106 protein-coding genes, 4 tRNA genes, 1 pseudogene and 1 riboswitch are annotated in these 109,907 nt (G+C 65.1%); of the genes and pseudogenes, 57 read left to right on the top strand and 54 right to left on the bottom strand.

From position 1 onward, the window contains the following. Together CH290_RS22580 and CH290_RS22575 are read left to right on the top strand one after the other, a co-directional pair. Window positions 1–2,785 (top strand): amino acid adenylation domain-containing protein (locus CH290_RS22580; RefSeq protein ID WP_141217849.1); only part of this gene is annotated, 2,785 nt, incomplete at its 5' end. After that, window positions 2,782–3,030, top strand: a complete 249-nt coding sequence (locus CH290_RS22575) for a phosphopantetheine-binding protein (protein WP_019667398.1) — start codon at window positions 2,782–2,784, stop codon at window positions 3,028–3,030. The genes CH290_RS22580 and CH290_RS22575, both read left to right, overlap by 4 nt. A 63-nt stretch (window positions 3,031–3,093) precedes the next feature. Here CH290_RS22575 and CH290_RS22570 read toward each other — a convergent pair whose 3' ends face one another. The 4 genes from CH290_RS22570 to CH290_RS22555 are packed head-to-tail and all read right to left on the bottom strand — an operon-like array spanning window position 3,094 to window position 9,133. Further along, on the bottom strand, window positions 3,094–4,704 hold the full coding sequence (locus CH290_RS22570) for a (2,3-dihydroxybenzoyl)adenylate synthase (protein ID WP_019667397.1): 1,611 nt from the start codon (window positions 4,702–4,704) through the stop codon (window positions 3,094–3,096). 49 nt (window positions 4,705–4,753) lie between these two features. Further along, window positions 4,754–5,575, bottom strand: coding sequence for a sugar phosphate isomerase/epimerase family protein (locus CH290_RS22565; protein WP_019667396.1), 822 nt, complete (start codon window positions 5,573–5,575; stop codon window positions 4,754–4,756). A 58-nt stretch (window positions 5,576–5,633) separates the two neighbouring features. After that, the gene (locus CH290_RS22560) at window positions 5,634–7,403 is read right to left on the bottom strand and encodes an ABC transporter ATP-binding protein (RefSeq protein ID WP_230621129.1); all 1,770 of its coding nucleotides are present in this window, start codon (window positions 7,401–7,403) and stop codon (window positions 5,634–5,636) included. After that, the gene (locus CH290_RS22555) at window positions 7,400–9,133 is read right to left on the bottom strand and encodes an ABC transporter transmembrane domain-containing protein (protein WP_033190657.1); all 1,734 of its coding nucleotides are present in this window, start codon (window positions 9,131–9,133) and stop codon (window positions 7,400–7,402) included. The genes CH290_RS22560 and CH290_RS22555 overlap by 4 nt, the downstream gene beginning before the upstream one ends. Window positions 9,134–9,303: 170 nt before the next feature. Here CH290_RS22555 and CH290_RS22550 point away from each other — a divergent pair, with 170 nt between their 5' ends. From CH290_RS22550 to CH290_RS22535, 4 genes are all read left to right on the top strand, one after another. Beyond that, complete coding sequence (locus tag CH290_RS22550) at window positions 9,304–10,104, top strand: siderophore-interacting protein (RefSeq protein ID WP_033190658.1); 801 nt, start codon at window positions 9,304–9,306, stop codon at window positions 10,102–10,104. After that, window positions 10,101–10,985 (top strand): siderophore-interacting protein, encoded by an 885-nt coding sequence (locus CH290_RS22545; RefSeq protein WP_033190659.1) that lies wholly within the window; start codon window positions 10,101–10,103, stop codon window positions 10,983–10,985. Before CH290_RS22550 ends, CH290_RS22545 begins: the two co-directional genes overlap by 4 nt. Window positions 10,986–11,036: 51 nt before the next feature. After that, window positions 11,037–11,783, top strand: coding sequence for an ABC transporter permease (locus tag CH290_RS22540; protein WP_033190660.1), 747 nt, complete (start codon window positions 11,037–11,039; stop codon window positions 11,781–11,783). 83 nt (window positions 11,784–11,866) lie between these two features. After that, a complete protein-coding gene (locus CH290_RS22535; protein WP_033190661.1) occupies window positions 11,867–12,877 on the top strand; it encodes an ABC transporter substrate-binding protein in 1,011 nt (336 codons plus the stop codon). 4 nt (window positions 12,878–12,881) lie between these two features. On the opposite strand, the gene CH290_RS22530 is transcribed toward CH290_RS22535, so the two are convergent. Continuing rightward, window positions 12,882–14,309, bottom strand: coding sequence for an MDR family MFS transporter (locus CH290_RS22530; RefSeq protein ID WP_033190662.1), 1,428 nt, complete (start codon window positions 14,307–14,309; stop codon window positions 12,882–12,884). A gap of 63 nt (window positions 14,310–14,372) precedes the next feature. On the opposite strand from CH290_RS22530, the gene CH290_RS22525 reads away from it, so the two are divergent. Next, on the top strand, window positions 14,373–15,257 hold the full coding sequence (locus CH290_RS22525; RefSeq protein ID WP_033190663.1) for a phosphoribosylaminoimidazolesuccinocarboxamide synthase: 885 nt from the start codon (window positions 14,373–14,375) through the stop codon (window positions 15,255–15,257). After that, window positions 15,254–17,380 (top strand): S9 family peptidase, encoded by a 2,127-nt coding sequence (locus CH290_RS22520; RefSeq protein WP_019667387.1) that lies wholly within the window; start codon window positions 15,254–15,256, stop codon window positions 17,378–17,380. The genes CH290_RS22525 and CH290_RS22520 overlap by 4 nt, the downstream gene beginning before the upstream one ends. Before the next feature lie 3 nt (window positions 17,381–17,383). On the opposite strand, the gene CH290_RS22515 is transcribed toward CH290_RS22520, so the two are convergent. Both CH290_RS22515 and CH290_RS22510 read right to left on the bottom strand, forming a co-directional pair. Further along, window positions 17,384–18,064, bottom strand: coding sequence for a response regulator (locus tag CH290_RS22515; RefSeq protein ID WP_019667386.1), 681 nt, complete (start codon window positions 18,062–18,064; stop codon window positions 17,384–17,386). Continuing rightward, entirely contained in the window at window positions 18,061–19,548 is a 1,488-nt protein-coding gene (locus CH290_RS22510; RefSeq protein ID WP_230621146.1) for a sensor histidine kinase, read from the bottom strand. Before CH290_RS22510 ends, CH290_RS22515 begins: the two co-directional genes overlap by 4 nt. Before the next feature lie 193 nt (window positions 19,549–19,741). On the opposite strand from CH290_RS22510, the gene CH290_RS22505 reads away from it, so the two are divergent. The 4 genes from CH290_RS22505 (at window position 19,742) to CH290_RS22490 (ending at window position 23,251) form a co-directional block, all read left to right on the top strand. Then, the gene (locus CH290_RS22505) at window positions 19,742–21,124 is read left to right on the top strand and encodes a C4-dicarboxylate transporter DctA (protein WP_019667384.1); all 1,383 of its coding nucleotides are present in this window, start codon (window positions 19,742–19,744) and stop codon (window positions 21,122–21,124) included. A gap of 136 nt (window positions 21,125–21,260) precedes the next feature. Then, window positions 21,261–21,767, top strand: a complete 507-nt coding sequence (locus CH290_RS22500; RefSeq protein WP_019667383.1) for a glutathione peroxidase — start codon at window positions 21,261–21,263, stop codon at window positions 21,765–21,767. A 55-nt stretch (window positions 21,768–21,822) separates the two neighbouring features. Beyond that, window positions 21,823–22,518, top strand: a complete 696-nt coding sequence (locus CH290_RS22495) for a DUF2334 domain-containing protein (RefSeq protein WP_019667382.1) — start codon at window positions 21,823–21,825, stop codon at window positions 22,516–22,518. A 91-nt stretch (window positions 22,519–22,609) separates the two neighbouring features. Further along, window positions 22,610–23,251 (top strand): LppP/LprE family lipoprotein, encoded by a 642-nt coding sequence (locus CH290_RS22490; RefSeq protein WP_033190664.1) that lies wholly within the window; start codon window positions 22,610–22,612, stop codon window positions 23,249–23,251. A 71-nt stretch (window positions 23,252–23,322) separates the two neighbouring features. On the opposite strand, the gene CH290_RS22485 is transcribed toward CH290_RS22490, so the two are convergent. After that, window positions 23,323–23,967 carry an MBL fold metallo-hydrolase gene (locus CH290_RS22485; RefSeq protein ID WP_019667380.1) on the bottom strand — a complete coding sequence of 215 codons (645 nt, stop codon included), beginning with the start codon at window positions 23,965–23,967 and terminating at the stop codon, window positions 23,323–23,325. Window positions 23,968–24,056: 89 nt separating this feature from the next. Here CH290_RS22485 and purS point away from each other — a divergent pair, with 89 nt between their 5' ends. The 3 genes from purS to CH290_RS22470 are packed head-to-tail and all read left to right on the top strand — an operon-like array spanning window position 24,057 to window position 25,360. Continuing rightward, window positions 24,057–24,293: a phosphoribosylformylglycinamidine synthase subunit PurS gene (purS, locus tag CH290_RS22480; protein ID WP_026348182.1), complete on the top strand. Its 237-nt coding sequence runs from the start codon at window positions 24,057–24,059 to the stop codon at window positions 24,291–24,293. Further along, a complete protein-coding gene (gene purQ / locus CH290_RS22475) occupies window positions 24,290–24,982 on the top strand; it encodes a phosphoribosylformylglycinamidine synthase subunit PurQ (RefSeq protein ID WP_019667378.1) in 693 nt (230 codons plus the stop codon). Before purS ends, purQ begins: the two co-directional genes overlap by 4 nt. Before the next feature lie 27 nt (window positions 24,983–25,009). Next, the gene (locus CH290_RS22470; RefSeq protein WP_019667377.1) at window positions 25,010–25,360 is read left to right on the top strand and encodes a VOC family protein; all 351 of its coding nucleotides are present in this window, start codon (window positions 25,010–25,012) and stop codon (window positions 25,358–25,360) included. Here CH290_RS22470 and CH290_RS22465 read toward each other — a convergent pair. Beyond that, window positions 25,357–26,226: a hypothetical protein gene (locus CH290_RS22465; RefSeq protein ID WP_033190665.1), complete on the bottom strand. Its 870-nt coding sequence runs from the start codon at window positions 26,224–26,226 to the stop codon at window positions 25,357–25,359. The genes CH290_RS22470 and CH290_RS22465 overlap by 4 nt on opposite strands. 55 nt (window positions 26,227–26,281) lie before the next feature. Here CH290_RS22465 and CH290_RS22460 point away from each other — a divergent pair, with 55 nt between their 5' ends. Next, a complete protein-coding gene (locus CH290_RS22460; RefSeq protein ID WP_033190666.1) occupies window positions 26,282–27,562 on the top strand; it encodes a M18 family aminopeptidase in 1,281 nt (426 codons plus the stop codon). Here CH290_RS22460 and CH290_RS22455 read toward each other — a convergent pair whose 3' ends face one another. Further along, complete coding sequence (locus CH290_RS22455) at window positions 27,563–28,354, bottom strand: nucleoside phosphorylase (RefSeq protein ID WP_230621130.1); 792 nt, start codon at window positions 28,352–28,354, stop codon at window positions 27,563–27,565. It abuts the gene before it with no gap. Window positions 28,355–28,461: 107 nt separating this feature from the next. Here CH290_RS22455 and purL point away from each other — a divergent pair, with 107 nt between their 5' ends. From purL to purF, 5 genes are all read left to right on the top strand, one after another. Further along, on the top strand, window positions 28,462–30,738 hold the full coding sequence (gene purL / locus CH290_RS22450) for a phosphoribosylformylglycinamidine synthase subunit PurL (RefSeq protein ID WP_019667373.1): 2,277 nt from the start codon (window positions 28,462–28,464) through the stop codon (window positions 30,736–30,738). A 4-nt stretch (window positions 30,739–30,742) separates the two neighbouring features. Beyond that, a complete protein-coding gene (locus CH290_RS22445; protein ID WP_020111555.1) occupies window positions 30,743–32,533 on the top strand; it encodes an alpha/beta hydrolase in 1,791 nt (596 codons plus the stop codon). Beyond that, entirely contained in the window at window positions 32,530–33,108 is a 579-nt protein-coding gene (locus CH290_RS22440) for a CPBP family intramembrane glutamic endopeptidase (RefSeq protein WP_033190667.1), read from the top strand. Before CH290_RS22445 ends, CH290_RS22440 begins: the two co-directional genes overlap by 4 nt. A gap of 86 nt (window positions 33,109–33,194) precedes the next feature. After that, window positions 33,195–33,581 carry a sterol carrier family protein gene (locus CH290_RS22435; protein WP_033190668.1) on the top strand — a complete coding sequence of 129 codons (387 nt, stop codon included), beginning with the start codon at window positions 33,195–33,197 and terminating at the stop codon, window positions 33,579–33,581. 135 nt (window positions 33,582–33,716) lie between these two features. After that, entirely contained in the window at window positions 33,717–35,282 is a 1,566-nt protein-coding gene (gene purF, locus CH290_RS22430; RefSeq protein WP_026348179.1) for an amidophosphoribosyltransferase, read from the top strand. Between the two features lie 23 nt (window positions 35,283–35,305). Here the strand turns inward: purF and asnB are convergent, their stop codons facing one another. Then, complete coding sequence (gene asnB, locus CH290_RS22425) at window positions 35,306–37,123, bottom strand: asparagine synthase (glutamine-hydrolyzing) (RefSeq protein ID WP_080748807.1); 1,818 nt, start codon at window positions 37,121–37,123, stop codon at window positions 35,306–35,308. A 181-nt stretch (window positions 37,124–37,304) separates the two neighbouring features. On the opposite strand from asnB, the gene purM reads away from it, so the two are divergent. Beyond that, a complete protein-coding gene (purM, locus tag CH290_RS22420; protein WP_019667367.1) occupies window positions 37,305–38,402 on the top strand; it encodes a phosphoribosylformylglycinamidine cyclo-ligase in 1,098 nt (365 codons plus the stop codon). Between the two features lie 70 nt (window positions 38,403–38,472). On the opposite strand, the gene CH290_RS22415 is transcribed toward purM, so the two are convergent. From CH290_RS22415 to ygfZ, 3 genes are all read right to left on the bottom strand, one after another. Then, window positions 38,473–38,688, bottom strand: coding sequence for a DUF3073 domain-containing protein (locus CH290_RS22415; protein WP_080732843.1), 216 nt, complete (start codon window positions 38,686–38,688; stop codon window positions 38,473–38,475). Window positions 38,689–38,889: 201 nt separating this feature from the next. Next, complete coding sequence (locus CH290_RS22410; protein WP_020111552.1) at window positions 38,890–39,531, bottom strand: MOSC domain-containing protein; 642 nt, start codon at window positions 39,529–39,531, stop codon at window positions 38,890–38,892. Then, entirely contained in the window at window positions 39,528–40,658 is a 1,131-nt protein-coding gene (gene ygfZ / locus CH290_RS22405; RefSeq protein ID WP_019667365.1) for a CAF17-like 4Fe-4S cluster assembly/insertion protein YgfZ, read from the bottom strand. The genes CH290_RS22410 and ygfZ overlap by 4 nt, the downstream gene beginning before the upstream one ends. Window positions 40,659–40,732: 74 nt before the next feature. Here ygfZ and CH290_RS22400 point away from each other — a divergent pair, with 74 nt between their 5' ends. From CH290_RS22400 to CH290_RS22380, 5 genes are all read left to right on the top strand, one after another. Then, entirely contained in the window at window positions 40,733–41,611 is an 879-nt protein-coding gene (locus CH290_RS22400; RefSeq protein ID WP_019667364.1) for an aminodeoxychorismate lyase, read from the top strand. Window positions 41,612–41,703: 92 nt separating this feature from the next. Further along, window positions 41,704–43,158: a cytochrome ubiquinol oxidase subunit I gene (locus tag CH290_RS22395; RefSeq protein WP_033190670.1), complete on the top strand. Its 1,455-nt coding sequence runs from the start codon at window positions 41,704–41,706 to the stop codon at window positions 43,156–43,158. Between the two features lie 12 nt (window positions 43,159–43,170). Next, window positions 43,171–44,214, top strand: a complete 1,044-nt coding sequence (cydB, locus tag CH290_RS22390) for a cytochrome d ubiquinol oxidase subunit II (protein ID WP_019667362.1) — start codon at window positions 43,171–43,173, stop codon at window positions 44,212–44,214. Next, the gene (gene cydD / locus CH290_RS22385; RefSeq protein ID WP_033190671.1) at window positions 44,211–45,899 is read left to right on the top strand and encodes a thiol reductant ABC exporter subunit CydD; all 1,689 of its coding nucleotides are present in this window, start codon (window positions 44,211–44,213) and stop codon (window positions 45,897–45,899) included. The genes cydB and cydD overlap by 4 nt, the downstream gene beginning before the upstream one ends. After that, entirely contained in the window at window positions 45,900–47,552 is a 1,653-nt protein-coding gene (locus CH290_RS22380; RefSeq protein ID WP_019667360.1) for an amino acid ABC transporter ATP-binding/permease protein, read from the top strand. Between the two features lie 197 nt (window positions 47,553–47,749). Here CH290_RS22380 and CH290_RS22375 read toward each other — a convergent pair whose 3' ends face one another. Together CH290_RS22375 and CH290_RS30960 are read right to left on the bottom strand one after the other, a co-directional pair. After that, entirely contained in the window at window positions 47,750–48,424 is a 675-nt protein-coding gene (locus tag CH290_RS22375; protein WP_033190672.1) for a heme-binding beta-barrel domain-containing protein, read from the bottom strand. Next, complete coding sequence (locus CH290_RS30960; RefSeq protein ID WP_254924937.1) at window positions 48,421–48,543, bottom strand: hypothetical protein; 123 nt, start codon at window positions 48,541–48,543, stop codon at window positions 48,421–48,423. The genes CH290_RS22375 and CH290_RS30960 overlap by 4 nt, the downstream gene beginning before the upstream one ends. 210 nt (window positions 48,544–48,753) lie before the next feature. On the opposite strand from CH290_RS30960, the gene CH290_RS22370 reads away from it, so the two are divergent. Continuing rightward, on the top strand, window positions 48,754–50,280 hold the full coding sequence (locus tag CH290_RS22370) for a cutinase family protein (RefSeq protein ID WP_033190673.1): 1,527 nt from the start codon (window positions 48,754–48,756) through the stop codon (window positions 50,278–50,280). Between the two features lie 63 nt (window positions 50,281–50,343). On the opposite strand, the gene CH290_RS22365 is transcribed toward CH290_RS22370, so the two are convergent. The 5 genes from CH290_RS22365 to CH290_RS22345 all read right to left on the bottom strand — a co-directional run bounded on the left by CH290_RS22365 (window position 50,344) and on the right by CH290_RS22345 (window position 53,476). Beyond that, the gene (locus CH290_RS22365; RefSeq protein WP_019667356.1) at window positions 50,344–50,649 is read right to left on the bottom strand and encodes a DUF1416 domain-containing protein; all 306 of its coding nucleotides are present in this window, start codon (window positions 50,647–50,649) and stop codon (window positions 50,344–50,346) included. A 2-nt stretch (window positions 50,650–50,651) separates the two neighbouring features. After that, entirely contained in the window at window positions 50,652–51,488 is an 837-nt protein-coding gene (locus tag CH290_RS22360) for a sulfurtransferase (RefSeq protein ID WP_019667355.1), read from the bottom strand. Between the two features lie 52 nt (window positions 51,489–51,540). Further along, window positions 51,541–52,083, bottom strand: a complete 543-nt coding sequence (locus CH290_RS22355) for a DUF4395 domain-containing protein (RefSeq protein ID WP_020111546.1) — start codon at window positions 52,081–52,083, stop codon at window positions 51,541–51,543. Between the two features lie 182 nt (window positions 52,084–52,265). Further along, window positions 52,266–52,700 carry a thioredoxin family protein gene (locus CH290_RS22350; RefSeq protein ID WP_033190674.1) on the bottom strand — a complete coding sequence of 145 codons (435 nt, stop codon included), beginning with the start codon at window positions 52,698–52,700 and terminating at the stop codon, window positions 52,266–52,268. Further along, window positions 52,697–53,476 carry an LmeA family phospholipid-binding protein gene (locus CH290_RS22345; protein WP_026348174.1) on the bottom strand — a complete coding sequence of 260 codons (780 nt, stop codon included), beginning with the start codon at window positions 53,474–53,476 and terminating at the stop codon, window positions 52,697–52,699. Before CH290_RS22345 ends, CH290_RS22350 begins: the two co-directional genes overlap by 4 nt. Window positions 53,477–53,622: 146 nt before the next feature. Here CH290_RS22345 and CH290_RS22340 point away from each other — a divergent pair, with 146 nt between their 5' ends. From CH290_RS22340 to pstB, 6 genes are all read left to right on the top strand, one after another. Beyond that, on the top strand, window positions 53,623–54,396 hold the full coding sequence (locus CH290_RS22340) for a winged helix-turn-helix transcriptional regulator (RefSeq protein WP_033190675.1): 774 nt from the start codon (window positions 53,623–53,625) through the stop codon (window positions 54,394–54,396). 6 nt (window positions 54,397–54,402) lie between these two features. Further along, window positions 54,403–55,311 carry a mycothiol synthase gene (gene mshD, locus CH290_RS22335; protein WP_019667350.1) on the top strand — a complete coding sequence of 303 codons (909 nt, stop codon included), beginning with the start codon at window positions 54,403–54,405 and terminating at the stop codon, window positions 55,309–55,311. A gap of 204 nt (window positions 55,312–55,515) precedes the next feature. Beyond that, the gene (gene pstS, locus CH290_RS22330; RefSeq protein ID WP_020111544.1) at window positions 55,516–56,613 is read left to right on the top strand and encodes a phosphate ABC transporter substrate-binding protein PstS; all 1,098 of its coding nucleotides are present in this window, start codon (window positions 55,516–55,518) and stop codon (window positions 56,611–56,613) included. A gap of 103 nt (window positions 56,614–56,716) precedes the next feature. After that, complete coding sequence (pstC, locus tag CH290_RS22325; protein WP_020111543.1) at window positions 56,717–57,760, top strand: phosphate ABC transporter permease subunit PstC; 1,044 nt, start codon at window positions 56,717–56,719, stop codon at window positions 57,758–57,760. Window positions 57,761–57,763: 3 nt separating this feature from the next. Further along, complete coding sequence (gene pstA / locus CH290_RS22320) at window positions 57,764–58,672, top strand: phosphate ABC transporter permease PstA (protein ID WP_020111542.1); 909 nt, start codon at window positions 57,764–57,766, stop codon at window positions 58,670–58,672. A 37-nt stretch (window positions 58,673–58,709) separates the two neighbouring features. Continuing rightward, on the top strand, window positions 58,710–59,486 hold the full coding sequence (pstB, locus tag CH290_RS22315; RefSeq protein ID WP_019667346.1) for a phosphate ABC transporter ATP-binding protein PstB: 777 nt from the start codon (window positions 58,710–58,712) through the stop codon (window positions 59,484–59,486). Between the two features lie 165 nt (window positions 59,487–59,651). Here pstB and phoU read toward each other — a convergent pair whose 3' ends face one another. The 6 genes from phoU to CH290_RS22285 all read right to left on the bottom strand — a co-directional run bounded on the left by phoU (window position 59,652) and on the right by CH290_RS22285 (window position 66,430). Then, window positions 59,652–60,326, bottom strand: a complete 675-nt coding sequence (gene phoU / locus CH290_RS22310) for a phosphate signaling complex protein PhoU (RefSeq protein WP_019667345.1) — start codon at window positions 60,324–60,326, stop codon at window positions 59,652–59,654. A gap of 73 nt (window positions 60,327–60,399) precedes the next feature. Then, window positions 60,400–62,313 carry an LCP family protein gene (locus CH290_RS22305; protein WP_094620678.1) on the bottom strand — a complete coding sequence of 638 codons (1,914 nt, stop codon included), beginning with the start codon at window positions 62,311–62,313 and terminating at the stop codon, window positions 60,400–60,402. Window positions 62,314–62,463: 150 nt separating this feature from the next. Beyond that, a complete protein-coding gene (dusB, locus tag CH290_RS22300; protein ID WP_026348172.1) occupies window positions 62,464–63,603 on the bottom strand; it encodes a tRNA dihydrouridine synthase DusB in 1,140 nt (379 codons plus the stop codon). A gap of 151 nt (window positions 63,604–63,754) precedes the next feature. Next, on the bottom strand, window positions 63,755–64,711 hold the full coding sequence (locus CH290_RS22295) for an acyl-ACP desaturase (protein WP_019667341.1): 957 nt from the start codon (window positions 64,709–64,711) through the stop codon (window positions 63,755–63,757). A 275-nt stretch (window positions 64,712–64,986) separates the two neighbouring features. Next, window positions 64,987–65,059 (bottom strand) — tRNA-Lys (locus CH290_RS22290). Between the two features lie 84 nt (window positions 65,060–65,143). After that, on the bottom strand, window positions 65,144–66,430 hold the full coding sequence (locus CH290_RS22285; RefSeq protein WP_019667340.1) for a lipase family protein: 1,287 nt from the start codon (window positions 66,428–66,430) through the stop codon (window positions 65,144–65,146). Between the two features lie 681 nt (window positions 66,431–67,111). Here CH290_RS22285 and CH290_RS22275 point away from each other — a divergent pair. The 6 genes from CH290_RS22275 (at window position 67,112) to CH290_RS30020 (ending at window position 69,352) form a co-directional block, all read left to right on the top strand. After that, complete coding sequence (locus CH290_RS22275) at window positions 67,112–67,771, top strand: TetR family transcriptional regulator (protein WP_019667338.1); 660 nt, start codon at window positions 67,112–67,114, stop codon at window positions 67,769–67,771. Window positions 67,772–67,882: 111 nt separating this feature from the next. Then, window positions 67,883–67,955 (top strand) — tRNA-Glu (locus CH290_RS22270). A gap of 132 nt (window positions 67,956–68,087) precedes the next feature. After that, window positions 68,088–68,161 (top strand) — tRNA-Asp (locus CH290_RS22265). Between the two features lie 66 nt (window positions 68,162–68,227). Next, window positions 68,228–68,304: transfer RNA gene (locus tag CH290_RS22260), tRNA-Phe, on the top strand. A 120-nt stretch (window positions 68,305–68,424) separates the two neighbouring features. Beyond that, window positions 68,425–68,979 carry a DUF6584 family protein gene (locus tag CH290_RS22255; RefSeq protein ID WP_033190677.1) on the top strand — a complete coding sequence of 185 codons (555 nt, stop codon included), beginning with the start codon at window positions 68,425–68,427 and terminating at the stop codon, window positions 68,977–68,979. After that, complete coding sequence (locus tag CH290_RS30020) at window positions 68,966–69,352, top strand: hypothetical protein (protein WP_141216209.1); 387 nt, start codon at window positions 68,966–68,968, stop codon at window positions 69,350–69,352. Before CH290_RS22255 ends, CH290_RS30020 begins: the two co-directional genes overlap by 14 nt. Here CH290_RS30020 and CH290_RS22250 read toward each other — a convergent pair. The 3 genes from CH290_RS22250 to CH290_RS22240 all read right to left on the bottom strand — a co-directional run bounded on the left by CH290_RS22250 (window position 69,323) and on the right by CH290_RS22240 (window position 70,774). Continuing rightward, window positions 69,323–69,619, bottom strand: coding sequence for an ANTAR domain-containing protein (locus CH290_RS22250; RefSeq protein WP_230594378.1), 297 nt, complete (start codon window positions 69,617–69,619; stop codon window positions 69,323–69,325). The two genes, CH290_RS30020 and CH290_RS22250, sit on opposite strands and share 30 nt — an antisense overlap. A gap of 108 nt (window positions 69,620–69,727) precedes the next feature. Continuing rightward, window positions 69,728–70,315 (bottom strand): helix-turn-helix domain-containing protein, encoded by a 588-nt coding sequence (locus CH290_RS22245; protein ID WP_019667334.1) that lies wholly within the window; start codon window positions 70,313–70,315, stop codon window positions 69,728–69,730. Between the two features lie 42 nt (window positions 70,316–70,357). Then, window positions 70,358–70,774, bottom strand: a complete 417-nt coding sequence (locus CH290_RS22240) for a hypothetical protein (protein ID WP_230621132.1) — start codon at window positions 70,772–70,774, stop codon at window positions 70,358–70,360. A 76-nt stretch (window positions 70,775–70,850) separates the two neighbouring features. Here CH290_RS22240 and CH290_RS22235 point away from each other — a divergent pair, with 76 nt between their 5' ends. Continuing rightward, window positions 70,851–71,954, top strand: coding sequence for a hypothetical protein (locus CH290_RS22235; RefSeq protein WP_019667332.1), 1,104 nt, complete (start codon window positions 70,851–70,853; stop codon window positions 71,952–71,954). A 5-nt stretch (window positions 71,955–71,959) separates the two neighbouring features. Here CH290_RS22235 and CH290_RS22230 read toward each other — a convergent pair whose 3' ends face one another. Genes CH290_RS22230 through CH290_RS22215 form a run of 4 tightly spaced genes read right to left on the bottom strand, consistent with a single transcriptional unit; the run spans window position 71,960 to window position 77,006 of the window. Next, a complete protein-coding gene (locus CH290_RS22230) occupies window positions 71,960–72,859 on the bottom strand; it encodes a pseudouridine synthase (protein ID WP_026348170.1) in 900 nt (299 codons plus the stop codon). A gap of 23 nt (window positions 72,860–72,882) precedes the next feature. Further along, on the bottom strand, window positions 72,883–74,082 hold the full coding sequence (locus CH290_RS22225; protein ID WP_033190679.1) for a lipase family protein: 1,200 nt from the start codon (window positions 74,080–74,082) through the stop codon (window positions 72,883–72,885). A 31-nt stretch (window positions 74,083–74,113) separates the two neighbouring features. Then, a complete protein-coding gene (locus tag CH290_RS22220) occupies window positions 74,114–75,577 on the bottom strand; it encodes an MFS transporter (protein ID WP_230621133.1) in 1,464 nt (487 codons plus the stop codon). A gap of 4 nt (window positions 75,578–75,581) precedes the next feature. Then, complete coding sequence (locus CH290_RS22215; RefSeq protein ID WP_019667328.1) at window positions 75,582–77,006, bottom strand: condensation domain-containing protein; 1,425 nt, start codon at window positions 77,004–77,006, stop codon at window positions 75,582–75,584. A gap of 207 nt (window positions 77,007–77,213) precedes the next feature. On the opposite strand from CH290_RS22215, the gene CH290_RS22210 reads away from it, so the two are divergent. From CH290_RS22210 to CH290_RS22200, 3 genes are read left to right on the top strand one after another with little or no spacing between them, the layout of a single operon-like run. Further along, a complete protein-coding gene (locus CH290_RS22210) occupies window positions 77,214–78,221 on the top strand; it encodes an alpha/beta hydrolase (protein ID WP_033190681.1) in 1,008 nt (335 codons plus the stop codon). After that, complete coding sequence (locus tag CH290_RS22205) at window positions 78,222–79,151, top strand: glucosyl-3-phosphoglycerate synthase (RefSeq protein ID WP_033190682.1); 930 nt, start codon at window positions 78,222–78,224, stop codon at window positions 79,149–79,151. It abuts the gene before it with no gap. Between the two features lie 26 nt (window positions 79,152–79,177). Further along, on the top strand, window positions 79,178–80,074 hold the full coding sequence (locus CH290_RS22200; RefSeq protein WP_019667325.1) for an oxidoreductase: 897 nt from the start codon (window positions 79,178–79,180) through the stop codon (window positions 80,072–80,074). 48 nt (window positions 80,075–80,122) lie between these two features. Here the strand turns inward: CH290_RS22200 and CH290_RS22195 are convergent, their stop codons facing one another. From CH290_RS22195 to CH290_RS22180, 4 genes are all read right to left on the bottom strand, one after another. Then, window positions 80,123–81,118, bottom strand: coding sequence for an NADP-dependent oxidoreductase (locus CH290_RS22195; protein WP_019667324.1), 996 nt, complete (start codon window positions 81,116–81,118; stop codon window positions 80,123–80,125). Window positions 81,119–81,129: 11 nt separating this feature from the next. Continuing rightward, window positions 81,130–81,552 (bottom strand): organic hydroperoxide resistance protein, encoded by a 423-nt coding sequence (locus tag CH290_RS22190; protein WP_019667323.1) that lies wholly within the window; start codon window positions 81,550–81,552, stop codon window positions 81,130–81,132. Next, window positions 81,549–81,995 (bottom strand): MarR family winged helix-turn-helix transcriptional regulator, encoded by a 447-nt coding sequence (locus CH290_RS22185; protein WP_019667322.1) that lies wholly within the window; start codon window positions 81,993–81,995, stop codon window positions 81,549–81,551. Before CH290_RS22185 ends, CH290_RS22190 begins: the two co-directional genes overlap by 4 nt. 87 nt (window positions 81,996–82,082) lie before the next feature. Beyond that, window positions 82,083–83,117, bottom strand: coding sequence for an ABC transporter substrate-binding protein (locus CH290_RS22180; protein ID WP_033190683.1), 1,035 nt, complete (start codon window positions 83,115–83,117; stop codon window positions 82,083–82,085). Between the two features lie 92 nt (window positions 83,118–83,209). Between CH290_RS22180 and CH290_RS22175 the strand changes: the two genes are divergently transcribed. Then, the gene (locus CH290_RS22175; protein WP_033190684.1) at window positions 83,210–83,680 is read left to right on the top strand and encodes a MarR family winged helix-turn-helix transcriptional regulator; all 471 of its coding nucleotides are present in this window, start codon (window positions 83,210–83,212) and stop codon (window positions 83,678–83,680) included. On the opposite strand, the pseudogene CH290_RS22170 reads toward CH290_RS22175, so the two are convergent. Continuing rightward, window positions 83,677–83,817 (bottom strand): annotated as a pseudogene (locus tag CH290_RS22170) (hypothetical protein); the annotation flags it as partial. The gene CH290_RS22175 and the pseudogene CH290_RS22170 sit on opposite strands and share 4 nt — an antisense overlap. Before the next feature lie 310 nt (window positions 83,818–84,127). Here CH290_RS22170 and CH290_RS22165 point away from each other — a divergent pair. After that, a complete protein-coding gene (locus CH290_RS22165) occupies window positions 84,128–85,210 on the top strand; it encodes a 3-deoxy-7-phosphoheptulonate synthase (RefSeq protein ID WP_033190686.1) in 1,083 nt (360 codons plus the stop codon). Here the strand turns inward: CH290_RS22165 and CH290_RS22160 are convergent. Beyond that, window positions 85,207–85,830: an alpha-ketoglutarate-dependent dioxygenase AlkB gene (locus CH290_RS22160; RefSeq protein WP_019667317.1), complete on the bottom strand. Its 624-nt coding sequence runs from the start codon at window positions 85,828–85,830 to the stop codon at window positions 85,207–85,209. The two genes, CH290_RS22165 and CH290_RS22160, sit on opposite strands and share 4 nt — an antisense overlap. A gap of 127 nt (window positions 85,831–85,957) precedes the next feature. Here CH290_RS22160 and CH290_RS22155 point away from each other — a divergent pair, with 127 nt between their 5' ends. Together CH290_RS22155 and CH290_RS22150 are read left to right on the top strand one after the other, a co-directional pair. Then, window positions 85,958–87,037: an iron-siderophore ABC transporter substrate-binding protein gene (locus tag CH290_RS22155; RefSeq protein WP_019667316.1), complete on the top strand. Its 1,080-nt coding sequence runs from the start codon at window positions 85,958–85,960 to the stop codon at window positions 87,035–87,037. A gap of 40 nt (window positions 87,038–87,077) precedes the next feature. Further along, window positions 87,078–87,503: a VOC family protein gene (locus CH290_RS22150; protein WP_033190816.1), complete on the top strand. Its 426-nt coding sequence runs from the start codon at window positions 87,078–87,080 to the stop codon at window positions 87,501–87,503. A gap of 13 nt (window positions 87,504–87,516) precedes the next feature. Here CH290_RS22150 and CH290_RS22145 read toward each other — a convergent pair whose 3' ends face one another. Both CH290_RS22145 and CH290_RS22140 read right to left on the bottom strand, forming a co-directional pair. After that, complete coding sequence (locus CH290_RS22145; protein WP_019667314.1) at window positions 87,517–88,533, bottom strand: AraC family transcriptional regulator; 1,017 nt, start codon at window positions 88,531–88,533, stop codon at window positions 87,517–87,519. A gap of 4 nt (window positions 88,534–88,537) precedes the next feature. After that, complete coding sequence (locus CH290_RS22140) at window positions 88,538–89,755, bottom strand: pyridoxal phosphate-dependent aminotransferase (RefSeq protein WP_033190687.1); 1,218 nt, start codon at window positions 89,753–89,755, stop codon at window positions 88,538–88,540. A gap of 103 nt (window positions 89,756–89,858) precedes the next feature. On the opposite strand from CH290_RS22140, the gene CH290_RS22135 reads away from it, so the two are divergent. After that, the gene (locus CH290_RS22135; RefSeq protein ID WP_026348167.1) at window positions 89,859–90,845 is read left to right on the top strand and encodes an LLM class F420-dependent oxidoreductase; all 987 of its coding nucleotides are present in this window, start codon (window positions 89,859–89,861) and stop codon (window positions 90,843–90,845) included. 11 nt (window positions 90,846–90,856) lie between these two features. Here the strand turns inward: CH290_RS22135 and CH290_RS22130 are convergent, their stop codons facing one another. The 3 genes from CH290_RS22130 to CH290_RS22120 all read right to left on the bottom strand — a co-directional run bounded on the left by CH290_RS22130 (window position 90,857) and on the right by CH290_RS22120 (window position 95,600). Next, the gene (locus CH290_RS22130; RefSeq protein ID WP_026348166.1) at window positions 90,857–91,525 is read right to left on the bottom strand and encodes a DUF3239 domain-containing protein; all 669 of its coding nucleotides are present in this window, start codon (window positions 91,523–91,525) and stop codon (window positions 90,857–90,859) included. 26 nt (window positions 91,526–91,551) lie between these two features. After that, on the bottom strand, window positions 91,552–93,207 hold the full coding sequence (locus CH290_RS22125) for a DNA repair helicase XPB (protein ID WP_026348165.1): 1,656 nt from the start codon (window positions 93,205–93,207) through the stop codon (window positions 91,552–91,554). Between the two features lie 122 nt (window positions 93,208–93,329). Further along, window positions 93,330–95,600 (bottom strand): helicase-associated domain-containing protein, encoded by a 2,271-nt coding sequence (locus CH290_RS22120; protein WP_033190688.1) that lies wholly within the window; start codon window positions 95,598–95,600, stop codon window positions 93,330–93,332. A gap of 61 nt (window positions 95,601–95,661) precedes the next feature. Here CH290_RS22120 and CH290_RS22115 point away from each other — a divergent pair, with 61 nt between their 5' ends. Next, complete coding sequence (locus tag CH290_RS22115) at window positions 95,662–95,850, top strand: hypothetical protein (protein ID WP_019667308.1); 189 nt, start codon at window positions 95,662–95,664, stop codon at window positions 95,848–95,850. Window positions 95,851–95,926: 76 nt separating this feature from the next. On the opposite strand, the gene CH290_RS22110 is transcribed toward CH290_RS22115, so the two are convergent. The 3 genes from CH290_RS22110 to CH290_RS22095 all read right to left on the bottom strand — a co-directional run bounded on the left by CH290_RS22110 (window position 95,927) and on the right by CH290_RS22095 (window position 97,641). Continuing rightward, window positions 95,927–96,541 (bottom strand): transglycosylase family protein, encoded by a 615-nt coding sequence (locus CH290_RS22110; RefSeq protein WP_019667307.1) that lies wholly within the window; start codon window positions 96,539–96,541, stop codon window positions 95,927–95,929. A 10-nt stretch (window positions 96,542–96,551) separates the two neighbouring features. Further along, window positions 96,552–96,749: riboswitch (cyclic di-AMP (ydaO/yuaA leader) on the bottom strand. Window positions 96,750–97,035: 286 nt separating this feature from the next. Beyond that, complete coding sequence (locus CH290_RS22100) at window positions 97,036–97,407, bottom strand: YccF domain-containing protein (RefSeq protein ID WP_033190689.1); 372 nt, start codon at window positions 97,405–97,407, stop codon at window positions 97,036–97,038. Between the two features lie 15 nt (window positions 97,408–97,422). After that, on the bottom strand, window positions 97,423–97,641 hold the full coding sequence (locus CH290_RS22095) for a hypothetical protein (protein ID WP_019667304.1): 219 nt from the start codon (window positions 97,639–97,641) through the stop codon (window positions 97,423–97,425). 169 nt (window positions 97,642–97,810) lie between these two features. Between CH290_RS22095 and CH290_RS22090 the strand changes: the two genes are divergently transcribed. Further along, entirely contained in the window at window positions 97,811–98,224 is a 414-nt protein-coding gene (locus CH290_RS22090) for a cold-shock protein (RefSeq protein WP_019667303.1), read from the top strand. Here CH290_RS22090 and CH290_RS22085 read toward each other — a convergent pair whose 3' ends face one another. The 3 genes from CH290_RS22085 to CH290_RS22075 are packed head-to-tail and all read right to left on the bottom strand — an operon-like array spanning window position 98,225 to window position 101,251. Next, on the bottom strand, window positions 98,225–98,746 hold the full coding sequence (locus tag CH290_RS22085) for a DUF2771 family protein (RefSeq protein WP_033190690.1): 522 nt from the start codon (window positions 98,744–98,746) through the stop codon (window positions 98,225–98,227). After that, the gene (locus CH290_RS22080; protein WP_170947490.1) at window positions 98,743–100,377 is read right to left on the bottom strand and encodes an MFS transporter; all 1,635 of its coding nucleotides are present in this window, start codon (window positions 100,375–100,377) and stop codon (window positions 98,743–98,745) included. Before CH290_RS22080 ends, CH290_RS22085 begins: the two co-directional genes overlap by 4 nt. Before the next feature lie 43 nt (window positions 100,378–100,420). Continuing rightward, window positions 100,421–101,251, bottom strand: coding sequence for a glutaminyl-peptide cyclotransferase (locus CH290_RS22075; protein ID WP_283164031.1), 831 nt, complete (start codon window positions 101,249–101,251; stop codon window positions 100,421–100,423). Between the two features lie 37 nt (window positions 101,252–101,288). Between CH290_RS22075 and CH290_RS22070 the strand changes: the two genes are divergently transcribed. The 3 genes from CH290_RS22070 to CH290_RS22060 are packed head-to-tail and all read left to right on the top strand — an operon-like array spanning window position 101,289 to window position 105,434. Next, window positions 101,289–102,185 carry a DUF3027 domain-containing protein gene (locus CH290_RS22070; RefSeq protein ID WP_033190817.1) on the top strand — a complete coding sequence of 299 codons (897 nt, stop codon included), beginning with the start codon at window positions 101,289–101,291 and terminating at the stop codon, window positions 102,183–102,185. Continuing rightward, complete coding sequence (locus tag CH290_RS22065; protein ID WP_033190692.1) at window positions 102,182–104,896, top strand: sacsin N-terminal ATP-binding-like domain-containing protein; 2,715 nt, start codon at window positions 102,182–102,184, stop codon at window positions 104,894–104,896. The genes CH290_RS22070 and CH290_RS22065 overlap by 4 nt, the downstream gene beginning before the upstream one ends. Beyond that, the gene (locus tag CH290_RS22060; RefSeq protein ID WP_019667297.1) at window positions 104,886–105,434 is read left to right on the top strand and encodes a phosphatase PAP2 family protein; all 549 of its coding nucleotides are present in this window, start codon (window positions 104,886–104,888) and stop codon (window positions 105,432–105,434) included. The genes CH290_RS22065 and CH290_RS22060 overlap by 11 nt, the downstream gene beginning before the upstream one ends. Here the strand turns inward: CH290_RS22060 and CH290_RS30345 are convergent. Further along, window positions 105,400–105,546 (bottom strand): hypothetical protein, encoded by a 147-nt coding sequence (locus CH290_RS30345; RefSeq protein WP_167336921.1) that lies wholly within the window; start codon window positions 105,544–105,546, stop codon window positions 105,400–105,402. The two genes, CH290_RS22060 and CH290_RS30345, sit on opposite strands and share 35 nt — an antisense overlap. A gap of 174 nt (window positions 105,547–105,720) precedes the next feature. Further along, entirely contained in the window at window positions 105,721–105,969 is a 249-nt protein-coding gene (locus tag CH290_RS22055; RefSeq protein ID WP_019667296.1) for a DUF2530 domain-containing protein, read from the bottom strand. A gap of 18 nt (window positions 105,970–105,987) precedes the next feature. On the opposite strand from CH290_RS22055, the gene CH290_RS22050 reads away from it, so the two are divergent. From CH290_RS22050 to CH290_RS22040, 3 genes are all read left to right on the top strand, one after another. After that, complete coding sequence (locus tag CH290_RS22050) at window positions 105,988–107,442, top strand: NCS2 family permease (RefSeq protein WP_019667295.1); 1,455 nt, start codon at window positions 105,988–105,990, stop codon at window positions 107,440–107,442. Between the two features lie 52 nt (window positions 107,443–107,494). After that, window positions 107,495–107,923 carry an Rv0880 family HTH-type transcriptional regulator gene (locus CH290_RS22045; RefSeq protein WP_019667294.1) on the top strand — a complete coding sequence of 143 codons (429 nt, stop codon included), beginning with the start codon at window positions 107,495–107,497 and terminating at the stop codon, window positions 107,921–107,923. 77 nt (window positions 107,924–108,000) lie between these two features. Then, window positions 108,001–109,284, top strand: coding sequence for an MFS transporter (locus CH290_RS22040; protein ID WP_170947491.1), 1,284 nt, complete (start codon window positions 108,001–108,003; stop codon window positions 109,282–109,284). Here CH290_RS22040 and CH290_RS22035 read toward each other — a convergent pair. Continuing rightward, window positions 109,252–109,857: a response regulator transcription factor gene (locus CH290_RS22035; protein WP_019667292.1), complete on the bottom strand. Its 606-nt coding sequence runs from the start codon at window positions 109,855–109,857 to the stop codon at window positions 109,252–109,254. The genes CH290_RS22040 and CH290_RS22035 overlap by 33 nt on opposite strands. Window positions 109,858–109,907 lie beyond the last annotated feature (50 nt).

Below are 109,907 nucleotides of genomic sequence, written 5' to 3'. Positions count from 1 at the left end.
CGAACTCGACCTCGCCGACACCCCGAACGGTATGGTCGGCTCCCTCACCTACGCCACCGAACTGTTCACCCCCGCCACCATCGACCGATTCACCACCACCTTCCAACGCGTCCTGCAGACACTGGCAACCGCGCCGGAGACCCGACTGTCCGCACTCGATGCCCTGCCCGCAGCCGATTCGGGCCAGATCTCCACACTCTCGGCGGGTCCGGTTGTGTCGGTGGCGGATTCGACGGTAGATGCGTTGATCGCGAACCGTGCGACTGTCGCTCCGGATGCGCTCGCCGTCATCGACGACACCGGAACGCACTGGTCGTACGCCGATTTCGATGCCCGCGTCAACGCACTCGCACACATACTGATCGAACGTGGGGTTCAGGTCGGAGACCGCGTCGCCGTCCACCTCCCGCGCAGCATCGACCTCGTGACCGCACTACTGGCGGTGATCCGCGCCGGCGCAGCGTATGTCCCCATCGACCCCGACTACCCGGACGAGCGGATCGGGCACATCCTCGACGACGCGTCACCGACGATGGTCATCACCGGTGATTTCCTCGATACTCCGGCGGTCTCGGCGCGTCTGACACGCGGTGAACGTGTGGCACCGGTGTTGGCGCGGGCCCTGACCCCGGCGGACACGGCATATGTCCTGTTCACCTCCGGCACCACCGGACGCCCCAAAGGCGTCATGATCTCCCACCAGGCGATCATCAACCGCCTCACCTGGATGGCCGAGGACTACGGACTCGGCCCCGGTGATCGGATCCTGCAGAAAACCCCCGCCGTCTTCGACGTCTCGGTCTGGGAATTCTTCCTCCCCGCCGTCGTCGGCGCCACCCTCGTCGTCGCGAAAGACGGCGGCCACAAAGACCCGTCCTATCTCGCCGAGGTCATCGACCGCCACCAGATCACCGTCCTGCACTTCGTGCCCGCCATGCTCGCTGCATTCCTCACCGCCACACCCGACCCCGAACGCCTCACCTCGGTGCGGCGAGTGTTCTTCTCCGGCGAAGCCCTCCCCGCCGCGAACGCCGCCGACGCCGACCGACTCTTCACCGGCGCCGAACTGCACAACCTCTACGGCCCCACCGAAGCCGCCGTCGACGTCACCGCAGCACCCATCCACGCAGACGCGCTCACCGATGTGGTGACCGTGCCCATCGGAACACCGGTCGCCAACACAACCACCCACGTCCTCGACACCTGGCTGCGCCCGGTACCCGTCGGGGTGACAGGAGAGCTGTATCTCGGTGGCATCCAACTCGCCGACGGCTACATCGGCCGCACGGATCTGACGGCGTCCCGGTTCGTCGCTACCGGATCCGGGCAGCGTCTGTATCGCACCGGTGATCTCGTGCGCTGGAACCACGCCGGTGAACTCGACTACCTCGGCCGCTCCGACGATCAGGTCAAGATCCGCGGCTTCCGCATCGAACTCGACGAGATCCGCGTCGTCCTGCAGCAGCACCCTGCCGTCTCGACCGCGGTCGTCATCGCTGCCGACCACCCCGGCGGCAATGACAAATACCTTGCCGCCTATTACGTCGGTACCGACGTCACCGACGACGAACTCCGGGAGCATCTGACCGCACGGGTGCCGGACTACATGATCCCCACCGTCTTCATTCCCATCACCACCGTCCCGGTCACCCCCAACGGCAAACTCGACCGCCGCGCACTACCCACACCCGACCTCACCGGAGCACTCACCGGCGGACAGGAACTCGAGACCGATGCGGAGAAAGCACTCGGGCGGCTGTTCCGCGAGGTGTTGGGACTCGCGGACGACATCACGCTCGCCGCAGACGACCACTTCTTCCGTCTCGGCGGGCACTCGTTGCTCGCTGTCCGGTTGGTCGCTCGGGCGAACGAGGAGATCGGTACGTCGTTGCTCCTGAACGACGTGCTCCGGAACCCGACCGTCGCAGGTTTGGCTGCTGCAGCGCAGGATCGCGCCGCGCGTACGGTCACCCCGACCGACGTGGCCGACGCGATACTCGTCCCGCTGTTGCCATCCTCGTCCGGGCGCTTTCTGTTCTGTGCGCACACGATGTACGGCGGCGATGCTGCTGCGTACGACGTGTTGGCCGACTACGTGCCGGACGGACTGGGGATCGTGGGGTTGCAGGACCCAGCACACGGCGGTGTCGACATCGAATTCGACACGCTCGCCGAACTGGCGGTCGTCTACGCGAATGCGGTGCAACGTGTGCAGTCGACCGGGCCGTACGACCTGCTCGGCTGGTCCTACGGCGGACACATCATGTTCGCCGTGGCACAGGAGCTTCGCTCGAGAGGAGAGGAGATCCATTCCTTGACGATCCTCGACACCTATCCGACCAGCGCCCCCGAGACGCCTGCGCCCGATGTGTCGTTCATCGACGACCGGGATGCCCAGTTGGAGTACCTGGAAAGCAGACGCGAGGACTTGCTGGCCATTCTCGGCGACGAGGGAAGCCGCGCGTTGTTTGCGAACCAGACGCTCGTCAAAGCCTTTGCGGTGTCCGGTAACCGATGTGAACAACTCATGGCTCAACCGACCAGCGGCCGACTCGACTGCGGCTCGCTCGTCGTGTTGGCCGGGGAAACCATCGACAACTCCGAGGCGGAGGGGCTCACCGCTGGACGGGGCGCCTGGCGTGTCCATCTCCCGCGGGCCGTGATCACTGTGGCCGACGGCGAAAACCACACGTCGGTGATCCTCACCGCGCGCGGACGAGCCCACTGGGGTGCGCAGCTCACCCGACTACTGGAACCAGGCGACGAAGGAGCCGAACAGCGATGACACTGAGCAGCGAACAGGTACAGGAAGATGTGGCGAACGTGCTGTACGTGGAGGTCGACGAGCTCGACCACGAATTGGATTTGCGCGAGCAGGGAATGGATTCCGTGCGCGTGATGCAACTCGTCGAGCAGTGGCGCAGCGCAGGGGTGGAGAAGGTGGACTACATCGTGTTGGCAGAGGATCCACGGCTGGAACGCTGGCTTGCGGTTCTGGAGGACCTGCAGCAGTCTGCGCAGAAAACGTAGGGACGCGAGAGTGTGGGGCCGGGAAAGGATCCGGCCCCACGCTCGTCGACACGCGAAGCGGTTCTACTTTCTCTTGCTGATTTTTCCGACGGCGGTGCGCTCGAACTCGGTGACCAATTCGACGACGTCAGGAAGCTTGTACGTCGCGAGCCCCTTGGCCTTCAGGAACTGCCGAACCTTGGTCAGCGACAACGATTTCGGATCCACACCCTCGCGTGGGAGCAGGAATGCTTTGACACGCTCACCGAGGACGGCGTCGGGAATGCCCTGGACGGAGGCCTCGTGGATCGACTCGTGCGCCAGCAGCAGGTCTTCCACCTCTGCGGGTGCGACTTTCTCCCCGCCACGGTTGATCTGATCCTTCGAGCGTCCGGTGACCGTCAGGTAACCGTCGGCGCCCTGGACGACAATGTCACCTGTGCGGTAGAAGCCGTCCTCGGTGAACACGTTCTGGTGCTGAGGGGCGTTGTAGTAACCGCGGATGGTCGACGGTCCACGGGTCAGAAGGTCACCGGCGGTGCCTCTGTCGACATTCTGGCCATGAGAGTCGACGACGCGGATTTCGTCGTAGTCGGTGGTCGGGCGCCCCTGGCGAGTGGTGATGATGTCCTCGTCCGCATCGAGTCGTGTGAAGGTGTGCAGGCCCTCGGCCATACCGAACGACTGCTGGACCGTCGCCCCGAGTTCGGGCCGAACTCGTCGCGCCGAGTCGGGGCTGAACTTCGCCCCGCCGACCTGGATGACGGCGAGCGTGGACAGGTCGTATCGCTCTTTCAGTGACGAGTTCAACCACGCCAGCGCGAGCGGGGGAACCAGCGCGACGATGGTCACACCATGCTCGGCGATGAGGGGGAAGCTCACGTCCGGACTCCCGTTGGGCGCCATGACGACTGTGCCGCCGGCAGCGAGAGTGGACAGGTAACCGGGGGAGCGCATCGCGAAGCTGTGCGACATCGGTAGCACGACGAGTTGCACTGTGTCCGAGGTGATATCGGTCATCGCGGCTGCCGCCCGCACGGAGGCGAGGTACGTCTCGTGGGTGTGCGGGACAAGCTTGGGGCGATCGGTCGTGCCTCCCGACAATGCCAGGAAAGCGACGTCCGATGGGAGCGATCGTCGACGATGTTCCAGTGTGCCCTGTGCAAGAAGCGGTTCAAGTCCATCGGCGTCGACGATGATCGTGTGTTCGAGTGTGGACGACGTCGACTTCAGCTCGGCTGCGAGGGCTGCGAGATCGTTCCCGTCGTGCGCGGCGGTGGCGATGTACCCGCGGGCACCGGATTCTTCGACGATGTAACCGATTTCGTGCAGGCGCAACGCGATCGGGGTGAGGACGGGTACTGCGCCGATCTCGTAGAGTGCGAACACCAGCGCCACATAGTCGGGAATGTTCGGGAGGTGGACCACGACGCGGTCGCCGCGCCGGATTCCGAGACGCTCGAACCCGGCCGCGAGCGTCAGAATCCGCTCGCCCAGGTGGCCGTACGTGATCCGGGTGTCACCGAAGATCAGTGCAGTCTCCTCCGAGTGCTGCTCGATCGAGCTGAACAGAAACTCCGTGAACGTCTGGTCCACCCAGATGCCCTCATCCCGGTAGCGCTGCGCGAACTCCGGTGGATAGGGGACGACTCCGTCCAGGACGAGGGGTGCGAGGTCGTGAGTGGACGCGGTCATCTATCCCTTCCTATGTGAGCGGAAATGTAGGTCAGGCCTACATTTCCGCTCACGTTGTGGTGTATTGCAGACGAGAAATCAAGGCGTCGAGCGATTCTGCCCCGTGTGCCGCGACGTCGGCTGCGGGGCGTTCGCGGTATCCGGGGTTGAAGATTTCCAGTGAAAGCGGACCGGTGTATCCGGCTTCGATCACGCCGGCAACGGGGGCGAGTACGTCGAACTCGCCGTCTCCGGGGAAGCAGCGGTGATTTCGGCTCCACTGGATCAGCTCGAGATCCATCCACGGGGCGTCGGCGACCTGAAGAAAGCCGATACCGCGGGGGTCGAGGGCGTGGATCTGTTCGATTCCGTCTCCCACCGCATAGAGGTGGAAGGTGTCGACGACGAGTGACAACGACGGGTGGTCGGCGCGCCTCAGTGCATCTTCGACGTCGGCGATGCGGTTGATGTGGGTGCCCCAGGCCAGCGCTTCGAACATGACGGTGGCGCCATGTTCTGCTGCGGCCTCGCCGAGTGCGTGCAATTGCGAGGCAGAGAGGTCTCGGTCGTCGATGGCGTCGTCGTCGGTGTTGGAGACGACGAGGATTGCATCTCCGCCGAGCGCCTCCATGATGTCGCTTTCGCGGTGGAAACGTTGGAGTACGTCGGCGAATTCGGTTTCGGTGACACCTTCGGCGCGCCTGAACGGTTGGTAGAGGTCGACGGTCAATCCGAGGTCGTCGCATCGCCGACGGATGTCTGCGGTGCTCGATGATGCAGCCGTCAGGTCGGCGTCGAGAATTTCGACGCCGTCGAAGCCTGCCGCGGCGATGCCGTCGAGTTTGTCCTCGAGCGTTCCGCCGAGTGACACGGTGGCGATGCAGGTCTTCACGGGTGCTCCTCGGCGTAGGTCCGGCGAGGCTGACATTGATAGCCTAACCTAGCTCAGCTTAACCTAGCCTTACCTCGGAATGGGGTTGTATGTCGGCGCTGTACACGGCCCACAGTTCGGCGTAGCGGCCCGCGGCATCGAGTAGCTCGTCGTGGGTGCCTTCCTCGACGATGGACCCCCGCTCGAGGACGACGATACGGTCGCACGCACGCGCCTGCGAGAGTCGGTGCGCGATGACGATCGCCGACCGGCCATGTAGTGCCTTCGCTGTGGCCTCGTCGAGCAGAGCCGAGTTGCGCGAATCTGCTTCTGCCGTGGCCTCGTCCAGAATCGCCACCGCGGGGTCGTGCAGGACCAGCCTGGCCAGCGCGAGCAGCTGAACGTCCGCCGCGGTGATGCGGTGACCTTCCTCGCCGAGTTCGGTGTCGAGGCCACCGGGGAGCGAGCTGAGAAGGACATCCCCGCCGACGAGTGACAGTGCGTGCGTAAGTGACTCGTCCGAAGCATCCGGCGCGGCGAACGCCAGATTCTCGCGCAGTGTTGCCGAGAAGACTCGTCCCTCTTGGTTCAGGTACGCGATCCGCGATCGGTGTACCGATGCCTCGATGGTTCCGCCGCCCGGCTCGCGCACGCCGGCGATCAGACGGGCGAGCGTTGTCTTGCCCGAACCGCTCGTGCCGACGATCGCGAGGTGCTCCCCGGCGTGGAGCGTCAGATCGACGCCGTTCAGCACGGGGTGCTCCGGCAGATAGGAGAAGGATGCATCACGAACCGAGACGACGGGGCCGGTTCGCCTCACGGTCGAGTCCGGCGCGGCGGCCGGGGCGGCGTAGTTCTTCGTGACACCCACGACCCGAGCGAGAGATGCTGCGGCGGACTGCAAGTCGTCCATCACGAACATCAGCATCGAGATCGGTCCGGTGACCTGCAGGAACAACAGCGAGGCGGCGGTGATCGAACCCAGTGACGTGCCGTACCGCGCAGCCAGAACGAAACCACATCCGACGATCAGGAGCAGGCAGACCGCCTCGGCGAGGTTGATGCGGCTGAAGAAACGGTTCTGCATGATTCGAGCGCGCACCTCCCAACGTGCCACATCCCATGTTGCGCTCTGGATGTCGTTGATACGTGCATCGCCTACCTGAAATGCGGTAACGGTTGGAAGCGCCGTGAGTGTGGTGAGTACGCGTTCGCCGCGGGTGCTGTCTGCCGAGCGCAGTGCGCCGTACACCGGCGGCACCGCGGGGAGGTACCACCTCAATGCCCGTACGTACAACGGCGCGGCAAGCAAGAACGCGATGCCGAAGCGCCAGTCGATGGCCGCTGCCCCGATGACGGTCAGCACGATCGTGAAGATCGCTGCTGACAGCGTCGGCAGAATTGCTGGGAGTTCGTCGGACACGTTCCGCGTGTCGGATGCGGCACGAGTCACGATGTCTCCGACACCCACTCGTTCCACCTCGGTCTCCGTCAGATCCAGTGTCGCCGCCATGAACTTCTCGCGCAGGTCCGCGACCATCGTGTCGATGACGCGTCCGAGCGCCACCATGCCGAAGAACTCGACGACGCCGCCGATGAGGGCAGCGGCCACCAGTGCAGTCAACTGCCACCAGAACACCGCTGGAATTCCCGACGCTTCACTGCCGGTGACTGTGTCGACGATCCACCCGATGGTCAGTGGGAGGACGAGCGTCGTGGCTGCCGAGATCAGCAGAAGTAGGAGGATGCCCGCGATCCTCAGCTTCTTGCCCTCGGCGAGTTCTGTTATCTCGTTACGCATCTCGCGCCAGTCGGCGACCGGCAGGCGCTGCATTTCGGTATCGCTCACGAATGTTCTCCTGCGATGCTGTGCGTGGACACTGCGTGAAAGGCGGGCGAGGACGTGATGACGATCGTGGTCAATCCTTCTCGCGCAGAACGTACCCTGGTGGCGATGTCGTGCTCGGTGGCCGAGTCCACGGAATTCGTGGGATCGTGCAGAACGAGTACCGGCGGACGGCGATGCAGTGCGCGGGCGAGTGCGACGCGTTGGCGTTGGCCACCGGACAGGGTTCTGCCGCCGTCGCCGATATCGGTGTCGTAGCCGTCGCGAAGTTCGTGCTCCAGGCCGTCGCAGCGGGCTGCCTGCAGCGCGCCGCGGGCGCTGGTGTGCTCGTCCGACCCCGGAACTGCCTCCGCGGACGCCACGTTGGCAAACAACGTCGGTTCGAGGAGGTCCGGCTGATGGGGTGAGACGAGTATTCGGCGGCGGACCTCGGCCGGGTCATGTTCTCGCAAGGGACGTCCGTCGAGTGTGATGCCCGGGGTCTTGTCTTGCTCGCCGCGCGAGGTCAAGGTCATCGCGGCGACGAGCCCGTCGGCATCGATCGCGGACGGGTCGATCACGAGAAACTCGCCGGGCGTGACGAGAATCGGGTCGGTCATCTGGGGCGAGTGGATCCGAAGCGTCGGGGACTCCGGGATCGGAGCGGTTCCGAGCGCCTCCGGATCGGGGCCGATGTGCAGTTGATCGAGAACACGCTTGGCCGACGCCAACACCATCGCACCCAACGTTGCGGCGTCCTCGATAAGACTTCTCAGCGGATCGAGAAGCACCTGGGCCATGGCGGCAGCGGCGATAAGGCCGCCGATCGTGATGGAGCCGTTGAACGTGAGCATTGCAGCGATGACGGTCACCACGCCCGCGAACAGACCGGTCAGCGCATTGTTGATGCCGATGACCGCGCCCTCTGCCCTGTTGGCCGCGAGTGTGCCGCGCAGGGCCGATCGGGACACACCTCGATAATGGTCAGTGGCGGCGCGCTGAGCGTGGATGCCCGTGATCACTCGGTAGCCGGACACCAGATCGGCGGCGATGCCTGCCGCGTCCGCGACGGCATCTTGTTCTTCCTCTGCGCGTCTTTGCAGTGGACGCGCGACAACCGCCATGAGCGCCAACAGCAATGGCGACCCGAGTATGACGGTCAAGCCTAGAACCGGGTGGATGGCGAAGAGCGACACAGCCGCGACGACGATTGCGACGATATGGCCGAGTGGATACACCGCGAAATAGAGTGCGCTGCTGGCCCGGTCGCTGTCGGAGGTTGCCACCGACAGCAGCCGCCCTGGCAGCTGCGGTCCGCCTGCGGTTCCGCGTGCGTCGAGGATGCGCTCGATCACTCGCGACGACAGCTCGTACTTCGCTCGCTGTACAGCGAACCAACCGATGCGCCCGCCGAAGCGATACGTCAAGTTCATGACCACATAGAGGCCTGCGATGACGGCAAGCCACTGCAGGAACCCACCGACGGCCTCACCGGCAGGGGTGCCCGTGGTGACCGGCCCGATGCCGCGGTCGATGGCTGCACCCAATGCCAGCGGAACGAGCGTCGTCGCGGTGTTGTACAGCACCAGGAGCAGGCACCCGAGTGCCGCATGCCAGCCTGCCGATCGGATGATCGACGCCGAGAGGCGTAGCGGCGACATGCCGTCGCGGATTCTGATTCGACGCTGCGGCGGCGTGTCCGGAATGTCGAAGAAAACGGGGATGTGCTTGGGCGGATTCCAGGCGGATGTCATACGTCGGCAGGCTCGTGTTCCAGTGGGAGGGGATGGACGGTGGGGTTCCGGTGCTGCGAGCGGACGCGTCGACGGGGTTGGCCGTAGGGGTTCGACGAATCACAGGGGGTGCGCCCGACTAGTTCTATAGGTTAGCCTAACTTCGAATGTTAAACGATCAGGAGCCTGTAGTGCCTACGCCCGCCCGACGCCAGCCTTATCCCATCAAGATCCGTGCGGCAGAGGTCGTCCGGACCGAGATGATCACCGACACGATGATCCGCGTGACGTTCGGTGGAGCCGGGACCGATGGATTTGTCAGTCAGGTCGCCGACGAGCACGTCAAGCTCATCTTCCCCGACGTCGACACCGGTGAGCTGCGGCTCCCGGTGCCCGACGGCGACCATCTCGATTGGCCGGAGCCCTTCCCGACCACCCGTGAGTACACAGTCCGGAAGTACCGTCCCGAGGAGCGGGAGATCGATATCGATTTCGTCGTGCACCGACATGGGCTCGCGTCGGGGTGGGCGATCGCGGCAAGGCCGGGTGACACCCTTCATGTCGCGGGACCTCCCGGCGGGGTGATCATCGATCCCGGATACGACCATTTCGTCATCGTCGGCGACGAGACCGCGCTGCCTGCGATCGCTCGCTGGGTGGAGGAGATGCCGCGTGACACCCGCGGAGACGTGTACATCGAAGTGCACACCGAATCGAGCATTCAGAAGCTGGACCCGCCGGGTGGAATCGACGTCCACTGGATTGTGACGCCGCACGGTGAGGCGTCGGGGCTCGAGACGGCAGTACGATCGACGAAGATTCCGGACGGCGCTTCGGTGTTCGTCTGGCTCGCCGGCGAGGCCGGGGACATACGTCCGCTGCGGTCCTGGATCCGGAAGGATCTGGGTTTGGGCAAGGGGGACAGCTCGATCACGGGATATTGGCGCCGAGGTGTCTCCAATACCCACGAACATCTGGACGAGGAAGAATGAGCAAGGGTTTCTACTACGCCGAAGTTGTTGCCGTCGAGCAGATCACCAAGCACATGGTGCGGGTGACGTTCGGTGGTGAGGACGTTGCCGACTACGTGAGCATCGGGTCCCCCGACGAATGCGTGACGTTGTTCTTCGCGCGTGAGGGTGAGGATCGTCCGCCTGCGATGACCGAGGTCGACGGCGAATGGTGGTTCCACGGCATCGAGGATGCGCCCGAGGGCCGCAACTACACCGTCCGTCGGTTCGATGCCGACTCCGGGCACCTTGTCATCGATTTCGTCGCGCACGAAGGCGGTGTTGCTGCCACCTGGGCGCTGAACGCGACGGTCGGCCAGGTTTTGCTGTGGACGCGACCACGTTCCTGGTACAACATCCCGGCTACGGCGCAGTGGCAGTTGCTCGTCGCAGACATGACGGGTCTGCCTGCGCTCGGACGCATCATCGAGGAATTGCCGAGTGGCGCAAAAGCTCACGCGATCGTCGAGGTGCTCGAGCGCAGTGACAAGCAGGAGTTCGAGACAGCCGGCGACGTGACGTACGACTGGCGATTCGGCTCCGGCAACGGTGATTCCGCGAGTGTGCTCGAAGACGCGGCACGTCAGTGGGAACTGCCCGACGGCGAGGGTTACATCTGGTTCGCCGGTGAGGCTGCGTCGTCCCGCGTCGTGCGAAAGTACTTCCGGAAGGAGCTCGGCTACCCGGTGACTCGATTCGAGATCATCGGGTACTGGCGCGCCAACTCCGAGCAGTGGCTGGAAAAATACAAGAAGTACCAGGAAGAAGCACTGGCGGTGTACAACGGCGCATTGGCCGCAGGCCGCAGTCAAGCCGAGGCCAGCGAGGAGTTCGACGCCATGCTGGAGCGCGTCGGTCTGTGAGTGGAAATGTAGGCTCCCGCCTATATTTCCACTCACGTGGATAATCTATGGGTGAGTTCTTCCCTGGTCGAGCCCGGCGTTCCCCTTGCAGTCCTGTGCGTGGTCATGGTCCTGCTGGCGGCCTTGGTGTATCGAGTTTCTGCCATCGGGCGAGTGTGGACGGTGCCGTCGGCAGCTGGCCGTGGGTTCCTGCAGTTGGCCGCGGTGTCGCTGGTCCTGGCCGCGGCGCTCGCTCATCTGTGGTCTTCGTTGCTTGTGTTGGTCGTCATGTTCGCTGCGGCTGCCTTCACGTCCATTCGTCGTTCGGAGGCCGGGAGATCCGGGCTGTGGTTGACGGTCCCACTGGCCGTGGGTATCGGCGTCGTCGTTCCATTGTGTTTGTCGACGGGAGTCGTTCCTGCCGAGGGGATTGCGATCGTGCCCGTCGGTGGCATCATTCTGGGCGGCACGATGACAGCGACGTCGCTTGCGGCTCGTCGAGCTCTGGATGCACTGTCCGAGCGGCACGGTGAAGTAGAAGCCGCGTTGAGTCTCGGCCTCACCGAACGTGATTCGCGGCTCGAAGTCGTTCGTCCCACTGCCGGGGACGCGCTGCTGCCTGGGTTGGATCAGACGCGGACGGTCGGGCTCGTGACACTGCCCGGAGCTTTCGTGGGTGTGCTGTTGGCCAGCGGTTCGGCCATCCAGGCCGGAGCCGTGCAGATACTCGTGTTGACCGGACTCTTGCTCGCTCAGACATTGGCGGTGGTCCTGACGGTCGATCTCGTCTCGCGCGGTGTGGTGCACCGCAAAAGCTGACCCACCACAACTGCGAGTGATCGATCTAGAATGCTGAGTTGGTCGAGCACTACTGATGTCTCGCGCTTTCGAAAGGATTTACGTTGTCCGGTTCACTTCTTCGGCGGCGCAGTGTGCGCGTGATCGCCGCGCTCGCCGCAGTGACGATCGGTCTCACCGCATGCAGTAGCGACAGCTCGCCCGGCGACGACACCGAGACGGGAGCCACAAGCAGCGAGACCAGGGTGATCTCGACCGACAAGGGAGACGTCACCGTGCCGGCCGATCCGCAACGCATCGCGGTGCTGTCTGCAGGACTGGCCGGATACCTCTTCACCCTCGACGCACCGATCGCCATCACCGACACGCGGCTTCTGGGCGTGACCAACCTCGACGGCGGGTTCCCACCGCAGTGGGCCGAGAAGGCGGAGGAGCAGGGCACCGAAGAACTGCCCGCAGGCGAAGCGCTGAACATCGAGGCGATCGCACAGGCAGAACCCGACCTCATCATCGGTGGCGGACAGGGAATTTCCGCCGTCCAGGCAGACGAAGCATACGACCAGCTGACCGCCATCGCGCCGACTGTTCTGATACCCGCGTCCGTCAACACGTGGCAGGGGCAGCTCGAAGCAGTTGCCGACGCTGCGGGTGAGTCGGACAAGGTTGCCGGACTGCTCGAGGCATACGACGACAAGGTCGCCGAAGTAAAAGGGGCCATCACGGTGCCGGGATCGCCCGTGTCGTACCTGTTGTCGCTGAGCACCAACGAGCCCGCGTTCATCCCGCAGACTGCAACGTTGCCGGAGTTGCTGAAGAACGTCGGCCTCGAACCGGACGACGTGCTCACCAAAGCCGACAACCCCGAGCTCTACGGCTCGGGTGACTCGTTCATCATCAGCCCCGAACTCCTGGCTCCGGTGGCGAGCGCACCCGTCATCATCGTCGTTCCGGTCGCCGGTCGTAGCTTGGACGAATTGAAACAGGATCCCGCCTACGCGAGTCTGCCTGCCTTTGCGTCCGGCAACGTCTTCGAGCTGCCTGCTACGAGCTACCGACCGGATTACGACGGGGTTATCTCGACCCTGGATCAGGTGCAGACGCTGTTCGCCCAGTAGATCGTCACGGCTGAGATGTCCGTCGACTCACCTGCGGCGGAGCCGCCTTGGGCATCAACGTTGCGGCGAGGAGCATGAGTACTGCCGCACCGAAGACGCCCAGGAAGACCAGATGAATGGCGTCGGACAGCTGCTGCGGTTCCGGATCCCCGGAGACACGCGAGTTCACGATTGCACCGAAGATCGCGACGCCGACGGCGCTGCCGATGGAGCGGGCGAACATGTTGGTCGACGTCGCGACGCCACGCTCGGACCACTCGACCGACGACTGCGCGGCGATCAGCGTCGGGCTTGCAATGAGACCCATGCCGAGCCCGACGACGAAGCAGACGGCGGCGATCATCCAGATCTGCGACTGCGCGCCTATCAACGTTGCCGATCCGGTTCCGACCACCGCGATGGACCCGCCGGTCAACGCCGTCGCGCGGAATCCGAACCTCAGATAGAACTTGCCGGACAGCGACGCCGCGATCGGCCAGCCGAGCGTGAGGGTTGCCAGAGCGAAGCCGGCCACGATGGCACCGGTGCCGAGGACGCCTTGCACGAAGGTGGGGACGTACGACGTCAACCCCAGCACGATTGCCCCGACGATGAGGGACACCAGGCTACTGACGACGAGGACGCGCCGGGTGAACACCCAGAGCGGCAGTATCGGCTCGGGCGCGCGGGTCTGCTGCCAGGTGAACAACGCCAGTGAGACGACCCCGAGTGCAAAGATCCCCACCGACGTGCCCGACGCCCATGCCCAGGACTGTCCACCTTCCAGCAACCCGAGAAGCAGCGCAGCCGCGCCGACGGTGAGCAGACCCGCACCGAGGTAGTCGATCGTGGGTTTCGAGCGGTCGACGGGCCCTTCGTGGAAGCGTCGGATCAGCATCCAGGCGGCCAGTGCGCACAGTGGGATGTTGACGAAGAAGATCCAGCGCCAGGACAGGAACTCGGAGAACACACCGCCGAGTGCAGGCCCCAGCACTGCCGACATGGCCCACACGCTGGCCAGGTAGCCCTGGGCTTTGGCGCGTTCCTGCAGGGTGTAGATGTCGCCCGCGATCGTGACGGACATCGGCTGCACCGCCCCCGCCCCGAGTCCCTGGACCGCCCGGAAAGCGATCAACGCGGGCATCGACCACGCCAGGCCGCACAGAATCGAGCCGAGGAGGAACACGCTGATGCCCCACAGCATGACCTTCTTGCGGCCGAACAGGTCGGCAAGCTTCCCGTAGATCGGCACGGACACGGCCTGGGCCAGCAGATAGATCGAGAACAGCCACGGGAACTGACTGAAACCACCGAGATCGTCCACGATGGTCAACACGGCCGTCGCGATGATCGTGGAGTCCAGTGCGACGAGCGACGTGCTGAGCATCAGAGCGATGAGTACCGGCCCGCGCTCGGACCGGAAGCCGACGTCTGCGATCTCGTTGGTTGCCATCAGCAACCATTGTTCTCCTGTCGCCGAGACATGACGACATCAGGCCCAGATAGGGTTGGTTTCGTGCGCCCAACACTCAGTAGCTACCAGCATCTGGCCGGCGGCAAGGTTCGCGATCTCTACATCGTCGACGACGACCACCTGCTTCTCGTCGCAAGCGACCGCATCTCCGCCTACGACCACGTCCTCGATACGCCGATCCCCGACAAGGGGCGCGTCCTGACGGCGATGAGCGTGTTCTTCTTCGAAGAGCTCGGGGGAGTCAATCACCTCGCCGGTGATCCGCTCGACGAGCGGATCCCTCAGCAACTGCTCGGACGGGCTCTTGTCGTCAAGCGCCTCGAGATGGTGCCGATCGAATGCGTCGCTCGCGGTTACCTGACCGGTTCGGGGCTCTCGGACTACCAGCGGACCGGCGCGGTGTGCGGTGTCGCCCTGCCCGACGGTCTGGTCGAATCCAGCAAGCTCGACGAGCCGATCTTCACGCCCGCGGCCAAAGCGGCTCTCGGCGAGCACGACGAGAACGTCGACTACGCCGCCGTCGTCGACAAGGTCGGGGAGGAACTGGCGTTCAAACTTCGCGAGGACACCCTCGAGATCTACGCCCGAGCTGCCAATTTCGCACTCGACCGCGGAATCATCCTCGCCGACACCAAGTTCGAATTCGGGCAGGACGCCGACGGCAACCTGGTTCTCGCCGACGAGGTGCTCACCCCGGATTCCTCGCGGTACTGGCCGGCCGACAGCTACGAGGAAGGTCGCGTCCAGCCGAGCTTCGACAAGCAGTACGTCCGCGACTGGCTGACGGGCGAATCGGGCTGGGACCGTCACGGTGACACGCCGCCGCCCGCTCTTCCCGACGACGTCGTCGCGGCGACTCGTGCACGGTACATCGAGGCCTACGAACGCATTTCGGGCCTCAACTTCGACGATTGGGTCAAGCCATGACAGTTACTCCACCGATTGCCAAGAAGGTCCCCCTCGAACGGACCCACCACGGCGACACCGTCGTCGACAACTACGAGTGGCTGCGGGACAAGGAAGATGCCGAGGTGATCGCCTACCTCGAAGCCGAGAACGCCTATACCGAGCAGCAGACCGCCGGTCTCGAGGAACTCCGCGGACAGATCTTCGACGAGATCAAGTCACGCACCCAGGAGACAGACCTGTCGGTCCCGACGCGTATGGGCGACTGGTGGTACTACTCGCGGACCATCGAAGGCAAGTCCTACGGCCTCCAATGCCGTTGCGCCGTGGATTCTCCCGACGACTGGACACCTCCCACTCTGTCCGGTGAGGTGCCGGGCGAGCAGGTCCTTCTCGATTCCAACATCGAGGCCGAGGGGCACACCTTCTTCTCCCTCGGAGCATTCTCGATCAGCCAGGACGGTAACCTCCTGGCCTACTCGACCGACACCGAGGGCGACGAGCGGTACACGTTGCGTTTCAAGGACCTGCGCACCGATGAGATGCTGCCCGACACCATCGAGAAGGTCTCCACCGGAGCGACGTGGTCGATCGACCACGGCCACGTCTTCTACCAAACCGTCGACGAATCCTGGCGTCCCGACACCGTGTGGCGGCACAAGCTCGGCACACCATCCTCCGAGGACGTCAAGGTCTTCCACGAGCCGGACGAGAGCTACTGGGTCGGATTCGGCTCCACCCGTAGCGAGAAGTACCTGATGATCTGGGTCGGCTCCAAGATCACCTCCGAATGCCTCGTCCTGGAATCCGAGAATCCGGAAGGCGAATTCCGCGTCGTACTCCCGCGCGAAACCGGTGTGGAGTACAGCGTCGAGCATGCCGTGGTGAACGGTGAGGATCGATTCCTGATCCAGCACAACGGCTCCGTCAACGGCTGGGGAACCGACGGCGAGAAGGCGGAGAACTTTCTCCTCGCCGACGCACCCGTCGACGATCCGTCGAACCAGACCATTCTGATTCCGCACCGCGACGACGTCAGGCTCGAGGACGTCGACGCGTTCGCCGACCATCTCGTACTCAACTACCGCCGAGAAGCGTTGACACGGCTGGCTATCTGGCCGATCGGACCCGAGGGGTACGGCGACTACGAGGAACTCGAGTTCGAGGAAGAACTCTTCGCCGTCGGCGCCGGCTCGAACCCCGAGTGGACGCAGCCACTTCTTCGTCTTGTCTACACCTCGTTCATCACCCCTGGGCAGGTGTACGACTACGACGTGAAATCAGGCGAGTTGCTGCTCCGTAAGGCGCAGCCCGTCCTGGGTGATTTCCGCGCCGACGACTACGTCCAGCATCGAGATTGGGCCGTCGCGGCCGACGGGACCCGCATTCCGCTGTCCATCGTGCTGCGCAAGGACGTTCCCGAAGGCCCTGCTCCGACCCTGCTGTACGGCTACGGATCGTACGAAGCATCGATGGATCCGGCGTTCTCCGTAGCCAGGCTCTCGCTACTGGACCGCGGAATCGTCTTCGTCGTCGCACACGTGCGCGGTGGCGGCGAGATGGGCCGCCACTGGTACGAGAACGGCAAGACTCTCACCAAGAAGAACACGTTCACCGATTTCGTCTCCGCTGCACAGCATCTGATCGACACGGGTCGGACGGCGCCGAAACACCTCGTCGCCGACGGTGGTAGCGCGGGCGGGCTTCTGATGGGTGCTGTCGCGAACCTGGCGCCGGAGCTGTTCAACGGCATCCTCGCGAACGTTCCGTTCGTCGATCCACTGACCTCCATTCTCGACCCGTCGCTGCCGCTCACGGTCATCGAGTGGGACGAGTGGGGCAATCCGTTGGCGGACAAGGAGGTGTACGACTACATGAAGTCGTACAGTCCCTACGAGAACGTCGAAGCCAAGGACTACCCAGCGATCCTCGCGATCACGTCCATCAACGACACCCGTGTGCTCTACGTCGAGCCCGCCAAATGGGTTGCCGCACTGCGTGCCACCAAGACCGGTGACTCCGACCTGCTGCTCAAGACCGAGATGAGCGCAGGCCACGGCGGCGTCAGTGGACGATACGAGAAGTGGAAGGAAGCCGCCTTCGAATACGCCTGGATCGTGCAGCAGACCGGCGCCCGTATGTGAGTGTCAGCGCCAGACGTACCTGACCTGCGGGCGACCGGCCTTTCCGTACTCGGTGTTCCGGGTGACCAGGCCGTCGTCGGCGAGGCGCTCGAGGTACCGCCAGGCCGTCACGCGCGAGACTCCGACGAGCTTGGCGGCCTCGGACGCGTTGAGCCCGTCGGGGGCGTCGCGGACGATTGCGGTGACGCCGTCCATCGTCTGCGGCGCAATGCCTTTCGGGGTCGAGGCGCGTTCGTCCGCGGTGCGCAGGTGGGACATCGCTCGGTCGATGTCCCGCTGGCTCGCGGCGTTCTCTCCCGCGGGAAGGGCGTCGTGGAACTCGCGGTACCGGTCCAGCTTGTCCCGAAACGCGGCGAACGTGAACGGCTTCAGTAGGTACAGAACGACACCGTGGGCCACGGCGGATCGGACCACCGAGAGGTCACGCTCCGACGTGATGGCGATGACGTCCGGGCTGGGCCGGAGGCCGCCGAGCGCTGCGGCGACGTCGATGCCGTTGGAATCGGGCAGGCCGATGTCCAGCAGCACCAGGTCGATCGGTTCGACGGCTTCGGCTGCGGCCCGCAGTGCGGCCGACCCTGTGTGCGCCAGGGCGACGACGGTGAAACCCGGAACGCGCTCGACGTAGCTGCGATGCGCCTCGGCGATCAACGGTTCGTCCTCGACTATCAACACTCGGATCACGAGGGCCTCCCCAGCGGAATGGTCGCGGTCAACACCGAACCGTAGGTGACCTCGGAGGTCAGCGATCCGCGATACCGATTGACCACCTGTGTCACCAGTGCCAGACCCAGGCCGCGCGACCCGGATTTGGTCGAGTATCCGCGGGTCAGTGCAGTTCTCAGTACGTCGGCGGGCATCCCCGGGCCGCTGTCGGACACCCGAACCATCAGCTCCGATTCCGAATCACGCACCGTCACTTCGACCCACGGCTGCTCTGCTTCCTTCGACGCATCGATTGCATTGTCTATCAAATTACCGACCAGCGTGACCAATTCCCGCGGAGTGACGATGCCGGCATGTTCGAGTGCTGTGTCCTCGGTGATCGTGAGTTCGACGCTCTGCTCGGCTGCCTGACTGACCTTGCCCAACAACAAGGCGGCCAGAGCGGGTTCACCCACGGCACTCATCAATCGGTCGATCAAGTTCTGCGACAGTTCGAGGTCCGCAGTCGCGAACTCGACAGCTTCCTGTGGCCGACCGAGTTCCACCATCGTGATGACGGTGTGCAGGCGATTCGCGGACTCGTGCGCCTGCGAACGCAGCGATTCGGCGAAGCTCCGCACCGAATCGAGTTCACCGATCACCCCTTGCAATTCCGTGCGATCGCGGATCGTGAGAACGTCGCCGAGGCGTCGACCCTCCCACATCACCGGGTCGGAGTTGACGACCAGCACGCGGGTTTCGGTCAGGTGGAGTTCGCCGCCGGACGTCATGTGCTGCAGTGATTCCGGCAGGTCCGTCCGTCGAACAGGGCCGTCGGGGAGATCGAGGAGCCGCCTGGCCTCGTCGTTGACGATTTCCGCCGTGTCCCTCTTGCCGAACACGAGCAACCCTTCGCTGATGGAGTGCAGAACGGCGTCGTGATGCTCGTACATCGAACGCAACTCGTCCGGCGCCATGCCCAACGTCTGACGACGAAGTCGTCGGCTCAGTGCCACCGAGCCGCCGGCGGCGACGATGAAGGCCGAGATCACCACCCCGACGATGAGAGGCAGCCCGGCCAGGAACTGATCGCTGATCTTGTCCCTCGTCACCCCGGCCGACACCAGGCCGACGATGGCACCGGTGGAGTCGGTCACCGGCGTCACCGCGCGGATCGAGGGACCGAGCGACCCGACGTAGGTCTCGGTGAACGTCTCGCCCTCGAGCGCGCGATCGATGTTGCCGCTGAACGGCTGACCGATCAGGTCGACGGTGGTGTGAGTGAAACGAGTTCGGTCCGGCGCCATCACGACGATGAAGTCGACGCCGGTGACCTTTCGGATCCGTTCGGTCTCCGGTTGCAGGTACGCAGTGGGGTCGTCCGAGGCGATCGCCGTCGGCGTCGACGGTTCGTTGGCGATGCTCGCCGCGACGGCGATGACCTCGCGGCGGGTCGCCTCGTCGCTGTTGGACCGCTCGTTGACGATGGTCAGGAACCCGCCGGCAAGCACGATGACGGCCATGACGATCAATTGCAGGATCAGAACTTGCCCTGCAACGCTCGTCGGACGCTTCGCCACGTTTCGTTCCTTTGTTTCGTACCCGGTTCTCGTGAACAGAATGAACGTATTCGTGACTACGGTCACGAATTCCACCAACATCGTCCTCTAGCAAGGCGTGATCCAACTCACTCCATTAGTCACAAAGGACGTACCCATGACTACCAGCATCGATGCTGAAAACCGGAATCCGGCGCCGGAACCGAAGAAGAAGCGCGACAAGACGCACTGGCTCTACATCGCGGTGATCATCGCCGTGGTCGCCGGTGTTGCCGTCGGTCTCCTGTGGAAGGACTTCGGTGTCGAGCTCGCAGTGCTCGGCACCCTGTTCGTCAGCTTGATCAAGATGATGATCAGCCCGGTCATCTTCTGCACCATCGTTCTCGGCATCGGCTCGGTCAAAGCTGCAGCCAGTGTCGGCAAGGTCGGCGGGCTCGCGCTCGCCTACTTCATCGGAATGTCGACGATCGCCCTCGGCATCGGCATGGTCGTCGGCAACTTGATCCAGCCAGGCACCGGCCTGAACATCGTGCCAGGCGGTGGTTCGGAGTACGCCGAGGACGCCGAAGGTGCAGGCGGCACGATGGACTTCATCGCCGGAATCATCCCCGAGTCGCTGTTGTCGTCCTTGACCGCAGGCTCGGTGCTGCAGACGTTGTTCGTCGCCATCCTCGTCGGCTTCGCACTCCAGGCCATGGGCAAGCAGGGCGAGGGCATCCTCAAGGGCATCGGCGCAGTGCAGAAGCTCGTGTTCCGCATCCTGACGATGATCCTGTGGCTCGCCCCGATCGGCGCTTTCGGCGCCATCGCCGGTGTGGTCGGCAAGACCGGATTCGACGCTGTCGTTCAGCTCGGCACACTGATGCTGGCGTTCTACATCACGTGCTTCATCTTCGTGTTCGGCTTCCTCGGCCTGATCCTGAAGTTCGTGTCCGGCTTCTCGATCTTCAAGCTGGCCAAGTACCTGGGGCGCGAATACCTGCTCATCGTCGCGACGAGCTCGTCCGAGTCGGCTCTGCCGCGTCTGATCGCCAAGATGGAGCATGTCGGCGTCGAGCGCACCACCGTCGGCATCGTCGTCCCGACCGGATACTCGTTCAACCTCGACGGCACCGCCATCTACCTGACCATGGCGTCGATCTTCATCGCCGACGCGATGAACATGCCGCTCTCGATCCCCGAGCAGTTCTCCTTGCTGCTCTTCATGATCATCGCGTCGAAGGGTGCTGCCGGAGTCTCCGGTGCCGGTCTGGCAACCCTCGCGGGCGGCCTGCAGAGCCACCGCCCCGAACTGCTCGACGGCGTCGGCATGATCGTCGGCATCGACCGGTTCATGTCCGAGGCCCGGGCACTCACGAACTTCTCCGGCAACGCAGTTGCAACCCTTCTCGTGGGAACCTGGACCAAGACGATCGACGCGTCACGCGTCAAGACCGTCCTCGACGGAGACCTGCCGTTCGACGAGGAGACCATGGTCGACGACCATCTCCCGGAAGACGACAAGCGCGTCGAGCTCGATAAAGCCGCAGCCAAGGCGTAAAAGACCCCGCCTGGTGACGCGCACCCCCCGTCACCAGGCGTGTAGTACAAGAGCGGCCCTCCCACTCGGAGGGTCGCTCTTGTGTGTTCGGACAGCCAACTCACCAGAAGTCGGTACCCACAGGTAAGTTCGTGGAATGACTGAAGTCCAGAACATCGGCATCAACACGCTGGGCGGTGCGCCCACCTCGCTCGACGAGTACGCGGGCAGAGCCGTCCTCGTGGTGAATGTCGCCTCGAAGTGCGGCCTGACGCCTCAGTACGCCACACTCGAGAAGCTTGCCACCGAATACTCGGCGAAGGGACTGTCCGTCATCGGCGTTCCTTGCAACCAGTTCGGTGGTCAGGAGCCCGGCACCGCCGAGGAAATCGAAACGTTCTGCTCCACCACCTACGGCGTCACCTTCCCCATCACGGAGAAGATCGAGGTCAACGGAGAGAACCGGCACCCGCTCTACGCGGAGCTCACCAAGACCGAGGACGCAGAAGGCGTCGCAGGAGACATCCAGTGGAACTTCGAGAAGTTCCTGATCTCACCCGAGGGCGTCGTCACCAACCGCTTCCGCCCACGTACCGAGCCGGACGCCCCTGAAGTACTGGCTGCGATCGACAAGATCCTGCCCAAGGAGAACATCGCCGTTTAGACGCGATCAATTCTGCCGTCGAGCCTCGTTCACATCGGTGTGCGAGGCTCGCGGCATGTCTGGAGCACTGATCGTGTCGGTGAGCGGAATCAGGGACGACACCTGCGACAACGCAGCGGAGTTCGCCCTCGAACTGGACAAGCGTGGCGTCGCGCAGTCGCTTCTCGTTGCGCCGCGGCTGAAGGACAAGTACCGGCTCACGAAAGACGAGAACACCCAGGACTGGCTGCGAGGGCGTCGGGACCTGGGGGATGCGATAGTCCTGCACGGGTACGACCAGGCCGCGACCAAGCGTCGCCGAGCCGAATTCGCAGCACTTCCACGTCACGAAGCACGGCTGCGGCTCATGGCCGCCGACCGGGTCATGGAGCAGACCGGCTTGCGCACAAGGGTGTTCGCAGCGCCGAGGTGGATCGCATCACCCGGAGCAGTTGCCGCTCTGCCCGAGGCCGGCTTTCGAATGATCGCCGGCCTCAGTGCAATTCACGATCTGGAATCGGGATCGCTCGTACGGGCACGAGTCCTGGGCATCGGCGAAGGCTTCAAAGCCGAACCCTGGTGGTGTCGAGCACTGGTCATCGGCGCCGGACGTACCGCCCGACGCGGCGGCACCGTCCGATTGGCGGTCAGCGCAAAACAACTGGGCCGCAGCGGTCCCCGGCAGGCAATCCTGGACGCGGTCGACCTGGCGCTCTACAGCGGTGCAACACCGGGCGTTTACGAACACGTTCGCAGGGTGAGAGCAGCCTGACCGCTCGCGGGGTTATGAGATCGTGACGTAACGGACCACCTGGTCCAGTGGATGTAACCCTCGACGATGCAATCGATGTCGAGGCGGCGCCATGAAAAGAATCGTGCTCGTGACCCTCTGCATGATGGCCGCTGTGGCCTGCGGAAACACCGATGGCGGCACAGCGACCGCAGTGTCGGAATCCACTGCCGCGCCGGGGCAGCAGGCCGCGACGCCGACGGTTGCACCCTCGGTGGGCGCGCTGCCGTCGGTCGTGGTTCCGTCGCCGGTCCCTGCCCTTCCGTCGGACATCGGGATCCCGACGGCGGACGCAGCTCCGACAGTGACCCCGGTCCAGCCGAAGACATGTGTGGACGCTGCCGTGGTCGCCGATGCTGTGGCATCCATTCCGCGATACTTCCCGGACGAAGCCTGGACCGCAGGCCGGACAGGTGATCCCTGTGCGGCGTTCACGTGGGTGGAAGCTGCGGCGTCGCCGTATGCAACCGCGAGCACACCGGAGCACATTCTGTTCTTCGGCAACGGTGTGTACCTCGGCACGGCGACGGCAGCGCCGTACAGCTTCACGAGTGTTGCAACCCAGACCGCCGACACGATCACCGTGAACTATCGCTGGCTCGTCGCCGACGAGGCGTTCGCAGCACCCGACGGTGGCCCCGCCGCAATCCGCTACCAGTGGGACGGGAGCTCCGTGATCATGCTGGACACTCTGCCGCCCGAGGTGACCGGTTGATGTGAGTGGAGATGACAGTGCCATCGGGTCGCTCCGCAGGCTCCGCTCCTGTCCCCGGCCTATATTTTTACTCACATGGAGAGGGAGGATTCCTGAGGAAGCTCGCGGAATTCGGTGTTCTCGTCGGCCATGTCCTTGAACCGGCCGTAGTAGATTCCCCTGGCCTCCTCGGCGACGACGGCCTGGTGGATCGGGAACGCGGTCCGAGGTGCGACTGCGCGCAGAAACTCGACGTTCTCCGAGAGCTTCGACCACGGCGCCGCAGTCGGGAGCGCCAGCACGTCCACCTTCTGCTCGGGAACGAACAACGAGTCGCCGGGATGGAACAGTTGCCCCGGATTCTCCGGTGTCCCCAGCAGATAGCCAGTGTTGTCGATCACGGGCAGTTCGGGGTGGATGACGGCATGGGTTCCGCCGACACCACTCACCTGGATGCCGCCGACGGAGAACGTCTGGCCCGCGTGTGTGGCCGTCCACCGCTCGCCGAGTTGCGACGCGGTCATCGGATCCGCGTACAACGCTGCGTTCGGATTGCCGTCCACCAGTGCAGGAAGACGCTCGAGGTCGACGTGGTCGGGGTGCTGGTGGGTGATCAGAATGGCGTCGAGCCCGGTGATGCCCTCGAAGCCGTGTGAGAAGTTGCCGGGATCGAACAGCACCGTGGTGCCGTTCAGCTCGACGAGTACACAGGAATGTCCGAAGTGCGTCAGCTTCATTCCTCCACACTAAGCGCAGTTTCGCGGCTCGCGCTGGTGCTGCGTAAACTCTTCACCGCCGGTATTTGTCTTATCCAAGGAGCTCCCTCGTGGCCCGAGTAGTTGTCGATGTCATGCCCAAGGCCGAAATCCTCGACCCGCAGGGTCAGGCCATCGCAGGCGCGCTTGGTCGTCTCGGCGTAGCAGGCGTCTCCGACGTCAGGCAGGGCAAGCGGTTCGAGTTGGAGGTCGACGACAGCGTCGACGACGCCGAGCTCGAGAAGATCGCGGAATCGCTCCTCGCGAACACCGTCATCGAGGACTGGAAGGTCACCCGAGAAGCATGAGCACACGCAACTCGTCCGCCCGCGTGGGGGTCATCACCTTCCCCGGAACTCTCGACGACGTCGACGCCTCCCGCGCCGTGACGCTCGCCGGCGGCGAGGCCGTCAGTCTGTGGCACGCCGACGCGGACCTGAAGAACGTGGACGCCATCGTCGTCCCCGGCGGGTTCTCCTACGGCGACTACCTGCGTGCAGGCGCGATCGCCCGGTTCGCACCCGTCATGGAATCCGTCGTCAAGGCGGCCGAAGGCGGCATGCCGGTCCTCGGCATCTGCAACGGCTTCCAAGTTCTGTGTGAAGTCGGCCTGCTTCCCGGCGCGCTGACCCGCAACGAGGGCCTGCACTTCGTCTGCCGCGACCAGTGGCTGAAAGTGGAGAACTCGGACACCGCGTGGTCGTCGCGCTACGAGACGGGTGCCGAGATCCTGATCCCGGTCAAGAACGCCGAAGGCCGGTTCCAGGCATCACAGAACGTGCTCGACGAGCTCGAGGGCGAAGGCCGCGTCGTGTTCCGCTACAGCGGATCCAACCCGAACGGTAGCCAGCGGGACATCGCCGGAATCTCCTCGCCCAACGGCCGCGTCGTCGGACTCATGCCGCATCCCGAGCACGCCACCGAGCCCCTCACCGGCCCCAGCGACGACGGCCTCGGCATCTTCTACTCGGCACTGGACGCAATCGTCTCGGCCTAGCAGGAAGCAGGGTCTATTCTCCGACGCATGACCCTGACACCGGTGATGATCACGATCGACTCCTCCGATCCTGGACCGCTCGCGACGTGGTGGGCGGCCAGGACCGGCGGAACCATCGAAGAAGAGAACGACGGGTGGTTCTACACCGTCTCGCTGCCCTCGGCGCCGTACCGCCTTGCCTTCCAGAAGGTCGACGACCCGACGCCGGGCAAGAACCGAATCCACCTGGATCTGACGACGGCGGATCTCGACACCGAGGTGACGGCTCTGGTCGATTCGGGTGCGTCCAAGGTCGACGAGCACACGATGGGCGAATTCCGCTGGGTCACCCTGACCGATCCGGACGGAAACGCATTCTGCGTCTCGGGCGCGCACTAGAGCTCGGCGAGAGTCCGCTCGAACAGATCTGCCGACGAACTACCGTTGACCTGGCAGTACTGCCCGTCACGCCAGAAGTAGAGATCCTGGGACAGCGGATTCGGGGTGTCCCGAGAGAATATGCGCGCCAACTGCACGAGCAGTGTCGACGCACGAACGGTGGCGTCGAACTCGAAGGGTTTGTAGTAGTCGATCTCGTAGGCATTGGGAACGACGAACAGAACGCCGAACGGTGAATCGCCGAGGTGATCGGCGATCAGCGTGGGCATGTTCGCGACCTTGGATGCGAGATAGATCGAATCGCCTTTGCACACGTCGATCGTCACATCGTCCTTGGTCAGTGTTTCGCGATCGTCGAAGGTCATCGCGGCTGTGTTGTCGCGACCGAACGCCCACGCGGCCTCGAGGTCTCGATTCTCCAGATACCGACCTTCGAGAGTCAACGCAAGGTCCGGAAACGTCAGGTTCAGCACTCGGCGTGGTGAATTCGGCGCATCGACCAGCGGAGTCGAATAGCGGAAGTCGCCCCTGCCCGGCAACGCGCTCGGCGCAGTGACCCGCTCACGCAATCGCATGTAGAACTCGTCGTCCGGCATGTTCAGCAGATACTGCGGGTCACTCAGTCGCTGTGACTCGAGCATGGTTGCGACATGGATCTCGATGATCTCGCCCCAGTACTTCCGCGGAGCACCGAGGCAGCGTGCCGTCAGATTCTCGAGCGTCACGTGGTGGCCGTCGTCGGTCTTCAGAGTGGTGGCGTCGATCTTCGTCAGCTTCACCCCGTGCCTGCCGAATGCCTCGATCACTTTCTTGCGGACGATGGCTGTCGTAGCCGGTCCCGATGCCTGCGCTGCCAGATGATTCATGACGCCCCCGAGTCGATGTGTGGTCCTTGCTCTGTTCGACGCAGCTACTGACACAATGGTTCCCATGTCGTCTCTTGCGTCTGCCGCTGGTCTGTGCAATTTCGTCGACGTGTCGCCGTCGCCGTTCCATGTGTGCCGCACCGTAGCGGTGCAGCTCGAGGAGGTAGGTTTCGTCCGCGTCGACGAGACCGAAGCCTGGCCGGCCGAGGCAGGGCGGTACTACCTCATCCGCGGCGGGTCGCTCGTCGCATGGAGTACCGAGAGCAGCAGCGCTGCATTCCGGATCGTCGGCGGACACACCGACAGCCCCAACCTGCGCGTCAAGCAGCACCCTGATCTGGAGTCGGCGGGATGGCAGATGGTCGGCCTCGAGCCGTACGGGGGAGCGTGGCTCAATTCCTGGCTCGACCGCGATCTCGGTGTGTCCGGTCGACTCAGTGTGCGCGACGGCAACGGGCTGCGTGAGGTGCTCGTCAAGGTCGACGAACCGATTCTCCGTGTCCCGCAGCTCGCAATTCACCTGTCCGAGGATCGCAAGGGCGTGACCTTGGACCCGCAACGACACGTCAATGCCATTTGGGGCGTGGGTAACTCACCGCGATCGTTCATCTCGTTCGTCGCGGAACGCGAAGGCGTCGACCCGTCGACGGTTCTCGGGTGGGAGCTGATGACGCACGACCTCGCGCCCAGCGCAGTCGTCGGCGCCCAGAGCGAACTGGTCAGCGCACCGAGGCTCGACAACCAGGGAACGTGCTACGCGGGTACTCAGGCTTTGATTGCGGCAGTGCAGAATCCGGCGGACGTCACCCCGGTGCTGGCATTGTTCGACCACGAGGAAGTCGGCAGTATGTCCGACCGTGGCGCGTTCTCGGACCTGCTCAACACGGTGCTCGAGCGAATCGTGTTGGGCCGCGGCGGCGGTCGCGAGGAGTTCCTCCGCACCATGGCCGGATCCATCTGCGCCTCCGGTGACATGGCGCATGCGACGCATCCGAACTACCCGGACCGACACGAACCCGCGCACCGCATCGAACTCGGTGGAGGGCCCGTGCTCAAGGTCAACCAGAACCTCAGGTACGCAACGGATTCCGCGGGTGCAGGAGCATTCGCACTGGCCTGCGACCAGGCGGGGGTGCCACTGCAGCGCTACGTTCACCGCGCCGATCTGCCCTGCGGTTCGACGATCGGCCCGATCACGGCCTCACGGACGGGCCTGTCGACCGTCGACGTCGGTGCCGCACAGCTCGCCATGCACAGCGCACGCGAGCTCATGGGCGCCTCCGATGTGAAGGCCTACGCCGACGCCCTCGCTGCGTTCCTGGCTCCGTCGGCCTAGCTAGCTCAGCTGCAGGCACGCGTCGGCCGCGAGCCAGAACAGTTGCTCGCGGACGGTGCCTGCCTTGGTCCAGCCGCGGTGCTCCCAGTCCGCGGCCAGGGAGTCGCCCGCGTACAGCAGTTGCGCGAACCGCACGCCGCGATACCGGGCGACCGCGCAGAACGCCGACGCTTCCATGTCGACCGTCAGGCAGCCCTCGTCGACGCGCCGGGAGACTCGGCTTCGGGTTTCGCGGTACAGAGCGTCGGTGGTCCAGGATCGACCGGTGACGTGCGCGATCCCGGCCTCCGTCAGCACGTTCTGCAGCACCGTGACGCCTGCAGGATCGGCGTCGACGACCCGTCCGGGCGGGAGGTAGTGGAACGACGTTCCCTCGTCGCGGACAGCGCTGTCGACAACCATGACGTGACCCATGCCGAGCTGATCGGTCAGTGCTCCCGCGCCCCCGACGGCGACGAACTCCGAGCAGCCGAGCGCGATCGCCTCTTCGAGGAACAGTGCGGCCAGGGGTGCGCCGACTCCCGGATGGAACACGGCGAGCCGTTCACCGCCCCGCTCGATCTCGTAGACGGGGTGCTCGCCGTGCTCGGATCGGAGCACCGACAGGACGCGTGCCTTGCCCTGACCGGCTATGGACTCGATCACTTCCGCGAAGAAGCAGACAACGGCTTTTCTGGGGACATCCACACCCTTGACCACCATCTGAGGCGTCAGGACGCCCGATTCGTCCAGATCGTTCTCCGTCAACGCGATGGGAGCGGAGCCTGAAGAGGCGACAGAAGGGGTATCCACGGCACAATGTTTGCACGCTGCTTTTGGGGCCTGTCACCCTGCACGGATAGACTCCCCCTGGCATTTCGCTCCAGGAAGGGACCCCACTCCTCGTGTCCGACAGCTTTGTGAAAATTGACACTGTCTCCGCCGCAGTCGCTACGCCGGATGTTGCGCAGCCGTACAAAGAACTCGGACTCAAGGACGACGAGTACGCCCGCATCAAGGAAATCCTCGGTCGCAGGCCGACGGATGCCGAGCTGGCGATGTACTCCGTCATGTGGAGCGAGCACTGCTCCTACAAGTCCTCCAAGGTGCACCTGAAGTACTTCGGCGAGACCACCACCGACGAGATGCGTAAGTCGATGCTCGCGGGTATCGGCGAGAATGCAGGCGTCGTCGACGTCGGTGACGGATGGGCCGTCACGTTCAAGGTGGAAAGCCACAATCACCCGTCGTACGTCGAGCCCTACCAGGGTGCGGCGACGGGCGTCGGCGGCATCGTCCGCGACATCATGGCCATGGGCGCGCGGCCCATCGCCGTCATGGACCAGCTGCGTTTCGGTGCTGCAGATGCGCCCGATACACGTCGCGTCCTCTCGGGCATCGTCTCCGGCGTCGGCGGCTACGGAAACTCGCTCGGCCTTCCCAACGTCGGCGGCGAAACGGTGTTCGACGCCTCCTACGCGGGCAACCCACTGCTCAACGCTCTGTGTGCAGGTGTCATGCGCGTCGAGGACATGCATCTCGCGTTCGCGTCGGGCCTGGGCAACAAGATCATCCTGTTCGGCGCTCGCACGGGTCTCGACGGCATCGGTGGCGTGTCCGTGCTGGCCTCGGAGACGTTCGACGGTGATGAGACGGGAGGCGGCAGGAAGAAGCTTCCTGCCGTTCAGGTCGGCGACCCGTTCACCGAGAAGGTCCTCATCGAGGCGTGTCTCGAGCTGTATGCCGAGAAGCTCGTCGTCGGGATCCAGGACCTCGGCGGCGCCGGATTGTCCTGCGCGACGTCCGAACTCGCGTCGGCAGGCAGTGGTGGCATGCACATCGCGCTCGAGCAGGTCCCGATGCGCGCTACCGGCATGACCCCGGCCGAGGTGCTCTCGAGCGAGTCCCAGGAACGCATGTGCGCCGTGGTGACGCCGGAGAACGTCGACAAGTTCATGGCCGTCTGCAAGAAGTGGGATGTTCTCGCGACGGTGATCGGCGAGGTCACCGACGGTGACAACCTCGAGATCACGTGGCACGGGGAGACCGTCGTCGACGTTCCGCCGAAGACCGTCGCCCACGAGGGCCCGGTGTACTCGCGGCCCGTGCAGCGTCCCGTCGCTCAGGACGCACTCGTCGCGAACACCACGGCGTCGCTGAAGCGCCCCGAGACCGCCGAGGAACTGAAGGCAACGCTGCTGAAGATGATCGGCAGCCCACAGCTCTGCAGCCGCAAGTTCATCACCGAGCAGTACGACCGCTACGTCCGCGGGAATACCGTGCTGGCCGAGAACGCTGACGCCGGTGTGATTCGGATCGACGAGACGACTGGCCGCGGTATCGCGCTGGCCACGGACGCGTCGGGCCGGTACACCGCACTCGACCCTTACCAGGGCGCACAACTCGCGCTCGCCGAGGCGTTCCGCAACGTCGCCGTCACCGGTGCGACCCCGAAGGCCGTCACCAACTGCCTCAACTTCGGATCGCCCGAGGATCCGGGCGTCATGTGGCAGTTCCAGCAGGCCGTTCGCGGTCTCGCCGACGGCTGCGTCACCCTCGGCATTCCCGTCACCGGCGGAAACGTCAGCTTCTACAACCAGACGGGCTCCGAAGCGATCCTCCCGACGCCGGTCGTCGGAGTCCTCGGTGTCATCGACGACGTGCACCGCCGCGTCCCCACCGGACTCGGCCTCGAGCCCGGCGAGACACTGATCCTCCTCGGCGACACCCACGACGAGTTCGACGGATCCATCTGGGCACAGGTCGAGCACGATCATCTCGGTGGCGTGCCGCCGAAGGTCGATCTGGCCCGCGAGCAGCTGCTCGCCGACATTCTGCTCGCCGGATCTCGTGACGGTCTGATCTCCGCCGCGCACGATCTCTCCGAGGGCGGCCTGGCTCAGGCTGTCGTCGAGGCAGCGTTGGCAGGCGAAACCGGTTGCCGCATCCTGCTTCCCGAAGGCGCCGACCCGTTCGTCACCTTGTTCTCCGAGTCCTCCGGCCGCGTGCTCGTCGCTGTGCCGCGCACCGAGGAGACTCGCTTCACCGGCATGTGCACCGCCCGTAACCTCCCGTGGACGCGCATCGGCGTCGTCGACGAGGGTTCGGACGAGATCGAAGTTCAGGGCCAGTTCGCCGTCGAGATGACCGAACTCCGTGACACTTTCGAGAGCACCCTTCCCAGACTTTTCGGGTAGGGCAGTGAGCGGGGGAGAGGCATCGGAAGGGGCCGTCGACACGGTCGAGCGTGAACACACGCATCACCGTCTGCCGATCGAGTTCGCGGTGCCTTCTCCTGAGCGGCATCCCCTCGTCATGTGGGCGTGGGGGCTGCTGAAACTCGATTTCACGGGCATCGTCTTCAGCGCGCTGTTCTTCTGCTGGTCGCTGACACCGTCGCTGCTGCCGCGTGACTGGTTGTTCCAGGGACTGATCGGCGGAATCAACGCGGCCATCGGTTACGGCTTCGGCGTGGCCGTCGGCTGGGCGGCTCGGAGGTGGTACCTCGACCGGAAGACGTGGTGGCCCCTGCCGCGTCGGGTCGAGCTCTACGTCAAGTTCGCCATCCCGCCGCTCGCGATCCTCGCATCGCTGTACATGCTGTACCTGTCCGCCGGATGGCAGCGCGAACTTGCCGCGTTGATGGACGCCGAGGGAACGACCACCACCGGCTACTTCCGCACCGGTGCGTTGAGCATCGGCGTCGCCGCGCTGTTCATCTCGGGCATGCGTGTGCTGCGTGACCTGGTTCGCTTCGTCGCGCGCCAGCTCAACAAGGTCGTCAAGATGCCCCGTGAGGTCGCGAACGTCATCGGGGTCGTCCTCATCGTCGTTCTGGTCATCGCGCTCGTCCAAGGTGTTCTGCTGCGGGCAGTCTCCGACGTCACCAATTCGATCTTCAGCCTGCAGAACAACGAAACTCGCGAAGGCGCAGAACAACCCACCGAACCCGAGCGATCCGGCAGCCCACAATCTCTCGCGCCCTGGGACACCCTCGGATTCGAAGGACGCAACTTCGTCTCCAGCGGACTGAGCGCACAGGAGATCTCCGACGGCCTCGGACAGCCTGCGCTGGAACCGATCCGCGCCTACGCCGGGTTGGAGACCGCCGAGACACAGGACGAGCGGCTCGACATCGTCGTACAGGAACTCGAACGCACCGGAGCCTTCGAGCGTCAGGCCCTGGTCGTCGTCCCGACCACGGGAACCGGATGGGTCAACCCCACCGCGATCGAAGCCGAGGAACTGATGTTCGGCGGCGACGTCGCCACCGTCGCCGCGCAGTACTCCTACCTACCCAGTTGGATCTCGTTCCTCGCCGAACGCGACAAAGCGGCCGAGGCGGGTAAGGCGTTGATCGACAAGGTCCACGAGCGCTGGCTACAGGAACCGGAGGCCACCAGGCCCAAGCTGTACGTCTACGGCGAAAGCCTCGGAACGCAGTCCGGTGAAGGTGCATTCGACGGTCTCGCCGAGATCCGGGACAGCGTCGACGGCGTCCTGTGGGTCGGGCCGCCGAACGCGAACCGGCTGTGGTCCCAGTTCAAGAACCGCCGCGACCCGGGTAGCCCCGAAGTACGGCCCGTCTACGCCGATGGTCTCGTCGTCCGTTTCGCCGACAACTCGTCCGGGATCCCGCCCGAGGGTCAGCCGTGGCTCAGTCCCCGCATCCTCTACGTGCAGCACGCGTCCGACCCGGTCGTCTGGTGGTCGCCCGACCTGCTGTTCGAGCGCCCCGACTGGCTGTCGGAAGCTCCTGGCCCCGACCGTCTGCCCGACATGCGCTGGTTCCCGATCGTCACCTTCTGGCAAGTCGCAGCCGATCTGACCAACGCCGCGGGCGTGCCCGACGGTCACGGTCACAACTACGGGACCCTCGTTCTCGACGGCTGGGTCGCCGTTGCGGCGCCCGCAGGATGGACTGCGGAGGACACCGAGAAAGTGCGCGCCGTGATGGACGAATACGCAGGTCGCGACGGCCCCGAGAAGTGAAAGGTCTCGCTCTGGGCGCGGTCACGACGGCATGGAGTACGGCCGTCGTACCTGCGCTGAACTTGCCTGACCGACCGCGCACGGTGGTGAACGCAGCGTTCGGGATTTCGCTGGCCGCAGTGACACGGGCTCCGCTCGGGTTGAGCAAATGGCGAAGCGGTCTGAAGTGGGGGCTCGGTGCGGCGGCGGTACCCGCCCTGGGTTCGGTCGTGATCGCATCCGTACCCGCGCTGGCCACCCGAGTTCGACCGTCGGACGACAACCTCGCCGAGTGGGTGTTGTTTCGGATCCCGATCGGAACCGTCGTCACCGAAGAGCTGGTGTTCAGAGCCGTGTTCGACGACGTGTCCCCGTCGCTGTCGCCGGTGTTCTTCGGCCTCTGGCACATCCATCCCGCCCGTGCTGCCGGCGATTCCATTCCCGGAACGGTGGCGGGCACCTATCTGGCAGGTCTGTTGTTCTCGTGGCTCCGACGCCGCGGCGGTGTTCTCGCGCCGATGATTCTTCACTACGGGGTGAACGCCTCCGGAGCGGTCCTGGCTGCATACAATTCGACCGCGCAGGGCCGGATGTGACCTGCCGGGCGGACTTCTGTGCACTGGGGACCGCGTCCTGAGCCGGGAGTGGAGCCTGCAGGAACGACCCGAATAAGCTGATCGGCATGGCTCCGAGTAAGACGGTCACCCCCGAGCAGGTTCGAACCGCCGTTCTGGCCGTCGCAGACTGGGTGCACGACGCCTCGGCGCCGAAGCCTCCGCGCTCGGCACTGGCCGACGCGGTGCGCACGACTGCCCGCACGCTCGCCCAGGTCGCACCGGGATCCAGCGTCGAGGTTCGGGTTCCGCCGTTCGTCGCGGTGCAGTGCATCGTCGGCCCGCGGCACACCAGGGGCACACCTCCCAATGTGGTCGAGACCGATCCGCGCACGTGGCTGGAGGTCGCGACCGGAGTCCGAGCGTTCGACGACGCCCTGAACGACGGTTCGATCACGGCGTCGGGCAGCAGGGCGAGCGAAGTCGGACATTGGTTACCGATCCTGCGTGCCTGACGTAGGCCAAGTGGACAGCCGGTTACCGCAAAACAGACAACCGGGGAATGTCACTCGCCCACGATGCGTTGCCATGGCCTGTGTGCCCGTAGACTGGTACATGCCCCCCGCCCCGTCCCCCAAGGGAGCAGTGTTGTGACCTCTGCCGATATCTCGGTCGACAGTCCAAATCTTCTGGTAGGCAAGCCTGTAGACGAACCCGAGAACGAACCTCGGGAAGAATGCGGCGTATTCGGAGTGTGGGCCCCGGGGGAGGATGTAGCCAAGCTCTCCTATTACGGCCTGTACGCACTGCAGCACAGAGGCCAGGAAGCTGCCGGCATCGCCGTCTCCGACGGTTCCCAGGTCCTGGTGTTCAAAGATCTCGGCCTGGTCAGCCAGGTGTTCGACGAGCAGACCCTCGGCGCCATGCCGGGGCACGTCGCCATCGGACACTGCCGCTACTCCACCAGCGGCTCGGTGACGTGGGAAAATGCGCAGCCGATCTTCCGGACCACGACGGCCGGTACGGGTATCGCCCTCGGCCACAACGGCAACCTCGTCAACTTCGCCGAACTGGCGACGCGAGCCCGCGAAGAGGGCCTGATCAGCGACCGGTTGCAGGGCAACGGCACGTCGGATTCCGATGTCGTCACCGCACTGCTGGCGCACAAGGCCGCAGACCGCACCATCGAGCAAGCTGCGATGGAACTGCTCCCCACTCTGAAGGGCGCATTCTGCCTCACCTTCATGGACGAGCACACGCTGTACGCCGCGCGTGATCCCCACGGAATCCGTCCGCTGTCCCTCGGACGCCTGGACCGAGGATGGGTCGTCGCCAGCGAGACCGCAGCGCTCGACATCGTCGGAGCCGCATTCGTGCGTGACATCGAGCCGGGCGAACTCCTGGCCATCGACGCCGACGGTGTTCGCTCCTCGCGGTTCGCGGCGCCGGAACCCAAGGGCTGCGTGTTCGAGTACGTCTACCTCGCGCGCCCGGACTCCGTCATCGGTGGCCGTTCGGTGCACTCCACTCGCGTCGAGATCGGTCGTCGGCTCGCCGAGGAGCACCCCGCCGAGGGTGACCTGGTGATTCCGGTTCCCGAGTCGGGAACGCCCGCTGCCGTCGGATTCGCGCAGGGCTCCGGAATTCCGTACGGCCAGGGACTGATGAAGAACGCCTACGTGGGACGTACGTTCATCCAGCCGTCGCAGACCATCCGGCAACTCGGAATCCGCCTCAAGCTCAACCCCCTCAAAGAGGTCATTCGGGGCAAAAGGCTCGTGGTCGTGGACGATTCGATCGTGCGCGGCAATACTCAGCGCGCCCTGATCAGGATGCTGCGGGAAGCCGGTGCGCTCGAGATCCACGTACGGATCGCGTCGCCGCCCGTCCGCTGGCCATGCTTCTACGGTATCGACTTCGCGTCTCCCGCCGAGTTGATCGCCAACGGCGTCGACTCGGAGGACGGAATCCTCGAAGGGGTGCGTCAAGCCATCGGTGCCGACTCCCTCGGTTACATCTCCACCGAAGGCATGATCGCGGCGTCGGAGCAGCCCGAATCTCGGCTGTGCACCGCATGTTTCACGGGCAAGTACCCCATCGAGCTTCCCGCCGACAACGCACTGGGCAAGCACGTCCTCGAAGGCATGCTCGCCACCGCCGCCGGACAGGCGTCGGAATCCACCAACGCCAACGTGAGTGCTCTCAGCAGGCCCTGATCCGCTGACGTGCGGCGGAGCCGCTACAGACTGATGGTGTGATCGGCCAGCCAGGAGTTGATGCCGACTACCCGCTCCGCGGCATGCCGGGCGTGCGGATCGTTCTGAGCGCCCAGGATCTTCTCGACGCCGGTTCGGTCCAGCAGGGCCGCGATCGGTGCGTTGGAATCGTCCAGAACGGCGCCGAGCTCCTGCAGGATCGTCTTCGAGTACTGCGGATCCTGGGTGCTCGGGTACGGGCTCTTCACACGCTGCACGACCGACTGCGGCAGTAGATCCGCCGTCGCGGCACGCAGAAGGCTCTTCTCGCGGCCGTCGAAGGTCTTGAACGCCCAGGGTGTACCGAACACGTACTGCACCAGGCGGTGATCGCAGAACGGCACCCGAACCTCCAGCCCCACGGCCATGCTCATCCTGTCCTTGCGCTCGAGCAGCAACGGAAGGAAGCGAGTCAGGTAGAGGTAGGAGATCTCGCGCATCCGGGCTTCCAGGCCCTCGTCACCGGGTCGTCTCGGAACTTCCGCCAGCGCCCGCCGATACTCATTCTCGTAGTACCCCTCCATGTCGAGCTGACGTTGCAGATCGAGCGAGAACGGCGACGTCGTGTCCCTGCCCTGCGCCATCGACCCGGCCAGCCATGGGAACGTATCGGCGGCAACCACGTTCGGGTCGTGGAAATCGGCGTACCCGCCGAACACCTCGTCCGCGGACTCGCCGGACAGCGCCACCGTCGATTGCTCGCGTACGGCCTTGAACAGCAGATACAGCGAGGTGTCCATGTCGCCGAGTCCCGGGTAGTCCCGTGCGGCCAGCACGGCTGCCCGGTGAACCGGATCGAGCAGGTCGTCGTTGCTCAGCACGATGTCTCGGTGGTCCGACGCCACGTGCTGGGCCACGTCCTGCACGAACTTCGTGTCGGGCGCGTCGCGGAGACCGTCGGCGACGAAGTTGTCCGCGTACCCCACGAAGTCGACCGCGAACGACCGCACAGGTCCTGTGCCCTCGGCGGCGAGCCGGCCGGCCGCGAGTGCGGTCAACGCCGACGAGTCGAGCCCTCCCGACAGGAGTGTGCACAGAGGAACGTCGGCGATGAGCTGGCGAGATGCAGTGTCGTCCAGCAGCTCTCGAACCGTGCGGATCGTGGTGTCGAGGTCATGGGTGTGCTCGTGATCGTCGAGGCCCCAGTATTTCACTTCGTGTGCACCGTGCGCGGTCACTCGAACGACGTGACCGGGCGGAACTTCCTTCATACCGTCGAACACCGCGTTCGACGGATCGGCGACGAAACCGAGGAGTCGACGCAGACCGTCGATACCGACGTTCTTGGAGGCCAGTGAATTGGCAAGTATCGCTTTCGGTTCGGAGCCGAACAGGACTCCGTCCTCGGTTTCGAGGTAGTAGAGGGGCTTGACGCCCAGGCGGTCGCGGACGAGGAGGAGTTCCTCGGTTGCTGTGTCCCACAGTGCGTACGCGAACATGCCGTTGAGTTGTGGGACCGCGTTCTCGCCCCACTTCTCGTGGGCGCGAAGAACCACCTCGGTGTCACTGCTGGTTCGGAAGTCGCCGCCGATCACTCCGCGGAGCTCGCGGAAGTTGTAGGTCTCGCCGCTGTAGACGATGACGGCTTCGGTGCCGTCGAGCCTGCGGTGGATCATCGGCTGATGGCCACCGGGTAGGTCGATGATGGCGAGGCGACGATGCCCGAGGGCTGCGTGCTCGGACGTCCACAGTCCCTCGTCATCGGGTCCTCGTCGGGTCATGGTGTCGGTCATGGCGCGCAGCGTTCGATTTTCGCCACGTAGATCCCGCCCGTAGGACACCCATCCCGTGATTCCGCACATATGTTGCCTCCTGGTCCGAAGTCCCCCGACCGGCACATCGACGCAACAAAAACGTTACGCGAACTAAATAGTCTCGGCTACATCCACGGCATCCTGCATCGACGGATCGGACTCCGGTACCGTTAGAGCGCAATTGCGCGCATTTGGTGTGCAACGATCACGAGTACAAGGCTGGAGCCGCATGACCGAGGAAACCCGACCACAGAGCGCAACCTCCTCGGGTGGTGCTTCCTACGCTGCGGCCGGCGTCGACATCGCCGCGGGTGACCGGGCCGTCGAGCTGTTCGCGCCGCTGGCGAAGAAGGCATCGCGTCCCGAGGTCATGGGTGGCCTGGGCGGATTCGCCGGCCTCTTCGCGCTCAAGGGTGACTACCGCGAACCGATTCTCGCTGCGTCCACCGACGGCGTCGGCACCAAGATCGCCGTCGCGCAGGCGCTCGGCAAGCACGACACCCTCGGGCTCGACCTCGTCGCGATGGTCGTCGACGACCTCGTCGTGTGCGGAGCCGAACCGCTGTTCCTGCAGGACTACATCGCCGTGGGGCGCGTCGTCCCCGAGATGGTCGCAGAACTCGTCAAGGGCATCGCAGAGGGCTGCGTCATCGCCGGCTGTGCGCTCCTCGGCGGCGAGACGGCCGAGCACCCCGGGCTCATGGCCGACGGGGATTACGACCTCTCCGCCACCGGCGTGGGCGTCGTCGAGGCCGATGCAGTCCTCGGACCGGACCGTGTGCGTCCCGGTGACGTCGTGATCGCGATGGGCTCGTCGGGACTGCACTCCAACGGATACTCCCTGGCGCGCAAGGTTCTGCTCGAGATCAACCACATGGACCTCGGCGGGCACGTCGAGGAGTTCGGCCGCACCCTGGGCGAAGAATTGCTCGAGCCGACGAAGATCTACGCCAAGGACTGCCTTGCACTCGCCGCGGAAACCGACGTGCGCACGTTCTGCCACGTCACCGGCGGCGGGCTTGCCAACAATCTCGGACGTGTGATGCCTGCAGGCCTCGTCGCAGAACTCGACCGTACGACGTGGAGCCCAGCGCCGGTGTTCTCGCTGATCGCCCAGCGTGGCCGCGTCGAGCGCGCCGAGATGGAGCAGACGTTCAACATGGGCGTCGGCATGGTCGCCATCGTCGCACCCGAGGACGTCGACCGTGCACTGGCCGTGTTGACGGCGCGTCACATCGACTGCTGGACTCTGGGAACGGTCAAGAAGTCGAGCGACAAGTCCGCGACCGAGCGAGCGCTTCTGCTGGGTAACCACCCACGCTTCTGAGCGATCAGCACGAACGACAATGAGGGGGAGCCGCCGTGCGGCTCCCCCTCACTTCGTTGTCAACTCGCTGTCAGCGTCGCCAGTCCTCGTATTCGTCTTCTTCGGCGCGGGAATAGCCGTCCGCGTCCGAAGAGGAAATGCCGCCCGAGGTGATACCGCCACGGTGGGAGTTGGACGAATGACCGGAGAGCTCTCTTTGCAGACTCTCCAAGTCCGTTGTCGGCGAGCTGTACTTCAGCTCACGAGCGACCTTTGTCTGCTTTGCCTTAGCCCTGCCTCGGCCCATGGCGTTGCCCCCTCGCGGACTTGCGGGGCGGCCTGGGGAAATTTGGGCGCCCCGTTAGATTTGGTATTTCTTCCTGGCACACACTCTAGCGCGCGAATCGCTCGGATGCTCATACGGAGTACGTGTCCGGCCTGTTTGCTTCATCTCAGCGGCGCAGGCAGTGCCCACAACCTGCGAAAATGTGCTGAGTCTCGGTAAGAATCACGATTGGGTATGTTTTCGGAGCGCGAGCTTGGCGTCCCGTTCCACCTTGACCGGCAGATCGCCGCGACCGAGAAGCTCCGTCAGACCCTCGGGGTTTCGGCCGAGAAACAGGTCTCGAACGGTCACTCCGTGCGACGGCACATCCTCCACCGAGATGCCGACACCGCCTTCGAGAGCGCCCGGCGTGATCACCCGCAGATAGGCCCCGACGTCGCCACGCTCGGTGAACCGTTTGACCCAGTTGGGCTCGCCCACCCACCGAGCGAACGTCGAGCACGGCTTGCGCGCGATGGTCACCTCGAGAACCACCTCACCGAGACGCCACCGCGAACCGACGACGGCGTCCGTGACCGCGATCCCGGACGTCCGCAGGTTCTCGCCGAACCAGCCGGGCGGAATCTCCCGGCCCAGGTCTGCAGCCCACCGATCGGCCTCCGCCGAGTCGTAGGCGTAGACGGCCTGATCGCCGCCGCCGTGGAACTTGGTGTCCAGGCTGTAGTCACCGGTCACCCCATCGGCGTGCACGAGCACCGGGTGATCGACCGGCCGCTTGTCGATGGCGCTGTCCACGACGCCTCGACGGCCCACCGGAACGTCCGCGTGCACGACGCACACCGCGTCGACCTGCCCAGCGATCATCGCCCGCGAAGTCGGTCGACGGCGGCGCGGCCGGCCTGGACGTCGTCGTAGTCGGGAATCGAATCCGGGTCGATGGAGGCCGCACACGGACCGGCGGTGAGCTCGGTCCCCGCAGGAACGGTGCGCTTGACCAACGCGAGCGCAACCGGACCGAGTTCGAAGTGATCGACGACGGTGCCGAGGCGACCGATCGTGCGACCACCCGCGGTCACCGCATCCCCGGTGGCAGGCCGGCCGTCCGCGGAACCGTCGAGATGAAGCAGGACGAGGTGGCGAGGCGGCCGCCCCAGGTTGTGCACCCGAGCCACCGTCTCCTGTCCTCGGTAGCAGCCCTTCTCGAGGTGAACTGCCCCGAGTTCGGTCACACCGCCGATCCACCGCACCTCGTGCGGGATGGTCTTCTCGTCGGTGTCCACGCCGACTCGAGGCCGGATCGACTCCACGCGCAGGGCCTCGTACGTCCACGTTCCGGCGGGAGAGGCGCCGGCGTCGCGCAGCCTGGAGAACCACTCGGCCAACGCGGCCCGGGGAACCAGCAGGTCGAAGGCGTTGCGGCCCGGCCACGGCATGCGGCGTACGAAACCGCCACCGGTGAGCGGGGCGGCGTCATAGACCTCCGCGGGCACCGGCGCGCCGACGGCGGGCAGAACAGCCTCGGCTTCGGCGCCCAGCAGGCTCAGCACGGCGAGTTCGCTGCCTTCACGGGGTTCCGCCTTGGACCAGAACACCATCTTCTTCAGGAACGACAACAGGTCCGGGCCGTGCGCGGCTTCGGTGTCGATCCACGTGACACCGTCCAGATCGGTCTGCACGAAATGGTGCTCGACGCGCCCGTTGACGTCGAGCGAGAGGTTCTCCGCGGAGTGCCCGTCGGGCAGATTCGACACGAGCTGGCTGGAGATGGTGTTGAGCCAGGTCAGCCGCTCTTCACCGCTGATCGCGATCACGAAGCGATGGGATCGGTCGATCACCGCAGCGTTCGACACCGCGTCCCGTTGTTCGCCGAACGGGTTTCCGTAATGCCACGCGACGGCACTGTCCGGCGTGTTCTCCGGGGACGGCACGGCGTCGGGGAAAGTCAGAAGTGGGCTCGGTGCGATCACAGCAGTATCCGACACGTCCTCCATAGTAGGTCGACACGGTGACAGCGGGTCGTCGCGGGACGTGAAAACGGACATCAGGGCCCACGTAGGCTGCGTTCATGTCGGATCGCGTAGTAGTCACCTTGGACGGGCAGGTTCACGACGCGGACGCTCCGCTGCTGCATGCGGACGATCTCGCGGCCGTACGCGGAGACGGGGTGTTCGAGACGCTCCTGGTACGCGGCGGAGCGCCGTGCGGTGTCGAACTTCACCTGGCCCGCTTGACGGCGTCGGCCGCTGCCCTCGACCTGCCGACACCGGACCTGGATTCGTGGCGTCTCGTCGTCGGCCTCGCAGTGGACGAATGGACCCGGACGTCCGACGCGGAGGGTGCGTTGCGGCTCGTGCTCAGCCGCGGTCGCGAGAGCGGAGGGGAACCGACGGGCTATGCGACGGTAGGGCCGCTGAACGAACGGGTGACGAAAGCGCGGGACGACGGTGTCTCGGTGGTCACGTTGAACCGCGGTTACTCGGTCGATTACGCGGCGTCTGCGCCGTGGGGATTGCTCGGCGCCAAGACGCTGTCCTACGCGACCAACATGGCAGCACTACGGCACGCGGCGCGTCTCGGAGCCGACGACGTCATCTTCACCAGCAGCGAAGGGCGAGTGCTGGAGGGTCCGCGGTCCACCGTGGTGCTCGCACGCGGTAAGACTCTCGTCACACCCCCGGTGGAGCAGGGCATTCTCGCGGGAACCACGGTCGACGCACTGTTCCAGGTCGCGTCGAGCAAGGGGTACACCTGCGAGCGTGCGAACGTGTATCCTGCCGATCTCGTTGCAGCAGATGGTGTTTGGTTGATCTCGAGCATCACCCTCGCCGCCCGCGTGACGACGCTCAACGGCGTCGAACTTCCGGTCCCGGCCATCGCCGAGGACGTGCGTTCCATGGTCGATCTGGCGGTCGAATCGATCGGAGACTCCGCCGCCGACGCTTGAGCTACTACTACGCGTAGTAGTACTCTCGAACTCGCTGGGGCACGCCCGTAAGCAGCGGTATCTTCCCCGCGGGCCGAGAGTTCGGAGTAGCCATGGACGCCTTGGACGTCTCGAGGTGGCAGTTCGGAATCACCACCGTCTACCACTTCATCCTGGTGCCGCTCACGATCGGTCTTGCACCGATCATCGCGGCGATGCAGACCATGTGGGTCATCACCGGGAAGGACTCCTGGTACCGCCTCACCAAGTTCTTCGGCAAGCTCTTCCTCATCAACTTCGCCCTCGGCGTCGCCACCGGAATCGTTCAGGAGTTCCAATTCGGAATGAACTGGAGCGAGTACTCGCGGTTCGTCGGCGACGTCTTCGGAGCACCCCTCGCGCTCGAAGGGCTCGTCGCATTCTTCCTCGAATCGACGTTCCTCGGCCTGTGGATCTTCGGCTGGAACCGACTGCCGAAACTCGTTCACCTGGCCACCATCTGGCTCGTCGCGACCGGCGTGAACGCATCGGCCTACTTCATCATCGCCGCCAACTCCTGGATGCAGCATCCCGTCGGCGCACGCTTCAACCCCGAGACCGGTCGTGCCGAATTGACGAGCATCTGGGAGTTGATGACCAACAGCACCGCACTCGCGGCATTCCCACACGCTGTCGCAGGCGCGTTCCTGACGGCTGCGACCTTCGTGGCAGGCATCTCGGGCTGGTGGATGGTGCGTGAGGCACGCGGCACATCGACGGGCGAGGGGCGAAGCGACAACTCGCGCAGCATGTTCCGTCCTGCGGCTCGGCTGTCCTTCGTCGTCATGATCGTCGCGGGCGGCGCACTCGCGATCACCGGAGACATCCAGGGCAAGCTGATGTTCGAGCAGCAGCCCATGAAGATGGCGTCGGCAGAATCGTTGTGCGATACGGAGACCGGTGCATCGTTCTCGCTTCTCACCGTCGGAACCCACAACAACTGCGAGTCGGTGGAACACCTGATCTCCATCCCCGGACTGACGTCCTTCCTCGCCGAGAACGACTTCGGCGCAACGGTCCAAGGGGTCAACCAACTGCAGGAACAGTACGAGCAGCAGTTCGGACCGGGTAACTACAAGCCCAACCTGTTCGTCACCTACTGGGCATTCCGAATGATGATCGGCCTCGCCGCCGGATCGGCACTGCTTGCCCTCGCCGGCCTGTGGGTCACTCGCGGCGGAAGGGTGCCGGACCAGAAATGGTTCTCGTGGCTCAGCCTCGCCGCGATTCCGACGCCGTTCCTCGCCAACAGTGCCGGTTGGATCTTCACCGAGATGGGGCGCCAACCGTGGGTGGTGGCACCGAATTTGAACGGAATCGACCAGATTCGGTTGACCGTGGACCAAGGCGTGTCCGACCACCCGGTGGGTCTGGTCGTCGCCTCGCTCGTGACCTTCACACTGCTCTACGCCGCCCTCGGATGTGTCTGGTTCTTCCTGATCAGGCGCTACGTGATCGAAGGACCGCTCGAACACGACGAGCACCCCCACGAGGACGTCGATTCCGAACAACTCTCGTTCGCGTACTAGAGGAAGACGACCATGGGACTTCAAGAATTCTGGTTCATCGCGATAGCGGTCCTGTTCATCGGATACTTCGTCCTCGAAGGCTTCGACTTCGGCGTCGGAATGCTCATGCCTTTCCTCGGCCGTCACGCCGATGCAGAGGTGGGGGAGAAGAGGCGCAGGGCTGTTCTCAACACGATCGGGCCGGTCTGGGACGGCAACGAGGTATGGCTCATCACGGCGGGCGGGGCGTTGTTCGCGGCCTTCCCTGAGTGGTACGCCACGCTCTTCGCCGGCTTCTACCTCCCGTTGCTGCTGATTCTCGTCGCGTTGATCCTGCGGATCTGCGCCATCGAGTACCGCGGCAAGATCGACGATCCGGTGTGGCGTCGGCGGTGCGACCTGGGTATCGGTATCGGATCGTGGGTGCCTGCAGTGTTGTGGGGAGTGGCGTTCGCCAATATCGTCAGCGGGGTGGCGATCGACGAGAACAAGAAGGTCACAGCCGGGCTTCTCGACCTGCTCGGTCCGTACGCGCTGCTCGGCGGCGCGACGATGGCACTGGTCTTCGCGCTCCACGGAGCGGTCTTCATTGCGCTCAAGACCTCCGGCGACGTCCACGAGGATGCGGTGAGAATGGCTGTGCGGCTGTCGATCCCAGCTCTGATCGTCGGCGGCGGATTCGCCCTGTGGACCCAACTTGCCCACGGCACGACGTGGACGTGGATTCTCGTCGGCGTCGCCGCGGCATCGTTGATCGCGGTGGTCGCGCTGACGGCCAAGGTCCGCGAAGGGTGGGCGTTCGTGTTCACCACGGTGGCCGTCATCGCCGTCGTCGTGCTGCTGTTCGGGTCACTGTTCCCCGACGTCATGCCGTCGACGACGGATCCCGCCTTCAGTCTCACCGTCGAGAACGCGTCGTCGAGTCCGTACACGCTGAAGGTGATGACCTGGGCAGCAGCGTTCATGGCGCCCGTCGTGATCGGCTACCAGGCCTGGACGTACTGGGTGTTCCGCAAGCGCATTTCCACCGCTCACATTCCTGATTCGATCGGATTGTCGCTCGGTCGTTCCAAGTGAGTACGACTGTCACGGCCGGCCGCGGACCGGTGGACCCACGGCTGTGGCGCTACTCGCGATCCGCCCGTCGGTACCTCGTCCTCATCTTCGTACTCGCCCTGATCGACACCGCGGCCGTCGTCGTGTCCGCGGTGATGCTCGGCACCGTCCTCGCGGGCGTCATCACCTCCGACGCCCGCGAGATGTCCGACTGGGCAGCGCAGCTGTGGATTCTCCTGGGCGCCATCGTCGTTCGCACCCTCGCGGCGTGGTTGCAAGCGCGGTACGGCCACCGTGCCGCGTCACGAGTCGTGGAGGAGATCGAGAACGAAGTCCTCGATGCGGCGTCGCACATGGATCCCCGGGACCTGGACTCCGAACGCGAGTCGATCGCGATCGTGGTGACGCGCGCACTCGGCGGCCTCGCGCCGTACCTGACCGGATACGTGCCGTCGCTCGTGCTGGCCGCGACACTCACTCCCATCACGCTCGTGGTCATCCTCACCGAGGATCTCACGTCGGCTCTGATCATCTTCTTCACTCTCCCGCTGATCCCGATCTTCATGATCCTGATCGGATTGCTGACCAAGGGGCGCGCGGAGAAGACGCTCGAATCGATGACGAGATTGTCCGCGCAACTGCTCGATCTCGTCGCCGGCCTTCCGACGCTGCGCGCACTGGGCCGCGAGCGTGGCCCGGCGGCGAGAGTCCAGGCGCTCGGCGACGCGCACCGCCGAGCGACGATGCGGGCACTGAAGATCGCGTTCCTGTCCTCGATGGTGTTGGAATTGCTTGCGACGCTGTGCGTTGCCCTCGTCGCCGTCAGTATCGGACTGCGACTCGTGTTCGGCGACATGGCGTTGGAGGCAGGCATCATCGCACTCGTACTCGCACCGGAGGTGTACGTGCCGTTGCGTCGCGTCGGAGCCCAGTTCCATGCCGCGGAAGACGGAGTTGCCGCCGCCGACAGAGCATTCGCGATCCTGGACCGACGGGCACCGACCGCATCCGGAACGGCCGTCGTCGACGCCGCAGGAACCGGAATCCGATTCGAATCGGTGTCCGCGAGGAGCGTAGCCCGCGGACAGACTCGGCAACGGGAATCCGAGGGAACCGTTGCACCGTACGAACTTTCGGCCGACATCGCGCCCGGGACCGTCACCGTGCTCGCCGGACCCAACGGTGCAGGGAAATCGACGGCGCTGAACATCCTGCTCGGGCTCACCGAGCCGTGCGAGGGCCGAGTGGTCGTCGGCGACGTGGACGCCCGCAGCCTCGACCTGCGATCGTGGTGGGATCAGATCGCCTGGCTGCCGCAACGGCCCGTACTGGTACCGGGAACCCTGCGGGAAAACCTGGAATTCACCGGCAGCACCATCGATCTGCTCGGCGACACCGCTGCCGCAGTCGGTTTCGACCGAGTCCTCGCCGAACTACCCGACGGATGGGAGACGAGAGTGGGCACCGGCGGCGTCGGCCTGTCCCTCGGCCAAGTGCAGAGGCTCGCCCTGACCCGGGTCCTGTCCACCGACAAACCCGTCCTGCTGCTCGACGAACCGACCGCGCATCTCGACGACGCAGCCGAGGCACGCGTCCTCACCGCCCTGCGCGAGATCGCCGACCAGGGAAAGACCGTGATAGTCGTCGGGCACCGGCCGTCGGTTCTGGCGTGGGCCGACGTCGTGGTGAACGTGAGGGCCGCGTAGATGTACACCGATCTCCGACGAGCACTCGCGCTGTTCGAACTGCGGCCCGCGAGAGTGGCGACGAGCGTGGCTGCCGGCGTCGCGACTCTGGGCAGCGCTCTGACGCTCGCCGCCGTCTCCGCCTGGCTGATCACGCGAGCATGGCAGATGCCGCCGGTGCTCGACCTGACCGTCGCCGTCGTCGCCGTGCGAGCCCTCGGCATCTCCCGTGGCGTCTTCCGCTACCTCGAACGCCTCGCCACCCACGACACCGCCCTCCGCGGAATGACATCGGCACGCACCAGGCTGTACGAGCGACTCGCCGACGGCAATGCTCGCGCAACTCTGGACCTACGCCGCGGCGACCTGATGGCACGGGTAGGCGCCGACATCGACGCGATGGGCGACGTCGTCGTACGCGCCCTCGTTCCGATCTGCGTGTCCGCGATACTGATGATCAGCGCAACCGTGCTGATTGCACTGATCTCGCCGAGCGCGGCGCTGATCCTGTTTCTCGCGTTGCTGCTCGCCGGGGTCGTCGCACCGATCCTGGCCGCACGCGCAGCCCTGATCACCGAAACCGAAGGCGTCGCCGCACGAACCGAATTCACCCTCATCGCGGTACGCGCGCTCGACCACGCACCGGAACTGCGAGTCGCGGGCACGCTGACACGAACCCTCGCCGACGCCTCCGCCGCCAACCGGGCCGCGGTGACCGCCCGCGACCGCGCATCGATGCCCACCGCCTTCGCCGACGCGGCTCTCCCACTGTCCATCGGCGCATCCGTGCTCGGATCGTTGCTCGTCGGAATCTCGCTGTACGGCAGCACCGGTAGCGCCCTGTCGCCCATGGCCCTGGCCATCATCGTGCTGGTTCCACTGGCGGCATTCGAAGCGACATCGGTCCTGCCCGCCGCAGCGGTGACTCTGACGCGCGCGCGTCTGTCCGCGTCGCGCATCACGGCGCTGTTGGACGACGCCGACGCGCCCGAGCCTCGGCGGGTGGGCACAGGCGCGGCGCTTCAGGGACCGCACGACGCCGCCAGAATCGCCGTCGTCGGGCCGAGCGGCGTGGGCAAGACGACACTGCTCATGGAACTGGCAGGGCTCGTGCCGTCGGACGGTGGACTGGGGGATGCAGAACTGCCGGGCGCACGGTTCTTCGCCGAGGACGCCCACGTGTTCGAGACGTCGATACTCGAAAATCTTCGGGTCGTCCGAGGCGACGTCGACGCCGACCAGGCACGAGCGGCGCTGACGAAGCTCGGCTTGGGGGATTGGCTGGACCAGCTCCCGGACGGCGTCGACACCACTCTCGTCGCCGGTGCTGCCTCTCTGTCCGGCGGTCAGCGTCGACGCCTACTGCTGGCACGCGCCCTGCTGTCGGACGCGCCGGTACTGCTGCTCGACGAGCCGACCGAACATCTCGACGACGTGTCCGGTTCCGACTTGATCCGGCGGTTGCTCGATCGCGACGGCGGCCTCGTCGACGAGGACAGAACGGTTGTTCTCGTCACTCACCAGCTGCCGCCGGACACCCGTGCGGACCAGGTCGTGGACCTCGGGCGTTCGCTGTCGGCCGAACTTCGAAAAAACCCTTTGCGAGCCTCGAAATCCGGGCGTACGTTGTCGAGTACACGAGAGAGGAGGTGGTCTGAAGTTGAAGAACTCTAGGACGCGTGAGGTGGCTGCCAGCTAGCCGCTACCGCTGACGGATTCTTTTACCGCGCGAGCGGCGAGCGAATCCACGGCAGCTACCCGGCCCCCGAGCTCTCGGTCCGTCCGACCGAGACCTGCATCAGCGCAGGTATGGCTCGGGGGCCGTTCGCATGCTCATGGTGTGTAGGGCTGAAATCAGCCGATGTACTGAATCAGCCGATGTACCGGGCGAGCCGGGCGGAGAGCCGCGGTGCGAGTTCGCCATCGGCTCCGACGCGTTCCTCGACGTAGGCGAGATCCGCACCTTCGACGATGCCGTACAGGCGCTTCGCGCCGCCGACGAGCGCACCCGACGTCGACCGGATGACGACATCGGTAGCGAGTTCCCACGACGACTGGTTGAGTGCGTGGCCGTAGTACAGCTCGACGACGCCGGTGCTGTGAGTCAGAAGCAGTTCGATGACCTCTTCGTTCTCGGTGCCCTTCTCTCCGTCGCCGCCACTGACCCGCCAGAAGCCCGTCTCGCGGAGATCGGGGTGCGCGTAGTTGCCGTCGGAGTCCAGACGCCAGGACCGCGATTCCCAGCCCAGGTACGCGCCGCCGTCGTGGGAGACGACGATCTGCTGACCGAAGGCGTACTCCTCGCCCGATTCCGGGTCGCGGCCCTCGCCTTCGCCGCGCCACACGCCGACGAGCGGCAGCAGTGCGAGCAGCGCGGGATTGAGATCCGGCCCCAGCCGCAGATTCGCCGTGTCCTCGGGATGCGGCAGATCCGGCAGCGTGGGGATGTTGCGCGTCGACGAGGACGCGAACTTCTCGGCTGCCTCGGCGATGGCCTCGTTGGCAGACCGGGTTTCGTCCGATTCGTCGGCGGCGCGATCACTCACGATTCGTCGGTGACCAGGCGGTAGACGACATAGAGCGAGAACGCGATGATGGCGACTGCAGCGACGGCAAGCAGTACCTCGAAGAAGATGACCACGTCGCCGAGTTTAACCCCAGCCAAGTCCAGGATCGAACCGCGCCCCGACATTGTCGTGACCGCAATAGTGGCTTCTCACTGACGATCGCCCACAGGAATGGTCCGATTCACGTCCCGTCTCTACAGATCGCGTTCTGCACGGTACGTTTCTTCTGGCGTCGGGTCGGGGGAGTATCGAGATCCGGCGCTGACGGCTGTCGAAAACGTTTCGAAGTTTTGGGGAAGGACCCGTACATGCAGCGCCGATCACGTGCTGGCTCTTGGCTGTTCACTACCGCGACAATTGCAACGGCCCTGCTGTTGGTGGTTCCCGCCGCAGCCTCCGCTGCCCCGGACAGCGGCTCTGCGGACAGTGGTTCGTCTTCCGGATCCTCGGACGAATCGAACATCGACCCCAACAATTACGCCCAGGATTGCCCGGACGTGCTGATGCTCGCAGTGTCCGGTGCGACGGACTCCGACGCCGACCGCGACCCCCTGAACGAGGAGCCGCGGTCCCCGGCGTCGAACTGGGTGGGAAATGTCACACTTCCCGTCGGGCAAACGAACGCGAACAGCCCTGGCTCAGTCGGCTGGCTCTACGTTCCGTACCCGTCGACCTACGGCGTCGGCGTGCTCTCCGACGTCGACACCTACCAACAGTCCGTCGCAGAGGGCATCGCCTCCACCAACCGCCTGCTCGACGAGTACAAGACCAAGTGCGGCGACAACACCAAGTTCGTCCTGCTCGGTTACAGCGTCGGCGGTGAAGTCATCGAACGCGTCTCCATGGAGCTCGGCCATCGTGATCCGAACGCACTGGTCACCGGCGACGACATCGCAGGAGTCGTCATGATCGGTGCGCCGTACCGGCCGGCGGGTGTGCCGAACTTCGACGAGCCCGGCCCGACCGACGGTGGCTTCCAGTCGCAGACCGCCAAGGATTACGGAACGCTGAACGACAAGGTGACATGGTCGTGCCGACCGTACGATCTGGCCTGCGACGCGCCGGACAACATCGTCGCGCTGCAGTTGGCTCTCGGCATTCTCGGGCAGATGCGGTTGACGATTCTCAACCCGCTGCAGACCGTCGCCGATTTCGCGCGGGCCGTGAGCTCCATCGCCACCCGCGCCATCGTCGACATCGCCACCAACAAGGACTGGCTCGAATCCGACGAGACGCTGCTCGAAGTTCTGCTCAAGGTGTCCGATCAGCTCTACGAGGTCGACGAACAGAAGGCCTGGGAGCAGTTGACTCCCGACCAGCTCCTCGCCGATCTCAACTGGGCCCTCGGCCCCGGTGCGGACAAGGTGCGCGAGAAGCTCCGCCAGGAGGGTGAGGGCCTCGTCGAGAACAACAAGGGCATCGTCGACGTCGTCGTCGGGCCGTACATCTTCATCGGCTTCCTCCAGCACCTCCTGTACTGGAACAACAATCCGGGCGACGGCCGCGAATGGGAGAGCGAGAAGATCGTCGCCTGGGTGACCGATCTGGCGCAGACCGAACGCGAACGCAAGAACACCAACGACGCACCCCTGGCGCCTTCCGAGGTGGACCCGGCTCCGGCCCGGGATGCGGAGTCCCTCCCCGAGGCTGCGCGTGAGCCGAATCCGCAGACATTGCCCACCCCGGGCACCGTCACGCGCGACAGCGATCTGGGTGCGTTCCTGGAGTCGCTGAATCTGGTTCCCCCCGGAGTCTTCCCGCCGCAGTACAGCGTGGTGCCGGATCCGTCGACCGAGCCGAAGACCGAGATCGTTCCCGAGACGACGCACGGCTGACACCACACAGAAAAGAACCCCCGCACCGATCGGTGCGGGGGTTCTTTCGGTCTACGGGAGAGATCAGACTCCGACGGTCACGTCCGCCGAGTGGATGCCTGCGCCCTCCGGCGCGATGTCGGCCTGGCCGTTGCCCGACGCCGACAGTGCACGCAGCGTCCAATTGCCGGGAGCTGCGAAGAAACGGAAGTCTCCGGTGCCCGACGCGACGACCTCGGCGGTGAACTCACCGGTGCCGTCGAGCAGGCGCACGAACGCACCGCCCACAGGCTCCCCGTCGCCTCCGAGGACACGACCGGTGATGACGGTTTCCTTCTCGACGTCGACGCCTGCCGGAATGGCCTGGCCCTGAACGGGTGCAGCACACATGATCAGTGAACCTCCAACTCGATGGGTGCTCCGACGAGGGAGCCGTACTCTACCCAGCTGCCGTCGTAGTTCTTGACGTCCGACTTGCCGAGAAGTTCCTTCAGCACGAACCAGGTGTGGCTCGAACGCTCGCCGATGCGGCAGTAGGCGATGGTGGCCTTGCCGTCGTCGTATCCCTTTTCCTTGTAGAGCGCCTCGAGAGCGTCGTCGTCCTTGAAGGTGCCGTCCTCGTTGGCAGTGGTGCTCCACGGGATGTTGATGGCGCCGGGGACGTGGCCGCGCTGCTGTGCCTGCTCCTGCGGGAGGTGGGCGGGGGCGAGGATCTTGCCGGAGAACTCGTCGGGCGACCGCACGTCGACGAGGTTCTTGTTGCCGATCGCGTCGATGACCTCGTCGCGGAACGCGCGGATCGACAGGTCGGGAGCCTCGGCGCGGTACTGCGCGGCGTCACGGGTGACGACGTCCTTCGACAGCGGGCGGCCGTCGAGTTCCCACTTCTTGCGTCCACCGTCGATGAGCTTGACGTCCTTGTGGCCGTACAGCTTGAAGTACCAGTACGCGTATGCAGCGAACCAGTTGTTGTTGCCGCCGTAGAGGACGACCGTGTCGTCGTTGGAGATGCCCTTCGACGAGAGCAGATCGGAGAACTGCTCCTGGTTCAGGAAGTCGCGACGAACCGCATCCTGGAGGTCCTTGCGCCAGTCGAGCTTCACTGCGCCTTCGATGTGACCGCCGTCGTAGGCGCTTGCGTCTTCGTCGACCTCGACGAAGACGGTCTTCGGGGCGTTCAGGTTCTGCTCGGCCCAGTCGGCAGAGACCAGGACGTCGGAGCGAGCCATGGGTTTCCTTTCGATCTTTTGCGTTACTTCGGTCGGTGGAGGGGTCGAGCGATCAAGCGCGTGCGGATTGTGTCCGCAGTCGCGCTACGAGGGGATAGATCTGGCAGCCCAGGCAGAACGCGAAGGCTGCGTTGAGGAACGCCGCGAACAGCGCGAAGCCGGTCGCGATCGTTCCCACGAGGGGAGCGCCGAGCGCGAAGCCGAGGACGCCGACTGCAGCGAACAGGAAGCCGACGAGCTGAGCGAACTTCAGCGGTGCGACGGGTTCGCGTTCGGTGGTCGGTCCGAGTCGCGGCGCGACGAGGTGTCCGAAGAACGCCCCGTACGGGCTCTTCCTCGGCCCCCGCGCAGCGCCGATCGCGAACACGACGGCCTGTACTGCCAGGAGCACCGCAGCAGCGGTGGTCTGGAAGGTGGACAGAACCAGAACGAGTACCAGGACAGCCGTGGTGATCCACGCCGCGAAGCGTGGCCCCCGAACATCGACCTGGTCGACTGCGGCGGAAGAAGCTGTGGGCGATGGAGATTCTGGGGACAACGGCGTGCTCCTGCGTGCTGGGCTGATGACAGACAACTGCATGGGCGCGGCGAACAGAAAGATTCGCCGACGATCTCGAACCGGATGGATGCGCGGCCACGAGGCCGGCGGTGAGATCAGTGGCAGCGACAGCAACAACCGCCCAGTCGGCACAGATCGACCGTGCGGCGACTGGTGAGCATCAGCTCGTGGGCGGTGAACACACCGTGCATCCTACCGGACGTCGCGGACCAGCAGAACTACAGGTTCTCGAGGGCGGAACGCAGGGCGTCGGCCTTCGGAACGCCGGAAATCCTGGCTCGTTCCACCAGCTCGGCGTCGAGCACGAACGTCGTCGGTAGCGACAGGACGCCCATTTCCTTCGCGAGCATCGGGTGAGCGTCGATGTCGACCTCGAGTTCACGTGGCCCGCTCGGCGGTGTTCCTCCGTCGGTCGAGCCGCCGATCACCTGGTCGACGACTCGGCGGACAGCAGCACACGGACCGCACCACTCCGCCGAGAAGTGCAGCACCGTTGCCGCGCCCGGCACGGCCCCGGCGTCGAGAAGCAGCGCGCGGCGATCGATCGAACCGTGCGACTCGGAGACCTGCACCCTGCCGGATCGATACCGGAGGACCAGCCCGACAACCGTGGCGACGACGAGCGTCACCACGAGAATTGTGATTCCGGTCATGGCTTCTCGATCTGCTCGAGATCGATGGTCACGTCCTTTGCATTGCCCTCGATCACGATCTGCGAACCCTCGGCGTAGACATCGGTCGGCAGAATCCCGAACGGCAGCGTCTGCCTGTCGATGGTCTTGGTGAAGAGCCCGAGAACCGCAGGCTTCGCGAAGTCCGGAATGCTGAAATCGGCGTTCCCCTCCGGGCCGAAGTAGAAGTCGCTCGCAACGATGTCGACGCTGTCACCGTCGAGGATGAGGTCCGCTTGGACGGCGACCTTGGTCTCGATCGGACCCACGGGCACCGTGCCGGTCAGGACGACGCCGCCGTTCGTGGTCATACCGGAGCCGCCCGACCCGCCCGTGCCGTCCGACTTGTCCGCGGGGGGAGCGGAAACCTGCAGGTCGACGATACCGAGGAACCGTCCGAGGTCGGTCGCCTCGATGCGCACTCGGCCGTCGAGTTCGTCGACGGGCACTGCTCCCACCGACCCGTCGACGAGGTCGGAGAGGGGTACCGCGACGCCGCGGAGGTTGGCCTCGATGGTCGTCGACTCCACGTAGTCGGTCGGTACGTCCTGGGCTCGAATCTCCACGTTCTGATACTTGCCGTCGGCGGCCTGGGTCAGGAACGGGAACCCGTGGACGATCACCTGTGGGTCGGAGGTCAGATCTCCGCCGTCGCGGATTGCGCGTGAGACGCGGTACTCGGAGTACGCGGCCGCTCCGAAGTCCACGACGACGGCAAGTGCCAGCAGGCTCACGAGTCCGATGATCAGTTTGCGCATGACGCCCATTGTGACCGATGCCCGCCGGGGCTTTCGGGCACGGCGGCACGCGACAGGTATGTCGGACGGGTTAGTCTTGTTGCCTGAACAAGGACTCGACCTCGGCGAAGGAGTCTTTGAGTGACAGCGGTAAGAATGGAGGCTGAATGGAGCTCTTGCTTCTGACCTCCGATCCGAACCCGGAGGCCGTACTGCCGTCTTTGGCATTGTTGGCTCACCACGTGCGGCCCGCTCCGACCGAGGTCTCCTCGCTGCTCGAGGCAGGTTCCGCGGACATCGCGCTGGTGGACGCCCGTACCGACCTCGCCGCAGCGCGCGGACTGTGCCGGCTGCTCGGTAGCACCGGTTCCGCGATTCCGGTGGTCGCGGTGCTCACCGAAGGCGGCCTCGTCGCGGTCAACTCCGAGTGGGGTCTCGACGACATCCTGCTCCCCGGGACCGGCCCCGCCGAGATCGACGCGCGGTTGCGGCTCCTCGTGGGCAGGTCGGGCGGCATCGCGAGTCCCGAGGCATCGGGCAAGATCACGCTCGGTGAGCTCGTCATCGACGAGGGCACCTACACGGCCCGGTTGCGCGGTCGACCGTTGGACCTCACCTACAAGGAATTCGAACTCCTCAAATACCTGGCCCAGCATGCGGGACGTGTCTTCACCCGTGCCCAGCTGCTCCAGGAAGTGTGGGGATACGACTTCTTCGGAGGCACCAGAACCGTCGACGTCCACGTCCGGCGTCTGCGGGCCAAGCTGGGAAGCGAATACGAGTCGCTCATCGGCACCGTCCGCAACGTCGGCTACAAGGCCGTGCGACCCAGCCGTAGCTCCAAGGGAGGCCCGGCGACTCCCGACGGCGACGACGACAACGAATCGGACAGCGCCGAGTTCAGTTCACTGGGCGGCGCGACAAACGGAAGTACGAACTGACCGACGATGACTCTCTCGATCGATATCGCTCGCATCGATTCCGCGGAGATGGCGCCAGACGTCGTCGACGAGATCCGGGCGATCGCCGCACGCGCAACCGAGGTCGACGGCACGGCGCCGCTGTCCGAACAGGCACTGAAATCCGTCGGATCCGGCGACGACACGACCCATCTGGTCGCGACGGCCGGTTCACGCGTCGTCGGGTACGCGGGCACCGCTCCCGGATCGCCCACGATGACCGAGATCGTGGTGGACCCGGAGTTCCGCACTCGCGGAATCGGAACACAGTTGATCGACCGATCCTTCGCCGACGGCGGGGCCGGGGCCCGGATCTGGGCGCACGGAAACATCGATGCCGCACGGGCATTGGCGTCCACGCTCGGGCTGTCGGTCGCTCGCGAGTTGCTTCAGCTCAGGCGTCCGCTCGCCGAGCCTGCGTTGCCGGACGTCACTGTGCCGGACAATGTTTCGCTTCGGACGTATCGAGGGCATCAGGACGACGCGGAATTGCTCCGCGTCAACAACGCGGCGTTCTCGTGGCACCCCGAGCAGGGTGGATGGACCGAGAAGGACATCGCCGAACGGCGTGACGAGGCCTGGTTCGACCCGGCCGGAGTGTTCCTCGCGTTCGAGGAAGGGACCGACACGCTCCTCGGCTTCCACTGGACCAAGGTCCACCCCGCCGAGGCGGGGGAAGACGAGATCGGCGAGGTCTACGTCGTCGGCATCGACCCCGAGGCTCAGGGCCGAGGGCTCGGCCGAGTGCTGACGCTTGCGGGCCTGCACTACCTGCGTGGCAGGGATTTGCGAGACGTACTCCTGTACGTCGAATCGGACAATGCTGCCGCCGTGCACACCTACGAGCGACTCGGTTTCACGCGTTTCCATACCGACGTCGCCTACGCACGTCCGTAGAACCGGACATACAGCCCACTCTGTTCATCTTCCGTTAACCAACCCGGGGGTAGCCGTCCACCGGCGGCCCTTACCTTTTCCAGCGGGTGGCGCCGACGCCGCCCGGTGCGAGGAACGACAAACGGGCCGGCACCTCGATCCTCGTGACACGCACGACCCGAGTGCGGACACGAGACACGGCACAAGATTCCCCGGAGGAAACAGGTGAAGCTCAAGCGCAGCGCGTCTCTCGTAGGCGCAGTGGCGATCGGCGCCATGCTGCTGACCGCATGTGGCAGTGACGCGAACGTCGAATCTGCTGCGGGCACGGACTCGGCAGCAACGTGTGAGGGCAAGACCCCTCTGACCGGTGAAGGATCGTCTGCTCAGCAGAACGCGATGTCCAACTTCACGTCCATCTACTCCGGTGTCTGCGCCGGGCAGGCCGTCGAGTACACGACCAGCGGTTCCGGTAACGGCCGTACCCAGTTCGTCGCGGGCCTCGTCGACTTCGCCGGCTCCGACTCGACCATCAAGGACGAGCAGGCCGCAGCAGCAGCCGAGCGCTGCCAGGGCAACCCGGCATGGAACCTCCCCCTCGTCTTCGGCCCGATCGCCGTTGCCTACAACGTCGAAGGCGTCGACAACCTCGTCGTCAGCCCGGACGTCGCCGCACGTATCTTCACCGGCCAGATCACCACGTGGAACGACCCGGCGATCGCCGCACTGAACGAGGGTGCGACCCTGCCGTCCACCTCGATCACCCCGATCTACCGCTCCGATTCCTCGGGCACCAGCGACAACTTCCAGCGCTTCCTCTCCGCAGCCGCACCCGAGGCATGGACCCTCGACCACAGCTCGGACTGGGCCGGTGGAGTCGGTGAAGGCGCCAACGGATCCTCGGGCGTCGCTCAGGCCGTAGCAGCCACCCCCGGTTCCATCACCTACGTCGAGAAGGGCTTCGCCGACCAGGAAAGCCTCGGCACCGCCGCGGTCGACTTCGGCAACGGACCCGTCGAGCTGTCCAGCGAGACCGCAGGCGCAGCCATCGACACCGCCGAGTTCTCCGGTGAAGGCAACGACCTCGCAATCGACATCGACGCTCTCTACGCGTCGAACGCAGCGGACAGCTACCCGCTGGTTCTCGCCACCTACGAGATCGTCTGCTCCGCCGGCTACGACGCCGACACCTCCGCAGCAGTCAAGTCGTTCCTGCTGAGCGCAGCGAACGAAGGCCAGCAGGGCCTCGAGGAAGCCGGATACGTCCCGCTGCCCGAGTCCTTCAAGGAACGCCTCGAGACGGCGATCAACGCGATCGCCTGATTCAATTGAGACGAGACCCCGCTTCGGGCGCCGCGAGCAACAGCCGCGGCGCCCGGGTGGGACTCCCGTCTCTCTAAGCCACCAAACGAGAGACGTGAGCGGTATGAGCGACACCCACTCGATCACCGGCGAACCATCTGCGGCGAGCATTTCCGCGGGCGGCGTGCCGCGGAACACGGAAGAACCCAAGCAATTGCCCGACAAAAAAGCCAAGGGCGGCACCGTCACGCGCCCAGGTGACCGGATCTTCTCCACCCTCGCCACGGGCTCGGGTGTCTTCGTCATCGTTCTCATCGCGGCCATCGGCGTGTTCCTGCTGTGGCGCGCGATCCCGTCGTTGCAGAACAACACGGTCAACTTCCTGACCTACAACGGCCAGTGGAACACCTCGAACACCTCCGCGATGATCTTCGGTATTCGCGACCTGTTCCTGGTGACCGCGACCGTGTCGATCTTCGCGCTGATCCTGGCCATGCCCGTGGCACTGGGAATCGCGATCTATCTGACCAACTACGCGCCGAAGAAGGTCGCAGGCCCACTCGGTTACGTCATCGACCTGCTCGCCGCGGTTCCCTCGATCGTGTTCGGCCTCTGGGGCCTCTACGTGCTTGCTCCCGCCATCAGCCCGTTCGCCGAGTGGCTGAACGAGAACCTGAGCTGGTTCCCGCTGTTCTCCACCGGTTCGGTGTCCATCGCGGGCGGCGGCACCATCTTCACCGGCGGCATCGTGCTGGCCGTGATGATCCTGCCGATCATCGCCGCGGTGACCCGCGAGGTGTTCGTACAGACCCCGCGCGGACAGATCGAGGCTGCACTCGCCCTCGGCGCCACTCGCTGGGAAGTCGTTCGCACCACCGTCATCCCGTTCGGCAAGTCCGGCTTCGTCTCCGGCTCGATGCTCGGCCTCGGGCGCGCCCTCGGTGAGACCATCGCCCTGTACATCATCATCCGCAGCGTCCAGTCGAGCTTCGGATGGACGTTGTTCGACGGTGGCAGCACGTTCGCGACCAAGATTGCCCTTGCCGCAGGCGAGTTCAACAACCAGCTGCAGGCCGGCGCCTACATCGCCGCAGGCCTCGTGCTCTTCGTACTCACCTTCGTGGTCAACGCAGGCGCTCGCGCCGCGATCGCAGGAAAGAAGGACTAGGCCATGACCGCAACCATGGATCGCCCGGTCAAAGAGCCCACGTTCAAGGGCGTCAGTGCGCGTCGCAAGTTCTCGAACGGCGCTGCCACCGTCCTCGTCAGCCTGGCCGTCCTCATCGCGCTCGTGCCGCTGGTCTGGGTTCTGTACACGGTGATCTCACGCGGGCTCTCCGCCGTCGTCTCCCCGACGTGGTGGCAGAACTCGCAGGCAGGCATCACCCAGTTCATCGCCGGTGGTGGCGCCTACCACGCCATCGTGGGAACCCTGACGCAAGGCTTGTTCTGCGCCCTGATCTCCATCCCGATCGGCGTGTTCGTCGCGATCTACCTCGTCGAATACGGTGCGGGTACGCGGTTGGCTCGCCTGACCACCTTCATGGTCGACATCCTCACCGGTGTTCCGTCCATCGTCGCAGCCCTGTTCATCTACGCACTGTGGATCGCCACGTTCGGCTTCGAACGGTCCGGCCTCGCCGTGTCGTTCGCTCTCGTCCTGCTGATGATTCCCGTCATCGTGCGGTCCTCCGAGGAGATGCTCCGCATCGTTCCTCAGGACCTGCGTGAGGCGTCCTACGCCCTCGGCGTACCCAAGTGGAAGACCATCGCCAAGATCGTCGTCCCGACGGCACTGTCCGGCATCGTCACCGGCATCATGCTCGCCCTGGCCCGCGTCATGGGAGAGACCGCACCGGTACTGATCCTCGTGGGATCCGCCACGGCGATCAACTTCAACCTGTTCTCCGGGCCGCAGACGTCCCTGCCGCTCATGATGGTCGACCTGCAGAAAGCAGGAACCGGCGCGCTCACCTCCGAGCGCATGTGGGGAGCAGCCCTGACGCTGATCCTGATCATTGCCCTGCTCAACATCGGCGCAAAGCTGGTCTCGAAGTTCTTCTCGCCGAAGAACGTCTGACCGTCACACGCCCACCCCGAAACTTCAGGAGCCGACCATGGCAAAACGTCTCGACCTCAAAGACGTGAACATCTACTACGGCAAATTCCACGCCGTGCAGAACGTCACCCTCGCAGTCCCGCCGCGCGGCGTCACCGCCTTCATCGGACCGTCCGGCTGCGGTAAGTCGACAGTCCTCCGCTCCCTCAACCGCATGCACGAGGTCACCCCCGGCGCACGCGTCGAAGGCTCCGTCCTGCTCGACGGCGAGGACATCTACGGCGCAGGCGTCGACCCCGTCGGTGTGCGACGCACCATCGGCATGGTCTTCCAGCGCCCCAACCCGTTCCCGACGATGTCCATCCGCGACAACGTCGTCGCAGGCCTCAAGCTGCAGGGCGGCAAGAGCAAGAAGGAGCTCGACGAAATCGCCGAGCGTTCCCTCAAAGGTGCGAACCTCTGGAACGAGGTCAAGGATCGCCTCGACAAGCCAGGCGGCGGACTCTCCGGCGGCCAGCAGCAGCGCCTGTGCATCGCCCGCGCCATCGCCGTCCAGCCCGACGTACTGCTGATGGACGAGCCCTGCTCGGCCCTCGACCCGATCTCCACCCTCGCCATCGAAGACCTCATCGGTGAACTCAAGAAAGACTTCACCATCGTCATCGTGACGCACAACATGCAGCAGGCCGCACGCGTCAGCGACCAGACCGGATTCTTCAACCTCGAAGCCACCGGCAAGCCCGGCCAGCTCATCGAAATCGACGACACGGAGAAGATCTTCTCCAACCCCAGCCAGAAAGCCACCGAGGACTACATCTCCGGTCGCTTCGGATAACCTGCACTACGGAAAAACCCCCGACTGCCCAGAGCAGTCGGGGGTTTTCTCGTTGCGCGTGGACGCCGGAAGCGAGTTCGACCGGGGTGTGTGGAGCGAACGTGCCGTTCGGTCACTCAGACTGACCGAACGGCACATTCGCTCCGGAGGTAGACGGAAGAACGATCAGGAGTTGCTGAGCTTGGGTGCGTTCAGGTCGACGGGCAGCTCGCCGGTCACCAGGAAGATCACTCGGCGGCCGACCTCGACGGCGTGGTCGGCGAAGCGCTCGTAGAACCGGCCGAGGAGTGTGACGTCGACGGCTGCGGCAACGCCGTGCTGCCATTCGCGGTCCATGAGGACGGTGAAGAGGTGGCGGTGGAGGTCGTCCATTGCCTCGTCTTCTTCACGCAGCTTGGCGGCGCGTTCGGGGTCGCGGGTTTCGAGGACCTCGCGGGCGGATGCGCCGAGCTGAACTGCGATGCGTCCCATTTCGGCGAAGTAGCCGTTGACCTCTTCGGGCAGGGCGTGGGCGGGGTGGCGTCGGCGCGTGATCTTGGCGACGTGCAGGGCGAGGGCGCCCATGCGGTCGATGTCGGCGACGATCTGGATTCCGGAGACCACCGAACGCAGATCACCGGCGACCGGTGCCTGCAGGGCGAGCAGGGAGAACGCTTTTTCCTCGCATACCGCGCTGAGGTCGGTGATCTTGTCGTGATCGGAGATGACCTGTTCGGCGAGAACGAGGTCGGCTTGGAGGAGGGATTGGGTGGCCTTGTCCATGGCGGAGCCGGCCAAGGTGGCCATCTCGCCGAGGGTATCGGCCAAATCGTTCATCTGTTCGTTGTAGGCGACGCGCATAAGGCGCAAGTTTAGTGCGTCACACAGATCCATTCATGGTCCGCCGGGTGAACGGGGCATGAATGGATTCGCACTAGGCGCAGGTGTCGTCGGCGGCGTTGGTGAAAGCGAGGTTCTCGGGGAGTGCCGGAGCTTCCGTGCTGCCCTCGACCTGGGTGGCTTCGATCGGCTGTCCGAAGACCGTCGGTGCGGTGGTGTAGCCGGGGTAGTCGGCGCCGAGGACGACCTCGACCACGCTGTCCAGACCAGCGGACTGTTCGATGACGGCTCCGGGTATGGCGGAGGCGACGGTAGCAGCCTCCGATTCCTGACCGGGCGAGAAACGTACGACGGTCTGCGCCGCAGAACCGACGAAGTTGCCGACGTCGAGAATCTGGAAGCCGTAGGACGCGAGCTCGCTCGACGCGGTGGCAGCCATGCCGGCGGTGTCCGAGGCGTTCGAGACCTGCACGGAGACGGTCGCCGGGTCGACGGCGAGTGTGGGGACCGTCGGCTCTGCGGGGGACTCGGGAGCGGGCGTCGGCTCGGCGCGTTCCTCTCCGGGGAGGGGGAGGTCGTCGATGATCGCTCGGAACAGGGCTGCGATGGCGCTGTCGACGGGGATCTCGTTGCCCCATTCGTTGGTGCCGTCCGTCGGGAGCGTGAGGAACGTGACGGCGCCTGCGTCGACGTTCTGCAACGAACGTCCGAGCGTGATGAGGTCCTGCGTCTTGACGTTCTCGACGAAGGTGTCCCGGGTGAACGCGCTGACGAAGCCGTTGAGCTTGCCGGGATCGAGAAGGACCTGGTTGGACAGTGCGGACCTCAGCAGTGACGACAGGAATCGCTGCTGGCGTTTGATACGCCCGTAGTCGCCGTTGCCTTCGGTGTCGACGTGCCGTGCACGGACATAGTTCAGTGCGGTTCTGCCGTCGATCCTCTGTTCACCGACATTGGGGAGGACGGTGCCCAGCTCGTAGTCGACGAGAGGTTGCGCCGTGCAGACGTCGACTCCGCCGATTTCGTCGACCATCGACTCGAAGCCGGCGAAGTCCATACCGACGAAGTGGCCGATTCTCAGGCCCGAGATCTTCTGGATGGTCTTCACGAGACACTTCGGTCCGCCGAGTGCGTAGGTGGCGTTGAGCTTGTCTCCATCGGCAGCCGGGTACATCTCACCGGTGTAGCTGTTGGTGTCGTTGTCGAACGCTTCGCATTCGGGGCGTTCGACGTCGAGGTCGCGAGGAAAGGACACGGCGACGACGCGGCTACGGTCGGCCGGGATGTTGACCAGCATCACGGTGTCCGATCGGGCGCCCTCGGCGTCCTCGACGGTTCCGGCGCCGATCTCGCCGCTGGCACCGGCCCTGGTGTCGGTTCCCACGATCAGGTACGTCTCGTCGCCGTACTGCCCGTCGGCGTCGACGACGTCGGTGGAGTTGGGGTCGAGCGCGGCAACCTGAGCGAATCCGCGGTCGGTGCTTCGGAGGTAGCCCCAGACGACACCGGTCAGTGCCACGGACAGAATGGCGATGATCGACACCAAGCCTCGAGCCATGTTCTGCATGCGCTTGCGGCGGCGCACCTTGCTCATCGCGAGACGGGTCAGCGCGGGGCGCGACTCGGCGGGTACACCGACTGCTTCCGGGAGCGCGGTCACCGGGGGAGGTGTGCTGTCCGTGATCGGATCGATCTTCTCGGTGGGGGCCTCGACGTCGGGCTCCCGTCGAGCGCGTTCTCCGGTCGACTCTCTGGGCGTGCGCGGTGCCGGGCGCTCGTCCTCGGAATCGCGATCCATGAGCTCGGCGACGGACACGGCGTCCGACTTGCCGGACGGCTTCTTACCGAATCTCTTCAGCAGACCGCCGTTCGATTCCTGCTCGGGCTCGGGTTCGGGGTCGGGTTCCGAAGCCTGTGGCCTCGGCGCGGCGGAAGGCCGAACGGACTCGGACTCCGGGTTGTGGATTCGCGAGATCGGTCGTTCCCACGGCGCGCGACCGTCGGACATGGAAGAGCCCGAATCTCGATCGTCAACCACGGATTCGAACCTGACCTTCCTCGAACACATCTTCTCGCCGTCGATCGGGCGATCCCAGCAATGATACTGAGGAATTCGATGTGGTCCACTTCAGTACGTTCGGCCGGGCGTCGGTGCAGGTCAGCCTCCGGAATGCATGAGGTCTGCGCCCGCCGGGACCGAGATGTCCTCCGGGTCGTCGAGCCACCCCTCCGGCAGTGACACCGCACCGGGAGAGCCCTGGCGACCACGAGGACCTTCGGCGTCCTTCGGGAAAGGAACCGACGGGTCCAGTTGTCCCAGTAGGTCGTCGAGCTCGGGAAGGGTCTTGACCAGCGCCATGGACACCCGGAGGTCCGAGCCGGCGGGGAAGCCGCGTAGGTACCAGGCGACGTGCTTGCGGAGCTCGCGCAGGCCTCTGTCCTCCCCGTGGTGTTCCGCCAGGAGCTCGGCGTGCCGCCTGATGACGACGGCCACCTCGCCCAGCGTCGGTGCAGTGGGTTCCTCGCGGCCGGCGAACCGAGCGCTGAGCTCGGCGAAGAGCCACGGCCTGCCGAGGCATCCGCGACCGACGACCACACCGTCACAACCGGTTTCGGCCATCATTCGGACAGCGTCCGACGCCGAGAAGATGTCGCCGTTGCCGAGGACCGGCACGTCGGTGACGTGTTCCTTCAGGCGTGCGATCTGCGTCCAGTCGGCGGTGCCGGAGTACCGCTGCGACGCCGTCCGCGCATGCAGTGCGACAGCGGCGGCGCCTTCGGCGGCTGCGATTCGTCCGGCGTCGAGGTGGGTGTGGTGCTCCTCGTCGATGCCGACGCGGAACTTGACCGTCACCGGAACATCGGTTCCCTCAGTGGCTTTCACGGCCGCAGCGACGATTCTTCCGAACAGGTTGCGCTTGTACGGCAGTGCCGCGCCGCCACCTTTTCTGGTGACTTTGGGAACCGGGCAGCCGAAGTTCATGTCGATGTGGTCGGCGAGGTTCTCGTCGACGATCATCTTCGCGGCCGCGTACGTCGTGTCCGGGTCGACGGTGTAGAGCTGGAGTGACCTGGGCGTCTCGGTCGGTCCGAATGTGGTCATGTGCATCGTGGCGGGCTGGCGTTCGACGAGTGCGCGCGCGGTCACCATCTCGCAGACGTACAGACCCGAGGTGCTGCCTGCGCGCTCGAGTTCCTGCTCGCGGCACAGGGTGCGGAATGCCACGTTGGTCACACCGGCCATCGGTGCCAGTACCACTGGGCTTCGGAGTTCGAGTGAACCGATCCGCAATGTCATGGGTGAAGCCTCGTTCGTGTTCTTCTCGGAGATGGTCTGTCGGCCGGCAGCGGAGCCTGCGGTGCTGCCTGTCGGATTCACGAGCGAAGCCCTACACCGCGGTCGAGGTGTAGGGCTTCGATCGCTGGTCTGTAGATCAGGAAGCTCGAGATCAGGAAGCTTGCTTCTCTGCCTTCTTCGCCTCGCGAGCGAGCGAGCGATCGCGCATTTCCTCGAACTTCGTCGCCTGCTTCTCGAGGTCCTCGAGGAACGCGGCCAGCTCTTCACGCTTGTTCTCGCCGCGTCCGGTGAAGTCGTCGCGCTCGAAGATGCGCCACTTGCGGAGCACCGGCCACACGACGTCCTCGAGGTGCTGACGCAGGTCGTAGATGCCGTGCTTGGCCATCAACACACCGTTGCGGCGGAAGTTCGGCATCCCAGCGCCGGGCATCTGGAAGTTCATGACGATGTCCGACAGCGCGTCCAGCGTCTGATCCGGTGCGATGTCGAGGGCCGCAGCGCTGATGTTGCGGTAGAAGATCATGTGCAGGTTCTCGTCCGCCGCGATGCGCTGGAGCATGCGGTCGGCGATGGGGTCGTCGCAGACCTTGCCGGTGTTGCGGTGCGACACACGCGTCGCGAGCTCCTGGAACGTCACGTACGAGACGGAGTGAAGAAGACCCGTCTGCGAACCGGCGGGAGAGGCGAATCCGTTGGTCATGTGGATCATGCGCGCCTGCTCGAGGGCAACGGGATCGACCCCGCGGGTCACGACGAGGTAGTCACGCATGACGATGCCGTGACGGTTCTCCTCGGCGGTCCACCGGCCTACCCAGGTGCCCCAGGCGCCGTCCTGCGAGAAGTTCTCCGCGATCTCGCGGTGGTACGACGGCAGGTTGTCCTCCGTGAGGAGGTTCGTGATCATCGCGGCCTTGGCGACCTCGGACAGTTTGCTCTGCTCCGGGTCGTAGTCGATGCCACCGAGTTCGGCGAAGTTGCGGCCTTCGTCCCACGGCACGTAGTCGTGGGGATGCCACTCCTTCGCCATGGACATGTGCCGGTTGACGTTGTCTTCCGCAACCGGAACGAGCTCCTGGAGCAGCTCCAGCTGTGTCAGATCCCTCGCCATTACATAGCCTCCATACATTGCGGACAACGGTCTCGAGCTTACGGCACCGTAACCACGCTGTGAACTCCGCTGAGTTCGCTGGGCGCGGCACGTCACCGGCTGATTTGTCGGAGAATCCCCCGAAGGGTGTGTTCGTTCCCCGAAGTCGAACCGTTACCGAGTGTACGACCGTGCACCTCGGAAGTGTGCGTACTCGTAGCTGGGAGTGCGCTGCGAATCCGTCGGCGACCCGATGCAACATACCGCTCGGCCCGGTGGCGGGAGAGGTGGTGAAGTGCCCCCAGTAGGACTCGAACCTACGACCTGCGGATTAAAAGTCCGTAGCTCTACCAACTGAGCTATAGGGGCGCGGATCGAAAGTGTAGTGGGTCCGCCCCGGCACTTCGCCACGCCCCCTGGCGCGCTCTCGAAAAGAACACCGGGAGGGTTCGGTCACCGACCGAAACTGCTGCATCCGTCGGGTGCCGGTATCCCGGCGAGCCTGTCGTCGATCCACTGATGGGAGCCGGGGAGCCCGGAGACGGCGACGATCATGTGTTCGCCGACGTATTCCTCCAGTCGAACCTGGGCGCCGCCCGCGCACCATTCGTCGTACAGGGTTTCGGCGCCTTGTTTGGGAATCCAGAACTCGTGCTGTCCCTGATAGATGAAGACCGGCGCCGACGGTGTGAGGTCACCACCCATGCGGGTCTGCCGGATGATCTCTTCGGCTATGGGCGTTCGGTCGACGTTCGGCACGTCGGAGAGAGCCTGGACAGGAATCGGCGCGACGAGGCCGCCGGGCGCGAGCAGGTACACGCACATGTCCTTGGCGATCTGGGCGAGTCGCAGCCCGTTGGCGTTCATCAGTTGGAACATCTCGGGATATTCACGTGCCACGCCCATCGCGGCCGACAGGAACAGGGTCGATGCGGCGTTGTTGCCGTTCATCGACCCGAGGAGGATGCGGTAGTCGATGGGGGCGCCGCCGAATGCCGTTCCGACGATGTTGACGTCGGGTGCGTACACCGGTGCGAGTTGGGCCGCCCATCCGGATGCGATGGCGCCTCCGGAGTACCCGGTGATGGCGATCGGTGATTCGGCAGGCAGGCCGAGTGACGGCAGATTCACCATGGCGCGAAGGGCATCGAGGACGGCGTGCCCCGCCATGCGTCCGGCGGCGTACGCCTGACGCGGGCCTTGATGGTCGGTGACGACGACGGCGTAGTTCTTGGCCAGGAAGAGTTGTACCGCAGCGATTTCTGGTGCGATCCCGCGTGGCAGTGTCCAGGACGGCGCGCATGTCTGGCCGAGTGAGTCGATTGCCATGTTGTAGGCGACGACGGGTCGGGGTCCCGGCCCCGCCCAGGGTGCTGTCGGCACGATGACGGTGGTAGCTCCGGCGACCGGCCTATCCTTCGAATCCGTTGTTCGGAAGAGGATCTGTGTCGATTGGACAGGGGTGAGCAACGGGCCGACGGTGACTGTTCTGGTGTTGAGAACCGCGCCGGGAGAATAGCTTTCGAATCCTGGTGGTGGATCGAACCACGGCTCGCCCAGTGGTGTTGCCGCGGCCAGTGTCGGGTCCTGGGCTGGATCGAGGAAATCGGACACCGGGTCGGCGTTCGCCGTCCAGGTGGCGGTGGTCAGCAGCGCGACGCTGAAGATTGTTGCTGCCGATCGGCGGAGGATGGTTCGAAGAGTCATGCGTGCCCCGAATTCGTTGTCGTCGTTGACCACGATGTGTTGTGGGCCACAGTAAGGGCGAGTTCGGGTGGGCGAGTGCTTCCGGCGCTTTCGGAGGCGAAACCGTTATACGAACCCCTTCTGAGACTTGCACGGCCACAGCGATATCGGCGCCGAGACGTGCGAATGAATCGAACTGGCAACGAATCCCGGGGTGTTCGATTGTTTCGACGCCATCGGTGTGGTCGAGCGGTCCAGAATGTCTGCGTGGCAGGGGATTCGTGACCGGCCGGGCTCGGTCGACCGTCGGCACGGTAGAAGTGTGTCGGACCCGTGGCCGATGGGAGTGCTGCATTTCGAGTCCATCGGAAGAGGCGCTTCACACAATTGTGACGCTTTTGTGGCGGAGGTCTCGATTTCGCCGTGCGTCGAAATCGTGGATTGACACCGGCGGGCTATATGTAAAGCCGTTCGGAATTGCTCGGTGTAGAGCTCCAATAGCGCGGCCCGCGACAAAGAAACGGCTCGAGTGCGCACCCCCTGCAGCGCACTCGAGCCGGCCTGATCGTACCACTCGGATTGTTTGAAGACAGCTCGGAGATTTGTCCGGATTACTGTTTCCAGCACTTTTTCCGAGCGAGTGGTCGGTCTCGAGTGCGCTGGTTCAAGTACGCTCGACTAGCGGTACTGCCTGCTGATAGATGCAGGTCGCTCGGGTTCGGAGGCACGGAAGCAATGGCACAACAAGAGCGCGCTCGGCGAACCCGAGCAGCGATAGTCGAAGCGGCGGCATCGGAGTTTGCACGCCGCGGGTACGCGGCTGCGTCGGTGAACACCATTCTGGAGGGCTCGAATGCCACCAAGGGTGCGATGTACTTTCACTTCCAATCCAAGGAAGACCTGGCTCGTGCCGTTCTGACGGCCGCGCTGGACCGGTACGTCGCCATCACGGAGAAATGGCTCGATTCGCCGCTGCACCCCTTCGAGGTGATCCGCGGGATCATCGACGACCTGGCGCTCGGGTTCCAGAACGACGTGATCGTTCGTGCCGAGTTCCGGCTGATAGTCGAGCCCGAGTTCTACGCCGAGATTCAATCCGGCGGAGGCCGTGTGTGGGGCCGTGCGGGGGTGCAGCTCGCGCGGAAGGCCCAGGAGATGGGGGACCTCGACCCCGAGTTCGGCCCGGAGAAGTTCATCCGAGTGCTGTCTGCGTCTCTTGCCGGCCAGCGGTACATGGCCGACCTCGTCTCCGACAGTCGCGATCTTCGCGTGATGTTCGAGGAATCGCTCGAAGTCGTACTTCACGCGATGGCGTCACCGGCATGGCTGGACCGCTGGAAGGCTGAAGGATGGCGCGAAAACACCGCAGAAACCGAGTCTGACCTGCCGGTTTGAGTTTTCTGCGAAAAGTGTCCTAAGCTATCCCAGCTCCCAACGGAACGCCGTTGAGGGTAGCGGCGGAGCAGTTCGGAACCGAAGAAATTCGGGTCCGGGTCATTCCGTCGGGCCCCCTTCGTCTAGCGGCCTAGGACGCCGCCCTTTCAAGGCGGTAGCGCGGGTTCGAATCCCGTAGGGGGTACGCAGGAAACGATCGGAATTGACAAACCGGTCGGCAGTACAGCAGTCTCTTGCAGGCCGCCGCGGTTCGAAGCAGGTTCAAAGCCTGCTAAGGTCTACGGCGGGAAGTTCCTCCGGGAATGTTTCACAGCAAGGCCCTGTGGCGCAGTTGGTTAGCGCGCCGCCCTGTCACGGCGGAGGTCGCGGGTTCGAGTCCCGTCAGGGTCGCAAATTCGATGCGAAAGCATCGGCTTGCGTGTAGTTCACGAGATGGCATTGTCACCGGTGCCGCCCGGCCAGGTAGCTCAGTTGGTACGAGCGTCCGCCTGAAAAGCGGAAGGTCGCCGGTTCGATCCCGGCCCTGGCCACCACAGCGTTCACAAGCCTCCACCGAGAAACTCGGTCGGGGGCTTGTTTCGTTTCCGGTTGCCGCAGGCTCCGCTTCACGGTCACGGCGCCGACCGAGTTGCCGGACGGTTACGCTTCTCGCTGTGGACGTGATCGACAGCGCGCAGCGCGCCTTGGCCGCGGGTGACCTCGACGGCGCTCGGGAGCGTCTGTACGAGGCGCTGAGGACAGCGCCGGCATCCCAGCCCGTTCTGGAACTGCTCGCGTACACCCACCTGTTGCGGGGTGATCGTGCTTCCGCTGGGGCGTCGTGGTTCCTGACCGACAAAGCCGACGACGACCCGACCGCGTCGTCGGCGTTCGAGGCCCTGGCTGCCCGTCACCGTTCTGCTCTCGAGTTGGCGAAATCGCTGCCCATCAACGCCCCGTCTCGGTACTACCCGGAGCGGGCTCGCGCGCGGCTCGACCGATTGGTCACCGCAATCGCAGCCGGCGGGCAGGAGTGGGTGCCACCCAGGGACACGGTGTACTTCGACGAGGCGGGCGTCGATGTCGACGATTTCGTCGACGACGAGTTCTCGGACGGAAGCGTGACTCGCAGCGGCAGGCCACTGCGTCAGCGTGTGTTGGCGATTCTGGTGATCGTCGCGATCGCGGCGACGTCCGCATCGGTTGTGTTGGCCATTGTGTTCTCCTGACACACTGCGCGACGGTCGGAGATACTGCAGGCGTAAAGTTTGTTTTTCGACACCGTCCGGAACAGAAGGCACCATCATCGATCCCACCCCGCAGGAGACGAGTCACCGCGACGCCAACTACGCGGTCAATCTTGCGCAGGCCCGCGTCTTCGCGAGGAGTCTTGCCGAGCACATCGAGAAGTGTTCGGCCTCCATCGAGGTTGCGCAGGCCCGGTCTTTTCGAGCGCGCGCGGACAAGGCCTTGACCCGGGCACGTGAACTCGACAGCGAAGCGGCCACGTTGCGTCGTGAGCTCTACGAGATGTATCGCCAGATCGACAACATGACCGCCCGCTTTCCCGAACTACGCGGAGACCCCGCTCTGCGCAACTGAGCCCGGCGCCAACACGTGCCCCCAGCGCGCCAGTGCTATCCGTCGTGACTCGGAATCGTGGCTGTCGCGGCCCTCGGCGATCGTGATGACCGTCCGCGCCAACTCGAACAGGCTCACCCTGTTGTCACGGGCGGTGGCGAACAGGTCGTTCACCGCGGCAGTGACGGTCACGCCGCATCGGCCGACGAGCACACCCGTCGCGATATCCACATCCGAGCGCGATGCGGGTCCCCGAGACACCGTTGTTTCGGGATTTCTCTCAGTCATGAACGTTCCTCGTACCTCTCGTGTGCTTCGGTGGTTCCGGAGCCGACGTCGTCTGCTCTCGGATCGCTCACTCTGCCATATGGATCCGACTGGAAAGTAGCGAAACAGCTACGAATCGGTGGGCTTGGCTCGAACGTGCATCCGTTCGCCCTGCGGGCCGAAAAGACTGAGGATTTCCACAGGGCGATCGTCGACTGCACCGAACCAATGCGGTACCCGGGTGTCGAACTCGGCGGCTTCGCCCGGCTTCATGACGATGTCGTGTTCACCGAGAACGAGGCGCAATCGACCGTTGAGAACGTACAACCATTCGTACCCCTCGTGGACACGGGGCGACGGCTCGGTGCGCACCGGATCCACGACGAGTTTGTACGCCTGCATCCCGCCCGGCCGACGGGTCAGCGGGTGAATGGTCACGTGCTCGCGGCGTACCGGGGTGCTCTTGATGCGAGGGTCTTCGACGGGCGGTGGGCTGATCAACTCGTCGAGCGGAATCTGGTGGGCCCGTGCGATCGGCAACAGCAGCTCGAGGCTCGGTTTGCGTGAGCCGGATTCCAGCCGCGAGAGTGTGCTGACGGAGATGCCCGTGGTGTCCGCCAGCGCGGAGAGTGTTGTTCCGCGTTCGCTGCGCACCTTCCGCAGGCGCGGGCCGACGCCTGCGATGACCGAACCGACGTCGTCCTCGGAAGTGCTCATGAGGATATTGCAGTTTCGGCAAACAGTTTTGTCAAGCGCGAGTCACGGGCAGGCGAATGCGGCCTGGTCGTAGATCCGCTGCGCCTGCTCGGTCGTCGGAACGGCGTCGCCCTTCGCGGCCTCCACCTCCAACTGCGCAACGATGTCCGACTCCGGGGTACCGCCGGCGATCTCCGTACAAGTACTGGACAGGAGGTTCTCGATCGCGGTGTCGTCCCTGCCCTCGGCCAGCCCACCGAACTGGGCACGGAACGCGACCACGAACGCTTGCACCTTGGCCTCGTCGAACACGCTTCCGGCGCGATCCCGGACACTCGTCGCGATGCTGCTTGCCGAGCCGGCGGCGTTCTCGAGCGACCGATCCGCGTCGGATCGATCCTCCGCAGTGCACCCCGCAAGAAGCAGGGCACCGATCACGACGGACAGGGCCGCAGTACGGGTTCGCGAAACGATCGTCATGTCCGCGATGCTATCGCGCATCACCGACGTCGCCTTTTCACCCTCATCGGCCCCTGATCGCGCCCATACTTGTGCAGTGACCCCCGACGTCGCACACACGACCGTCCGAGTTCGGCACTCGCGCGTGCACCGTGACGCGTACGGCAGCACCGCCGCCGAAGCATTCATGATCATCGCGATCGTGACGATCCTCGTCACCCGCTTGTATCTGGAACTCACCCACTACCCCCAAGTGGGTGGCAAGACCCTGCACATCGCACACGCGCTGTACGGCGGCGCGCTGATGATGGTGGCGTTGCTCGTCGGGTGGCTGTTCATCGGGTTCGGTGTCCGGGCGCTGGCCGTCGTCCTCGGCGGCGTCGGATTCGGGCTGTTCCTCGACGAGGTCGGCAAGTTCGTCACCAAGGACAACGACTACTTCTACGGTCCGTCGTCGGAAATCATGTACGTCCTCGTCGTCGTGGTCCTCGTGCTGAACCGCATCGTGCGGGATTCCCGACGGCCTTCCCACGAGGAGACTCTGGCCAATGCGGCCGCGATCGCGGCGGAGGGCGTCGCACACGGGTTGCCGGATCATCGCCGGGAATGGGCGTTGCGCATGGTCGACCGCGCGGAAGCCGAGGGCGCCGAGGTCGATACCGTCGCCGGTCTTCGATTGTTGCTGGAGGGTGCCCCGGTGACGCGTTCGCGGTTGTACGACGCTCGCATGTTCGCGCCGCGGCTGATCCCTGGCTTCCTGAAGAGTCCGCGCCTGGTTCCGGTGGTGGCGTGGGCGATGACGGCTGCGTCGTTCGTCGGTGTGGTCTTCGGGGTGGTCGAACTGACGCTCGGTGGACTCGATCTCGACACGCGCGACAGGACCATCGATATCGATGAAATGGGAATTGCCGGCGGAATTCTGTTCGCGTCGTCGGCGATCACGTTTCTGCTCGCGTTTCCGGCCGTGCTCCGGCTTCGCAAGGGCAGATTGTGGCCACTTCGATCCCTGCGTATCGCCGCATTGGTGTTCACTCTGCTGAATGCCTTGGTCGATTTCGCGCAAGAAGGATTCACGGCGCTGATCAATGTCGCGATCGGATTGTTCACAATGGCTGTTCTTTCTCACCGAATCTCGGTGCGAACGGCCGAGATCGCCGAGGAGAACGCGTCGCGGGGCGACGTCGTGTCGATGCCGAAATAGACTTGTCAGGACGGAAAATCGAGCGTTCGACGGGTCTCGAAGACACACCGTTCGCCGGTGAAAGGATCGTCGAAACTCAGCTCACGAGCCAACAGTGCCAGGGGACGGGAATAGTCGTCGTGAGCGACCTCGTAGAACGTCGGGTAGAAGTTGTCCCCGACGATCGGCACTCCCAGCGAGCTCATGTGCAATCGAAGTTGATGTGTGCGTCCGGTTTTGGGTGTCAACGTGTACCGTGCCCAGCCGTCGTGGACGGCAGCGACCTCGACCAGTGTCTCGGCGTTGGGCTCGCCAGGTACCTCTTCGGCACGAAGAACGCCGCGCTCTTTGACCATTCGACTTCTGATCACCAACGGAACGGTCAGGTTCGGATCGTGGCGAGCGATGGCGTCGTAGATCTTGGTGACGGTACGAGCCGCGAACAGTTCCTGATACGCGCGCCGCACCTCGGGCCGGATCGTGAACACGAGAACTCCGGCGGTGAGCCGATCGAGGCGATGGGCGGGCGACAGATCCGGCAGGTCGAGTTCCCGACGGAGAACGACCAGCGCGGACCGCGCCACATAGGCACCGCGGGGGGTCGTCGCCAGAAAGTGCGGTTTGTCCACGACCAGAAGGTTCTCGTCGCGATGCAGAATCTCCATCGGGAACGGCACGACCGGTTCGACGGGCGGGTCTCGGTACAGATAGATGTCCGCGCGAGGACGCACCACGGAATCCAGCGAGATGGGAGTGCCGCCTGCATCGACGACCTCACCCAGTGCAACCTTCTCGCGAAGCCTCCTCTCGTCCTGCGGAAACCGCGAAATCAGGTATTGCAACACAGTGACAGGGCTCGGGTCGTCGGGCATCCGAATCCGAGTCGGACCGAGCCCGTCGCGCACGGGTAGGGGAGCACGCGCCATGCGCCCACCCTAGTTGCTCGGGATCAACAGCCACTCGGCGCGGGCTCGCCACGTAACCGAGCGTCGAGCCAGAGGTAGGCCTCGGGGAGGCCGAGGACGGTCGCGGAGAAGTGCTCGGCCGCAGGGTATCCGCGGAACACGACGTCGGCGCCCGATCGGCAGTATCGGTCGACCATGTCGGCGACAGGCTGGTACGGGGCGATGAAGTCGTTGACGCCCTGCCACACGAACAGTGGTGCCGTCGGGACTCCGTCGTAGAAGGTGACACTGTTCTCGCGTAGTACTTGTTGCGCACTCGGTGTGTCCGCCAGTGACGCGGCGGTGCTCAGGTCGCGAGCGCTGTGGAAGGCGCCGTCGATGAGGATCGAGCGTCGGCACTCGTTGAACATCTTGTTGCGCAGTGCGATTCCTCGGTCGTTGAGGTTGCTGGTGATGGGGAATCGACCCGGGTACTCGCGTTCGAGCCCGAGCGCCACCGCCATCGCCATGCCGAAGCCCGGGTGCGGTAGCGGGCTGTACGCCAGGTTCTGGGCGATCTGCGCCAGATCGGCCGGGATTCCACCCTCGGCGATTCCGGCGATGTCGAGATCCGGCGCGTACGTCGGCGCGAGCGCAGCAGCGAAGGATGTCGCGAGTCCACCGCCGGAGTAGCCCAGTAGGCCGACCGGCGAGTCACGGAGCGGCAGTTGCTCGAACCGCTTCACCGCTCGTACACCGTCGAGGGTGATCTGGCCCGCCATGCGCGCGGCACCGTAGGCTGCCGTCGGGCCGAGGTAATCCGGCACGGCAACGGCCCAGCCGCGGGCGACCATTCCCAGATACACGGCCGGTGCTTCGATCAGTTCCTCGGAGAACAACCCGTGCGACGGTGCGCATTTGGTGCCGAGGGCATTGACGATCGCCTGGTACGACACGAGGGGCGTGCCCTCACCGTGTCCCTGCGGCATCAGGACAGTCGTCACGGCCGCGATGGGATCGCCTGCGGAATCGGTGGAGCGAAACTTGACCTGCCACACGTCGGTGCCCGGGTACGCGGACGTAGGGACACGTCGGCTGTCGAGGACGTCGCCGTTGGCGGCGTCGGCCACGTCGGCGGGCGCGGCGTAGAACGGATCTGGATCGGCGACCAGTTCGACGGGTTCCGCGGCAGCGGTGGCCGGAAACCCGACCAGGGCGCCGACGGCTGCCAGCACTACGAACACAGCGGTGATGCGAGAACGCACGGATCTTTCCTTCTTCTCGGGCGGGCGGTGATCAGGCAGGTACGGGAACGGGCGGCGGCCCCGCGACCCGTTTGGGCAAGGCGAAGGCAAGCACCGCCGCACACGCGACGACGGCGGACAGTACGAAGAACACGTGACGCTGAGCGACGATGTACGGCTGTGCGGCGATCCACCCGGTGCTGCCCGGTGGGAGTGCGTCCGACAGCGTCGACAGTCGGTGGAAGAACAGCAGTCCCACGAGAGCGATTCCGACGGCTTGACCGACCTGCTGGACGGTAGGGATCAACCCCGACGCCGATCCGACGGTCGTGTCGTCGGTGCCCGAGACGATCGTCGTCTGCAACGGTGCGACGAACACGCCGATCCCTGCGCCGCCGACGAACAGTGGTGGTGCCAGCAGGGCGAGGCTGTGTGCCGTGTCCTCACGGTAGGTGAGGGCGGCGAAGCACATCATGGATACACCGAAGAGGACGAAGCCGAGCGGCAGCATCCGAGTGCCGAGCCGTGCGAACAAGGTTGGAGACAGGACCGAGAACACCGCGGCGCCGACCGCGAACGGCAACGTGATCACGCCGGTGCGCATCGGCGACAACTCCAGGCCGAACTGCAGACTCAGCGAGACGGTGAAGAAGAAGCCGGTGAACGAGCCGAACATGAGAACGGACAGGGCGCAGCCGAGTGCGAACGTACGTTGCCGGAACAGATCGACCCTCACCATGGGGTGGCGTCCGGCTCGGCTCCATCGCCGTTCGTGGAATACGAACAGCGCGAGGACCGCGAGCGAGGCGAGAACTGCCGAGGTGCCGCCGATACTCCATCCGTGCTCGTAACTGTGAGCCAACGGATAGATCAGAAGGACCAGTCCGAGGGTGGACAGAACTACTCCGAGAACGTCGAGACGCTGAACGCCTGCGGGTTTCTCACGCGAGAAGCTCGCGGCCGCGATCACCATCGCCCCCACGCCGAGCGGTGCGTTGACGAGGAACACCGACCGCCAACCCCAGCCGAACATGTCCAACGAGACCAGGATCCCTCCGACGGACGGACCCAGAATCGCGGCACCGCCCGCGGTGGCACCGTACAGCGCGAACACGACGCTGTGGCGCTCGCGCGGAAACGCCGTGGCGATGATGGCGACGGTCTGAGCGGACACCATCCCGCCCGCGATGCCCTGCAGAACTCGCGCGGCGATCAGCAGCGTCGGCGAATCGGCGGCCCCGCACAGGATCGAGGCAGCGACGAACACCGACATCCCGGTTACGAAAACCGTTCTCCGGCCGACGATCCCGCCGAGCCACGCCCCGGTCAACAGGGTGCATGCGAACGCCAACGTGTAGGAGGACACGATCAGCGATTGCGCGCTCGAACCAGCATCGATGTCGGTGGCGATGGACGGAAGAGCCACGTTGACGATCGTGACGTCGATCATCAACATGAACACGGCCACCAGGCACGCGGCAAGCCTGCGCCGTGCCGTGCGCCGTGGGGGTTGCACTGTCCTACGCGGTTTTTCCGGTCATCGACTGGGCGAACGAGTAGTCGCCGGTGGTCGCGACGGACTTCAGAATTTCACTGATCTTGGCGTTGTACCGCGCCACCGAATCCCGTGCGATGTCGGTGCCCGGGTACATGAAGGTCGTCCCGGTCTCGTTCTGGAATCGGTTGATCCACATGTACACCTCGTCGGAACTGCCCTGATTTCCGAAGAGTCCACCGTTGACGCTCGAGACGATGTCCGCGCCGGGCAGCGTACGGACATCGACGTACGAAATCATCGGCGCCGACCACCCGGGTCGGGTTCGAATACCCGTGTCGGGTGTCACGAGTTCGAGGACGCGGTGGTACGAGACGTCGGACAGTGCCTTTCCTGCGTCGAACGCGCGCTGCGCGACCCCGGCGAGGTGCGAGAACGTCTGGGTCCCCGAGACCGGGAATTGAACGGGGACGAGACTGGAGAACCAGCCGATCGCGCCGAACTCGGCGGGCATGCTCCTCGTGCTCTTCGGAGTCAGGCCGAGGTAGGTGAGGTGGCCGGCCAGTTCGTACTCGGTGATCGCCGCCGCAGCGAAAAGGCCACCGATGAACTTCGCTCCGAACCTGGCACAGGCCTCGTCGAACGCCTCGCCCTCGGCTCGGTCGAAGAGCGGCTGCGTGGCCACCTCGGATCGCGTGTACTTCTCGAGCTCACCGAGGGGAAGCGCGAAGGACGGCAGGTCTCCACCGTTGGCCTTCACCAGTTCGACCCATTGACGCACTTCGGGCGAATCGAGTGTCAGCTCGCCGGATGCGGTGCGTTCGCGGGCGCAGTACTCGAGGTAACTGCCGAGGCAGGGTTGCACGTCCAGCGTCCCGGCAACCGCGTCGGTGTAGAGCGAGCGCAGCTCGAAGAACGTCAGTGCCTGAGATATCCCGTCGGTGTCGAGGTGATCCACCGCTGCGTAGACCGTGAACCCGTCACCGCGGTCGATCACACCGAACGAGAAGCAGTCCCAGGACGTCGGACCGGGTGTCGTGTTCTGTACGTGGACGCGCAGGGCTTCCTCGTCGTCGAATCTGCCGTGCTCGGTCGGTGCGAGCTCGATGTCGTCCGCTGAGGCCTGATGGCGCACGACACCGGTGTCGTCGGTGACGAACCACGTCGAGAACGTGTCGTGTCGTCGGACGAAACCGTTGATCGCGCTATCCATGGCGGCCGGGTCCAGCGGTTCGAAGATGTCGAAGGTGACCAGACACAATCGAGAGAACCGAAAACCCGAGTCGCGATTTCGGTACGCGGACTTCAGGTATTCCTCCTGGATGTGCGACGCGGGTGTCGGGTGCGGCGGCGCAGCATGCACGCGTGCCCTCGACTCGGGTGTCGCGGTCCACGTGGTCACCAGTCCTGGCTGTGGTTTCCAATCGCCGATGAGACCGAAACTGACCACGTGGACCCCTTCTCCCGACAACAAGGTGTATTCGGATGCGCAGCACGAAGCGTGCCGACGCGGGATCCATCATGGTCGTGCAGGCATGACATGGCGACGGTTTCCGGCTTGTGAGACGGCCCAAACATGGCCTGCTCCAACGCCGACTTCTCTCAATTCTCGTCGGTCGACGCGATCGGTGATGCAGTCCGACTTACCATTTCACAAATGTCGCACCGCCCTGCTCTGAAACTGCTCGCCGCGCTCGCGTCGGCGTGCTTGTTGTCCTGCGTTGCGGCTGGAGGTGCGGGCGCAGACCCCGGCGGCGGTGCCGCGGTTGTGTCGAACCGAGTGATCGCGGACCGGACCAGCGTCGTGGACGTCTTCTCTCCCTCGATGGGTAGGCCGATTCCGGTCACGGTGTACCGGGCCGCGAATCCTGAAATCCCTGCTCCTACTCTGTATCTGCTCAACGGTGCCGCCGGTGGAGACGGTGGCAGCAGCTGGTTCGACCGCACGGACATCGCCGGGTTCTTCGGCGACCAGCAGGTCAATGTCGTCGTACCCACCGGGGGTGCGGCAAGTTACTACACCGACTGGTACCGCGACGATCCAGTTCTCGGGCGCAACCAGTGGGCGACCTTCCTCACTCGTGAACTGCCCGCGGTGGTCGACGCGGAGTTTCGTGGCAACGGAACGAACGCGATTGCAGGTATCTCCATGGCGGGAACCTCGGTGTTCCAACTGGCCCTTGCCCATCCGGGCTTCTACACGGCAGCCGCGTCGTACTCCGGGTGTGCCATGACGTCGGATCCGCTGGGGCGTGCGTACGTCAAATCCGTCGTCGAAATGCGCGGTCGGGGAAACACTCTCAACATGTGGGGTCCGGACTCGGATCGGGCGTGGACGGACAACGACCCGTACGTGAACGCGGAGAAGCTGAGAGGAACCGAGCTCTACCTCTCCAGCGGTAGCGGACTGCCGGGGCCACTCGACACCATCGACGGGCCGGATGTGAACGGTAGTCCGGGAAAGCTCGTGGAACAGTTGGCCGTCGGAGCCTTGATCGAGTCGGCGACCGACCGGTGTTCGCGCATGATGCAGGCTCGTCTCGATTCTCTGGGGATCCCGGCGACCTACAACTTCCGAGACAACGGCACGCATTCGTGGGGGTACTGGCAGGGCGACCTGCACGATTCCTGGCCACTGCTGGCCCGGTCGCTCGGGGTGGCGTAGATGAGCGACGTCCTGCGCAATTCGTGGCGCGAGGCGCTGTGGTCCGTCGAGGAACTGACGGCCGCGAAACAGGGGAGAACCGTGTCGGTCGTTCTCCCCGCGTTGAACGAGGAGGCGACGGTCGCGGCCGTGGTTCGGTCCATCCTGCCTCTGCTCGGCGGTCTCGTCGACGATCTCCTCGTCCTGGACTCGGGATCCGTCGACGCGACGGCGGCCGAGGCGCGTCGTGCGGGCGCCCGAGTGGTCACCCGTGAACAGGCGGTACCGCATCTGCAACCCCGACCCGGCAAAGGGGAAGTCCTGTGGCGATCACTGGCCGCGACCGATGGAGACCTCGTGGTGTTCGTCGACTCCGACCTGCTGGACCCGAACCCTCGGTTCGTGCCGTCACTTCTGGGGCCGCTGCTGCTGGACACGGGGGTGCAGTTGGTCAAGGGGTTCTATCGTCGACCGCTCCGAGGCGACGGGATGACGTCCCCGAACGGCGGTGGGCGAGTGACCGAGATGGTGGCGCGACCCCTGCTGGCCGCTTTGCTACCGGACCTCGCCGGTGTTCTGCAACCGCTGGGCGGCGAGTACGGCGGGACGCGCGAGCTTCTCTCGTCGATACCGTTCGCCCCCGGATACGGTGTCGAGATCGGGATTCTCATCGACACGTATCGGCGCCTGGGCGTCGACTCGATCGGTCAGGTCGGCCTCGGTGTGCGGGAGCATCGCAACCGTCCGACGTCCGAGCTGGCGGTGATGAGCAGGCAGATAATGGCGACGATGTTCGGTCGACTCGGCATCGCGGACTCCGCCGTCGGGCTGACGACGTTCGGCTTCGAAAGCGACCCGTTCCGGGGCGTCACGAGCGACGTTCTGGGACTCGACCGGCCGCCGATGGCCGAGGTGTCCGCGACAGCGAGCGAGGAGATCAGGGCGTCCTGACGCCGCTGCAGAGTTAGGCTCGGTCGGTGAGCGCGCAGCGAGGTTGGACCACGTCGGACATCCCGGATCAGACGGGCAGACGATTCATCGTCACGGGGGCCAACAGCGGACTGGGGGAGGTGACGGCCCGGGCCCTCGGGGCAGCCGGCGCCGACGTGGTGCTCGCCTGCCGCGACACCGGCAGAGGCGACGAGGTCGCGCGCAGCATCGGGCCGCGTGCGCACGTACGTCGACTGGATCTGGCGGACCTGTCGTCGGTGAGGACGTTCGCGCACACCGTCGACACCGTCGACGTGTTGATCAACAATGCGGGCGTGATGGCGTTGCCTGAGCGCCGGACTGCCGACGGGTTCGAGATGCAGTTCGGCACCAACCACCTGGGGCATTTCGCTCTGACGGGGCTGCTGATCGAGAAGATCACCGACCGCGTCGTCACCATGTCCAGCGGCCTGCACCGGATCGGTCGGATCCATCTGGACGATCTGAACTACTCGCGCCGGCCGTATCGTCGGTGGCCGGCGTACGGGCAATCGAAGCTCGCGAACCTGATGTTCGCACTCGACCTCGACAGACGGTTGACCGCGGCGAATTCAGCGATCAAGTCCGTTGCCGCGCACCCCGGTTACGCGACGACCAACCTGCAGGGCCACACCGAGTCCGTACAGGACGCATTCCTGTCGGTGGGGAACCGAATCGTCGCCCAGTCCGCAGACATGGGTGCTCTCCCCGAGTTGTACGCAGCGACATCACCCGAGGTCACCGGTGGCTTGTACATCGGACCGAGCGGTCGGCAGGAGTTGCGAGGGTATCCGACGATCGTCGCTCCCAGTCGGCCTGCGCGGGACCGCGCCGTTCAGGAGGCGCTGTGGGACAGGTCGGAAAGACTGACCGGAGTGCGCTTTCCCTCTCTCGGGAGTCGGTGACGCCGTGGGGGTGACCGGTATCGGATCGCCCTCCACGGCGCCTGGGCGTCAGATGCTGACGACCATCTTTCCCGTGTTCTCACCGCGGAGCAGCCCGATGAACGCGCGAGGCGCATTCTCCAGACCGTCGACGACGGTTTCGTCCCACTCGACGACGCCGTCGGCGAGCCATCCGGCCATCTTCTCGGAGAACTCGCCCGCGAGGTGGCTGTAGGAACCGACGATGAATCCCTTGAGCGTCAATTCCTTTCCGATGGCGAGGGCAAGGTTGCGCGGCGCGGCGGTCGGCTCGGTGGCGTTGTACTGAGAGATGGCCCCGCACAGTGCAAACCGGCCGTACTTGTTGGCGGACGCAAGTGCTGCTTCGAGGTGATCGCCACCGACGTTGTCGAAGTAGACGTCGATTCCGTCCGGTGCGGCGTCGGCGAGCTGCTTCTTCACCGGTCCGTCGTGGTAGTCGAACGCCGCGTCGAATCCGAGCTCCAGCAAGCGCTTCACCTTCGCCGGTGAGCCTGCGCTGCCGATTACGCGAGCAGCGCCCAGAGCCTTGGCGATCTGCCCGACGAGGGACCCGACCGCGCCTGCCGCGCCCGAGACGAACACGGTGTCGCCCGGCTCGAACTGCGCAACGGCGGTCAGCCCGGAGTACGCGGTCAGACCGGTCATTCCCAGCGCGCCGAGGTACGCCGACGCGTTCGCCTTCGTCAGGTCGACGACACGAGCCGAATCACCGTCGAGGACAGCGAGATCACGCCATCCTTTGCCGTGGGAGACGGCGTCGCCGACGGAGATCGCGCTGTTCTTCGATTCGATCACTTCGCCGACGGCTCCACCGTCGAGAGGTGCGTCGATCTGGAACGGCGGGACGTAGGACTTGACGTCGTTCATTCGTCCGCGCATGTACGGATCCACCGACATGAAGAGGTTGCGTACCAGGATCTGACCGTCCTCCAGGGCGGGCAGTTCGGTGGTCACGGTCCGAAAGTTCTCCGGCGTGGGCTCACCGTGTGGCCTGGATGCGAGATGAATTTCGTTGGACTGCATACGGTATCGCCTCAGTCTTCCGTGACCGTCACGGTCACGTCGATGTTGCCCCGGGTGGCGTTCGAGTACGGGCAGACCTGATGCGCCTTGTCCGCGAGGGCCTGAGCTTCGTCACGTGCCAGGTTGGGGAGGGTCACCTCGAGCGTCACAGCGAGCTGGAAGCCGCCTGCGTCGTTGGGTCCGATGTCGACTCGGGCGCCGACGGCCGAGTCGGTGACGTCGGCCTTGTCCTGGCGAGCGACCATCTGCAGGGCCGAGTGGAAGCACGCGGCGTAACCGGCGGCGAACAACTGCTCCGGGTTGGTGCCGTTGCCGCTTCCTCCCATGGCCTCGGGAATCGCGAGGTCGAGGTCGAGACGGCCGTCGGACGTGCGGGCGTGCCCGTTGCGTCCTTCGCCGGTGGCCAGTGCTTCTGCGGTGTAGATCGTCTTCATTCCGATACGCCTTTCGTGTTGTGCAGCGCGTTGGTCAGTGTGATCAACGAGTCGCGGAGGTGTTCGAGGTCCTGCACGGTCATGCCGGTCTTGCCCGCAAGCTCTTTCGGGATGTCGAGGGCATGACGGCGTCGGTCCTTGCCTTCGTCGGTGAGATGAATCTCTACTCGACGCTCGTCCGACGCCAGGCGTCGACGTTCGATGAGGCCGAGTCCTTCCAATCTCTTCAGGAGCGGAGACAGTGTGCCGGTGTCGAGATCCAGTTCTGCGCAGATCTCCCGCACTCCGCGCCCGTCCTTCTCCCACAGCACCAGAAGGACGAGGTACTGGGGATATGTCACGCCGAGGCGCTCGAGCATCGGGCGATACACCGCGGTGGTAGCCCGCGATGCGGAGTACAGCGCGAAGCACACCTGACGGTCGAGCGCGAGGTCGTCTGACATAGGAACGAATGTAGTGCACAACTAAGTTGTGCGCAACCTATCTAGACAAGCACATGGGGAACGCGCACGTTCCCCATCCTGACTGCTTTACCGGGTCAACGTCTCCGTCAGTCCGTCGAGAACGATCGTCGCCGCCGTCGGACCGGCGTTGAGGTACCACGGATCGTCGTCGACGGTCACGATGTGGCCTTCGGTGGACGCGCTCATCCCGGTCCACAGGGGGTTGGTGGTGTACGTCTGCTGCCGGGAACCCGGGCCGTTGTCCTGACTGCCGACGAAAACCCAGTCCGCATCGGCCGATTGGATCTCTTCTTCACTGAAATCCTGTGACGTCTTGTCGAACTGCTGGCTTTCCGGGCGTGCAAGACCTGCATCCCAGGCGATGTAGCCGGCGAACGACGGAACCCCGAACACTCGGGCGCGGTCGGCAGTGAACCGCACGAACGACACGGTGTCGTCGCCGACCTCGTTACCGAGATCCTGTGCACGCGAGACGAAGTCGTCCACGAACGACTGCGCCTGCTCGGTTCGGCCGAGAGCATCCGCGAGCAGCAGGAAATCCTGCTTCCAGTTGACGCCCGTGCCCTCGGTCAACACCGTCGGCGCAATCGCCGACAACGTCTCGTAAATGTCCTCGGACGCAGCCTTGTTCGCGAGAATGAGATCAGGCTCCAGCGCCGCAATGGCCTCGAGGTTGGGGGCCTGCCTGTTCCCGACGTCGACGAACTCCGCCATCTCCGCGCTGAACTGCGGGAATTCACGGCCGACGTAGTCCGGAACCAGGGCTGCTCCGTCACCGTAGGCAACGCCGGTGGGAACGACGCCCAGTGTCAGTACCGCGTCGAGTTGGCCGGTGGCGATGACGACGATTCGCGTGGGCTCGGCCGGTATTTCCGTCGACCCGCCGAAATGAACGACGGTGCGGGGGAAGACACCGTCGTCGACTCCCGGGGAGCCCATCCCGTCGGGAATGCCGGTCGGGCCTGGGGCCTCGACGACCGCCGGTGCCGCGAGAGTCGTCGTCGGTGTGGTGCTCGGGTCGGCGGGGGTCTCGCTCGACCCGCATGCGGTGACGAGTACTGCGGTGGCGAGAAGGGGCAGGAAGATCGGTGCGCGTTTCACGAGGCCTCTGGGTACGAGATCGACAAGATGAGGTAACGCTATCCTGCATCAGCGTCAATAAACAATATCTGTGTCAGATATAGTTCTGTGGCATGAACCACCCCGCCGACGACGTCGCCCGCGGCCTTCTCGAGGTCGCATTCGACCTACGCCGCGTTCTTCGGCTCCACCTGGACACCTCCGGTACCGACGAGACGCTGCCGCTCGCACAAGCCGAAGTCGTCCGAACGATCCTGGCGTTCCCGGACAGTCGGATCGGTGAGGTCGCCGCCAGACTGCGACTTCGCCCCAACACCGTCAGCACGCTGGTGCGCACACTGGTCGACAAAGGCCTGATCGACCGGCACCCCGACCCAGCCGACGGCCGAGCCGTCGTGCTCCGGGTGAACGGCGAACGGGCGGCCCGACGCGAACGCCGGGCCGACCGCAGGATCGAGGTACTTTCAGCCGAAATCGCGAAGCTCCCCGCTGCCGAGCGTCGGGCAGTGGAGGACGCCATGCCGATCCTTGCGAAGGTGAACGACGCGCTTCGCCGCTCACCGGAGGATCGAGGTCAGAATTAGCGAACGGCGCGCGGCGCCTCGACGAGATTGCGCAGCGACGCCTCGACCTCGACGGTTCCGCGTGTCTTCAGCCCGCAATCCGGGTCGACCCACAACCTTTCGGCGGGAACCGAATTCAGTGCCGCGAGGATCGAATCGGTTTTGGAGAGCAGGAGGAACATCACCGGGTTCCCTCTTGCGTCGCCGTCCGTGGTCTTCGGGGCTCCTCGCGACCGCTGGGCGGACCGACTGCACGCATGAGCGCAGGTGCCGCGCCCGCCCCCGTGGAGAGGCGTGCTACCGTCTGTTCCATGCAGCGCACGTATTTCTGGTTTAGCAGGCCGGCCCCGGGTGGGTCAGCCAGCGACGCCATGCGCTGAGACCCCACCCCACGAGCCGGATGCAGACCGGCTCGAAGCGTGCGTGGAGCTCTCCGAGGGCCGGTCTGAGAATCGAAAAGGATTTCTCATGACTACAGCTGTCACCCCTACCGATACGTCGTTGGACGATCAGCGCACCATCAGCATCAGCCCGCTGGTGGCGCCGTCGTTGCTGCGACGTGAGCACGCCGCCGACGACGCGGTGTCGTCGACGGTTCGTCGCGGCCGCGCCGGTGTGGTCGACATCCTGAACGGCGCGGACGACCGTCTCATCGTGGTGGTCGGGCCGTGCTCGGTGCACGACACCGAGGCCGCGATGGAGTACGCACGCACACTCGCCGAGAAGGCGTCCGAGCTGGGCGATCGGTTGCACATCGTCATGCGCGTGTACTTCGAGAAGCCGCGTACGACGCTGGGCTGGAAGGGCCTGATCAACGATCCGCACCTCGACGGCTCGTTCGACATCAATTCCGGTCTGCGCGTGGGGCGTCAGCTGCTGGTGGACATTTCCGCTCTCGGACTGCCGGTCGGGTGCGAATTCCTCGACCCGATCACGCCGCAGTACATCGCGGACCTGGTCAGCTACGGCGCCATCGGTGCTCGCACCGCAGCCAGCCAGGTGCATCGCCAGCTGTGCAGCGCTCTGTCGATGCCCGTCGGGATCAAGAATTCGACGGAAGGCGACATCCAGGTCGCGGTCGACGGTACCCGTGCTGCCGCCTCGAGCCATGTGTTCCCCGGTACCGATCTGGACGGCCAGGCCGCGTTGATTCGCACCACCGGCAACCCGGACTGCCACGTCATCCTGCGCGGCGGCACCGACGGACCGAACTACGACGCAGAATCCGTCGCCGACACGGTCGCGCGTCTGCGGAAGTCGTCGCTACCCGAGCGCGTCGTCATCGACGCCAGTCACGGCAACAGCCGCAAGGACCACAACAAGCAGGTCGACGTGGTCACCGACGTTGCCCGACGCCTCGGCGAGGGTGAGCACGGCATCGTCGGTGTCATGCTCGAGAGCTTCCTCGTCGCAGGCCGTCAGGATCTGACGCTCGGACGCAAGGAGGACCTGACCTACGGCCAGTCCATCACCGACGCGTGCCTCGATTGGGACACCACTGCAGCACAACTCGATGTGTTGGCTGCCGCCGTCGAGACTCGCCGCGGTTAGCGGACACCGCGCGGCCGGAACTGCACGCTGATGCGTGGTCCGGTCGCGCGGGTGCTCTTGGGGACGGCGTGCTCCCAGGTGCGCTGACACGAGCCGCCCATGACGATCAGATCGCCATGTCCCAGTGTGAATTTCAGTGATGTGCCGCCTCCACGGGGGCGCAGCATCAGTTGCCTGGTGGCGCCGAGCGAGACGATGGCGACCATCGTGTCCTCGGTGGCGCTGCGGCCGATGTTGTCGCCGTGCCACGCCACACTGTCGGATCCGTCTCTGTAATAACACAATCCGGCCGTCGCGAACGTCTCGCCCAGTTCCCGGCCGTAGTGTGCGTCGAGTGCGTTCTTGGCTTCGTCCAACGCCGGATCCGGCCACGGCTCGGATTCCGAATAGAACCGGACCAGGCGAGGCACGTCGACCACGCGGTCGTACATCCGACGCCGCTCCGACCGCCAGTCCACCGCGTCGACGAGGCGGTCGAACAGATCGATCGAGCCTGCCCATCCCGGCCTCACGTCCACCCATGCGCCGTTCGACAGTGCCCGCCTGCTCACGGTCGATCCGAGAGGACCGAACCGCTCCTCGTCGTCGGTGAACAGCGAGCCCTGAAGTTCCACGCTCATCACGCCAGCGTAGCTGCATTCGAACGTATGTTCCACTCATATCAAGGGGTGGCTGTTACGAGGTTAGGCGACCCTTCCCAGCGTGCTACTTTAGTGAACCTAAACCAACTCTCGGAGGGTTCTGTCGATGTACATAGGGTCGCCGACGCGTCGTATCACCGCGTTCCTCGTTGCTGCTTCGATGGCAACGGCGCTGGTCGGATGCAGTACCGACTCCGGTGACTCTGCGGCCGACACCGAGACGTCCGCAGCGACCGGGTCGGCCGCGGCGGCGGGTTCGTTTCCTGTCACCATCGACTCCGCTCTCGGAAGCGCCACCATCGACTCGGCCCCGACTCGCGTTGCCACCTGGGGTTGGTCCAACCAGGATGCTCTCCTGGCCTTGGGCGTGGTGCCGGTCGCAATGCCGGCATTCGTCGGTGAAAGCTACGGCGCCGACGCCGAGGGCGTGCTGCCGTGGGATCGAACCGCTCTCGGTGAACTCGGCGCCGCGACTCCCACATTGTTGGCTGGAGACGGCACCGGCCAAGCCCCGATCGAACAGTTCGCCCTGGCCGAACCCGACCTGATCTTCGCGCCCTACTCCGGCATGAGCCAGGCCGAGTTCGACGCGCTGTCCGAGGTCGCGCCCGTCGTCGCGTATCCGGAGCGACAGTGGACCGCGTCGTGGCAAGAGCAGGTGACGATTGCAGGCGAGGCCCTGGGCAAGCAGGACGAAGCGGCCGCGGTCGTCGCGGATACGGAGAAGAACATCGCTGAGGTCGCGGCGAAATACCCCGCGCTGAAGGACAAGTCGATCACGGTCGCCCTGCCGAACGAGCCCGGTGTGTTCTCGGTGAGCAAGGACGACGACGTGCGCGTGGAGTTCCTCGAGCAACTCGGTCTGGTCAACGAGGAGTCGATTCAGCAGTCCGATCCCACCGACGACGCCGAGGCCGTGTACTTCGACCTCAGTTACGAGAAGGCGTCGGCGATCGCATCGGACGTCCTCTTCGTCGTCGCGTACGACAAGCCGTCCCTGGCCGCGTTCCTGGCGGAACCGGTCATCGCCGAGCTTCCCGTCGTCGCCGATGGACGAACCGCTTCGACCGAAAGCTTCTCGGTGGAGAAGAACTTCGCGTTCGGTGGACTCACCGTGCTGACCATTCCCGTCGTCCTGGACGATATTGCGTCTGCGTTGAACGCTGCTGCGGAGAACGTCGACTGACCGACGTATGCGTGTCGGTGCATCGGCCTATCGTGTGCACATGGGATACGAATTTCAGGTCACGGTGGACAGTGGGAAACCTCATGAGCAGGCGAAATGGTGGGCATCCGCGCTCGGGTGGGTCGTCGAACCCACCGATGGTGCGTTCATCGAGGGCCTGATCGCGGCGGGTCACGCCAGGCAGGAGGACACCGTGGTGTTCGAGGGCGACCTGGTCTGGAAGATCGGCGCGGCGATCTTCGATCCGGACACTCCTGGAACCCCGCGTGTTCTCTTCCAACTCGTGCCCGAGCCGAAGACGGTCAAGAACCGTCTTCACTTCGACATCAGGGTCGGCGACGAACGCGAGGCCATCGCCCAGAAGCTGGTCGACGCCGGGGCCTCGGTCTCGCGCCGCGGTCAGGTCGGTCCGAGCACGTGGATCACCATGACCGATCCCGAGGGAAACGAGTTCTGCGTGTCCTGACCGGGACGGGGTGTCAGCGGTAGGCACCGGGGGTCTGTCCTGTCCAGCGCTTGAAGGCTCGGCGGAATGCGGACGGTTCGGAAAAGCCCAGTCTGTTGGAGATGTCGTCCACCGAGTCGCCGCGGCTCAGACCGGAGACGGCGGCGTCTCGTAGGACTTCCTCACGAATCTGGTTGACGGACGTGCCTTCTTGCCGCAGGAGTCGACGTAGATGGGCGGTGCTGACGGACAACATGTCCGCGATGTCGTCGGTGCCGGGTGCTTGACCCTGCAGGCCGAGTTCGAGTGCACGTCGGACTTGGGCGGATGCAGTGCTGTCGTAGTCGCGGGCCGTGAACAGGAGGTTGGGGGATTCGCGGAGATACTCGGCGAGAGTGTCCTCCGTTTGCACGATGGGTGCTCGCATCGCGGAGTTGTCGAACTCCAGAGCGGCTACGTCCGCTCCGAAAGTGACTCTCGTACCGAACATTCGGTCGTAGAGCTTCCCCGTGGACGGATCGTCGAGGTCGTAGGGGAGTTCGACGGAATGCAGTTTGACTCGTCCTCCGATGAGCCATGCAGCGAAGCGGTGCACCAGAACCATCCGAAAGTCGGTGAGCAATCTGCCGGCAGCAGCCCTCGCATGCTCGGGTAGGTGGCTGTTGTCGGCGGGCGGGATGGTCAGCCGCGTCGCCCCGTCGTCGCCGGTGATCAGCATCGGGGGCATTCCCGACAGAACACGGGTCGTCTCGGACATGCGGTTGAGTGCGGCGGAAAGGTCGGGACAGTGGATCAGCGTCAGACAGATGACCCGAAAACTTCCGCGCCGCATCGGCGTCGACGCAAGTCCGAACAGTTCGTCACCGGTGACCTGCCATGCCGCCTGGGTGAACAGGGTGACCTGCTCGGCGGTCAGCCGGTTGCTCGGATCGTGCAGCGAAGACCGGTCGATTCCGGCGATGGTCATGGGGTAGGACAGGTCGACGCCACCGCTCTCGGCGAGCACGACAGCCTTGGCGATGAACTCGGCAGGAATCGTACGGGCACTCATGGGATCACAGCGTGAGTAGCCTGGAGGCGGCGTCGGCGAGCACGTCGTCCTTCTTGCAGAAAGCGAACCGTACGAGCGTCGTCCAGTTGCTCGGGCCGGAGGCGGGCGTCGGATCGTCGACGAATGCGCTGACCGGAACGGCCGCGACTCCGATTCTCTCCGGCAGGGTTCGGCAGAACTGCAGGGCGTCGACTCCGCCCACCGACGAGATGTCCGCGCACACGAAATAGGTTCCGTCGCTTGCCTTCACGTCGAGACCGGCGTCGGCGAGCGCGGAGGACAGTACATCTCGTTTGGCCTGCAGGGACGTACGTAGATTCTCCACCCACGCGTCCTCGTGATTCAACGCATGCGCGACGGCAGGCTGGAACGGAGTTCCGCCGACGAAGGTCATGAACTGTTTGGCCGCGCGTACTGCATCGATGAGCTCACGTGGTCCCAAGGCCCAGCCGGTTTTCCAGCCGGTGGCGTTGAAGGTCTTTGCGGCACTGGACACGGTGACCGTGCGCTGGAACATTCCAGGGAGAGACGCGAGTGATACGTGGGTGGATCTCGCCGATCGACCGGACGAGTCGGGGGAGTCGAAGGTCAGTCGTTCGTAGACCTCATCGGTCAGGACCAGAAGGTCGTGCTCACAGGCGATGTCGGCGATTCGCGTCAGCTCGGCGTGTGTGAGCACGGTCCCGGTGGGGTTGTGCGGTGTGTTGACCACGAGGAGTTTCGTGTTCGGGCCGATCGCTGCGGCCAGGGCATCGGTGTCGAGCGCGAATCCGTTGCCGTCCGGGACCAGCGAGACGGCCTTGCGTCGTGCCCCGGCCAGTGCGATGGCAGCTGCGTAGGAGTCGTAGTACGGCTCGATGAGCAGAACCTCTTCGCCGGGTTCGACCAGTCCGAGAATGGTGGCTGCGATGCCTTCGGTGGCGCCGACGGTGATCAGCACTTCCGTTGCCGGGTCGTACTCGATGCCCAGACGGCGCTGTCTGTCCGCGACGACGGCGTCGCGGAGAACGGGCAACCCCGGCCCGGGTGAGTATTGGTTGAAGCCGTCGGTGATGGCGCCCCTCGCGGCGTCGAGCATCGACGCGGGTCCGTCGGTGTCGGGGAAACCCTGGCCGAGGTTGACGGCACCGGTGGACACGGCGAACGCCGTCATTTCGGCGAAGATGGTGGATCCGAACGGGCGTAGGCGCTCGACGGTTCGGCTCTGATACTCCGCGGACATTCCTGCAGCGTAGCTGGTGTCACATTTCGGGCATCGTGGTCGTCCGTCATCGGCGGTGTCGGTCGAGGAGTGTGATTCCTACTGGATCGGTAGGATTCCGGTCATGCGATTCGGACTCTTCATTCCTCAAGGCTGGCGACTCGACCTGGTCGGTATCGATCCTGCGGCGCAGTGGGACGTGATGCGGAACCTCGCATCCGCCGCCGACGCCGGACCGTGGGAATCATTGTGGGTGTACGACCATTTCCATACCGTCCCCGAGCCGACGGACGAGGCGACGCACGAGGCCTGGACTCTGATGTCCGCGTTCGCGGCGACGACGTCGCGCATCCGTCTGGGGCAGATGTGCACGTCGATGGCGTACCGCAATCCCGCGTATCTGGCGAAAGTTGCGGCGACGGTGGATCTGATCTCGGCCGGCCGCGTCGAAATGGGTATCGGTGCCGGCTGGTACGAGCACGAGTGGCGGGCATACGGATACGGCTTCCCTCCCGCCGGGCAGCGTCTTGGCGCACTCGAGGAGGGTGTGCAGATCTTCAAGCAGGCCTGGGAAACCGGTGAGGCGACGCTCGACGGCAAGTACTTCCAGGTCGATGGCGCTCGGGTGTGGCCCAAGCCGGTCCAGGAAGGCGGCATCCCTCTGTGGATCGCCGGCGGCGGCGAGAAGGTCACGCTGAAGATCGCGGCGAAGTACGCCGACTACACCAACTTCGACGGCACCCCGGAGGGATTCACGCGTAAGTCGGAGTTGCTGAAGGGGCACTGCGACGCGGTCGGACGCGATTTCGACTCGATCGTGCGCTCGTCCAACTACAACGTCGCGATCGGGACCACGGAAGCAGAAGTGAAGGACAGGCTGGACCGGCTTCAGGCGCGTCTGACGCAGTACGTGGGGGCCGAGAAGGCGGACGCGGCGCTCGACGCGTTCCGTGGTCTTCCCGGTGTCGGCACGCCGGAGCAGATCGTCGAGAATTTGACGGCGCTGAAGGAGAAGGGGCTCGCGTACGGCATCTTCTATTTCCCGGAAGCCGCCTACGACCGTTCCGGCATCGAACTGTTCGAGCGCGAGGTCATTCCGGCCCTGTCGTGATCGGTGGTGCGCTACCGCAGTTCGTCGGGCAAGTCGTGCGGATCCACCAGGAGTTGCTGGTTGTCGGATTGACGGACCTTGGGGGACAGACCGATGTTGGCGACCAGCAGAGCCCATTCCGCTTCGCTGATCTCCGCGGTAGCGCGCTCGATCACCGATGCGTCCGTGGTGCCCCAGGCGATGGGCATCGGGGCGACCATCTGCCAGGTGTCGCTGATCGCGTTCTTGCTTCGATCCGACAGGACCGAGATCGACGGAACCAGTTCCCCTTCGACCAGTTCGTGGCCGGGCAGCGATCGGATGCTGCGTGTGACGAGGGCGTAGTGCGACGCGTCCGCGTCGGGCTTGGCGATGTCGATCAGCGCCAGCAGGGTGACGCCGCGTGCACGCGTCTCCGCGATGACGGCGGGCACCAGCCCGCCTTCGGCATAGAGGTCCTCGACGGTGCCGACCTTGCGCGGCGCCCAGACGGTCACCCACAGCGACGTCGCCGCCGTGATCAGGAACACCGCGCCCAGAATGTAGGACCACGGGTGCGCCAACCAGAAGAACCACGCGGCGGCGGCGATCAGCACGACCGCGGTGACGACGGCGGAGACACGGAGCCGCCGGACGTCGCCCATGGTCTCGTTCACCGAGTTGGCGTGGGCAACGTCTACGGGAAAATCGAATCGGCGCACCTGCCCATTATTAGCACGCCGGCAGCTCAGATCGCAGGCCCCAGCATGTCGTCGGCGTCGGTGATGCGATAGGCGTATCCCTGCTCGGCGAGGAATCGTTGCCTGTGCGCAGCATATTCGGCGTCGAGGGTGTCCCGGGACACGACGGAGTAGAAATGCGCCTGTCCGCCATCGTGTTTCGGCCGAAGGAGGCGTCCGAGGCGCTGTGCTTCCTCCTGACGTGATCCGAAGGTTCCTGAAACCTGCACGGCCACAGATGCTTCCGGGAGGTCGATGGAGAAGTTCGCGACCTTGCTGACCACCAGGGTCTGAATCTCGCCCTTGCGGAACGCGTCGAAGAGGATTTCTCGTTCCTTGTTCTTGGTCGACCCCTGGATGACCGGGGCGTTCAGTGCCTCACCCAATTCGTCGAGCTGATCGAGGTACGCCCCGATCACCAACGTCGGCGCGTCCTCGTGCTTCGCCAGAATGGATTTCACCACGGCGATCTTGGTGTGCGCCGTCGAGCACAGTTTGTATCGCTCCTCCGGTTCCGACACCGCGTACGCCATGCGTTCGGCATCGGTCAGCGTGACGCGAACCTCGATGCATTCGGCGGGCGCGATCCAGCCCTGCGCCTCGATGTCCTTCCACGGAGCGTCGTATCGCTTGGGGCCGATGAGCGAGAACACGTCGCCCTCGCGGCCGTCCTCACGGACCAGGGTCGCGGTCAGGCCGAGGCGACGCCGCGACTGCAGATCGGCCGTCATGCGGAACACCGGCGCCGGAAGCAGGTGGACCTCGTCGTAGATGACCAGACCCCAGTCGCGCGAGTCGAACAGCTCGAGGTGCTTGTACTCGCCCTTGGTGCGACGAGTGATGACCTGGTAGGTGGCGATGGTCACAGGGCGAATTTCCTTGCGCTCGCCCGAGTACTCACCGATCTCTTCCTCGGTGAGCGAGGTACGCGCGATCAACTCGCGCTTCCACTGGCGGCCCGCGACGGTGTTGGTGACGAGAATCAGCGTCGTGGCCTTGGCCTTGGCCATCGCGGCGGCACCGACCATTGTCTTGCCTGCGCCACAGGGGAGGACGACGACGCCCGAGCCGCCGGCCCAGAACGAATCCGCGGCCATCTCCTGGTAGTCGCGCAGCGACCAATGGCCGCCCTCCTGATCCAGATCGATCGGGTGCGCTTCGCCGTCGACGTACCCGGCGAGGTCTTCCGCGGGCCAGCCGATCTTCAGCAGCATCTGCTTGAGATGCCCGCGCTCGCTCGGGTGAACGATGACCGTGTCCTCGTCGACCTTGGCGCCGAGCATCGGCGCAATCTTCTTGTGCCGCATGACCTCGGTGAGGACGGCACGGTCCAGGCTGATGAGCGAGAGTCCGTGGACCGGGCTCTTCACCAGCTGAAGGCGTCCGTACCGTGCCATCGTGTCGACGATGTCCACCAGCAACGGTTGAGGCACGGCGTAGCGCGAGTAGTTGACGAGTGCGTCGACGACCTGCTCCGCATCGTGGCCGGCCGCACGCGCGTTCCATAGTGCGAGCGGGGTGATGCGATAGGTGTGCACATGCTCGGGCGCTCGTTCGAGCTCCGCGAACGGAGCGATGGCGCCGCGCGCTTCACCGGCTTGCGGGTGGTCGATTTCCAGCAGCAGAGTCTTGTCGGACTGGACGATCAAAGGCCCATCGGTCACGTGTTCCTCCTACAGAACTCTTCGGCGCAACGCGCCTGATGCGCATCGAAAATGCGCAACTGTTCCATTGTCCACATAACGTGCCGTCCGCGCATGTGAGCGGAACTGCATTGCCGCTCACGTCAGTCGACGAGAGCCACCGAGGTGATGCGATGCAGGGTGAAGCGACGTACTTCACCGGTCGCGGGATCGAATGCCTCGAGCAGACCACCGCCCATCGCGACCGGATCGACGACGCGTTTCGACGCGGTGCCCTGGGCGTCGACGTAGCCGATCGTGACGCTTCGCCGCACCTGCAGTGCGGTCTGGAGCAGGGCGAGCGTCGCGGTTCCGGTTGCGCGGGTGCCGTCGGAACGCACGGTGTGACCGCTCGCCCGGGAGGCGCGTTCGCCCGCTCGCAGTTCGGTGACGAGCCGGGCGAGTTGCTCGTCGGTGGGTACGGCCGGGCTGCGGAACTGGGCTCGGGTTCTGCGGACCGGGACCCGCGCACCGCGGCTGCGGAGGTCGACGATGGCGCCGTTGGAATCCTCGCCTGCGGGTGCAAGCCCCGCCGCGGTGAGGACGTTCATGACTTCGGCCAGGGGCGCTTGCGAGATGGCGACCGTCGGAGCGAGCGCGCGGAGCGCCAGTTGTTCGCTCGCCGGGGAGGCCAGAACCTCGGCGAGCAGAGCCGGATCCTCGCACCGGACGAACGATGAGGCCACACCGGCCCGGAGTCGTCCGTGGCGCCGGGCGACGTCGTCGATCAGGTAGCTCAGTCCCTGCGGAACCGGGGTACGGGAGTGTGTGGTGAACAGACTGTGCAACTCGGCCGCACTCATGCCCACGTCGAGAGCTCGGCGCAGACTGTCCTCGGTGATCCGGTACATCGTCGCCGCGCCTGCCGACTCGACGTCGGCCACGAGCTCGATCCGGTCGTTCAGATCAGGTTCGAGAGGTCCCGGTGCCACCAGGGTGAGGTCGGCCTGGAGGAGGATGTAGTCGATCGGTTTCGGAAGAACGGACCGCATGGCGGCTTCGGCGTCGCCGCCGTGCAACAACGCTTTGCCCGGTGACGACAGCGCACCGCGGGCGACGATGCCGAGGGTCGTGGCTTCGTCGATCATCTTCTGCGTCGGGCGCATCGCGAACCTGGCCGCTGCCCGTGGACGTCGCCAGCCGAGTCCGCGCGAGACGTCGGCGGGCGTCACCGAGTTTCCGGCGCCCAGATCGGCCAGGTACTCGAGGATCGTACGACGGTCGCGCGGGGCCGCAGGCGAGCGAACTTCCTCGGACAGCGCGGCGACGGGTTTGTCGTTGGAATCGCGCATACCGATGAGCCAGGGGGCACGCTGCAGATCGAGCCACGCCGACGCCAGGGCGTGCCAGCGCGCGGCAGGCGTTGCCGTCGTCCAGGCGTCGACGGCGGAGGTGGGCGCCCAGTAGTCGTCGCCGGAGTCGTTCGACGGAAGGGGATCGGGGGTGCCGCTGGAGATCAAGCCCGCGGCCGCGAGGAGTTCGACGAGCAGTCCCACCTGGTTCTCGTCGAGACCCGTCGCTTTGGTGATGCGTTTGAGTTCTCGGATGCCGAGACCGCCGGCCTTCAGCGCCGGGGCGGGTGCGACCGCCAAGGACTCGATGATCGCCGCGCAGTGCCTGATCAGCTCGAGCGATTCGCCCGCCGCCGCGGCGTCGACGTCGGCTGCCGTGTACTTGGTCGTCGCCGGCTTGGGTGGAGTCAGCGAGGTGGGATCGGAGATCGGCTCGCCGCGCAGCGCCTGACCCACCTGATGCGGAAGCTCGACCGTCTGCTCGTCCAGCCACGTCAGCAGCCCGGCGCGCAGCAGCTTCTGGACCGGACGGTCCGGCGACGTGCCCGGCGCGGCATCGCGGGTCCGACCGACGGGAGAAGACCTCGCGAGAGTGTCGAGCAGGCCACGTTCGCTCGATTCGATACCGGCGAGCGCTTCGGTGACGCGCTCGGGCGTGAGTGAGTCGTCTGCGTCCAGGATGCGGCCGATTCGCCACGGCACGGCGTCCGGTGCCGCGGGAGCCATCCGAAGGGTTCGAGTGCCCCAGACCAGAGCGCGTTCCCGCAGCGCCGTCAGCGCACGATCGACGGCTTTGGCGGTGGCGCGCTTGTCGATCACGTCGTCGAGACGCGCACGAGTCACCGGCAGATCACCCGCACCCTCGATCGAGAGAAGCTCGAGAATCGTCAGCGCGAGGGTGTCGAGTGAGTCGGCGCTACGGAGAATCGACGCGCGCTGCTCGGCGCGGCCGGCGAGAACACCGATGGTCGACGGCGGTGGCACCGTCAGGTCCGGACGCAGCGTGAGAAAGCCGACGAGTTCGGAATCGGAGCGGGACTCCAGCCACGTGGCGAGGTCCGGTGGCGCTGCTTTATCGGTCATCACGTATCAGATTAGTGACCTGGGCTGGTGTATGCCGCAGCGCAGGTGTCAAAATGGGCGCATGGTGAACAAGTCGAAGAAGCCCTATGTCGATCCAGGCTGGCCGGACACCGCACGCGGTGACCATGCGGTGACGGAATTGTCGTCCACGCGCTCGGGAGGCTTGTCGCCGTACGGCGAGGAGACCGAGTTCCCGCTGCCCGTGGAGGAACTGCCCTACGCGCACCCTGTGACCGTCGTCAACCGCTGACACAGCCGATACGAACAGACGAGAAAGGCCCCCGAGACCACGGTCTCGGGGGCCTTTCTCGTACCGGCGATGTGCCTTACTGAGGCAGGAACGCCTTGTTGGCCTGGTAGAACTCGACCAGCTGCGGGTCGAGCTGAATGCCCTGCGTCGCGTCCTTGATGATCGAGGCGATCTGCGGGTCGTTGGTGAAGGTCTGCACGGCGCTCGTGATGCCGTCGATGACCTCGGCAGAGCCGTCGACCGTCGGGATGGACGTCAGGTCGGGGAGCTTGGGTGCTTCGGGAGCGGACTTCGGCGAGGCAGGCACGCTGCGCTCGGACGGTGCGCTGCTGAGGCCGAGGCTCGAGGAGCAGGAGGGCCATGCGCCCCAGCCCTGCGATGCGAGAACCTTCTCGGCGACTGCGATCTGCTCTTCGCGGCTGGCCTGGTTCGCGGTGGCTGCGTACTGCTGGCCGCCGTGCGAGTTCCAGGTGCTCGGGGAGAACTGCAGACCACCCTGGAAACCGTTGCCGGTGTTGATGCCCCAGTTGCCGCCTGCTTCGCACTGAGCGAGACGGTCCCAATCGGAGTCAGGAGCTGCGTTGGCGGTACCGGTGAAGGCGATGCCTGCGGTGCCCATGATGGCGCCGGTGACGGCGACCTTGGCGACGGTGCGGCCGGTGGTGGTCGGCTTGCGATGACGTCCGCTCATACTTTTCTTCGAATCCTCTCCACAGGCGCCTGCGAGGTCAGCTGTCGGGTTCGGGCTGAGAGGTAGCCCGGCCCGGCGTGTCCAGCAGTGAGATCACTGCAGGATCGACGGGCTTCACCCCAAGGAATGTTCCGCGTGAGCGGAGCGTTCCGGTTATCCGAGAGGACGTGTGGGTCCCCCGTCCTCGTCCCCTGGGTGTTCTTGGTGGGGGTCCGTTTCCGCGGGACGAGGTTTGGCGCTGCGGGAACGGATTCGGCCGAAGTTTCTCAGCCGCCACTGACCGTACTGAAGTTCCCGTGGAGTGTCACCATTTGGTAACTGTTGCTTTTTCGAGCCGCTACGCGGCGTGCTCGTGTCCGATTTTCGGTAACGAACGAATCTGCAGCTAGAGGCGTCGGCACCGCGACGACGTCCGTCCGTTGCCCTTCCGTTACCACCCTGTTATGTGATGGAAGTCACACCCATCCGGATTGGGGCGGAAGGGGCAGAAGTGATCACGCGTCGACGATGTCCTTGCCGAGCGGCATCAGGGAGATCGGAATCATCTTCAGGTTCGCGATCGCAAGCGGGATCCCGATGATGGTGATGGCCATCGCGACGGCAGTCGCGATGTGCCCGATGGCGAGCCAGACACCGGCGACGATCAACCAGATCACGTTGCCGATCACCGATGCGACCCCCGACGTCGGACGTTCGACGACCGTCTTTCCGAACGGCCACAGTGCGTAGACGCCGATTCGGAAGGACGCAATTCCGAACGGAATCGTGATGATGAGGATGCAGCAGATGATTCCCGCTGCGAAATATCCGAGGGCGAGCCACAGCCCGCCGAAGATCAGCCAGATGATGTTCAGTATCGGACGCATGGTCGGTACTCCCGTCTATCGTGCTCGTCGGCCGGAAAACAGTGCGAACACCAGCGCCAGCACGAAGCCGAGCGGTGCGGCGATCATCGCGGTCAGGTACAGCCACAGCGGCGGCTCGTTTCCGCCCACCGCCGGAACCAGAAAGATCGCCGCGATGGCAACCAGTCCGGCAACGAAAAGAACGAGTGCTACGCGCAGCAGAGCCGAGCTGCCTCGGGGTCGTCGATCGGTCACATCTCCAGACGGTAGTCGCTCGCTGGACGTCGGCTCACCCGACGGAGAAACCCAGGTGCTTGCACCGGCCCACTCGCGGTAGACTGTCGTATTCGCGTCTCGCCGATCGTGCGGGGCGCGAAATTTTGTGCCAGCAACAACAATCGAGACAAATGGACGGGTGAGCGCAGTGCCTACCGGCAAGGTGAAGTGGTACGACGTCGACAAGGGATTCGGCTTTCTCTCTCAGGAGGAAGGTGAGGACGTCTATGTTCGCTCGTCTGCGCTCCCTGCAGGTGTCGACGGCCTCAAGGCCGGTCAGCGCGTGGAATTCGGCATGGCCGCAGGCCGCCGCGGACCCCAGGCGCTCAGTCTCAAGGTCCTCGAACCGGCTCCGACCGTGCGTCAGAACACTCAGGGTCGGCGTGAGCATGTCGAGCGCAAGCACACCCCGGACCAGCTGCACGGCATGGTCGAGGACATGATCACGTTGCTCGAGGCCACCATTCAGCCGGAGCTGCGCAAGGGCAAGTACCCGGACCGCAAGACCGCTCAGAAGATCTCCGAGGTCGTCCGCGCCGTCGCGCGTGAGCTCGACAGCTGATCAGTCGGTCTTGGTCGCGATCGACCAGATCGCGTGGCTGATGATCTCCTCCTGCTGAGTGTCGGAGTCGATGACGCCCGACGGCAGTCGGATTTCGACGCCCAGTAGCTCCCTGCCCTCGTCGTCGAGGGGCTGGACCGTCATGCCCAGCTTCTCGTCGGGCAGGTAGAGGGTGTCCGACTCGACGGCGCCGTCGCCGTCCGCGTAGACCGCGGCGAGGATCCAGGGCGCCGACGTGATCTCACCGGGCAACGACAGCTGCAACGGGTGGCCCTCGCTCACCGGAACGGTGGCGCTGGTGCCGTCGGTGTCGCACAGCGGCTCGTTCACGGGGCAGTAGAGGTACGGCTCGACGACGACGGATCTACCGTCGGCGAATGCGGTGACGGTCGGCCGGTGCGACGGTGCATCCTTGACGAGCAACGCGAGAACCGCGACGAACGCAACTGCGACGACTACGAGGCCGACGGTGCCGATGGCCAGTATCTTCTTGGTCTTCGGTGCGAAATTCACTGTGCTCACGTTCTGTTCGTGCTGGTCGCGGCGGACGGATGTCCGACGGCGTCGGGGATTTCCTGGTCGGCGTGATCGGGTCGGTTGCCCCCGAATCCGGGGAGCAGCGACTTCCCACGGTAGGTGAGGAAGGTTTGGACCAGACCGATCGTAAGCACCACCGACACGACGGTGAAACCGAGCCAGAACTCGGTGGGCAGCAGTACGCCCATGGTTCCGCCCATCACCCAGCAGAGCTGGAGCACGGTCTCGGATCGGCCGAATCCGGAGGCAATGGATTCCGGTGGCAGGTCCGACTGCAGTGATGCATCCAGCGAGACCTTGGCCAGTGCGCTCGCCGCGGATGCGATCAGCGCTGCGAGCGCGGCGGTCAGCAGACTGCCGGTGATCGCTGCGACGATCGCGCCGACGGTGACCGCGGTGGTGCACCGGAGGACGACGATGGCGGGCCTGCCCAGCTTGATCCGAGCGCCTGCCGCGTTGCCGGCGAAGTTGCCGATCGCGGCAGCGGCGCCGACGAGCCCCAGCATCGCAGCCTGCTTGATCGGCTCGTGTTCGGTCTGAGCTTTCGCGACGAAGGCCACGTAGAGCGTCAGAAACCCGGTCAGGATTCGGATGGTTCCGTTGCCCCAGAGCCCGATGATCACAGCTTTGCCCAGCGGCTGGCGTCGCGCCTTCGCGGGCGTCGCCGACGGTGTTTCCCCGGCTCGGCCGCGACGGATCACTTCCGTCTGGGCGTCGTCGCCGTGGTAGCTCAGGGTTGCGGGGACTTCGCCTTCGGTGACCTCCACCCACGAGGGGATGCGCATGCTCAGGTATGCACCGAACACCGTGACGGCGGCGACGAACCAGAGCGCACCAGGGGAGCCTGCGACGAACGCGATTCCGGCGGCAATTCCGCCCGCGACGATGGTGCCGCCGATGAGGCCGAACACCGTGAGCCGCGAGTTGACCCTCACGAGGTCTATCTCGGGTGGAAGTACGCGGGGCGTCACCGCGGATTTGAGTACCGCGAAGGATTTGCTGAGCACCAACATTCCCAGTGCGGCCGGATACAGGACCCAACTGTCGAAGTTGAACACCAGCACCACCGCCAGCACCGTCCGCAGACCGAACGAGGTGGCGAGCGCGATGCGACGGCCGTGCTGCAACCTGTCCAGCATCGGTCCGATCAGCGGCGCGATGACGGCGAACGGTGCGATCGTGATGACGAGGTAGAGCGCGACCTTCAGCTTGTCCTCGCCGGTTGCGGCAGAGAAGAACAACGTGTTGGCCAGGGCGACGGCGATGGCAGCGTCGGACGCGAAGTTGGCCATGGTCGCGTAGGTCAGTGCCGTCAGGCCGGACTTGTCGGCGCCGTCGGCTTTTGCTGCGCGCTGGAACGTCGCGATGCCCTTGCCCGTCAGTTCTCGGCTCCGCATCGCGGCGACCCGGGTGACCGTCAGCTTCCGCGGAATCGGGGGAGCTTTCGGCCCTTGCGGTTTCCGGTCCTGCGGCCGATCGGCCTGAGGCTGGGGATTCGGTGGGTGCAGAGGAGGCAGCGGGGTACGCCGGCTCGCGGCGCGGGGGGCCGGCCGGTAATTGTCGAACCCTGGGTGGTCCTCACCCGCGGGGGCGTCGGAATCACGGGGATCGGTCACGGATCAATTCTGCACTGAAAGTCGGATGGGCGAGTACACCGACTCACGTGAACTCCACCTCGTACATCGTCGGCCACAATTTTCCGGTCACGAGGAACCGGTCGGTGCCCGGTATCTGTGCGATGCCGTTGAGGACGTCGGCTCCGGCCCGTTCCTCGTCGGTCATGGCGTCCCACAGCGGCCGAGCGTCGATCATCGCCGTGACGGCGCCGGTCTGCGGATCGATCCGCGCGATGTCGAACGTCTTCCACACGTTCGCGTACACGGATCCGTCCTCGGCGCACTCGAGCTCGTTGAGGTTCGACAGCGGGTTCCCGTCCCGGGTGACCGATACCTCGCCGGTGGCGTCGAACGTCGCCGGATCGCGGAACGTCAGCGTCGACGAACCGTCACTCATGATCAGCCGCGACGAACCGTCCGTCGGCGCTTCGCACAGTCCCCACCCTTCACCGTCGTAGTCGACGCGGGCGCGTTCGGCCAGTGTCTGCGGGTCGCGGGCGAACGCGACACCGTCCTGCCAGGTGATCTGCCAGGCCGTGCTGTCGGTGACGGTGATGCCTTCACCGAAGTAGGAGGAGGACAGGTCGACCTGCCGAAGGATGTCGCCTGTGTCGAGGTCGCTCACGCGGACGTAGGACGTTCCGTTGCGGCCCGTGCTCTCGTACAGCTCGCCGTCGGAGATCTCGAGCCCCTGGGTGAACGACGTCCGGTCGTGGGGCAGTGTGCGAACAACGGTGACGGACAGCGCGTCGGCCGATGTCGCCGACGATTCCGGTTCCGTCTCGGTGCATCCGGTCACCAGTCCCGCCGCGGTGAGCAGACCCATCGCGGCGGCCGCTGTGGTCTTCACCCTGGAACGAAACGGCGCAGGCATCGCCCCATCATGGCAGCCCGAACTGGGCGCATCCGAAGTGATGCGGCAAAATGAATGTGTGAGTTTCACATCGTCTCCTGAGCTCGACCAGATTCGTCCCGTTCTCGCCGACGCCGCGGAGTTGGCTCGTGCGGCGCTGATCGATTCGGCCGAAGGCGGCGTCGGAGAATATCTCGGCGTCACCGCCGAGGATCGCTCGGCGGCCACCCACCGCTTCCGTGCCGAATTGCAGGGCTACCGCGGATGGCAGTGGGCGGTGGTCGTCGCCGCGCCCGAGGACGCCGACGTCGCGACCATCAGTGAAATCGTGTTGCTCCCGGGCCCCGATGCTCTCGTTGCGCCCGCGTGGTTGCCGTGGGACGAGCGGATCCGTCCGGGCGACCTCGGACCGGGTGATCTACTCCCGCCCCGGCACCAGGATCCGCGTCTGGTTCCCGGGTACGTGGCGACCGGTGACCCCGCTGTCGACGACGTCGCTCTCGAACTGGGTCTGGGTCGCACCCAGGTTCCGAGCCGGGAGGAGAGGCTCGACGCAGCCGAACGGTGGCACGACGGTGACTTCGGCCCGGGCAGCGAGATGGCGAAGGCCGCTCCGTCGACCTGCGGGCTCTGCGGATTCTTCCTGCCGATCGCGGGGTCGTTGTCGGCTGCCTTCGGAGTGTGCGGCAACGAGTACTCCGCCGACGGGCGAGTGGTGCACGTCGAGTACGGCTGTGGTGCGCACTCCGACACCGAGCTGCCGACCGGCGCCGGGTCCCCGCAGTTCGACCCGTACGACGACGCGGCTCTCGAGGTCGTCGCCACACCACCCGGACCGGAGGCCGCCGCGCCTGATGCCGAGCCTGAGGCCGCCACGCCTGAGGTCGCCGCGCCCGAGGCCGAGTCGGAGGCTATCGCCGACGCCGCCGAGCAGGACGATCGATCGACCGATTGAGCGATCCATTCGACACCGAATCGCTGCGTGCGGCGGTTCTGTCCGCGTGGACGTCGTCGCCGACGCGATTGCGGGAGGACTCTGCCACCGAGAGTGATCTGGTGCGCGGTGGTTATCGCGAACGGCTGCTGACCGAGCTGGCGCAGAACGCCGCCGACGCTGCCGCACGCGGCGGGGTGCCCGGTTCGCTCCGCGCGTGGTCGGATGGGGAGTTCCTGCACGTCGCGAACACCGGCGCTCCGCTCGATCGAAGTGGGGTGCACGCTCTGACGGCGTTGCGGGCGTCCGCGAAAACCGAGGGTGTCGGCCGGTTCGGTGTCGGTTTCACCGCGGTGCGCGCAGTCAGTGACGAGATCGAATTCCGTTCCGCTGCAGGCGGAGTGGTCTTCAGCGCCGATCGGACGATGCAGGCGCTGGAGGACGCCGGGGTGGTGCCGCCGGCGACCGGTGTTCCGGTTCTGCGACTGGCGTGGCCGAGTTCGGTCCCGCCCGCCGACGGGTTCGACTCCGAAATCGTGTTGCGGGTGCGAGACGCCGACGAGATCCTCGCTTCGATGCGCGAGGACGCGGCGTCGCTGTTGCTGGAACTGGAAGCTCTGACGGTCATCGACATCGCGGGCGACCGGCTCGAACGCGCCGTCACCGACGTCGGCGTCGGGGTGGAAGCCGTCGACGTGGACGGGCGCCGGTGGTGGCAGTATCGCACCGAGCGTGTGCGGTGGCTGATGCCGACCGTCGACGGCCGGCCGGTACCCGATTCCGCGAATGTTCTTCGCGCGCCCACGCGGTCGGACGAGGAGTTGTCGCTACCGGCGATACCGATCGCCGACGTGGCCATGCAACCCGATCGCCGACGGGTACTGCCCGGTGCCGATGTGGCCGGGCTTGCCGCCGGATACGGCCGGATGCTGGCGGCCCTGCCTCCCTCGGTGCGGCCTGTGTTCGTCCCGGTGCCCGGGTTCGCGCGCAGTGCCGTGGACGAGGTCCTGCGGGAGTCGATTCTGCGTGAGGCATCCTCCACTGCATGGCTTCTCGGAGTCGGAGGGGTGGATCTGGTTCCGTCCCGCGCCATGGTTCTGCCCGGGCTGACCGACGAGTTGGCGGAGGTGATGGCCGAGACGTTCCCGGACCTGGTTGCGCCGTCGATGTCCGGTCCACGACACGCAGCGGCGTTGGCGGCGGCCTGTGTTCGTCGCATCGGTTTGGCACGTCTCGCCGAGATGCTCACCGGTGTGGACCGCGAACCGGCATGGTGGGGTCGCTTGTACGACGGGCTCGCCGCTCTCGTCGTCGACGGCGTTGCATCGGAAGAGCTTGCTGCACTTCCTGTTCCACTCGCGGACGGCCGTACGGTGACGGGGCCGCGGACGACGGTGCTCGCCGACGGCGTCAGCGGTGCGATCGGGGTGCACTGGACTCGGTTGGTTCACCCCGATGCCGCTCGTCCACTGTTGACGAGGCTGGGCGCGGCACAGTTGTCCGCCGCGGAGATGCTGTCCGATCCTGCGCTGGAAGCTCTTCTGGACGAACTGGACTGGGACGACGGTGATGCCGTCGACGAGCTGACCGACGCCGTACTCACTCTTGCCGCGAACGCCGACGGTCTGCCCGGGTGGCTCGGATCGATTCCGCTGGCCAGTTCCACCGGCGAACTGCGTGCGGCGGACGAATTGTTGCTGCCCGACGCACCGTTGGCGGCCGTCTTGGCCGAGGACTCGCCGTTCGGCACGGTCGATCCCGCCGTCGTGCGTTCACACGGACCGGATGCGCTACGCGCTGTGGGTGTCGGCTGGGGATTCGGGGTCGTCACCGACGACCTGCCGACCGAGCCGGATCACGATCTCGACGACGAGGCCGAGTGGTGGGCGTCGCTGGCCGATGACCCGGAGACGCTCGTCGCGGTCCGCGACCTGGATCTCGTGGACTCCGATGCCTGGCCGGAAGCGCTGTCACAGCTGTTGGCGGATCCGAGAACGCGTGCCGCGCTGCAGGATCGGGACGGATACACCGCGTGGTGGTTGCGGCGTCACGCCGTCGTCGACGGCACGTCGGTCGGAACCTACCGTGCGCCGTCGGACACGACGTTCGACGGACTGCTCGACGTGTTCGAGCACCCGAGTGCGGACGATCTCGCAGCTGCGCTGGCGCCGACCCACTGCGACAGCGCCTGGTTCACCCGGCTGCTGATCGACCGTCTCGCCGATCCCTCGCGCACACCGACTCCTGCGGTGATCGCGACAACTCATACAGCGATCGCCGACGCAGTGGCGTCGGGGCGCGTCGAGGAGGACGACCTGGACCTGCCACCGCAGGTTCGATCCGTGTCGGGTGCACTCGTCGACCCGATCGATGCGATGGTGCTCGATCGACCGTGGCTCGCAGCCGTCCTCGACGCCGACGTCACCGTGCTGTCGACACTGGAGTCCGCGTCCGTGCTGGCTTCGGTGCTCGATGTGCGCCTCGCCTCGGACGCTGTCCAGGGTGATGTCCGAGGCGTGGGACGGGTGAGTTCCTTCGATCGTGAGCCATCGGCGGTGTTGGCCTGCGCGGCACTGGGACTCGACTTACCCGTGGGGCGGGTCGTCGTGCACCACGAATTGATCGTTCGACTTCGCGGAGCTGTGGCGGGGGACCGAACCCTCGCTTGGTGGGTGGCCGAGGACGGCACCACTCACATCGCCGACAACAGGGAGGCCGAGGGTGGACGCTGACGTCCTTCTGTGGATGGTCGAGCATCGCGTGGCCTGGGTGACGTCACTGTTCTGGGTGATCACGACACTCGGGAACACGGTGTGGATGTTCGTGTGGTCCATCGCGGGATGCTCGGCATTGCTGATGTCCGGCCGGCGGCCCGACGCGATCATGGTCGGCGGTGCCATGCTGACGGGTTGGGGCGCAATGAGTCTGGCCAAGCTGCTGTGGGGGCGTGCCAGGCCACCGGTTCCGGAGCGACTGGTCGAGATCTCGAGCTATTCGTTCCCGTCCGGCCACGCGATGATGTCCGCGATCCTCGCGACGGTGACGATCGCTGTCCTGGTGACGTCACGAACGCCGTGGCTGCACAGGCGCAGTCTGCTGGCGTTGCCCGTCGTCGGCACCCTGGCGATCGGGTTCTCCCGGATCTACCTGGGCGCCCATTGGACGACGGACGTGCTGGCGGGCTGGGTGTTCGGAGCCCTGTGGGGACTGCTGTGGATCGTCGTGGTCCGTGCGATCAGCGACCCGCGTAGTCGGACCGCTGCGCGATGACGAGGAGTTCGTCGCGCATCGAGGGGCTGCTGACTGCGTGTGCGCGTGCGTAGAGGGCGCGAAGCGAGCGGGTGTGGTTACGGCGGGTACGGAACTGCGAAACGAACTTCATGGCCTTGCTTTCGTGGATTACTCGGTTGCTTGAAACTGACATAACCAATACTCCACGTTAAATCTGTGTAACTCAACCGATTCAGAGGTGAGTTTCCGCACGTCAGAGCATGTGTGGCGTGACGACGATTACGTGCGGCGGCACGACGTGACGTGGGTTATGGACGGCGGTCGGTCAGTTCAAGCCGCGCTGCGCGGTCTTTTTGCCGCGCCTCGATGCTGCGCGTTGGACGAGAAACACCACGTAACCGGTTGCTCCGACGCCGATTCCGGCCCAGCAGACGGGCAGCGCCGACGACCACCGTTCGCCGACGAGCAGAACGACCACCGTTGCCGCGATCCACAGAGCGAGACCGGCCGCGAGCACCGGAGCCGGATCGGTCAGCCTGGGGCTGAGCTCGTTCGGTTCCGACTCGGGGTCCACGAAATGTAGGTTACCTCCATGGCCTTCCAGTCCCGGCTCCTGGACAACTACTTCAAGATCACCGAACGTGGATCCACCGTTGGATCCGAAGTGCGCGGCGGCGTCGTCACGTTCGTCGCGATGGCGTACATCGTCGTACTCAACCCGTTGATCCTCGGCAGCTTCTCCGCCGACGACGCCGCGGCCAAGACGGACGTGCTCGGCAACATCTTGCCGGTGTCGCAAGTCGCTGCCGTGACCGCGCTCGTCGCGGGATTCATGTCGATTCTGTTCGGCATCGTCGCCAACTACCCCTTCGGCATCGCAGCCGGACTCGGCATCAACACCCTGCTGGCGGTGACCATTGCGCCTCAGGTCACCTGGCCCGAGGCAATGGGTCTGGTGGTGATCGACGGGATCATCATCGTGCTGTTGGCCGTCACCGGATTCCGTACCGCCGTGTTCAACGCGATCCCGTCCGAGCTGAAAGCTGCGATCGCGGCCGGCATCGGAGCGTTCATCGCGTTCATCGGTCTGGTCGACTCCGGATTCGTCCGGCGAATTCCCGACGCCGCCGGTACGACGGTTCCCGTCGGGCTCGGCATCGACGGCTCCATCGCGTCGTGGCCGACGGCAGTGTTCGTCTTCGGACTTCTCCTCATGGGCATCCTCGTCGCACGCAAGGTGCGCGGTGGACTGCTCATCGGAATCGTCGTCACCACCGTCGTCGCGGCCATCGTCGAGGCCGTCACCGACGTGGGTCCGTCGCAGGGCGTCGACCCCAAGGGGTGGAACCTCAGCGTCCCGATTCTCCCGGATCAGCTCTTCCAGATCCCCGACCTGTCGTTGGTCGGAGATGTGAACCTGTTCGGTGCGTTCACCCGCATCGGTGTACTGGCTGCCAGCCTGCTGGTGTTCACGCTCGTGCTCGCGAACTTCTTCGACGCGATGGGAACGATGACCGGTCTGGGCAAGGAGGGGAATCTCGTCGACGAGAAGGGCACGCTCCCCGGCATCGGCAAGGCACTCGTCATCGAAGGCACCGGAGCCATCGCCGGCGGCGGGGCGTCGGCGTCGTCGAACACGGTGTTCGTCGAGTCCGCGTCGGGAATCGCGGAAGGAGCGCGTACCGGCCTGGCCAACGTCGTCACCGGTGTGCTGTTCCTCGCCGCGATGTTCCTGACGCCGTTGACCGCCATCGTCCCGATCGAAGCCGCGGCCCCCGCCCTGGTCGTGGTCGGTGCGTTGATGATCGGACAGGTCAGGGACATCGATTTCACGAAGTTCGAGATCGCTCTTCCCGCGTTCCTGACCATCCTCGTGATGCCGTTCACCTACTCCATCGCGAACGGTATCGGCGTCGGCTTCATCGCCTGGGTGATACTCGCGGTCGGTCGAGGCAAGGCCAAGTCGGTACATCCCCTGCTCTGGGTCGTCGCTCTACTGTTCGTGGCGTATTTCGTGGTCGGACCCATCACGGACGCGGTTACCTGAGCTCATCCTCGCTGCTAGGCGTAGTCTCCTCGCTGTGACGTCGGGAAATAACGTGAAGGACAACCGTGAACTGGCGAGCGACCTGTCGCTTGCCGTCGTGCGATTGACTCGTCATCTGAGGGGGAGACGAGTCGATTCGCAAGTGTCGTTGACTCAGCTGTCGGCCTTGGCCACGCTGAGCCGAGAGGGGGACATGACACCGGGGGCTCTCGCGGCTCGTGAACGCGTGCAGCCACCGTCGATGACCAGGGTCATCGCGTCACTGGCAGACCTGGGATTGGTGGTGCGCACCGCGCATCCGACCGACGGCCGTCAGGTGATCGTGTCGCTGTCGCCCGCCGGGCACACGCTCATCGCGGACGAGGCGAGTGCGCGGGAGGCGTGGATGACTGCGCAGCTGGCCGGGTTGAACGAGACCCAGCTCGCAACCCTGCGCGATGCCGTCGGGATCATCAGCGCGTTGGTGAGCGAGTCCGAATAGGCAGGGAGCGGAAGTGGAGCCTGCGGAACGACTCGTTAGATAGGTTTAATATCTATGGGGTGCCCACAGCCTTGCCGATGTTCGCTGCGCTTCGTACGCGCAATTACCGATTGTGGGCGTCGGGGCAGATCGTGTCGCTCGTCGGGACCTGGATGCAACGTGTTGCTCAGGACTGGTTGGTTCTGACGTTGTCCGGCGGTAACGGGTTTGCCGTCGGCATCGTCATGGCGTTGCAGTTCGGTCCGACGTTGCTGCTGTCGGTGTGGGGCGGTGTGCTGGCGGACCGCTACGACAAGCGCAAGCTTCTGATGATCACGCAGGTCTTCGCTGCGGTGTGTGGTCTGGTGCTCGGACTGTTGGACGTGGGCAACGTAGTCGAGTTGTGGCATGTCTATGTCATCGCCTTCGTGCTGGGGTGCTCGTCCGCCATCGACGCTCCGGTGCGTCAGTCCTTCACCATCGAGATGGTCGGCAAGGAGACTCTGTCCAACGCAATTGCGTTGAATTCCATGACGTTCAACATGGCCAGGATCATCGGGCCCGCGATTTCCGGTGTCCTGATCACGCTCGTGGGAACGGGCTGGGTCTTTCTGATCAACGCAGCGTCGTTCGCCGCCGTCTTCGGTGCGTTGATCGCGATGCGCGCCAAGGACTTGTTCGCCGTGGAACGTGCCCCACGAGCGAAAGGGCAAGTACGAGCCGGTTTTTCCTACGTGTGGGGACGGCCCGACCTGCGAGTGTTGCTGGCGACGGTGTTCGTGGTGTCCACGTTCGGCTTGAACTTTCCGCTGAGTCTTGCGGTGTTGGCTCGGAACTCGTTCGGCAGCGGTGCCGATGCATACGGTCTGCTGTCGACGACGCTGGCGGTGGGCACATTGCTGGGAGCGACGTTGGCCGCGCGACGATCGACGACGCCTCGGCTCCGGTTGTTCCTCGGGGCGGTCATCGCGTTCGGTGTGTTCGAACTTCTCGTCGGCCTGATGCCCAACTACCTGCTCGTTGCGCTGCTGCTGATTCCGACGGGTGCACTGAACCTGACGTTCTCGACGTCCGCGATGAACATACTGCAGATGTCCGTGCCGTCGGACATGCGCGGACGAGTCATGGGTATCTACATGCTCTGTTTCCTCGGCGGTACACCGATCGGAAGTCCGGTCCTCGGGTGGTTGGCGGACGTACTGGACCCCCGCGCCCCTCTCGTCGTCGGCGGCGTCGTCTCGCTCCTGACCGGCGTCATCGCGGCCGTGTACCTGCTGAAGCACAACGGTTTACGGATCGGGGTCAGCCGGGCCGCGCCCGGTCGTCGGCTGCCGTCCCTGGAAGTGACGTCAAATCCAGCCGTGGCGTCGCGCAACGGCTGACGCCTCGTGCCGATTGGCTGCTCCCAGTTTCGCAGCGGCCGAGGACAGGTAATTGCGTGTGGTTCCCTGGGACAGGTGAGCGCGTGAGGCGATTTCGGCGATGGTCGCGCCGTCCGCCGCGAACTCGAGCACGTCCGCTTCACGCGGGGTCAGTGGAGAATCTCCCGCGCCGATTGCTTCCGCGGCGAGCGATGGATCGACGTATCGGCCGCCGCCGTGCACGGTCCGGACAACTTCGGCGAGCGTCGCGGCCGATGTCGTCTTCGGTAGGAACCCGCGAACTCCGGCTTCCAATGCTTTCTTGAGATACCCCGGCCTGCCGTGGCTGGTGACGATGATGGCGGCACAGGTGGGGACGGCGTCGGCAATGAGTCCCGCGGCCTCGATACCGTCGATTCCGCCCATCTGCAGGTCGAGAACAGCGATGTCGGGTGAGTGTTGCTGCGCCGCGGTGACGGCTGCTTCCCCGGAATCGGATTGCGCCACGATGTCGATGTCGTCCTCGAGCGACAGCATCGTCGCGAGGGCGGAACGGATCAGGTTCTCGTCGTCGGCCAGGAGTACGCGAATCATGAACCAACCTTAGGAGTGGAGCCTGCGGAGTGACCGGGGTGGGCGGGAGT

It is taken from the genome of Rhodococcus sp. 06-156-4 (assembly GCF_002259345.1).
Classification (GTDB): Bacteria; Actinomycetota; Actinomycetes; order Mycobacteriales; family Mycobacteriaceae; genus Rhodococcoides; species Rhodococcoides fascians_E.
Note: the sequence above shows the minus strand (reverse complement) of the source record. Positions and strands in the feature narration are given on the sequence as shown.

What these genes read in the sequence shown, in the direction of transcription:
- CH290_RS22575 (WP_019667398.1), top strand. Translation starts at nt 2,782, where the DNA reads ATGACACTGAGCAGCGAACAGGTACAGGAAGATGTGGCGAACGTGCTG.
- CH290_RS22570 (WP_019667397.1), bottom strand. Translation starts at nt 4,704, where the DNA reads ATGACCGCGTCCACTCACGACCTCGCACCCCTCGTCCTGGACGGAGTC.
- CH290_RS22555 (WP_033190657.1), bottom strand. Translation starts at nt 9,133, where the DNA reads ATGACATCCGCCTGGAATCCGCCCAAGCACATCCCCGTTTTCTTCGAC.
- CH290_RS22545 (WP_033190659.1), top strand. Translation starts at nt 10,101, where the DNA reads ATGAGCAAGGGTTTCTACTACGCCGAAGTTGTTGCCGTCGAGCAGATC.
- CH290_RS22530 (WP_033190662.1), bottom strand. Translation starts at nt 14,309, where the DNA reads ATGGCAACCAACGAGATCGCAGACGTCGGCTTCCGGTCCGAGCGCGGG.
- CH290_RS22520 (WP_019667387.1), top strand. Translation starts at nt 15,254, where the DNA reads ATGACAGTTACTCCACCGATTGCCAAGAAGGTCCCCCTCGAACGGACC.
- CH290_RS22510 (WP_230621146.1), bottom strand. Translation starts at nt 19,548, where the DNA reads ATGGCCGTCATCGTGCTTGCCGGCGGGTTCCTGACCATCGTCAACGAG.
- CH290_RS22505 (WP_019667384.1), top strand. Translation starts at nt 19,742, where the DNA reads ATGACTACCAGCATCGATGCTGAAAACCGGAATCCGGCGCCGGAACCG.
- CH290_RS22500 (WP_019667383.1), top strand. Translation starts at nt 21,261, where the DNA reads ATGACTGAAGTCCAGAACATCGGCATCAACACGCTGGGCGGTGCGCCC.
- CH290_RS22495 (WP_019667382.1), top strand. Translation starts at nt 21,823, where the DNA reads ATGTCTGGAGCACTGATCGTGTCGGTGAGCGGAATCAGGGACGACACC.
- CH290_RS22490 (WP_033190664.1), top strand. Translation starts at nt 22,610, where the DNA reads ATGAAAAGAATCGTGCTCGTGACCCTCTGCATGATGGCCGCTGTGGCC.
- CH290_RS22485 (WP_019667380.1), bottom strand. Translation starts at nt 23,967, where the DNA reads ATGAAGCTGACGCACTTCGGACATTCCTGTGTACTCGTCGAGCTGAAC.
- purQ (WP_019667378.1), top strand. Translation starts at nt 24,290, where the DNA reads ATGAGCACACGCAACTCGTCCGCCCGCGTGGGGGTCATCACCTTCCCC.
- CH290_RS22470 (WP_019667377.1), top strand. Translation starts at nt 25,010, where the DNA reads ATGACCCTGACACCGGTGATGATCACGATCGACTCCTCCGATCCTGGA.
- CH290_RS22465 (WP_033190665.1), bottom strand. Translation starts at nt 26,226, where the DNA reads ATGAATCATCTGGCAGCGCAGGCATCGGGACCGGCTACGACAGCCATC.
- CH290_RS22460 (WP_033190666.1), top strand. Translation starts at nt 26,282, where the DNA reads ATGGTTCCCATGTCGTCTCTTGCGTCTGCCGCTGGTCTGTGCAATTTC.
- CH290_RS22435 (WP_033190668.1), top strand. Translation starts at nt 33,195, where the DNA reads ATGGCTCCGAGTAAGACGGTCACCCCCGAGCAGGTTCGAACCGCCGTT.
- asnB (WP_080748807.1), bottom strand. Translation starts at nt 37,123, where the DNA reads ATGTGCGGAATCACGGGATGGGTGTCCTACGGGCGGGATCTACGTGGC.
- purM (WP_019667367.1), top strand. Translation starts at nt 37,305, where the DNA reads ATGACCGAGGAAACCCGACCACAGAGCGCAACCTCCTCGGGTGGTGCT.
- CH290_RS22415 (WP_080732843.1), bottom strand. Translation starts at nt 38,688, where the DNA reads ATGGGCCGAGGCAGGGCTAAGGCAAAGCAGACAAAGGTCGCTCGTGAG.
- CH290_RS22410 (WP_020111552.1), bottom strand. Translation starts at nt 39,531, where the DNA reads ATGATCGCTGGGCAGGTCGACGCGGTGTGCGTCGTGCACGCGGACGTT.
- ygfZ (WP_019667365.1), bottom strand. Translation starts at nt 40,658, where the DNA reads ATGGAGGACGTGTCGGATACTGCTGTGATCGCACCGAGCCCACTTCTG.
- CH290_RS22400 (WP_019667364.1), top strand. Translation starts at nt 40,733, where the DNA reads ATGTCGGATCGCGTAGTAGTCACCTTGGACGGGCAGGTTCACGACGCG.
- CH290_RS22395 (WP_033190670.1), top strand. Translation starts at nt 41,704, where the DNA reads ATGGACGCCTTGGACGTCTCGAGGTGGCAGTTCGGAATCACCACCGTC.
- cydB (WP_019667362.1), top strand. Translation starts at nt 43,171, where the DNA reads ATGGGACTTCAAGAATTCTGGTTCATCGCGATAGCGGTCCTGTTCATC.
- CH290_RS22380 (WP_019667360.1), top strand. Translation starts at nt 45,900, where the DNA reads ATGTACACCGATCTCCGACGAGCACTCGCGCTGTTCGAACTGCGGCCC.
- CH290_RS22370 (WP_033190673.1), top strand. Translation starts at nt 48,754, where the DNA reads ATGCAGCGCCGATCACGTGCTGGCTCTTGGCTGTTCACTACCGCGACA.
- CH290_RS22365 (WP_019667356.1), bottom strand. Translation starts at nt 50,649, where the DNA reads ATGTGTGCTGCACCCGTTCAGGGCCAGGCCATTCCGGCAGGCGTCGAC.
- CH290_RS22360 (WP_019667355.1), bottom strand. Translation starts at nt 51,488, where the DNA reads ATGGCTCGCTCCGACGTCCTGGTCTCTGCCGACTGGGCCGAGCAGAAC.
- CH290_RS22350 (WP_033190674.1), bottom strand. Translation starts at nt 52,700, where the DNA reads ATGACCGGAATCACAATTCTCGTGGTGACGCTCGTCGTCGCCACGGTT.
- CH290_RS22345 (WP_026348174.1), bottom strand. Translation starts at nt 53,476, where the DNA reads ATGCGCAAACTGATCATCGGACTCGTGAGCCTGCTGGCACTTGCCGTC.
- CH290_RS22340 (WP_033190675.1), top strand. Translation starts at nt 53,623, where the DNA reads ATGGAGCTCTTGCTTCTGACCTCCGATCCGAACCCGGAGGCCGTACTG.
- mshD (WP_019667350.1), top strand. Translation starts at nt 54,403, where the DNA reads ATGACTCTCTCGATCGATATCGCTCGCATCGATTCCGCGGAGATGGCG.
- pstC (WP_020111543.1), top strand. Translation starts at nt 56,717, where the DNA reads ATGAGCGACACCCACTCGATCACCGGCGAACCATCTGCGGCGAGCATT.
- pstA (WP_020111542.1), top strand. Translation starts at nt 57,764, where the DNA reads ATGACCGCAACCATGGATCGCCCGGTCAAAGAGCCCACGTTCAAGGGC.
- pstB (WP_019667346.1), top strand. Translation starts at nt 58,710, where the DNA reads ATGGCAAAACGTCTCGACCTCAAAGACGTGAACATCTACTACGGCAAA.
- phoU (WP_019667345.1), bottom strand. Translation starts at nt 60,326, where the DNA reads ATGCGCGTCGCCTACAACGAACAGATGAACGATTTGGCCGATACCCTC.
- CH290_RS22305 (WP_094620678.1), bottom strand. Translation starts at nt 62,313, where the DNA reads ATGTCCGACGGTCGCGCGCCGTGGGAACGACCGATCTCGCGAATCCAC.
- dusB (WP_026348172.1), bottom strand. Translation starts at nt 63,603, where the DNA reads ATGACATTGCGGATCGGTTCACTCGAACTCCGAAGCCCAGTGGTACTG.
- CH290_RS22295 (WP_019667341.1), bottom strand. Translation starts at nt 64,711, where the DNA reads ATGGCGAGGGATCTGACACAGCTGGAGCTGCTCCAGGAGCTCGTTCCG.
- CH290_RS22275 (WP_019667338.1), top strand. Translation starts at nt 67,112, where the DNA reads ATGGCACAACAAGAGCGCGCTCGGCGAACCCGAGCAGCGATAGTCGAA.
- CH290_RS22250 (WP_230594378.1), bottom strand. Translation starts at nt 69,619, where the DNA reads ATGACTGAGAGAAATCCCGAAACAACGGTGTCTCGGGGACCCGCATCG.
- CH290_RS22245 (WP_019667334.1), bottom strand. Translation starts at nt 70,315, where the DNA reads ATGAGCACTTCCGAGGACGACGTCGGTTCGGTCATCGCAGGCGTCGGC.
- CH290_RS22240 (WP_230621132.1), bottom strand. Translation starts at nt 70,774, where the DNA reads ATGACGATCGTTTCGCGAACCCGTACTGCGGCCCTGTCCGTCGTGATC.
- CH290_RS22230 (WP_026348170.1), bottom strand. Translation starts at nt 72,859, where the DNA reads ATGGCGCGTGCTCCCCTACCCGTGCGCGACGGGCTCGGTCCGACTCGG.
- CH290_RS22210 (WP_033190681.1), top strand. Translation starts at nt 77,214, where the DNA reads ATGTCGCACCGCCCTGCTCTGAAACTGCTCGCCGCGCTCGCGTCGGCG.
- CH290_RS22205 (WP_033190682.1), top strand. Translation starts at nt 78,222, where the DNA reads ATGAGCGACGTCCTGCGCAATTCGTGGCGCGAGGCGCTGTGGTCCGTC.
- CH290_RS22195 (WP_019667324.1), bottom strand. Translation starts at nt 81,118, where the DNA reads ATGCAGTCCAACGAAATTCATCTCGCATCCAGGCCACACGGTGAGCCC.
- CH290_RS22190 (WP_019667323.1), bottom strand. Translation starts at nt 81,552, where the DNA reads ATGAAGACGATCTACACCGCAGAAGCACTGGCCACCGGCGAAGGACGC.
- CH290_RS22185 (WP_019667322.1), bottom strand. Translation starts at nt 81,995, where the DNA reads ATGTCAGACGACCTCGCGCTCGACCGTCAGGTGTGCTTCGCGCTGTAC.
- CH290_RS22175 (WP_033190684.1), top strand. Translation starts at nt 83,210, where the DNA reads ATGAACCACCCCGCCGACGACGTCGCCCGCGGCCTTCTCGAGGTCGCA.
- CH290_RS22165 (WP_033190686.1), top strand. Translation starts at nt 84,128, where the DNA reads ATGACTACAGCTGTCACCCCTACCGATACGTCGTTGGACGATCAGCGC.
- CH290_RS22160 (WP_019667317.1), bottom strand. Translation starts at nt 85,830, where the DNA reads ATGAGCGTGGAACTTCAGGGCTCGCTGTTCACCGACGACGAGGAGCGG.
- CH290_RS22155 (WP_019667316.1), top strand. Translation starts at nt 85,958, where the DNA reads ATGTACATAGGGTCGCCGACGCGTCGTATCACCGCGTTCCTCGTTGCT.
- CH290_RS22150 (WP_033190816.1), top strand. Translation starts at nt 87,078, where the DNA reads ATGGGATACGAATTTCAGGTCACGGTGGACAGTGGGAAACCTCATGAG.
- CH290_RS22145 (WP_019667314.1), bottom strand. Translation starts at nt 88,533, where the DNA reads ATGAGTGCCCGTACGATTCCTGCCGAGTTCATCGCCAAGGCTGTCGTG.
- CH290_RS22140 (WP_033190687.1), bottom strand. Translation starts at nt 89,755, where the DNA reads ATGTCCGCGGAGTATCAGAGCCGAACCGTCGAGCGCCTACGCCCGTTC.
- CH290_RS22135 (WP_026348167.1), top strand. Translation starts at nt 89,859, where the DNA reads ATGCGATTCGGACTCTTCATTCCTCAAGGCTGGCGACTCGACCTGGTC.
- CH290_RS22120 (WP_033190688.1), bottom strand. Translation starts at nt 95,600, where the DNA reads ATGACCGATAAAGCAGCGCCACCGGACCTCGCCACGTGGCTGGAGTCC.
- CH290_RS22115 (WP_019667308.1), top strand. Translation starts at nt 95,662, where the DNA reads ATGGTGAACAAGTCGAAGAAGCCCTATGTCGATCCAGGCTGGCCGGAC.
- CH290_RS22110 (WP_019667307.1), bottom strand. Translation starts at nt 96,541, where the DNA reads ATGAGCGGACGTCATCGCAAGCCGACCACCACCGGCCGCACCGTCGCC.
- CH290_RS22100 (WP_033190689.1), bottom strand. Translation starts at nt 97,407, where the DNA reads ATGCGTCCGATACTGAACATCATCTGGCTGATCTTCGGCGGGCTGTGG.
- CH290_RS22075 (WP_283164031.1), bottom strand. Translation starts at nt 101,251, where the DNA reads ATGCCTGCGCCGTTTCGTTCCAGGGTGAAGACCACAGCGGCCGCCGCG.
- CH290_RS30345 (WP_167336921.1), bottom strand. Translation starts at nt 105,546, where the DNA reads ATGAAGTTCGTTTCGCAGTTCCGTACCCGCCGTAACCACACCCGCTCG.
- CH290_RS22050 (WP_019667295.1), top strand. Translation starts at nt 105,988, where the DNA reads ATGGCCTTCCAGTCCCGGCTCCTGGACAACTACTTCAAGATCACCGAA.
- CH290_RS22040 (WP_170947491.1), top strand. Translation starts at nt 108,001, where the DNA reads ATGTTCGCTGCGCTTCGTACGCGCAATTACCGATTGTGGGCGTCGGGG.
- CH290_RS22035 (WP_019667292.1), bottom strand. Translation starts at nt 109,857, where the DNA reads ATGATTCGCGTACTCCTGGCCGACGACGAGAACCTGATCCGTTCCGCC.